The 98,974-nt window shown below is 72.3% G+C and carries 90 protein-coding genes, 2 tRNA genes and 1 riboswitch; of the genes, 56 read left to right on the top strand and 36 right to left on the bottom strand.

What is annotated here, in order from left to right:
* Nucleotides 1-153: 153 nt before the first annotated feature.
* The 5 genes from ACF1BE_RS11535 (at nucleotide 154) to moeZ (ending at nucleotide 6,044) form a co-directional block, all read left to right on the top strand.
* The gene (locus ACF1BE_RS11535; protein WP_392198782.1) at nucleotides 154-1,848 is read left to right on the top strand and encodes a glycosyltransferase; all 1,695 of its coding nucleotides are present in this window, start codon (nucleotides 154-156) and stop codon (nucleotides 1,846-1,848) included.
* A 626-nt stretch (nucleotides 1,849-2,474) separates the two neighbouring features.
* Entirely contained in the window at nucleotides 2,475-3,554 is a 1,080-nt protein-coding gene (locus ACF1BE_RS11540) for a hypothetical protein (protein WP_392198783.1), read from the top strand.
* Between the two features lie 178 nt (nucleotides 3,555-3,732).
* On the top strand, nucleotides 3,733-4,692 hold the full coding sequence (locus tag ACF1BE_RS11545; protein ID WP_392198784.1) for an NAD-dependent epimerase/dehydratase family protein: 960 nt from the start codon (nucleotides 3,733-3,735) through the stop codon (nucleotides 4,690-4,692).
* On the top strand, nucleotides 4,680-4,802 hold the full coding sequence (locus ACF1BE_RS11550; RefSeq protein WP_392198785.1) for a hypothetical protein: 123 nt from the start codon (nucleotides 4,680-4,682) through the stop codon (nucleotides 4,800-4,802). Before ACF1BE_RS11545 ends, ACF1BE_RS11550 begins: the two co-directional genes overlap by 13 nt.
* Before the next feature lie 63 nt (nucleotides 4,803-4,865).
* The gene (gene moeZ / locus ACF1BE_RS11555) at nucleotides 4,866-6,044 is read left to right on the top strand and encodes an adenylyltransferase/sulfurtransferase MoeZ (protein WP_392198786.1); all 1,179 of its coding nucleotides are present in this window, start codon (nucleotides 4,866-4,868) and stop codon (nucleotides 6,042-6,044) included.
* A gap of 104 nt (nucleotides 6,045-6,148) precedes the next feature.
* On the opposite strand, the gene ACF1BE_RS11560 is transcribed toward moeZ, so the two are convergent.
* The 3 genes from ACF1BE_RS11560 to ACF1BE_RS11570 form a co-directional block, all read right to left on the bottom strand.
* Nucleotides 6,149-7,702, bottom strand: coding sequence for an alpha/beta hydrolase (locus ACF1BE_RS11560; RefSeq protein WP_392198787.1), 1,554 nt, complete (start codon nucleotides 7,700-7,702; stop codon nucleotides 6,149-6,151).
* A 153-nt stretch (nucleotides 7,703-7,855) separates the two neighbouring features.
* Nucleotides 7,856-9,400, bottom strand: coding sequence for an alpha/beta hydrolase (locus tag ACF1BE_RS11565; RefSeq protein WP_392198788.1), 1,545 nt, complete (start codon nucleotides 9,398-9,400; stop codon nucleotides 7,856-7,858).
* A gap of 97 nt (nucleotides 9,401-9,497) precedes the next feature.
* Nucleotides 9,498-12,482 carry a lysylphosphatidylglycerol synthase domain-containing protein gene (locus tag ACF1BE_RS11570; RefSeq protein WP_392198789.1) on the bottom strand — a complete coding sequence of 995 codons (2,985 nt, stop codon included), beginning with the start codon at nucleotides 12,480-12,482 and terminating at the stop codon, nucleotides 9,498-9,500.
* A 186-nt stretch (nucleotides 12,483-12,668) separates the two neighbouring features.
* On the opposite strand from ACF1BE_RS11570, the gene ACF1BE_RS11575 reads away from it, so the two are divergent.
* The 5 genes from ACF1BE_RS11575 to nudC all read left to right on the top strand — a co-directional run bounded on the left by ACF1BE_RS11575 (nucleotide 12,669) and on the right by nudC (nucleotide 23,132).
* Entirely contained in the window at nucleotides 12,669-13,049 is a 381-nt protein-coding gene (locus ACF1BE_RS11575; RefSeq protein WP_392198790.1) for an MGMT family protein, read from the top strand.
* Between the two features lie 257 nt (nucleotides 13,050-13,306).
* On the top strand, nucleotides 13,307-16,837 hold the full coding sequence (locus ACF1BE_RS11580) for a UvrD-helicase domain-containing protein (protein WP_392198791.1): 3,531 nt from the start codon (nucleotides 13,307-13,309) through the stop codon (nucleotides 16,835-16,837).
* 114 nt (nucleotides 16,838-16,951) lie between these two features.
* On the top strand, nucleotides 16,952-20,584 hold the full coding sequence (locus ACF1BE_RS11585; protein ID WP_392198792.1) for a UvrD-helicase domain-containing protein: 3,633 nt from the start codon (nucleotides 16,952-16,954) through the stop codon (nucleotides 20,582-20,584).
* 52 nt (nucleotides 20,585-20,636) lie between these two features.
* Nucleotides 20,637-22,040, top strand: a complete 1,404-nt coding sequence (locus ACF1BE_RS11590; protein ID WP_392198793.1) for a dipeptidase — start codon at nucleotides 20,637-20,639, stop codon at nucleotides 22,038-22,040.
* 147 nt (nucleotides 22,041-22,187) lie between these two features.
* Nucleotides 22,188-23,132, top strand: a complete 945-nt coding sequence (gene nudC, locus ACF1BE_RS11595) for an NAD(+) diphosphatase (protein ID WP_392198794.1) — start codon at nucleotides 22,188-22,190, stop codon at nucleotides 23,130-23,132.
* A 97-nt stretch (nucleotides 23,133-23,229) separates the two neighbouring features.
* Here the strand turns inward: nudC and ACF1BE_RS11600 are convergent, their stop codons facing one another.
* Nucleotides 23,230-23,472, bottom strand: a complete 243-nt coding sequence (locus tag ACF1BE_RS11600; RefSeq protein WP_356819894.1) for a mycoredoxin — start codon at nucleotides 23,470-23,472, stop codon at nucleotides 23,230-23,232.
* A gap of 270 nt (nucleotides 23,473-23,742) precedes the next feature.
* Between ACF1BE_RS11600 and ACF1BE_RS11605 the strand changes: the two genes are divergently transcribed.
* From ACF1BE_RS11605 to ACF1BE_RS11625, 5 genes are all read left to right on the top strand, one after another.
* Nucleotides 23,743-26,022: an ATP-dependent DNA helicase UvrD2 gene (locus tag ACF1BE_RS11605; RefSeq protein ID WP_392198795.1), complete on the top strand. Its 2,280-nt coding sequence runs from the start codon at nucleotides 23,743-23,745 to the stop codon at nucleotides 26,020-26,022.
* A 164-nt stretch (nucleotides 26,023-26,186) separates the two neighbouring features.
* Nucleotides 26,187-26,510 carry a hypothetical protein gene (locus ACF1BE_RS11610; RefSeq protein ID WP_392198796.1) on the top strand — a complete coding sequence of 108 codons (324 nt, stop codon included), beginning with the start codon at nucleotides 26,187-26,189 and terminating at the stop codon, nucleotides 26,508-26,510.
* A gap of 173 nt (nucleotides 26,511-26,683) precedes the next feature.
* Nucleotides 26,684-27,052 carry a WhiB family transcriptional regulator gene (locus ACF1BE_RS11615; RefSeq protein ID WP_392198797.1) on the top strand — a complete coding sequence of 123 codons (369 nt, stop codon included), beginning with the start codon at nucleotides 26,684-26,686 and terminating at the stop codon, nucleotides 27,050-27,052.
* Nucleotides 27,049-27,372: a hypothetical protein gene (locus ACF1BE_RS11620; protein WP_361988346.1), complete on the top strand. Its 324-nt coding sequence runs from the start codon at nucleotides 27,049-27,051 to the stop codon at nucleotides 27,370-27,372. Before ACF1BE_RS11615 ends, ACF1BE_RS11620 begins: the two co-directional genes overlap by 4 nt.
* Before the next feature lie 138 nt (nucleotides 27,373-27,510).
* A complete protein-coding gene (locus ACF1BE_RS11625) occupies nucleotides 27,511-27,723 on the top strand; it encodes a hypothetical protein (protein WP_392198798.1) in 213 nt (70 codons plus the stop codon).
* A gap of 42 nt (nucleotides 27,724-27,765) precedes the next feature.
* Here ACF1BE_RS11625 and ACF1BE_RS11630 read toward each other — a convergent pair whose 3' ends face one another.
* Together ACF1BE_RS11630 and ACF1BE_RS11635 are read right to left on the bottom strand one after the other, a co-directional pair.
* Nucleotides 27,766-29,136, bottom strand: a complete 1,371-nt coding sequence (locus tag ACF1BE_RS11630; protein ID WP_392198799.1) for an ABC1 kinase family protein — start codon at nucleotides 29,134-29,136, stop codon at nucleotides 27,766-27,768.
* Nucleotides 29,129-30,343: a TOMM precursor leader peptide-binding protein gene (locus ACF1BE_RS11635; RefSeq protein WP_392198800.1), complete on the bottom strand. Its 1,215-nt coding sequence runs from the start codon at nucleotides 30,341-30,343 to the stop codon at nucleotides 29,129-29,131. Before ACF1BE_RS11635 ends, ACF1BE_RS11630 begins: the two co-directional genes overlap by 8 nt.
* A 325-nt stretch (nucleotides 30,344-30,668) precedes the next feature.
* On the opposite strand from ACF1BE_RS11635, the gene ACF1BE_RS11640 reads away from it, so the two are divergent.
* The 4 genes from ACF1BE_RS11640 (at nucleotide 30,669) to ACF1BE_RS11655 (ending at nucleotide 34,552) form a co-directional block, all read left to right on the top strand.
* On the top strand, nucleotides 30,669-31,274 hold the full coding sequence (locus tag ACF1BE_RS11640) for a M48 family metallopeptidase (protein WP_392198801.1): 606 nt from the start codon (nucleotides 30,669-30,671) through the stop codon (nucleotides 31,272-31,274).
* Nucleotides 31,275-31,409: 135 nt separating this feature from the next.
* On the top strand, nucleotides 31,410-33,086 hold the full coding sequence (locus ACF1BE_RS11645; RefSeq protein ID WP_392198802.1) for a TerD family protein: 1,677 nt from the start codon (nucleotides 31,410-31,412) through the stop codon (nucleotides 33,084-33,086).
* Between the two features lie 11 nt (nucleotides 33,087-33,097).
* The gene (locus ACF1BE_RS11650) at nucleotides 33,098-33,778 is read left to right on the top strand and encodes an AIM24 family protein (protein ID WP_121787024.1); all 681 of its coding nucleotides are present in this window, start codon (nucleotides 33,098-33,100) and stop codon (nucleotides 33,776-33,778) included.
* 18 nt (nucleotides 33,779-33,796) lie between these two features.
* Complete coding sequence (locus ACF1BE_RS11655; RefSeq protein ID WP_392198803.1) at nucleotides 33,797-34,552, top strand: AIM24 family protein; 756 nt, start codon at nucleotides 33,797-33,799, stop codon at nucleotides 34,550-34,552.
* 52 nt (nucleotides 34,553-34,604) lie between these two features.
* Here the strand turns inward: ACF1BE_RS11655 and ACF1BE_RS11660 are convergent, their stop codons facing one another.
* Together ACF1BE_RS11660 and ACF1BE_RS11665 are read right to left on the bottom strand one after the other, a co-directional pair.
* Nucleotides 34,605-35,126, bottom strand: a complete 522-nt coding sequence (locus ACF1BE_RS11660) for an NUDIX hydrolase (RefSeq protein ID WP_392198804.1) — start codon at nucleotides 35,124-35,126, stop codon at nucleotides 34,605-34,607.
* A complete protein-coding gene (locus ACF1BE_RS11665) occupies nucleotides 35,123-36,577 on the bottom strand; it encodes a zinc-dependent metalloprotease (RefSeq protein WP_392198805.1) in 1,455 nt (484 codons plus the stop codon). Before ACF1BE_RS11665 ends, ACF1BE_RS11660 begins: the two co-directional genes overlap by 4 nt.
* Before the next feature lie 189 nt (nucleotides 36,578-36,766).
* On the opposite strand from ACF1BE_RS11665, the gene ACF1BE_RS11670 reads away from it, so the two are divergent.
* The 4 genes from ACF1BE_RS11670 (at nucleotide 36,767) to ACF1BE_RS11685 (ending at nucleotide 40,331) form a co-directional block, all read left to right on the top strand.
* Nucleotides 36,767-37,879 (top strand): SDR family oxidoreductase, encoded by a 1,113-nt coding sequence (locus ACF1BE_RS11670; RefSeq protein ID WP_392198806.1) that lies wholly within the window; start codon nucleotides 36,767-36,769, stop codon nucleotides 37,877-37,879.
* A 520-nt stretch (nucleotides 37,880-38,399) separates the two neighbouring features.
* Nucleotides 38,400-38,861, top strand: a complete 462-nt coding sequence (locus tag ACF1BE_RS11675) for a molybdenum cofactor biosynthesis protein MoaE (protein ID WP_392198807.1) — start codon at nucleotides 38,400-38,402, stop codon at nucleotides 38,859-38,861.
* A gap of 148 nt (nucleotides 38,862-39,009) precedes the next feature.
* Nucleotides 39,010-39,183, top strand: a complete 174-nt coding sequence (locus ACF1BE_RS11680; RefSeq protein ID WP_392198808.1) for a hypothetical protein — start codon at nucleotides 39,010-39,012, stop codon at nucleotides 39,181-39,183.
* Nucleotides 39,184-39,233: 50 nt separating this feature from the next.
* Nucleotides 39,234-40,331, top strand: coding sequence for a PDZ domain-containing protein (locus tag ACF1BE_RS11685; RefSeq protein WP_392198809.1), 1,098 nt, complete (start codon nucleotides 39,234-39,236; stop codon nucleotides 40,329-40,331).
* 67 nt (nucleotides 40,332-40,398) lie between these two features.
* Here ACF1BE_RS11685 and ACF1BE_RS11690 read toward each other — a convergent pair whose 3' ends face one another.
* Nucleotides 40,399-40,941, bottom strand: a complete 543-nt coding sequence (locus ACF1BE_RS11690; protein WP_392198810.1) for a PPA1309 family protein — start codon at nucleotides 40,939-40,941, stop codon at nucleotides 40,399-40,401.
* Between the two features lie 163 nt (nucleotides 40,942-41,104).
* Between ACF1BE_RS11690 and ACF1BE_RS11695 the strand changes: the two genes are divergently transcribed.
* From ACF1BE_RS11695 to ACF1BE_RS11710, 4 genes are all read left to right on the top strand, one after another.
* On the top strand, nucleotides 41,105-43,990 hold the full coding sequence (locus tag ACF1BE_RS11695; RefSeq protein ID WP_392198877.1) for a UPF0182 family protein: 2,886 nt from the start codon (nucleotides 41,105-41,107) through the stop codon (nucleotides 43,988-43,990).
* A gap of 41 nt (nucleotides 43,991-44,031) precedes the next feature.
* Nucleotides 44,032-44,105, top strand: a tRNA-Met gene (locus ACF1BE_RS11700).
* Between the two features lie 206 nt (nucleotides 44,106-44,311).
* A complete protein-coding gene (locus tag ACF1BE_RS11705) occupies nucleotides 44,312-46,123 on the top strand; it encodes a tetratricopeptide repeat protein (protein ID WP_392198811.1) in 1,812 nt (603 codons plus the stop codon).
* A gap of 544 nt (nucleotides 46,124-46,667) precedes the next feature.
* A tRNA-Met gene (locus tag ACF1BE_RS11710) sits at nucleotides 46,668-46,741 on the top strand.
* 114 nt (nucleotides 46,742-46,855) lie between these two features.
* Here the strand turns inward: ACF1BE_RS11710 and ACF1BE_RS11715 are convergent.
* Entirely contained in the window at nucleotides 46,856-47,272 is a 417-nt protein-coding gene (locus ACF1BE_RS11715) for a Fur family transcriptional regulator (RefSeq protein ID WP_392198812.1), read from the bottom strand.
* A 145-nt stretch (nucleotides 47,273-47,417) separates the two neighbouring features.
* Here ACF1BE_RS11715 and ACF1BE_RS11720 point away from each other — a divergent pair, with 145 nt between their 5' ends.
* Nucleotides 47,418-48,872, top strand: a complete 1,455-nt coding sequence (locus tag ACF1BE_RS11720) for a catalase (RefSeq protein WP_392198813.1) — start codon at nucleotides 47,418-47,420, stop codon at nucleotides 48,870-48,872.
* Nucleotides 48,873-48,934: 62 nt separating this feature from the next.
* Here ACF1BE_RS11720 and ACF1BE_RS11725 read toward each other — a convergent pair whose 3' ends face one another.
* Both ACF1BE_RS11725 and hisN read right to left on the bottom strand, forming a co-directional pair.
* On the bottom strand, nucleotides 48,935-49,330 hold the full coding sequence (locus tag ACF1BE_RS11725) for a cyclic nucleotide-binding/CBS domain-containing protein (protein ID WP_392198814.1): 396 nt from the start codon (nucleotides 49,328-49,330) through the stop codon (nucleotides 48,935-48,937).
* A 173-nt stretch (nucleotides 49,331-49,503) separates the two neighbouring features.
* Nucleotides 49,504-50,304: a histidinol-phosphatase gene (gene hisN / locus ACF1BE_RS11730; protein ID WP_392198815.1), complete on the bottom strand. Its 801-nt coding sequence runs from the start codon at nucleotides 50,302-50,304 to the stop codon at nucleotides 49,504-49,506.
* Between the two features lie 230 nt (nucleotides 50,305-50,534).
* On the opposite strand from hisN, the gene ACF1BE_RS11735 reads away from it, so the two are divergent.
* On the top strand, nucleotides 50,535-51,140 hold the full coding sequence (locus ACF1BE_RS11735; RefSeq protein WP_392198816.1) for a TetR/AcrR family transcriptional regulator: 606 nt from the start codon (nucleotides 50,535-50,537) through the stop codon (nucleotides 51,138-51,140).
* 270 nt (nucleotides 51,141-51,410) lie between these two features.
* Nucleotides 51,411-51,557 (top strand): hypothetical protein, encoded by a 147-nt coding sequence (locus ACF1BE_RS11740; protein ID WP_392198817.1) that lies wholly within the window; start codon nucleotides 51,411-51,413, stop codon nucleotides 51,555-51,557.
* Between the two features lie 172 nt (nucleotides 51,558-51,729).
* Here ACF1BE_RS11740 and ACF1BE_RS11745 read toward each other — a convergent pair whose 3' ends face one another.
* The 5 genes from ACF1BE_RS11745 to ACF1BE_RS11765 form a co-directional block, all read right to left on the bottom strand.
* Entirely contained in the window at nucleotides 51,730-52,155 is a 426-nt protein-coding gene (locus ACF1BE_RS11745; protein WP_392198818.1) for a DMT family transporter, read from the bottom strand.
* A 49-nt stretch (nucleotides 52,156-52,204) separates the two neighbouring features.
* A complete protein-coding gene (locus ACF1BE_RS11750) occupies nucleotides 52,205-52,525 on the bottom strand; it encodes a DMT family transporter (RefSeq protein ID WP_392198819.1) in 321 nt (106 codons plus the stop codon).
* A gap of 160 nt (nucleotides 52,526-52,685) precedes the next feature.
* Nucleotides 52,686-53,348 (bottom strand): DsbA family protein, encoded by a 663-nt coding sequence (locus ACF1BE_RS11755; protein ID WP_392198820.1) that lies wholly within the window; start codon nucleotides 53,346-53,348, stop codon nucleotides 52,686-52,688.
* Nucleotides 53,345-53,833: a nucleoside deaminase gene (locus tag ACF1BE_RS11760; RefSeq protein WP_392198821.1), complete on the bottom strand. Its 489-nt coding sequence runs from the start codon at nucleotides 53,831-53,833 to the stop codon at nucleotides 53,345-53,347. The genes ACF1BE_RS11755 and ACF1BE_RS11760 overlap by 4 nt, the downstream gene beginning before the upstream one ends.
* A 13-nt stretch (nucleotides 53,834-53,846) precedes the next feature.
* Entirely contained in the window at nucleotides 53,847-54,119 is a 273-nt protein-coding gene (locus tag ACF1BE_RS11765) for a hypothetical protein (RefSeq protein WP_392198822.1), read from the bottom strand.
* Nucleotides 54,120-54,253: 134 nt separating this feature from the next.
* On the opposite strand from ACF1BE_RS11765, the gene ACF1BE_RS11770 reads away from it, so the two are divergent.
* The 12 genes from ACF1BE_RS11770 (at nucleotide 54,254) to ACF1BE_RS11825 (ending at nucleotide 64,871) form a co-directional block, all read left to right on the top strand.
* Entirely contained in the window at nucleotides 54,254-54,700 is a 447-nt protein-coding gene (locus tag ACF1BE_RS11770) for a MarR family winged helix-turn-helix transcriptional regulator (RefSeq protein ID WP_392198823.1), read from the top strand.
* Between the two features lie 467 nt (nucleotides 54,701-55,167).
* Entirely contained in the window at nucleotides 55,168-56,622 is a 1,455-nt protein-coding gene (locus ACF1BE_RS11775) for an AMP-binding protein (RefSeq protein WP_392198824.1), read from the top strand.
* On the top strand, nucleotides 56,619-56,876 hold the full coding sequence (locus ACF1BE_RS11780) for an acyl carrier protein (RefSeq protein ID WP_392198825.1): 258 nt from the start codon (nucleotides 56,619-56,621) through the stop codon (nucleotides 56,874-56,876). Before ACF1BE_RS11775 ends, ACF1BE_RS11780 begins: the two co-directional genes overlap by 4 nt.
* Before the next feature lie 152 nt (nucleotides 56,877-57,028).
* A complete protein-coding gene (locus ACF1BE_RS11785) occupies nucleotides 57,029-57,403 on the top strand; it encodes an ectoine synthase (protein WP_392198826.1) in 375 nt (124 codons plus the stop codon).
* Nucleotides 57,404-57,485: 82 nt separating this feature from the next.
* Nucleotides 57,486-58,631 (top strand): acyl-CoA dehydrogenase family protein, encoded by a 1,146-nt coding sequence (locus tag ACF1BE_RS11790; protein WP_392198827.1) that lies wholly within the window; start codon nucleotides 57,486-57,488, stop codon nucleotides 58,629-58,631.
* Nucleotides 58,632-58,656: 25 nt separating this feature from the next.
* Complete coding sequence (locus tag ACF1BE_RS11795) at nucleotides 58,657-59,343, top strand: transglutaminase family protein (protein ID WP_392198828.1); 687 nt, start codon at nucleotides 58,657-58,659, stop codon at nucleotides 59,341-59,343.
* Between the two features lie 47 nt (nucleotides 59,344-59,390).
* The gene (locus ACF1BE_RS11800) at nucleotides 59,391-60,200 is read left to right on the top strand and encodes a maleate cis-trans isomerase (RefSeq protein ID WP_392198829.1); all 810 of its coding nucleotides are present in this window, start codon (nucleotides 59,391-59,393) and stop codon (nucleotides 60,198-60,200) included.
* On the top strand, nucleotides 60,197-60,442 hold the full coding sequence (locus ACF1BE_RS11805; RefSeq protein ID WP_392198830.1) for a DUF6253 family protein: 246 nt from the start codon (nucleotides 60,197-60,199) through the stop codon (nucleotides 60,440-60,442). The genes ACF1BE_RS11800 and ACF1BE_RS11805 overlap by 4 nt, the downstream gene beginning before the upstream one ends.
* Nucleotides 60,439-61,452 (top strand): FkbO/Hyg5 family chorismatase, encoded by a 1,014-nt coding sequence (locus ACF1BE_RS11810; RefSeq protein WP_392198831.1) that lies wholly within the window; start codon nucleotides 60,439-60,441, stop codon nucleotides 61,450-61,452. The genes ACF1BE_RS11805 and ACF1BE_RS11810 overlap by 4 nt, the downstream gene beginning before the upstream one ends.
* The gene (locus ACF1BE_RS11815; protein WP_392198832.1) at nucleotides 61,449-62,642 is read left to right on the top strand and encodes a 3-deoxy-7-phosphoheptulonate synthase; all 1,194 of its coding nucleotides are present in this window, start codon (nucleotides 61,449-61,451) and stop codon (nucleotides 62,640-62,642) included. The genes ACF1BE_RS11810 and ACF1BE_RS11815 overlap by 4 nt, the downstream gene beginning before the upstream one ends.
* Before the next feature lie 46 nt (nucleotides 62,643-62,688).
* Nucleotides 62,689-63,675: an LLM class flavin-dependent oxidoreductase gene (locus ACF1BE_RS11820; protein ID WP_392198833.1), complete on the top strand. Its 987-nt coding sequence runs from the start codon at nucleotides 62,689-62,691 to the stop codon at nucleotides 63,673-63,675.
* A complete protein-coding gene (locus ACF1BE_RS11825) occupies nucleotides 63,675-64,871 on the top strand; it encodes an MFS transporter (RefSeq protein WP_392198834.1) in 1,197 nt (398 codons plus the stop codon). Before ACF1BE_RS11820 ends, ACF1BE_RS11825 begins: the two co-directional genes overlap by 1 nt.
* 235 nt (nucleotides 64,872-65,106) lie before the next feature.
* Here the strand turns inward: ACF1BE_RS11825 and ACF1BE_RS11830 are convergent, their stop codons facing one another.
* The 5 genes from ACF1BE_RS11830 to ACF1BE_RS11850 all read right to left on the bottom strand — a co-directional run bounded on the left by ACF1BE_RS11830 (nucleotide 65,107) and on the right by ACF1BE_RS11850 (nucleotide 69,242).
* Nucleotides 65,107-65,529 carry a hypothetical protein gene (locus ACF1BE_RS11830; protein ID WP_392198835.1) on the bottom strand — a complete coding sequence of 141 codons (423 nt, stop codon included), beginning with the start codon at nucleotides 65,527-65,529 and terminating at the stop codon, nucleotides 65,107-65,109.
* Between the two features lie 215 nt (nucleotides 65,530-65,744).
* Nucleotides 65,745-66,068 carry a multidrug efflux SMR transporter gene (locus ACF1BE_RS11835; RefSeq protein ID WP_356819966.1) on the bottom strand — a complete coding sequence of 108 codons (324 nt, stop codon included), beginning with the start codon at nucleotides 66,066-66,068 and terminating at the stop codon, nucleotides 65,745-65,747.
* 84 nt (nucleotides 66,069-66,152) lie between these two features.
* Nucleotides 66,153-67,163 carry a ribosome small subunit-dependent GTPase A gene (rsgA, locus tag ACF1BE_RS11840; RefSeq protein ID WP_392198836.1) on the bottom strand — a complete coding sequence of 337 codons (1,011 nt, stop codon included), beginning with the start codon at nucleotides 67,161-67,163 and terminating at the stop codon, nucleotides 66,153-66,155.
* A gap of 11 nt (nucleotides 67,164-67,174) precedes the next feature.
* Nucleotides 67,175-68,491 carry a 3-phosphoshikimate 1-carboxyvinyltransferase gene (gene aroA, locus ACF1BE_RS11845; RefSeq protein ID WP_392198837.1) on the bottom strand — a complete coding sequence of 439 codons (1,317 nt, stop codon included), beginning with the start codon at nucleotides 68,489-68,491 and terminating at the stop codon, nucleotides 67,175-67,177.
* Nucleotides 68,492-68,519: 28 nt separating this feature from the next.
* Nucleotides 68,520-69,242 (bottom strand): M50 family metallopeptidase, encoded by a 723-nt coding sequence (locus ACF1BE_RS11850; RefSeq protein WP_392198838.1) that lies wholly within the window; start codon nucleotides 69,240-69,242, stop codon nucleotides 68,520-68,522.
* Between the two features lie 106 nt (nucleotides 69,243-69,348).
* Between ACF1BE_RS11850 and ACF1BE_RS11855 the strand changes: the two genes are divergently transcribed.
* From ACF1BE_RS11855 to ACF1BE_RS11900, 10 genes are all read left to right on the top strand, one after another.
* Nucleotides 69,349-70,164, top strand: a complete 816-nt coding sequence (locus tag ACF1BE_RS11855) for an SOS response-associated peptidase (RefSeq protein ID WP_392198839.1) — start codon at nucleotides 69,349-69,351, stop codon at nucleotides 70,162-70,164.
* Between the two features lies 1 nt (nucleotide 70,165).
* On the top strand, nucleotides 70,166-70,795 hold the full coding sequence (locus ACF1BE_RS11860) for an alpha/beta family hydrolase (protein ID WP_392198840.1): 630 nt from the start codon (nucleotides 70,166-70,168) through the stop codon (nucleotides 70,793-70,795).
* A 256-nt stretch (nucleotides 70,796-71,051) separates the two neighbouring features.
* Entirely contained in the window at nucleotides 71,052-71,741 is a 690-nt protein-coding gene (locus ACF1BE_RS11865) for a sigma-70 family RNA polymerase sigma factor (RefSeq protein WP_392198841.1), read from the top strand.
* Nucleotides 71,738-72,049 carry a mycothiol system anti-sigma-R factor gene (rsrA, locus tag ACF1BE_RS11870; protein ID WP_392198842.1) on the top strand — a complete coding sequence of 104 codons (312 nt, stop codon included), beginning with the start codon at nucleotides 71,738-71,740 and terminating at the stop codon, nucleotides 72,047-72,049. Before ACF1BE_RS11865 ends, rsrA begins: the two co-directional genes overlap by 4 nt.
* Before the next feature lie 111 nt (nucleotides 72,050-72,160).
* Nucleotides 72,161-73,465 carry an HD-GYP domain-containing protein gene (locus ACF1BE_RS11875; RefSeq protein WP_392198843.1) on the top strand — a complete coding sequence of 435 codons (1,305 nt, stop codon included), beginning with the start codon at nucleotides 72,161-72,163 and terminating at the stop codon, nucleotides 73,463-73,465.
* The gene (locus tag ACF1BE_RS11880) at nucleotides 73,462-74,754 is read left to right on the top strand and encodes an HD-GYP domain-containing protein (RefSeq protein ID WP_392198844.1); all 1,293 of its coding nucleotides are present in this window, start codon (nucleotides 73,462-73,464) and stop codon (nucleotides 74,752-74,754) included. The genes ACF1BE_RS11875 and ACF1BE_RS11880 overlap by 4 nt, the downstream gene beginning before the upstream one ends.
* Nucleotides 74,755-74,853: 99 nt before the next feature.
* Complete coding sequence (locus ACF1BE_RS11885; protein WP_392198845.1) at nucleotides 74,854-75,834, top strand: tetratricopeptide repeat protein; 981 nt, start codon at nucleotides 74,854-74,856, stop codon at nucleotides 75,832-75,834.
* Nucleotides 75,835-75,898: 64 nt separating this feature from the next.
* A complete protein-coding gene (gene def, locus ACF1BE_RS11890; protein ID WP_392198846.1) occupies nucleotides 75,899-76,549 on the top strand; it encodes a peptide deformylase in 651 nt (216 codons plus the stop codon).
* A gap of 286 nt (nucleotides 76,550-76,835) precedes the next feature.
* Nucleotides 76,836-77,921, top strand: coding sequence for an epi-isozizaene synthase (cyc1, locus tag ACF1BE_RS11895; RefSeq protein ID WP_392198847.1), 1,086 nt, complete (start codon nucleotides 76,836-76,838; stop codon nucleotides 77,919-77,921).
* The gene (locus ACF1BE_RS11900; RefSeq protein WP_392198848.1) at nucleotides 77,918-79,288 is read left to right on the top strand and encodes a cytochrome P450; all 1,371 of its coding nucleotides are present in this window, start codon (nucleotides 77,918-77,920) and stop codon (nucleotides 79,286-79,288) included. Before cyc1 ends, ACF1BE_RS11900 begins: the two co-directional genes overlap by 4 nt.
* A gap of 22 nt (nucleotides 79,289-79,310) precedes the next feature.
* On the opposite strand, the gene ACF1BE_RS11905 is transcribed toward ACF1BE_RS11900, so the two are convergent.
* The 8 genes from ACF1BE_RS11905 to ACF1BE_RS11940 all read right to left on the bottom strand — a co-directional run bounded on the left by ACF1BE_RS11905 (nucleotide 79,311) and on the right by ACF1BE_RS11940 (nucleotide 89,130).
* Entirely contained in the window at nucleotides 79,311-80,273 is a 963-nt protein-coding gene (locus tag ACF1BE_RS11905; RefSeq protein WP_392198849.1) for a GlxA family transcriptional regulator, read from the bottom strand.
* Nucleotides 80,274-80,521: 248 nt separating this feature from the next.
* Entirely contained in the window at nucleotides 80,522-81,478 is a 957-nt protein-coding gene (locus ACF1BE_RS11910; protein WP_392198878.1) for a ribonucleotide-diphosphate reductase subunit beta, read from the bottom strand.
* Between the two features lie 56 nt (nucleotides 81,479-81,534).
* The gene (locus ACF1BE_RS11915) at nucleotides 81,535-83,892 is read right to left on the bottom strand and encodes a ribonucleoside-diphosphate reductase subunit alpha (RefSeq protein ID WP_392198850.1); all 2,358 of its coding nucleotides are present in this window, start codon (nucleotides 83,890-83,892) and stop codon (nucleotides 81,535-81,537) included.
* Nucleotides 83,893-84,036: 144 nt separating this feature from the next.
* Nucleotides 84,037-84,115, bottom strand: a riboswitch (cobalamin riboswitch).
* A 265-nt stretch (nucleotides 84,116-84,380) separates the two neighbouring features.
* Nucleotides 84,381-85,991 carry a monocarboxylate uptake permease MctP gene (gene mctP, locus ACF1BE_RS11920; RefSeq protein WP_392198851.1) on the bottom strand — a complete coding sequence of 537 codons (1,611 nt, stop codon included), beginning with the start codon at nucleotides 85,989-85,991 and terminating at the stop codon, nucleotides 84,381-84,383.
* Nucleotides 85,988-86,260, bottom strand: a complete 273-nt coding sequence (locus ACF1BE_RS11925) for a DUF3311 domain-containing protein (RefSeq protein WP_392198852.1) — start codon at nucleotides 86,258-86,260, stop codon at nucleotides 85,988-85,990. The genes mctP and ACF1BE_RS11925 overlap by 4 nt, the downstream gene beginning before the upstream one ends.
* Before the next feature lie 123 nt (nucleotides 86,261-86,383).
* Complete coding sequence (locus tag ACF1BE_RS11930; RefSeq protein ID WP_392198853.1) at nucleotides 86,384-87,148, bottom strand: GntR family transcriptional regulator; 765 nt, start codon at nucleotides 87,146-87,148, stop codon at nucleotides 86,384-86,386.
* Between the two features lie 233 nt (nucleotides 87,149-87,381).
* Nucleotides 87,382-88,167, bottom strand: coding sequence for a glucosamine-6-phosphate deaminase (nagB, locus tag ACF1BE_RS11935; RefSeq protein ID WP_392198854.1), 786 nt, complete (start codon nucleotides 88,165-88,167; stop codon nucleotides 87,382-87,384).
* Between the two features lie 210 nt (nucleotides 88,168-88,377).
* Nucleotides 88,378-89,130 carry an SDR family oxidoreductase gene (locus ACF1BE_RS11940; RefSeq protein ID WP_392198855.1) on the bottom strand — a complete coding sequence of 251 codons (753 nt, stop codon included), beginning with the start codon at nucleotides 89,128-89,130 and terminating at the stop codon, nucleotides 88,378-88,380.
* A 92-nt stretch (nucleotides 89,131-89,222) separates the two neighbouring features.
* On the opposite strand from ACF1BE_RS11940, the gene ACF1BE_RS11945 reads away from it, so the two are divergent.
* Nucleotides 89,223-89,855: a TetR/AcrR family transcriptional regulator gene (locus ACF1BE_RS11945; RefSeq protein WP_392198856.1), complete on the top strand. Its 633-nt coding sequence runs from the start codon at nucleotides 89,223-89,225 to the stop codon at nucleotides 89,853-89,855.
* 320 nt (nucleotides 89,856-90,175) lie between these two features.
* Nucleotides 90,176-91,651: a sensor histidine kinase gene (locus tag ACF1BE_RS11950; RefSeq protein ID WP_392198857.1), complete on the top strand. Its 1,476-nt coding sequence runs from the start codon at nucleotides 90,176-90,178 to the stop codon at nucleotides 91,649-91,651.
* Between the two features lie 212 nt (nucleotides 91,652-91,863).
* On the opposite strand, the gene ACF1BE_RS11955 is transcribed toward ACF1BE_RS11950, so the two are convergent.
* A complete protein-coding gene (locus ACF1BE_RS11955; RefSeq protein ID WP_003992873.1) occupies nucleotides 91,864-92,121 on the bottom strand; it encodes a WhiB family transcriptional regulator in 258 nt (85 codons plus the stop codon).
* Nucleotides 92,122-92,442: 321 nt separating this feature from the next.
* Nucleotides 92,443-93,411, bottom strand: a complete 969-nt coding sequence (locus ACF1BE_RS11960; protein WP_392198858.1) for a diacylglycerol/lipid kinase family protein — start codon at nucleotides 93,409-93,411, stop codon at nucleotides 92,443-92,445.
* Between the two features lie 136 nt (nucleotides 93,412-93,547).
* Between ACF1BE_RS11960 and ACF1BE_RS11965 the strand changes: the two genes are divergently transcribed.
* Nucleotides 93,548-93,997 (top strand): hypothetical protein, encoded by a 450-nt coding sequence (locus ACF1BE_RS11965; protein ID WP_392198859.1) that lies wholly within the window; start codon nucleotides 93,548-93,550, stop codon nucleotides 93,995-93,997.
* Nucleotides 93,998-94,014: 17 nt separating this feature from the next.
* Here ACF1BE_RS11965 and ACF1BE_RS11970 read toward each other — a convergent pair whose 3' ends face one another.
* The 3 genes from ACF1BE_RS11970 to ACF1BE_RS11980 form a co-directional block, all read right to left on the bottom strand.
* Entirely contained in the window at nucleotides 94,015-95,175 is a 1,161-nt protein-coding gene (locus ACF1BE_RS11970) for an RNA polymerase sigma factor SigF (protein WP_392198860.1), read from the bottom strand.
* Nucleotides 95,176-95,192: 17 nt separating this feature from the next.
* Nucleotides 95,193-95,609 carry an anti-sigma regulatory factor gene (locus ACF1BE_RS11975; RefSeq protein ID WP_009190566.1) on the bottom strand — a complete coding sequence of 139 codons (417 nt, stop codon included), beginning with the start codon at nucleotides 95,607-95,609 and terminating at the stop codon, nucleotides 95,193-95,195.
* A gap of 293 nt (nucleotides 95,610-95,902) precedes the next feature.
* Complete coding sequence (locus ACF1BE_RS11980; RefSeq protein WP_392198861.1) at nucleotides 95,903-96,163, bottom strand: UBP-type zinc finger domain-containing protein; 261 nt, start codon at nucleotides 96,161-96,163, stop codon at nucleotides 95,903-95,905.
* A gap of 61 nt (nucleotides 96,164-96,224) precedes the next feature.
* Here ACF1BE_RS11980 and ACF1BE_RS11985 point away from each other — a divergent pair, with 61 nt between their 5' ends.
* On the top strand, nucleotides 96,225-97,808 hold the full coding sequence (locus tag ACF1BE_RS11985) for a Na+/H+ antiporter (RefSeq protein WP_392198862.1): 1,584 nt from the start codon (nucleotides 96,225-96,227) through the stop codon (nucleotides 97,806-97,808).
* Here ACF1BE_RS11985 and ACF1BE_RS11990 read toward each other — a convergent pair.
* Nucleotides 97,805-98,719 carry a 1-aminocyclopropane-1-carboxylate deaminase/D-cysteine desulfhydrase gene (locus tag ACF1BE_RS11990; RefSeq protein WP_392198863.1) on the bottom strand — a complete coding sequence of 305 codons (915 nt, stop codon included), beginning with the start codon at nucleotides 98,717-98,719 and terminating at the stop codon, nucleotides 97,805-97,807. The two genes, ACF1BE_RS11985 and ACF1BE_RS11990, sit on opposite strands and share 4 nt — an antisense overlap.
* Nucleotides 98,720-98,974 lie beyond the last annotated feature (255 nt).

The raw sequence follows: 98,974 nt of genomic DNA on the forward strand, positions 1-98,974 counted from the left end.
ACACCGCCGAACCGGCCCCCGTCCGAGCGCCCCGTCCCGGGCATCCCCCCCACCCCCCCGCCCCCCCACCACCGCCTTGTCCCCTTACGTTCGTCCCGCCGCGAGCCGCCGGGACAACGGCGGCTCCCCAGACGGGAGATCGGGGGTGCACACGTGCGCATAGGGCTGGTTACGGAGGGTGGCTGTCCGTGTGTGAGCGGTGAGGCCGGGCTCTGGTGCGACCGGCTGGTGCGCGGGCTCGGCCGGCACGAGTTCGACGTCCACACGCTCGGCCACGGCCGGTGCCAGGAGGAGGACGAGCACCCCACCCCGCTCCCCCCGCAGGTCAGCCGGGTGCGTACGGCACCGCTGCGGCAGGCAGACACCGACACGGTCGCGTACGGACGGCGCGCGCGCCGACGCTTCACCGAGTGCTACGGCGAACTGGTGGGGGTGGTGTCCGGCGGGACCCTCGGCGCCGGCGCCGACAGCGCGTCCGGTGATCTGGCGGACCGTTTCCGCAGCGCGCTGTACGGGCTCGCCGAACTCGCCCGCGAAGGGGGACTCGTCGGCGCCCTGCGCTCCGACACCGCCGTACGCGCCCTGGAACGCGCCTGCCGCGCACCCGGCGCACTGCGCACGGCGCGCGAGGCGCGCGTACCCGAGCTGCTCGCCGTCGCCGCACACCTCGAACGCGCCCTGCGCCCCCTCTCCCTCGACTGGTACGACGACGACGGCCTCGGCGCGGCCGACCTCTGCCACGCCACCACCGGCGGCCCCGCCGCCCTCGCCGGGCTGCTCGCCCGGCACTTCTCCGGCGTGCCGCTGCTCGTCACCGAGTACGGCGTCCGACTGCGCTCGCACTACCTGGGCGCGGGCCCCGACACCGCCGCCCCCGCCGTACGTGCCCTGCTCGCCGCCTTCCACGGCCGGCTCGCCGCCGAGGTGTACGGCGCGGCCACGCTCCTCACCCCGGGCAACGCACACGCCCGCCGCTGGCAGGAGCGGTGCGGTGCTGACCGGGCGCGCATCCGCACGGTGTACCCGGGCATGGAGGCCGCCCGCTTCACGGAGGCCGGCGAGTCCCCGGACCGCGCCGACCCGCACACCCTGGTCTGGGTCGGGCGCGTCGAACCCGCCAAGGACCTCGTCTCACTGCTGCACGCCTTCACCGAGGTCCGCAGGGAGAGACCCGAGGCCCGCCTGCGCATCGTCGGCGCGCCCCTGGACGTTCCGCAAGCGGCCTATCTCGGGCACTGCCGGGCACTCGCCGCGCAGCTCTTCCCGGACGAGGCCGACGGTGTGCACGCCGTCGGCGACAACCCCGTCTCCTTCGAGGAGATCGGCGGTCCCGAGGCTCCCACCCTGGCCGACGCGTACGCCGCCGGCGCGGTCGTCGTCCTCTCCAGCGTCGTGGAGGGCTTCCCGATCAGCCTCGTCGAGGCCATGTTCTGCGGCCGGGCCACGGTGTCCACGGACGTGGGCGCGGTGGTGGAGGTCATCGGCGGCACGGGACTCGTCGTGCCCCCGCGCAACCCCAGGGCGCTCGCCGAGGCGTGCGTCGGGCTGTTGCGCGACTCCGAGCGCCGTGCACGCCTCGGCGCCGCCGCGCGCGCCCGCGCACTCGAACTGTTCACCGTCGAGCAGAACATCGCGGCATTCCACGGCATCTACCTGGACATCGTCTCCCACAGCCCGGTCCCCCGTGTCGTCCTCGACCCGGCAGGCACCCCACTGCCGTTCGCCGCCCCCGCCGAGTCCCGCGTCCCCGGCCACTGGACCGGCCCCACGCCCCGCGCCCTGCCCGGCTGGGCCACGACCACCCCCGTACGGGCGACACCGCCGGCGGCATCGGAGGGAGCGCGATGAGCGACGTGGACAGCCGGCTGCCGGGAACCGGGCCGACCCCGGGCGCCGCGGAGAAGCCGGGTACGCCGAGCGGCGGGGGCGCGGGGGCGGCGGGGTGCCCGGGGGCCCGGTCGGTGAGTGGACTGGCGGGCCTCGGCTCCGGGCCGGCGGGCGCATTCGGGGGCTCGGGCTGCCGTTCGGTGGGCGGGGCCGGCGGTCCGGGCTCCGGTTCGGTGGGCGGGCGGACGGGTGAGTGGGGCGAGCTGGGTTCCGCCGCTGTGCGCGCGGCGGTTGCGGAGGACGCCAGGAGCGGTCGTGAGCCGGCCGGGGCGGACAGCCCGGGCATGCCCGGCGGAGCCGAACCGTGGGACGCGCGGTCGGGGGAGTGGCCGGCGGACGAGCCGGCCGGTTCGCGATCACCGGCCGACCCCTTCGGAGAGGGCGTCGCCGGACCGACGGCGGGCCTCATCCGTGACCCGGCCCCGCGCGTCGCCGGACCGGCCGGCCTCCTCGCGGATCCGGGGCACGCCTCCGGGCCGTCGGCCCCACCCGGGCCCCGGGACGCGCTGTCCGCTTCCCGCGTCGCGGCCGGCCCGGGGCCGGACCGGAGGCGTACGCCTGCGACCCGCCGTGGATCGGTCGACCCGGTGAAGGTCCTGCTGCACCGGCACCGTGAGCTGTGTGAGCGGGCTGTGGACCCGTTGGAGATCGCCGCCGGGCTGGAGGCGCACGGCGTGACCGACCGGACCGCCGCCCGCTTCCGGCACCGTGACGTCTTCTCGCTCGCCGAGGAGCTGTACGCGCGCGTGCCCCGCACCGGCGAACCGTGCCCGGCGCCCGAGTCCCCGCCCGTGCCCCGCGCCCGTGCGAGCTGGGCCGTGCTCAGCCTCCTGCCCGGGACACTCGGCGCGGCCACCGTTGCCGGACTGCGCCTCACCCACGGACACCCCCGCCTGCTGGTGGCCCTCGGTGGCCTCCTCGCCGTAGCCCTCGCCACGCGCGCGGCACTGCGCCACGGCCCACTCGCCCGTCCGATCGCCACGCGCGCGTGGCGGTCCGCGCACCCCGCGCGGGTGTGGACCCTGTGGCTGCTCGCGTACGCCCTCGTCGGCGACGGCCTTCTCCACCGCGTCATGACGGGCGGTCCCGACGTCCCGCCCACCGCCACCGGGAACACCCCCTGGCCCACGGCCACCATCCCGGTCCTCGCCCTCCTGCTCGCCTGCGCCCCCGCGGCCTGGTGCGCCCACCTCCTCACCGCCGGCGCCCGCCGCAGGCTGGCCGGCAGCCGGGGCCTCGCGGACTTCACGGCCGCGGCCAGGCCCCTGCTGCTCGGCACGTTCGCCCTCTTCCTGGGCGCCCTCGCCGGTCTGCTCCAACTGTGCGCCACGGTCCTGCACGGACCCGCGGCCCGCCCGCAGGCACTCACCCTCGGCGCCCTGCTCCTGCTGGCCCGCCTGCTCACCGTGCACCACCACCGGCACGCCCCCGCTCTCGCGCTCGGCACCGCGGCGGTGACGGAAGCGGCGGCCCTGGTGCTGACGGCGGCCGGCCGGCTGCCCGGCTGTGCCTTTCTCGCGGCGCCCGTACGGAGCCTTGTCGCCGCCGCGGGGGAGGCCGCCGTACCGGCCCTCGCCTGCGGCACCGCCGCCCTGGTCCTGCTGCTGCACGCCGGCCGCACCCTCACCCGGGCCTCGGCCCACGCGCCCACGGGAGCAGCCGAGTGAATCTTCCGCCTGCCGGTCCGACCCACCGCCGGAGGCACCCGCATCACCCCTTTGAAGGAGACCACCAGATGACCACCTCCCGACCCGGAGCGTCCGGCGCCACCGGAGCGGCCGGAGCAGCCCCAGCACCCCTCGAAACAGCCGGCACCACCGGCGCGCACACCCCGGGAGCCGCCCGATGAGGATCCTGCTGATCGGAGCCAACGGATTCATCGGCCGCTTCGTCGCCGACCGTCTGCTCGCCGACCCGGCCGTCCAGCTCACCGCGCTCGGCCGCGGCGACGACGCCGACGTCCGCTTCGACCTCGCCACCGGCAGCCCCGGCGCCCTCACCCGCTTCCTGGACGCGGTCCACCCCGGGGTCGTCGTCAACTGCGCGGGCGCCACCCGCGGCGGCGCCCGCGAACTCACCCGGCACAACACCGTCGCCGTGGCCACCGTCTGCGAGGCCCTGCGCCGCAGCGGCTGCGGCGCCCGGCTGGTGCAGATCGGGTGCAACGCGGAGTACGGCCCGAGCCAGCCCGGCTCCTCCACGGCCGAGGACGCCGTACCGCGCCCCGGCGGCCCGTACGGCGTCAGCAAGCTCGCCGCGACCGAACTGGTCCTCGGCTCCGGCCTGGACGCCGTGGTCCTGCGCGTCTTCTCGCCCGCCGGTCCCGGCACGCCGGCCGGTTCGCCGCTCGGCCGGCTCGCCGAGGCGATGCGCCGGGCGATGCAGTCCGGCGACGGTGAACTCAAACTCGGCGGCCTCGGCGTGCAACGCGACTTCATCGACGTCCGCGACGTCGCCCGCGCCGTGCACGCCGCCTCGCTCTCCGCCGCGCAGGGCGTGATCAACATCGGCTCCGGCCGCGCCGTCCGCCTCAGGGACGCCGCCGCCGTCCTCGCGCGCGTGGCCGGGTACGGCGGTGCCCTCCACGAACTCGACGTCCCGCCCGCACCCCTGCGCGGCACCATCGGCCACCCGCGCGCGGACTCCGACCACTCGGCCCCGATGGCGTACCCGTATCCGGACGGCTGCGGCAGCTGGCAGCAGGCCGATGTGCGCACCGCGCGCGACCGGCTCGGCTGGCGGCCCCGTATCGCCCTCGAAGAATCCCTGGCCGACATCTGGATGGAGGCGGCATGCCGCATCTGACCGGCACCGCCGCGCCGGTGCGCGGACGCTGCCCGTGCACCGGCACACGGACGCTGCCCGGCTACTGGGACGGCATCGTCTCGCCCGTCGGAACAGGTGTCTCGGAATGAAGAAGGCCGTGGCAGTGTTACGGGGAGAACAACTGTAGTGATTGACCGATCAACGGAGCCCCCGTGTCGCTGCCACCCCTGGTCGAGCCAGCTACTGAGCTCACCGTAGACGAGGTCCGCAGGTACTCCCGCCACCTGATCATCCCCGACGTGGGCATGGACGGGCAGAAGCGGCTGAAGAACGCCAAGGTGCTCTGTGTCGGCGCCGGCGGCCTGGGCTCGCCGGCGCTGATGTACCTGGCCGCCGCGGGCGTGGGCACCCTGGGCATCGTGGAGTTCGACGAGGTCGACGAGTCGAACCTTCAGCGTCAGATCATCCACAGCCAGGCCGACATCGGCCGCTCCAAGGCCGAGTCCGCGCGCGACAGTGTCACGGGCATCAACCCGTACGTGAACGTCATCCTTCACGAGGAGCGGCTCGAAGCCGACAACGTGATGGACATCTTCAGCCAGTACGACCTGATCGTCGACGGCACCGACAACTTCGCGACCCGCTACCTGGTCAACGACGCGTGCGTGCTGCTCAACAAGCCGTACGTGTGGGGCTCGATCTACCGCTTCGACGGCCAGGCCTCCGTCTTCTGGTCCGAGCACGGCCCCTGCTACCGCTGCCTCTACCCGGAGCCCCCGCCCCCCGGCATGGTTCCGTCCTGCGCCGAGGGCGGCGTTCTCGGCGTGCTCTGCGCGTCCATCGGCTCCATCCAGGTCACCGAGGCGATCAAGGTCCTCACCGGCACGGGCGAACCGCTGGTCGGCCGCCTGATGATCTACGACGCCCTGGAGATGCAGTACCGCCAGGTCAAGGTCCGCAAGGACCCCGACTGCGCGGTCTGCGGCGAGAACCCGACCGTCACCGAACTCATCGACTACGAGGCCTTCTGCGGCGTCGTCTCCGAAGAGGCCCAGCAGGCCGCCGCCGGCTCGACGATCACTCCGAAGCAGCTCAAGGAGTGGATCGACGAGGGCGAGAACATCGAGATCATCGACGTCCGCGAGCCGAACGAGTACGAGATCGTATCCATCCCGGGCGCCAAGCTGATCCCGAAGAACGAGTTCCTCATGGGCACCGCCCTCGGGGGCCTCCCGCAGGACAGGAAAATCGTCCTGCACTGCAAGACGGGTGTCCGCAGTGCGGAAGTCCTCGCGGTCCTGAAGTCCGCGGGCTTCGCCGACGCCGTCCACGTCGGCGGCGGCGTCATCGGCTGGGTCAACCAGATCGAACCGGACAAGCCGGTCTACTGACCAGCCCCTGAGCCGACCGACGAGGTGGAACAGGCCCACGGCTCCGACCAGTTCGGGTGCCGTGGGCAGTCGGCCCCGGGTTCGCCGGGCGACGTGTCGTGCCCTCAGGAGCAGACCGTGCCGTCCTTCGGCACCGTGCCGTGCAGCAGGTACGCGTCGACCGCCGAGTCGACGCAGTCGCTGCCGTTGCCGTACGCCCCGTGGCCCTCGCCCTTCCAGGTCAGTTCGACGCCCACGCCCCTGCCCAGTTCGTCGGCCATCCTGCGGGCGCCCTCGTAGGGAGTCGCAGGGTCGCCGGTGTTGCCGACCAGCAGGATCGGCGCCGCGCCGGGTGCGCTCACCTCCGGCGTGTCGAACTGGCCCGGCACCGGCCAGTCGTGGCACCAGCCGGCCGTGTCCCATCCGAGGAAGTCCCCGAACACCGGGGAGATCCGCTCGAACTCCGCCAGTCGTTGTCTGGTGTCGGCGAGCGTCGGACGTTGGCGGTCGTCCAGGCACGATATGACGCGCTGGGAGTGGGACGTCGTGCCGTAGTGGCCCGAGGAGTCACGGTCGTCGTACGCGTCGGCGAGCGCGAGCAGCTCCGAACCGTCGCCCTTCTCCGCCGACTTCAGCGCACTGGTCAGCCGTGGCCAGCTCGACTCGCTGTACAGCGGCAGGATGATCCCTGTGGTCGCGAGCGTCTGGTTCAGCTTCCGCCCGGACGACGTCGGCAACGGCTCGGCGTCCAGCCGCTCCAGCAGGTCCGCGATCTTCCTCGAACCCCGCGCCGGGTCCTGGCCGGTGGACTTCAGATAGTCGTCCAGTGCCCGCTGGAAGCCGCGGGCCTGGTTCTGCGCGTGGCCCATCGTGTCGGCGGCCGGGTCGACCACGGCGTCGAGCACCAGCCGTCCCACCCGCTTCGGGTACAGGTGGGCGTAGACGCCGCCGAGTTCGGTGCCGTAGGAGATGCCGAAGTAGTGCATCTTCCCGTCGCCGAGAACCTGGCGCATCAGGTCCATGTCGCGGGCGGTGTCGGTGGTGGACACATGGGCCAGCAGCGGGCCGGCGGCCTTCTGGCAGCCCTTGCCGAAGTCGGTGGCGTCCCGGAAGTACGCCCTCTCCTCAGCCGGGGTGTCCGGTGTGGTGTCCACGGCCTCGGCGGCCTCGGTCGCCCGGTCGCCGCGGCAGCGGACGCCCTCGCTCGCGCCGACCCCGCGCGGGTCCCAGCTCACCAGGTCGTAGCGCTTGGCGAGTGCGGAGACGGTCGCCGAGAAGTACGGCATCGTCGAGACCCCCGAGCCCCCGGGGCCGCCGAAGTTGAACAGCATCGAGCCGATGCGGTCACCGCCGGTCGCCCGCGCGCGGATCAGGGCGAGACCGATCGTCTCGCCGTCCGGCTTCGACCAGTCCAGCGGCGCCTTGAGCGTCGCGCACCGCCAGTCGTCGCCGGGTGCGGCGGAACTCCCGGTGGTCCCGCAGCGTCGCCAGTCCAGGTGCTGCGCGGTGAGTGAGGAGGGAAGACCGGCCGTGGAGGCAGGCATGGTGGAGCGCGGCGCCGCCGGGTCAGGCGGACCGGATCCCTTGCCCTCGTCACCGCTCCCGCCGGACGAACCGCCGCAGCCGGCCACCAGCAGCGCCGCGGCCACCGCGGCCGCCCCTCGCAGCAATCCCCTCATGCGCGCCCCCCTCACAGGCCCTCCGCGTCGTACCGCGCCGGGCGTTCAGGCCATGGTAGGCGTCCCCGTCCCGGCCCGTGACAGCCTGTGGATAACCCTTTGACCTGCGCATTTCTTGGGTCGTCGGGCCCTGCCAGGAGCTGACCGGTCCCGTCAGGAGCAGACCGTGCCCGCCTTCGGCACCTTCCCGTCCAGCAGATAGCCGTTCACCGCGCTCTGCACGCACCGGTTCTTGCTGTCGTACGCGCCGTGCCCCTGGCCCTTGTACGTCAGCTCGACGGCGACGCCCTTGCCGAGCGCGTCGACCATCCTCTTCGCGCCCCCGTACGGGGTGGCCGGGTCGCCGGTGTTGCCGACGACGAGGATCGGTGCCGAGCCGGGTGCGCTGACGTCGGGATGGTCGGCGGCACCCGGCACCGCCCAGTCGGTGCAGCCGACCATGCTCCAGGCCAGGTAGTGCCCGAACAGCGGGGAGGCGGCCTGGAACTCGGGCAGCTTCCGCCGGACGTACTCCGTGGTGTACCGCGGCTTCTCGTCGGAGCAGTTGATGGCGATGTTCGCCGCGGTGATGTTGCTGTACTCGCCGTTCTCGCTGCGGCCGTTCATCAGGTCGGACAGCAGCATGAGGGTCCTGCCGTCGCCGTCGTACGCCTCCTCCAGCCCCTCGGTGAGGTATTCCCAGAAGTCCTTCGAGTACAGGGACTGCGCGATGCCGTTGGTGGCGGCGGTCTGCGTCAGCCGGCGCGGGAAGATCCCGGGGATCGGCTTCTTCTCCAGGTCGGCCAGCAGTTTCGCGATGCGGTCCTTGACCTCCTGCTCGGTGTCCCCGACCGGACATTCCGTGGTCTTCGACGTGCAGTCCTCGGCGAAGTTGTCGAGGGCGAGCTGGAAGCCCCGGGCCTGGCCGAGCGCGCTCTGTTCGGGGTTCTGGGTCGGATCCACGACGCCGTCGAGGACGGCCCGGCCGACGTGCTTCGGGTACAGGTGGGCGTAGACACCGCCGAGTTCGGTGCCGTAGGAGATGCCGAAGTAGTACAGCTTGCCGTCGCCGAGGACCTGGCGCATCAGCTCCATGTCACGGGCCGCGTCCGTGGTGCGCACGTGCGGCAGGACCTTCGTGGAGTTCTTCTCGCAGGCCGCGTTGAACTGCTGGGTGCGCTTCAGCAGCTGGGCGCGTTCGGCGCTGTCGTCCGGGGTCGCGTCCTGCTGGAAGAACACGTCCAGCTGGGCGTCGCTCTCGCACTCCACCGGCGCGCTGCGGCCGACCCCGCGCGGATCGAAGCTCACCAGGTCGTAGCGGGTACGCAGGGCGGTGTAGTCCTCGCCGAACGACGGCAGCGCGGTCACGCCGCTGCCGCCCGGGCCGCCGAAGTTGAACACGAGCGAGCCGATCCGCCTGTTCGCGGGACCACTGGCCTCGGCCCGGATCAGGGCGATGCCGATCGTGTCGCCCTTGGGCCTGCCCCAGTCCAGGGGCGCCCTCATGGTGGCGCACTGCCACGTGGTGCCGTTCGGCAGCGGGGAGGGAGCGCTGCCGCCGCCCTCCGCCTCGGACGGGGCCGGACAGTCCTTCCAGTCCAGCTTCTGCGCCGTGAGGTCCCCGTCCTCGGTGTGGCCGCCGCATCCGGCCAGTACGGCGGAGAGCAGCACGGCGGTGGTGGTCAGGGCGCCGGCGCGCAGCCGGAAGGGGTTCGCCATAGCCCCATCCTGGGGGCGCGCCCGCCGGGGCGCGCGGGGCGCGGGCCGTCCGGGGTACCGCGACCGCGGGGGGCTGCGGCAGCCACCCGACGGGGCCTTACAGGGCTCCCTTGCGGCTGAGATGGCTGAAGGCGAACCAGCCCGGCAGCACCGGCAGCCACAGGGTCAGCAGCCGGAACAGCAGGACGGCCGGGGCGGCGACCTCCTTGGGCAGGCCCACGGCGATCAGGCCGACGGTCAGCGTCGCCTCGACCGCGCCGACGCCGCCGGGGGTGGGCGCCGCCGAACCGAGCGCGTTGCCGGCGAGGAAGACGACGGCGACGCTGGCGATGCTCAGTGACACCGAGCCGTCGCCGAAGGCCCGGATGGAGGCGTCCAGGCACATCACGAAGCAGGCGGTCAGCAGGAGCATGCCGCCGATGCCGGTGACGAGCTTCTGGGGCCGCTGGAGCACGTCGAGCATGCGGGGCACGACACCGGCGAACAGTGACCGCACGCGCGTGGCGACGAACTTCCGCAGGAACGGCACCGAGGTGACCACGAGGACCAGGACGGCCACGGTCAGCAGGCCCGCGATGACCGTGCGGGACGGCGACAGCGACGGCGTCTTCTCGGTGCCGGTCAGATAGCCGAAGGACAGCAGCATGAGGATGTGACAGCCGAGCCCGAACAATTGCGAGGCGCCGACGCTCGCGACCGCGAGTCCCGGGCGTACACCGGCGCGTTGCAGGAAGCGCGTGTTGAGGGCCACACCGCCGACGGCCGCCGGTGCCACGATCTTCACGAACGATCCGGCGACCTGCGCCGCCACCGTCCGCGGGAACGGCACCCGTTCCGGTACGAAGCCCAGCAGGGCCATCGCGGCGGCGACGTAACTGAGCGCGGAGAAGAGCACCGCGGCGGCCACCCAGCCCCACTGTGCCTGCGCGAACAGCGTGCCGAACTCGATGTGGGTGAGCTGGGTCAGCAGGTAGTAGGCGCCGATCGCACCGGCGATGAAACTGATCAGCGTGCGCGGTCTGACCCGTTCCAGCCGGGCCGGCTCCACGGGCGCCTGGGGCCTGATGAGCAGTACCTCGTGCCGGATCTGGGTGAGCAGATCCTCCTCGCGGACCTCGTCGAGGGCTTCGTCGATGGCCCGCTTCTCCGCGCGCTGCTCGGCGCGGACGGTCTTCTTGTCGGGTTTTTCCAGGGCGGGCGCCGCAGTCTCGGACGCCTCCTCCAGGCGGGCCGGCTTGCTCTGCCGGGAGGCTTCGAGCACCGCCTCGCGTTCGCGCTGCGCCCGCTCGCGCGCCAGTCGGCGCAGCGTTGCGCGCGTGGAGCGCGTCAGCGCGATCGGTTGCAGCATCGGCAGACAGTCGGCGACCGCGTCCGGGCCGAGCACCCCGACGGCCGAGGCCACCGCCCGCTGGGCGCCGACCCGCAGGCCGAGCGTGGTGACCAGCTGGGCGACGTCCATGCGCAGCAGCAGTTCGCCGGCCGCGATCTCGCCTCCGCGCAGCTCGGTGAGGATCACCCTGCCGGAACGATCCACCAGGATGGCGTCACCGGCCAGCCTGCGGTGCGCGATGCGGCGCGACTGGAGCGCCTGTACCTGGTGCCAGGTGTTGCTCAGCAGCTCGTCGGTGATGTCCTCGTCGGCCAGCGAGTCCAGCGTGCGCCCACCGGTGTGCTCGTAGACGAGCATGACCGCGTCGGGGCCGAGTTCGGAGGTGGCGATCAGCTTGGGCGCGTTGGCGCCCGCCGCGATCGCCGCGTACGCGAGCAGCGCCTCCTGCTCCAGTGCCTGGCGCAGCGACTGGAGGCTGGATCGGGTGGCGAAACCGCGCAGGGTCAGATTGCGCCACGCGCGGTAGAAGAAGCCCTGCGCCTGCTGCTCCCGGTCGACGACCGTGACGTCCAGCGGGGGGCCGTCCTCCAGGGTGACGAAGTAGCGCCGGCCCCGGTCGCCGTTCTCCGTCTCCCCGGCCTCCTCACGGGCCGCGGAGACGGGACGGAAGCCGACGTGGGTGAGGCCCGCCATCAGCGTCTGCCCGGTGGGGCGGACGTTGGGGGAGCCGACCGCGTAGAGGGTGCCGTAGGCGATGGTCCAGCCGATCAGCACCGTCAGGATGATCGAGAAGGGCGTCGTGTAGCCGGTGACCAGCATCGAGAACGCGTCCAGCATCAGCACGATCCACAGCACCGCGCGCCATCTGGGTCTGCGGGACATGCCGACGGCCGTCATGTAGGCGATGACGGGTGCCAGATAGCCGTGCACCGGGTCGGTCAGGGCGTGGATGTCACCCGGCGAGGGCTGGGTCAGCGCCTCCTGGATCGAGTCCGGGGCGGCCCGGGCGACCCAGAGATCGGTGGCGAGGGTCACTCCGTGGGCGAGGACGGCCGCGAGGACGCCGTCGGCGATGCGCAGCCCGTCCCGTTTGATCAGCCGTTCGATGGCGAAGGCGACCGGGACGAGGAGGATCGCGATGCTGGATGCCAGGCCCGCGATCTTGATCAGCAGGTCCGGAGCCTGGCCGGTGCCCTTGTTGATGTCCTGTTCGAGGCCCGAGGTGGTGCCGTGCGCGAACGCGGCGATCGAGAGGAGCACCGCGATGGCCAGCACACCCACCAGGAGCCGTACGAGGTCGGAGGGGCGGTGCACGCGTGCGGGGAGCAGCGGTTCGTCGCCCTCCACCTGTTCGGCGTGCGGGTCGTCGCCGGCACACGCGCGGGGGTCGCCGGACGCCTCCCCGGAGGGGTGCGCTCCGTCGCCGGCGCCACCGTTCCCACCGGCACCGGCGTCGTCCCCGGTGGCGTTCTCCCGCGCGCGCGTGCCGTCGCCCTCGTGGGCTTCGGCGTCCTCCTGCCGCGCGCGTGCGGTGTCGTCACCGGGGGATCCGGCCGTGGATCCGCCGGCGCGTGCGGCGACGTCGGGACCGCCGGCCGCGGGTACGCCCGCGCGCGTGCCGTCGTCCGTCTGCGGACCGCTGTCTTCCTGCCGCGCGTCGGTGCCGCCCCCGTCCGCCTGGGCGGTGTCGGGGCGCGCGGAGGCGTCAGGGGTGCCCGCCGCTCCTTCGGGGTGCACGCCCTGCTCCTTCATGGTCTCTTCTTGGTCTCGTATCACCAGTCACCGCCCGCACGATGGTGGCATGCCCCACCGGCACACACGGGCATCAGGGTGCGCATGCGCGGGCGCACAGTCTGCCCCAAGGACCGCGCCGGGGCGAGAGGAGCGCTCCCCGCGGACCACGCCGGGACACCGGGGGAGTGCGGCAGGATGGGACGAATGAGCGAGCAGAGCCCGGCCGGCGAGGCCCGCGACCCCGACGCGCTGCCGGAGTACGCCGAGCGGGTTCTCGAGGTCGCCGAGCGGATCCCGCCGGGCCGGGTCATGACATACGGCGATGTCGCCGAGTGGCTGGAGGAGGGCGGGCCGCGCCAGGTCGGCCGGGTGATGGCCCTCTACGGAGGCGCCGTCCCGTGGTGGCGGGTCGTCCGGTCCGACGGCGTGCTGCTGCCCGGCCACGAGCTGCGCGCGCTCGCGCACTACCGCGCGGAGAGCACGCCGCTGAAGCAGGCGGGCAGGAGCGCGGCGGGCCATGTGCCGAGGCTCGACATGCGGCGGGCCCGGTGGGACGGCGGCGCGGGCGCGGAGGGTCACATCTGACAGCTTCCGCCATCGGCTGCCGGCCGGGAGGACCTGTGGCCCGTACGGGTGACACGGGGGACGTCCGTGGCATGCCGTACGTTCGTGGGACGAGGGGCGCACGTGGCCCGATCGCCGCGAGGGAAGAAGCGGAAGTTCTGCTTCCGTCCGGAGCGGCGGCGTAGCGTCGGCAGCCCGTGTCCCCCTCACCCCGCGGCCACCGCCCCGCACGCGTGACCACCCGCCCACCAGCACAACCACCAGGACCGGCCGAACACGTGAGCTCCTCTTCCTCCACCAGGCACCTGCCGCACCCCTCGGTGCGGCAGGGGAACCGTGGCGCTTACCGGCTGGTGCGTACGCCCCCGGCCACCGTGGCTCCCCCTCGTCTGGACGCGGCGCAGCGCGCCGTGGTTGACCACCGGAGCGGACCGCTTCTCGTCCTCGCGGGCCCCGGCACCGGCAAGACCACCACCCTGGTCGAGTCCGTGGCCGCGCGGATCGCCCGAGGGGCCGACCCCGAGCGGATCCTGGTGCTGACGTTCAGCCGCAAGGCCGCCGTCGACCTGCGTGACCGCATGGCCCTGCGCATGGGCGCCACCCGCGCGCCCAGGGCGACCACGTTCCACTCGTACTGCTACGCGCTGGTCCGCGCGCACCAGGACAGCGGCCGGTTCACCGAGCCGCTGCGCCTGCTCTCCGGACCCGAGCAGGACGTCACCGTCCGTGAGCTGCTCGCCGGGCAGCCCGAGCTGGAGCGGCTCGGGCTGGCCCATGTGCGCTGGCCCGACGAACTGCGCGCCTGCCTCACCACGCGCGGCTTCGCCGACGAGGTCCGTGCCGTCCTCGCCCGCAGCCGCGAGCTGGGTCTCGGCCCGGACGCCCTGGACGCCTTCGCGCGCCGCACCGGCCGCCCCGACTGGCGCGCGGCAGCCGCGTTCCTCGCCGACTACCTCGACACACTCGACCTCCAGGGCGTGCTCGACTACGCGGAACTGGTCCACCGCGCCGTCCTGCTCGCCCACCGCCCCGACACCGCCGCACGGCTCGCCGCCCAGTACGACGCCGTGTACGTCGACGAGTACCAGGACACCGACCCCGCCCAGGTACGCCTCCTGCACGCCCTGGCCGGCGGCGGGCGCACCCTGGTGGCCTTCGGCGACCCCGACCAGTCGATCTACGCCTTCCGCGGCGCCGACGTGAACGGCATCCTCGACTTCCCGGCCGCCTTCGCGCGCGCGGACGGCCGCCCCGCCCCCGTCGAGGTGCTGCGCACCTCCCGCCGCTCCGGCGCCGCCCTGCTGGCCGCCACCCGCCTGATCACCCAGCGGATGCCGCTGCCCCGGCTGCCCGCCGACAAGGTCCGCGCCCACCGGGAACCGGCCGCCGTACGGGACGGCGGCCGGGTCGAGGTCTACACGTACCCGACGCCCGGCACCGAACTGGACAACATCGCGGACATCCTGCGCCGCGCGCACCTGGAGGACGGCGTCCCCTGGAACGACATGGCCGTACTGGTACGTGCCGGATCCCGCTCCCTGCCGACCCTGCGCCGCGCCCTCACCTCGGCCGGCGTGCCGCTGGACATCGACGGCGACGACCTGCCCCTGCGGCACGAGCCGGCGGTGGCACCACTGCTCACGGCCCTGCGCGCGGTCGCCACCGCGGAGGCACGGCGCCGCGAGGAGCAGCCCACCGCACCGGCCGCGGCGCAGCCCACCCAGTCGCTCCCCGCTCTCCCGGACGAGCAGCCCGCCGAGCCCCCCACCGGCGACGAAGACCCCACCGCACCGTCCCCGGCGCAGCCCGCCGTACCCCTCCGGGACGAGCAGCCCGCCACGTCGGCCGAGCCGTCCGTGGTGCCGGCCGACGACGGCGAGCCGTCCGCCGGGCACACGGCCGCCGAGGACGCGCCGGAACGGGCCCCCGACACCTGCTGGCTCGACACCGAGACCGCCCTCACCCTGCTCGCCTCCCCCCTCGCCGGCATGGACGCCGCCGACCTGCGCCGCCTCGGGCGGGCCCTGCGCGAGGAGGAGCGGGCCGCCGGCAATCCGCTGCCGCCGCCGTCCGACGAACTGCTCACGCGGGCGCTCGCCGAACCCGAGCGCCTGGCGGTGCACGACCCGGCGTACGCCCGCGGAGCGCAGCGCCTCGGCGCGCTGCTCCGCAAGGCCCGCGAGCGCCTCGCCGGCGGCGGTACGGCCGAGGACGCGCTGTGGGACCTGTGGGAGGGCACGCCGTGGCCCGCGCGCCTGGAGCGGGCCGCCCGGCGCGGCGGCGCGGCCGGCCGCAATGCCGACCGGGACCTGGACGCCGTGTGCGCGCTGTTCGCCACCGCCGCGCGCGCGGAGGAGCGCACCGGCGGCCGTGGCGCCCTGAACTTCCTGGCCGAGATCGAGGCCGAGGACATCGCCGCCGACACGCTCACCCGCCGCGCGGTGCGCCCCGACGCCGTCCGCCTGATGACCGCTCACCGCTCCAAGGGCCTGGAGTGGCGGCTTGTCGTCGTCGCCGGCGTCCAGGAGGGCCTGTGGCCCGACCTGCGTCGCCGTGGCTCGCTGCTGGAGGCCGACCGCATCGGCCGCGACGGACTCGCCGAGCCGCTCACCCCGGGCGCGCTCCTCGCCGAGGAGCGCCGACTGTTCTATGTCGCCGCCACGCGCGCGCGTGAACGGCTCGTCGTGACCGCCGTGAACGCACCCGCCGACGACGGCGACCAGCCCTCCCGGTTCCTGACCGAGCTGGGCGTCGAGCCGAAGGACGTCACCGGCCGCCCCCGGCGCCCGCTCTCCGTCGCCGCGCTCGTCGCCGAGCTGCGCGCCACCACCGTCGACCCGCGCGCGTCCACCACGCTGCGGCAGGCCGCCGCCCGCCGGCTGGCCCGGCTGGCCGCGCTCGCCGACGAGGACGGCCGCCCGCTCGTGCCCTCCGCGCACCCCTACCGCTGGTGGGGCATGTTCGAGCCGACCGAGAGCAAGGTGCCGCTGCGCGACCGCGACCAGCCCGTCGTGCTCTCCGGCAGCGCCCTCGACCAGCTCGCCAACACCTGCGCGCTCCAGTGGTTCCTGGGCCGCGAGGTGAAGGCCGACGCACCCGCCACCACCGCACAGGGCTTCGGCAACGTCGTCCACGTCCTCGCCGACGAGGTCGCCTCCGGTCGTACCCCGGCCGACCTCGACGTCCTCATGGAGCGCCTGGACTCCGTGTGGAACGCGCTGGCCTTCGACGCGCCCTGGAAGTCCCAGCAGGAGAAGGACAACGCGCGCGTGGCGCTCGAACGCTTCCTGAACTGGCACGTGCTGGCCCGCGCCGGCCGCACCGCCGTGGCCAGCGAGCAGGACTTCGACGTCACCATCGGAGCGGGCGACTACGAGGTCCGCATCCGGGGCCAGATGGACCGCGTCGAGACCGACGGCGACGGCCGGGCCTACGTGGTCGACTTCAAGACCGGCAGACACGCACCCACCGCGCGCGAGGTGGAGCACCACCCGCAGCTCGCCGTCTACCAGCTCGCCGTGCGCGAAGGCGCCGTCGACGAGGCCTTCGACGGCGCACGCCCCGAACCGGGCGGTGCGGAACTGGTCCACCTCAGGCAGGGCGCCGCCAAGCGTGACGGGGGAGACGGCCTGCCCCGGGTGCAGGGCCAGGAGCCGCTGGCGGGGGAGTGGGTCGGCGAGCTGCTGGCGACCGCCGCAGGCAAGGTCCTCGACGAGCGGTTCACACCGAGCACCGGCCAGCAGTGCACGCACTGCGCCTTCCGCGCCTCGTGCAGCGCCCGCCCCGAGGGACGCCACGTGGTGGAGTGAGACGCGGTCCGGGCGGGGGTGACGCACAGCACCCCGCGTGCTGACCTGCCCTTTCCTGCCCCCGGCGGTCGATTCGTCCTCGACTGTCAGTGGCCGCCGCTAGCCTTCTTCGACATGCCAGCCCGTATCACCGACCCCGAGCAGCTCAAGCAGCTCCTCGGCATCCCGTTCACCCCGGAGCAGATGGCCTGCGTCACCGCGCCGCCCGCCCCGCAGGTGATCGTGGCCGGCGCCGGGTCCGGCAAGACCACCGTGATGGCGGCCCGCGTGGTGTGGCTGGTCGGCACCGGGCAGGTCGCGCCCGAACAGGTCCTCGGCCTCACCTTCACCAACAAGGCCGCCGGCGAGCTGGCCGAACGCGTCCGCAAGGCGCTGATCGCGGCAGGCGTCACCGACCCGGACGTCATCGACCCGGACAACCCGCCGGGCGAGCCGGTCATCTCGACGTACCACGCCTTCGCCGGCCGCCTGCTCACCGATCACGGCCTGCGCATCGGCCTGGAACCCACATCCCGCCTCCTCGCCGACGCCACCCGCTACCAGCTCGCCGCGCGCGTGCTGCGCGAGGCCCCCGGCCCCTACCCGGCGCTGACCCGCTCCTTCGCCGACCTGGTCAGCGATCTGCTCGCCCTCGACTCGGAACTCGCCGAACACCTCGTCGACCCGGTAAGGGCGCGCGCCTGGGACGCCGACCTGCTGCGCGCCCTGGACGGCGCCAGGCTCACCAACGCCGACCTGCGCAAGGTCCCCGAGACGGCTGCGGCCCGCCGGGAACTCGCCGACCTCGTCCGGCGCTACCGGGCCGCCAAACGCGAGCGTGACCTGCTCGACTTCGGCGACCAGATCGCCCTGTCGGCCCGCCTCGCCGGCATCCCGGAAGTGGGCCGCCTGCTGCGCGAGGAGTTCCGCGTGGTGCTCCTGGACGAGTACCAGGACACCTCCGTCGCCCAGCGCGTCCTGCTGGCGGGCCTCTTCGGCGGCGGCACCGGCCACTCGGTGACCGCGGTCGGCGACCCCTGCCAGGCCATCTACGGCTGGCGCGGAGCCTCCGTCGCCAACCTGGACGACTTCCCCGAACACTTCCCCCACGCCGACGGGCGGCCCGCCACCCGGCAGGCGCTCAGTGAGAACCGCCGCAGCGGCGGGCGCCTCCTCGACCTCGCCAACGACCTCGCCGAGCCGCTGCGCGCCCTGCACGCGGGCGTGGAGGCTCTCCGCCCGGCCCCCGGCGCCGAGTACGACGGCACGGTCCGCTGCGCCCTGCTGCCCACGCACGCCGAGGAGATCGACTGGATCGCCGACTCCCTCGCCCACCTCGTCCGCACCGGCACGCCCCCCGGAGAGATCGCCGTGCTGTGCCGGACCGCGACCGACTTCGCCGAGATCCAGGGCGCCCTCGTCGCCCGTGACATCCCCGTCGAGGTGGTCGGTCTGTCCGGGCTGCTGCACCTGCCCGAGATCGCCGACCTCGTCGCCGTCTGCGAGGTCCTCCAGGATCCCGGCGCCAACGCCTCCCTGGTGCGCCTGCTGACCGGCCCACGCTGGCGCATCGGCCCGCGGGACCTCGCCCTGCTGGGCCGCCGCGCCCGCCTGCTGGTCGCCCACGCGCGCGTGGACGGCACCGACGATCCCGACCGCCGGCTCGCCGCCGCCGTGGAAGGCATCGACCCGGCCGAGGTGATATCGCTCGCGGACGCCCTGGACACCTTCCTGGAGACGCCGGCGGCCGGCACCTTCGGCGAGGGTGCCGACGACGGACTGCCGTTCTCGCCGGACGCACGCGTGCGCTTCGCCCGGCTGGCCACGGAACTGCGCGACCTGCGCCGCTCGCTGTCCGACCCGCTGATGGACGTCCTGCACCGCGTGCTGGCGGTCACCGGCCTGGAGGTGGAGCTGTCCGCGTCCCCGCACGCGCTGGCCGCCCGCCGCCGCGAGACCCTGTCCAACTTCCTGGACATCGCCGCATCCTTCGCCGCGAGCGACGGCGAGGCCACCCTCCTCGCCTTCCTGGGCTTCCTGCGCACCGCCGCCCAGTACGAGAAGGGCCTGGACAACGCCCTGCCCGGCGGCGAGAACACCGTCAAGGTGCTCACCGCGCACAAGTCCAAGGGCCTGGAGTGGGACGTCGTCGCCGTCCCCGGACTGGTGACCGGCACCTTCCCCAGCGCCCAGGGCCGCGAGAAGTGGACCGCCCAGGCCAAGGTGCTCCCGCACGCCCTGCGCGGAGACCGCGACACCCTGCCCGACATCGACTCCTGGGACTCCCGGGGCATGAAGGCCTTCCACGAGGCCATGAAGGACCACCAGCACACCGAGGAACTCCGCCTCGGCTACGTCACCTTCACTCGCCCCCGGTCCCTCCTGCTCGGTTCCGGCCACTGGTGGGGCCCCAGCCAGAAGAAGCCGCGCGGCCCGTCCGACTTCCTCCAGGCCCTGTACGACCACTGCGCCGCCGGACACGGCGAGATCGAGGCGTGGGCGGACGAGCCCGCCGAGGACGAGGAGAACCCTGCCCTGCACGCGGCCACCGCCGACCAGGTGTGGCCGCTCCCGCTCGACGCCGGCGGCCTGGCCCGCCGCCGCGCCGCCGCCGAGACCGTCCTGGCCCACCTGGACATCCTCACCGCCCGGCCCGAGAGCCGCCGGCCGGCCCTCCACGACCCCGCCGGCGCCGAGGACCCGGACTGGCCCGCACCACCGGCCGACCCGTACGGCGAGGAACCCGGTGGCGAGGACCCGTCCTACGAAGAGCCCTACGGCCAGGAGCCGTACGACGAAGAGTCCTACGGCGAGCCGTACGAGGGTGTCCTGGGCGATGCGGACCTCCCCTTCGAGGACGACTTCCTCCCCGAGCCGCACTTCCCGTACGACGAAGCCGTCCCGGACGAAGCCGTCCCGGACGAAGCCGTCCCGGACGAAGCCGTCCCGGACGAAGCCGGCCGGGACTCCTGGAGCGCCGGGCGGCCGACGGTCCCCCACCAGGCGTCCGCCCCGCAGCACCACCCCGGCCCCCGCGAGTCGCCGCGCACCGCGTCCCTCACGCCCGAGGAGGCCCGCGCCGTCGCCTCCTGGGACCGCGATCTGGACGCCCTCACCGGAGAGCTTCTGCGCGCCCGGCAGGCCGTCACCGACGTCCCCCTGCCCGCCACGCTCACCGCGTCCCAGCTGCTGCGGCTCGCAGAGGACCCGGACGGGCTCGCGCAGGAACTCGCACGCCCCATGCCGCGCCCCCCGCAACCGGCCGCGCGCCGGGGCACCCGGTTCCACGCCTGGGTCGAAGCCCGCTTCGAAGAGCTGACCCTGCCCCTGCTGGAACCGGAGGAACTGCCCGGCAGCGACGCCGAGATCACCGACGAACGCGACCTGGAAGACCTGAAGGAGGCCTTCGAACGCACCGAGTACGCCCGGCGCACCCCCTACCGGGTCGAGGCACCCTTCCAGCTCACCCTGGCCGGCCGCGTCGTGCGGGGCCGCATCGACGCCGTCTACAAGAACGGCGACGGCGACGGCACGACGTACGAGATCGTGGACTGGAAGACCAGCCGCACCCGTACCGCCGACCCGCTCCAGCTCGCTGTCTACCGACTCGCCTGGGCCGAGCAGCAGGGCGTGCCGCCCGAGTCCGTCACGGCCGCCTTCCTGTACGTGCGGGGCGGCGAGGTCGTACGCCCCGCGGGCCTGCCGGACCGGGCCGCGCTGGAGCGGCTGCTCACCGGCGAGACGGAGAGCACACCGGAGGCGAGCTGAGTGTGACGAACCCCCGCCGACGACGTCCGTGCGGGCGGATAGGCTCGTGAGCATGAGCCAGACCCCGGACAGCGCCGTCCGCGCGTACATCGAGCAGCACCGCGCCGCCTTCCTCGACGACCTCACCGCATGGCTGCGCATCCCGTCCGTGTCGGCCCAGCCCGATCACGCGCCCGACGTACGGCTCAGCGCCGACTGGCTCGCCGCCGAACTCCTGAAGACCGGCTTCCCGACCGTCGAGGTCTGGCAGACCCCGGGCGCCCCGGCCGTCTTCGCCGAGTGGCCCTCGGACGACCCGCAAGCACCCACGGTCCTCGTCTACGGCCACCACGACGTGCAGCCCGCCGACCGCGAGGACGGCTGGGACAGTGACCCCTTCGAGCCGGTCGTCCGCGGAAACCGCCTCTACGCGCGCGGGGCGGCCGACGACAAGGGCCAGGTGTTCTTCCACACACTCGGTGTGCGCGCCCACCTCGCCGCCACCGGGCGCACCGCCCCCGCCGTCCACCTCAAGCTGCTCATCGAGGGCGAGGAGGAGTCCGGCTCCCCGCACTTCCGGACCCTGGTGGAGGAGCGGGCCGGGCGGCTCGCCGCCGACGCCGTGATCGTCTCCGACACCGGCATGTGGTCCGAGGACACCCCGACCGTCTGCACCGGCATGCGCGGCCTCGCCGAGTGCGAGATCCGGCTGTACGGCCCCGACCAGGACATCCACTCCGGCTCCTTCGGCGGCGCCGTGCCCAACCCGGCCACCGCCGCCGCCCGCCTGGTCGCCGCCCTCCACGACGAGCACGCGCGCGTGGCGATACCCGGCTTCTACGACGGCATGGTGGAGCTGACCGACCGCGAGCGGGAACTCTTCGCCGAGCTGCCCTTCGACGAGGAGCGCTGGTTGCGCACCGCCAGGTCCCACGCCGCCCACGGCGAGGCCGGTCACACCACCCTGGAGCGCATCTGGGCCCGCCCGACCGCGGAGGTCAACGGCATCGGCGGCGGCTACCAGGGCCCCGGCAGCAAGACGATCATCCCGTCCGCGGCCATGGTGAAGCTGTCCTTCCGGTTGGTCGCCGGCCAGGATCCCGGCCACATCGAGAAGGCCGTCCGGGACTGGGCCGCCGGACAGGTGCCCGACGGGATCCGGTGCGAGATCGAGTTCGGCTCGGCCACGCGCCCGTGCCTGACGCCGCTCGACCACCCCGCGCTGCGGTCCCTGGTCCGCGCCATGGGCCGCGCCTTCCAGCAACCTGTCCGCTTCACCCGAGAGGGCGGCTCCGGGCCCGCCGCCGACCTTCAGGAAGTCCTCGGTGCCCCCGTGCTCTTCCTGGGCATCTCCGTCCCATCCGACGGCTGGCACGCTCCCGACGAGAAGGTGGAGCTGGACCTCCTCCTCAAAGGCGTCGAGACCAGCGCCTACCTGTGGGATGACCTGGCCGAGAACTGGCGTCCCGCACCCTGACCGGCCGGGGCGTACGGCAGGGCACCGCGCGCGGGGCACACTGGAAGAACCGCCTCGTCCGTCCGCGCCCGGCCCGGTGTCCTCCGCCCTACGTCCCGCCGAACCGCCCGCCGAACGAACCGCTGCTCTGGGGGAGTGGAACCACCCGTGACCACCTGGACCGACCACACAGCCGACCGACCCATCTCGCTGACCGCTCCGAGCGGCATCGACCGCGCCGCCCACCACCGGCTGGACGAGGCCTGGCTCGCGGCGGCGTGGAGCCACCCCACCACCCGGTGTTTCGTGGTCTCCGGCGGTCAGGTGCTCATCGACGAGTCCCCGGACGGCCGGACCGAACTCGTCATGACGCCCTCCTTCGAGGCGCCGCTCACCGAGGCGCACCGCTACTTCCTGGGCATCGACGAGGACGGCGTCAGCTACTTCGCCCTCCAGAAGGACGCGCTGCCCGGCCGCATGGACCAGTCCGCGCGCCCCGCGGGCCTGCGCGAGGCCGGCCTGCTGCTGTCGCCCCGGGACGCCGGGCTCATGGTGCACGCGGTCGGCCTGGAGAACTGGCAGCGCACCCACCGCTTCTGCTCCCGTTGTGGTGAGCGCACGGTCATCGCCGCCGCCGGCCACATCCGGCGCTGCCAGGCCTGCGGTGCCGAGCACTACCCGCGCACCGACCCGGCCGTGATCATGGCCGTGACCGACGAGGACGACCGCATCCTGCTCGGCCGCCAGGTCCACTGGCCCGAGGGCCGCTTCTCCACGCTCGCCGGATTCGTCGAGCCGGGGGAGTCGATCGAGCAGGCGGTGCGCCGCGAGGTGTCCGAGGAGGCAGGCATCACCGTCGGTCCGGTCGAGTACGTCGCCAGCCAGCCGTGGCCGTTCCCCTCCAGCCTGATGCTCGGCTTCATGGCCCGCGCCACATCCACGGAGATCGACGTGGACGGGGACGAGATCCACGAGGCCCGCTGGTTCTCCCGCGAGGAACTGCACGCGGCCTTCGAATCGGGCGACGTGCTGCCGCCCTACGGCATCTCGATCGCGGCCCGCCTGATCGAGATGTGGTACGGCAAGCCGCTGCCGACGCGCGGCTTCGTCTGAGCCACGCCACCCCGGTGAGGGACGACATACGACAGGGCGGCCCCGGAGCGATCGGGGCCGCCCTGTCGGGCGTGTCACCGCGCAGGCGCGCGGAACGTCACGCGGCGAGCTTCTGCTTCACCTGAGCCAGCGACGGGTTGGTCAGCGTGCTGCCGTCCGCGAACAGCACGGTCGGGACCGTCTGGTTACCGCCGTTCGCCTTCTCCACGAACGCCGCGGACTCGGGGTCCTGCTCGATGTTGATCTCGCTGTACGCGATGCCCTCGCGGTCCATCTGGCTCTTCAGCCGCCGGCAGTAGCCGCACCACGTCGTGCTGTACATCGTCACAGTGCCCTGCATGTCTCGCGCTCCTCAGGCAGCTCGGAAAAGGCCGTCGGGAGTAGAACGCACCGGCCCGGGTCGCCATTCCCGCCCGGGTACGCGCGCCTCCCGCACGGATACAAGCACAGAACCCGTGGGTCACTCCCGTCGTCCGTCGTCCGCCGTCCCGCCCGTCGCGCGTCCATCACGGCCGTGAGGCCCGCCACACCCGGCCGCGCCGGCCGCGAAGCTCACCGCGACCCAGGCCGAGCCGACTGCCAGGCCCGCCGCCCCGGGACGTCCCCCGTGATGCCTGCCGCATTAGTACGACCGCGTGCCCCCGCCTGTGGACAACCGGCACAGCCGTCCCGGGCGACCTGGCAGCATGGCGGTGTGACAGCAGCAACGCACTCCACCCTTTTCCCGCAGGTACCGGACTCGGCCGACGCGGTGCTCGAAGGGCTCGACCCCGAGCAGCGCGAGGTCGCCACCGCCCTGCACGGTCCGGTGTGCGTGCTGGCCGGGGCGGGCACGGGCAAGACCCGCGCGATCACCCACCGCATCGCCTACGGGGTGCGCGCCGGCATCCTGCCGCCGTCCAGCGTGCTCGCCGTCACCTTCACCAACCGCGCCGCCGGGGAGATGCGCGGCCGGCTGCGCCAGCTCGGCGCCCAGGGGGTCCAGGCCCGCACCTTCCACTCCGCCGCCCTGCGTCAGCTCCAGTACTTCTGGCCGAAAGCGATCGGTGGCTCCCTGCCCCGGCTCGTCGACCGCAAGGTCCAGCTCGTCGCCGACGCGGCCGCCGCCCTGGGCACCCGGCTCGACCGCAACGAGCTGCGCGACGTGACCGCGGAGATCGAATGGTCGAAGGTCACCCAGACCGTTCCCGCCGACTATCCGTACGCGGCTGCCAAGGCCGGCCGCGAGGCCCCCCGCGACCCCGCCGAGATCGCCCACCTCTACGCGGCCTACGAGGACGTCAAACGCGACCGCTCGCTGATCGACTTCGAGGACGTCCTGCTGCTGACGGTCGCCGTCCTCCAGGACCGGCGCGACATCGCCGAACAGGTCCGCGCGCAGTACCAGCACTTCGTCGTGGACGAGTACCAGGACGTCAGCCCCCTCCAGCAGCGGCTGCTGGACCTGTGGCTCGGCGACCGCGACAACCTGTGCGTCGTCGGCGACGCCAGCCAGACGATCTACTCGTTCACGGGTGCAACGCCCGACCACCTCCTCGACTTCCGCACCCGGCACCCCGGCGCCACCGTCGTGAAACTGGTCCGCGACTACCGCTCCACGCCCCAGGTGGTCCGTCTCGCCAACGGCCTGCTCGCCCAGGCCCGCGGCCGCGCCGCCGACCACCGGCTGGAACTCGTCTCCCAGCGCCCCCCGGGACCCGAGCCCGTCTACACCGAGTACACGGACGAGCCCGCCGAGGCCGAGGGCGCCGCCCGCCGTATCCGCGAGCTGATCGACGCGGGCGTCCCGGCCGCCGAGATGGCCGTCCTGTTCCGCACGAACTCCCAGTCCGAGACGTACGAACAGGCTCTCGCCGACGCCGGCGTCCCCTACCAGCTGCGCGGCGCCGAGCGTTTCTTCGACCGGCCCGAGGTGCGCAAGGCCGGCATCGCCCTGCGCGGCGCGGCCCGCTTCGGCGGCAACGACTCCCTCCTCGACGACGTCGTGGACCTGCCCTCCCAGGTACGCGCCGTCCTCTCCGGAGAAGGCTGGACCAGCGAACCCCCGGCCGGCTCCGGCGCCGTCAGGGAACGCTGGGAATCCCTGGCCGCCCTGGTCAACCTCGCCCACGACCTCGCCGCCGCCAGACCGGGGGCCGGCCTCGCCGACTTCGTCGCGGAACTGGACGAGCGGGCGAACGCCCAGCACGCCCCGACCGTCCAGGGCGTCACCCTCGCCTCCCTGCACGCCGCCAAGGGTTTGGAGTGGGACGTCGTCTTCCTGGTCGGCGTCGCCGAGGGCATGCTCCCCATCACCTACGCCCGGACCGACGAGCAGATCGAGGAGGAACGCCGTCTCCTCTACGTCGGCGTCACCCGCGCCCGCGAGCGGCTCCACGTCTCCTGGTCGCTGTCCCGCTCACCCGGTGGCCGCCCCCACCGCCGACCGAGCCGCTTCCTCGACGGGCTGCGCCCCGGCACCGCCGCCACCGTCGGCCCGGTCGGCACCGGTGCCGCCGGCAGTGTCGAGCGCGGGGCCGTGGGGGGCGCCGCCCCGGTTGCCCGCCGCGCCCAGCGCACCCCCGCCCGCTGCCGGGTCTGCGGCCGGACACTGACCGACGCGGGCGAGATGAAGCTGATGCGCTGCGAGGACTGCCCCTCGGACATGGACGAGGGGCTCTACGAACGGCTGCGGGAGTGGCGTGCCGTCCAGGCAGGGCGCAGCGGGCAGCCGGACTTCTGCGTCTTCACCGACCGGACCCTGATGGCCATCGCCGAGACATGCCCGGAGAGCCCCGCCGAGCTGTCCCGCATCCCCGGCGTCCTCAGCCGCAAGCTGCGCAGCTACGGAGCCGATGTTCTGGCCATCTGCGCAGGCCAGGAGCCCGGCGAAGGCGGCCTGGGCGACTGATGGGAACTCGTCGGAAAAATAGTTTGCACATGCCCCGGCAATCCCCATAGGTTCTAGGCACGGAAGTCGCGGCCTTCTCGAAGGCACCGGTTCCGTGTTGTACTTGCACACCCCAACGGGCTGTTTCACCACAGCCCCAGAGACGCCGAGAGGAGGCGAGTCAAGTGATCAGCATCAACATCAGCACCACCGTCAGCGCGGCCAAACTGACCGATCGCTCGGCCGTCTCCACGTGCATGCTCGGCGCCTCGAACCAGGGCACCGGTCTGTCCGGCATCCGTGCCGCGCGTCCGGCGTCCTCCTCTGCCCTCACGGGACTTCCCGTCCGTGAGCGCAATGAGCGACCGACCAAGGCACTGGAAGCGGTAACGGCACAGGCGCATGCCTATGCCTCTGCGGCGGCCGGTGCCGGATTCCGGAAGCAGACGAAGCAGTACCACCTGATGTGGGCCTTCCGTGGGCCAGAACCCTGGAGTGATCCAGCCTGATCGTCGATCAGGCCGGCGCCTTCAGGGCCGCGGAACCCCATCAGGGATCCGCGGCCCTTCTGTTTGCCCCGAACGGGGAGGACGGAGCGAAGGGGCCTCGGGACAAGGAAGAACCCGGTACCCAGCCGACACCCGGTCGACCGACCGGACCGACCAGACGAGGAAGACCAACCGTGCAACTCGAAGCGCACGCCCCGTCCGTACCGCCTTCGCAAACGATCCCCCCGCCCGGCCTCACGGAGGACTCCACCTTGATCCCCCTCACCGCGCTCACCGCGCTCGACGACGCCATCGAGAACCTCGGCGTACCCGTTCCCTGCCGTTCCTACGACCCGGAGGTCTTCTTCGCCGAGTCGCCGGCCGACGTCGAGTACGCCAAGTCCCTCTGCCGCACCTGCCCGCTGATGGAGGCCTGCCTCGCCGGCGCCAAGGAGCGGCGCGAGCCCTGGGGCGTCTGGGGTGGCGAGCTGTTCATCCAGGGTGTCGTCGTCGCCCGGAAGCGGCCGCGCGGCCGCCCGCGGAAGAACCCGGTCACAGCATGAACATCGCAGGAACGATCGACCGCCCCCTCACGCACGACCCCAAGAAGCAGGCCCCGATGAAGCCGTCCACCAGCGAGCGCACAGGCTCCGCGACCCCAGACTTCACCACCACCGGCGCGACCGAAGCGCGCCAGAACAGGAACCGTGAGATGCAACTCATGCAAGAAGCCCTGGCTCGCGCGCATATGCACGAGCGGCTTCATGACGCCGCACAGGAACGCCGGGCCGTGCGCCTGGCCACCGCCCGGCGGATGCAGCGCCGGGCCGAGCGCGCCTCGATGCGCGCCCGCCGCGCGCTCGCCATGGCCGTCATGCAGTAACGATCACACCTCCGCACGAGGTGGCCTCCCGGCGCGGGGAGGCGAAGCTCTCCCGCGGGGGCCGGTCCGGCCGAACGGACCGGCCCCCGCGGTGCGCTCCGCACGGCGCCGCCCCGGTCGCGGGGTTATCGTCGCCGGGTGACGAGTCTTCCCGGAGCAAGTGATCAGGGCGGCTCCATCGCGGAGCGCAGCCCCCTCGTGTGTGCCCGCTGCGGCATCCCGTCCGACGGCCCCCAGCCGGCCACCTGGACCTGCTCCGTGGAGAACGGCGGACGGCAGTACTTCTGCACCGCCTGCTCCCGCGAGAACCTGCGGGCCATCGAGGGACGACTGGACTCGGCCTGGTGGTGACCAGACGTGGCGGGAGCGAGGGTGGGCCGGTGAGGCCGGGGCTCACGCGCCCGCTGCCGGCTTCTCCTCCTCGGCCGGGTCGTCGGCCACGAAGCCCGGCAGCCACTCCGCCAGCTCCTGCCGCAGCCGTACCGTGGCGCCCAGCTGGCACAGCACGCCGATCGTGCTCAGCGTCACCCGGTGTATCAGCAGATACGCCGGCGGCAGGTTGAGCTGCTTGCCGAGCTGGTAGGCCGGGGAGCGCGGGTCGGCGATGCGCGCGGCCTGGCTGCGCATCCACGAGCGGGTGAAGGTGAACGCGTCGACCCGGGCCGGCTCGATGATCGGCAGCAGGTAGTCGAGGACCGCGTCGGGGTCCAGCTCTATGGTCTCCTTCACGAACCCTTCCGCGCGCAGGAGTTCGTAGACCGACTCGGCGTCGCCGTCCAGCGTGAACCGCAACGAGACGCCGATCGGCAGCGGCAGACCGCCGGCGAGCCGGTCGACCGTGCCGAAGTCCAGGACCCCGAGGCGCCAGTCGTCCTCACCTGCGGGGCCGCCGGGAAGCAGCCGGAAGTTGCCGGGGTGCGGGTCGGCGTGCAGCAGACCGGTGCGGGCCGGACCCGAGAACAGGAAGCGGGCCAGCAACTGGCCGGCCCGGTCGCGCTGTTCCGGGGTGCCGTCCGTGATGATCTCCGACAGCGGGATGCCGTCGATCCACTCGGTCACCAGAACCTGCTCGCACTGGTGCACGACTGCCGGGACCACCACGTCCGGGTCGTCCGCGAACTCCTCGGCGTGCACGGTCTGGGCCTGGGCCTCCAGCCCGTAGTCCAGCTCCTCGGAGACGCGGTCCCTCAGCTCCGCGATCAACGGCTTGATGTCCATGCCCGGGATGAGCGGGCCGAGCAGCCGGGCGAAGCGGCTCAGCTGCCCCAGGTCGGACAGCAGGGCCTCGCCCGCGCCGGGGTACTGCACCTTGACCGCGACCTCGCGGCCGTCGTGCCACACCGCCCGGTGCACCTGGCCGATGGAGGCCGCGGCGGCCGGCTTGTCCTCGAACTCCTCGAACAGGTCGCGCCAGTCCGGGCCCAGCCGCTCCTGGAGCACCGCGTGCACGGTGCGGATCGGCATCGGCGGAGCGGCTTCCTGGAGCTTGGTGAGGGCCGCGCGGTAGGGGCCGGCGATCTCCTCGGGCAGCGCCGACTCGAAGACGGACATGGCCTGCCCGAACTTCATGGCGCCGCCCTTCAGCTCACCGAGCACCTTGAAGAGCTGGTCCGCCGTCCGCTGCTGCAGCTCGCGGCCGACGATCTCCGCGGACTCGCCCACGATCCGTTTGCCCAGCCCCCAGGTCGCCCGACCGGCGAAGCCGAGCGGGAGCGCGGCGAGCTTGGCGGTCCGGGTGACCGCCTTGCGGGGAAGATCAGACATGCGCCCTCCAGGTCCCAGTCGGCCGCGCCGCGCCTGCCACGCGTCGGTGCTCCGTCGACGTCCGTTGCACCGCCATTGTCGCGCGTGGCGCCTCCATGGTTGAGGAGTCCTCCCTTTTAGCCCTCTCCGCAGCTCCGCAGCCGCACGCGGGATGCGGCCAGACCGGCCGGGCGTGCCAGTTCAGGCCGGGTACGGAGACTTCCCAGCGGGCTCCCGTGCTGGACGGCGACTCCCCGTCGAGGAAGGCCAGGGCGTGCGCCGCGGCGAGGCCGGCGACCGTGGTGGCCAGGGCCAGATCACAGGCCCCGATCCGGCGGGCCCTGCCCGAGCGCCACTGGGCGACCAGCCGGGGCCAGACCGGGTCCCGGTCCGTGCGGTCCTCGTGCAGACAGCGGGCGCAGCCCGACTCCCCGGGCAGCACGAGCGGGCCGACGACGCCCGTGCCCTCCACCACACCGGCGTACAGATGCGGGGTGCCGGAGGCCATGAGCGGCTCGGCGGTGAACGGGTCCGGCGCGTGCACGGCGACGTCGTCCCGGGGGGCGAGGATCACCAGGGAGAGACCGGGCTCCTCGGCACCCGGCCCACGGGAGGGGGTGCGGCGCGCTGGACGGTCCGGTGCCGCGCGGCGGACGGCTGCGCGGGCCGCCGTGTCCCGGCGGGTGCCGAGTGCCTCGGCGGCAAGCCCGCCCGGCGCCACGTCCCACGGCTCGACGCGCCCCACGTCCCGCACGTCGACCTCACCGACGCCGGCCCCCGACAGCACCGACGCCAGCAGGGCGCCGACCCGGCCGGCGCCCCGCACCTGCACCCGCCGGGCCCGCCGGGCGGCGAGACGGGCCAGCGCACCGCCAGGTTCGGGCGTGGTCAGTGACAGCGAGGCGAGGTCGGGCCGCAGGCGCTCGAGGACGTCCGTCTTCTCCCGCAGGGCGTCCGCGTCCGGACCGCCGCCGCGCGCGTCGTCGACGAGGCCCGCGCGGGTCAGCCGCTCCACCAGCGCGTCGACATGGCCGTCCGGCACATCCATGCGGCGGGCCTCCTCGCGCAGCAGCGGCAGGCCCCGGGTGCCGTCGAGCAGTTCCAGGAAGCTGCCCGTCGCCGTGGCCACCGGGCCCAGCGTCAGCGCGTGCGCCGGGGTCATCCCGAACTGCACCGTGTTGAGGTCGCGCCAGCCGCGCCGCAGCGCGGGCTTCATCACCGGATGCATGCCCGGCCCCCGTTCCCGTGGTGGCACCCCCGGGACTTCCGGGGTGTCCGTTTCGCCGGCGGAACCGGTCACGCTCCGCCGACATCTGCCAGCATGCCCGGCCCCGGGCACCGGGCGCCGACGGTTGTCCACAGGCTCAGGGATTCGTCGTACGAATCGGAACCGTGTCGGTGAGGCAGGGACATGCCGGACGTTCGGCGGTCGGCCGAACCGGTGCGAGCCGGACCGGCGGACCGGTCGTACGAATCAAGCACATGGTGGGGGATCGGCAGCGGACCGTCCCGGAGCCGGGACTTTGCCCCTGCGCACCGGGTACCGTCGGGGCGTGTCCGCCGACCCCCTGCACAGCGCCGGAACGCCACAGCGCAGCACGACGAGCCAGCCGCCCGGTGGCTCGGGGGCGAGCGCGATCGAGGTCCGCAGGAGTGCCCGGCGCCGCCGGACCGTCTCCGCGTACCGCGAGGGCGACCGCACCGTCGTGCTGATCCCCGCCCGGATGTCCAAGGCGGAGGAGCAGCGCTGGGTGACCGTCATGCTCGACAAACTCGCCGCTCAGGAGAGCAGGCGGGTGCTGGGCGACGCCGAGCTGGGCGAGCGCGCGGAACGGCTGTCGGCCCAGTACTTCGCCGGCCGCGCCCGGCCCGCCTCCGTGCGCTGGGTCACCAACCAGAACACGCGCTGGGGCTCGTGCACCCCCGCCGAGGGCAGCATCCGGCTCTCGCACCGCTTGCAGGGAATGCCGGACTACGTCGTCGACTACGTGCTCTGCCACGAGCTGGCGCACCTGCTGGTCCCCGGTCACGGGTCCGACTTCTGGCGGCTGCTGGATGCCTATCCGCGCACCGAGCGGGCCCGCGGCTACCTCGAAGGCGTCGTCGCCGCCGGACGGCTGCCGCACGTGCCCGGCGCGCGGGGCGAGCGGGAGGCCTGATCCCGGCCGGGTGAGCGGCCGGGAGCGGTTGTGTACCGGGTTCGTACCGACGACGGTCGCCCGGAGCCGTTGCCGGTCTTTGCCGTTAGCCTTGCGCGACGCACTCACTTTCGGGATGGGGGACGGTCGTAACGCATGGCCAGGGAATTCCAACGCGGCCACAAGGCCAGGATCAGTGACCTCACGGCGGGCACGGATCTGTACGTAGGCGTGCAGATCTCCGGTCCCGGACTGACCTTCGACATCAGCTGCTTCGGTCTGGACGCGGACGAGCGTCTCTCGGACGACCGGTACTTCGTCTTCTTCAACCAGCCGAAGTCCCCGGAGGAGTCCGTCCAGCTGCTGGGCGCCCAGGCGGGCGACACGGAGTCGTTCCGGGTCACGCTCGACCGTGTCCCCGCGCACATCCGGCGGCTGTCCTTCACGGCGACCATCGACGGTGCCGGGCAGATGTCGCAGGTCGGGCCCGGTTATCTGCGGATCGTGGCGGGCGGCGAGGAGGTCGCGCGGTACTCCTACGGCGGCGCGGAGTTCTCCACCGAGCGGGCCGTGATGCTCGGTGACTTCTACTTCAAGGACGGATGGCGGTTCGCCGCCGTAGGGCAGGGTTTCGACGGTGGTCTGGAGGCGCTGCTGAAGAACTTCGGCGGCGAGGTGGCGGAGGAGGAGGCCCCCGCCGCCCCGCAGCAGCCGCAGCAGCAGCCCGGCGCGACCCCCGGCTTCGCGCCACCCGCCCAGGCCGCGGCCCCGCCCGTGTTCGGCGCCCCCGCCGCTCCTGCCCCCGCCCAGGCCCCCGCGCCGGCCTTCGAGCCCGCCCCGGCACCGGCCCCGCAGGGCTTCGCCCCGCCGCCCGGCCACACCCCGCCCCCCGCCCCGGCGCCCGCCCCGAACATGCACGGCGCGCCGACGGTCATCGCCCCGATGACCCCGCCCGCGGCCGGCACCGTCCCACCGCCCGCCCCCGCGCCCTACGGGCAGCCGCCCCAGCAGCCGTCCTACGGCGGCGGGCCCGGCGCGCCGCTGCCCCCGGGCTACGGCGGGCAGCCGGCCCCCCACGGCGGGCAGGCCCCGCCCGTGCCGCCGGGCTACGGCCAGGTCCCCGGCCAGCAGGCCGCCCCCTACGGCGTGCCGCAGGGCGCGCCCCAGGGCGGCGCCGGGGTGACGGCCGCGCTCCAGGCGTTCAAGGAGACGCCGACCGGGCAGCGCTGGACGCAGCAGAACAAGAAGCTGATCCGTGTCGACCTCGGCATCGGCGGCCAGCCCGTGCTGGCCCGGCAGGGCAGCATGGTGCTCTACCAGGGCAAGGTCGACTTCAGCTACAAGGGCGCCGGCTTCGCCGGGCGGATCGTCGGCAACGCCACCGGCCAGGAGATGCAGCTGATGCGCTGCACCGGCCAGGGCCAGGTGTTCCTCGCCGACAACTCCACCCACCTCCACCCCGTCGAACTACAGGGCGACGCCATCTGCGTGTCGGCCGAGAGCGTCCTCGCCTTCGACGAGAGCCTCCAGTACGAGGTCCGCCGCGTCGAGGGCCACGGCATCCCGGGCGGTGCGCTGTTCACGATGCAGTTCCAGGGCACCGGCACCATCGTCGTCAAGACCCACGGCACGCCCGTGGTGCTGCCGGTCACGCCGACCACCTTCGCCGACTGCAACGCCGTCGTCGCCTGGTCGGCCGCCTCCCAGGTCATCGTCTCCAGCCAGGTCCGGATGCGCCGCAACGCCTACCCGGGCGACACCGGCGAGACCGTCAACCTCCAGTTCCGGGGCGCGCCCGGCAACTTCATCGTCGTCCAGCCGTACGAGGTCTGAGGGAGCCCGTCATGAACCAGCCGCTCGCGGGCTTCGCCCCCGCACCCGTCACCGCCCGCATGGAGAACCACGGCAGTCACATGCTGAAGGTCGCCCTGCAGACCGGGAACGACCTCCTCGCGCGCGTGGGGTCGATGGTCGCCTACGAGGGTTTCGTCCAGTACGAGCCCAACCCGCCGGCCGTCCGCCAGATCGCCCGCGACTGGGTCACCGGTGAGGGCGCACCGCTGATGAAGTGCTCCGGCGACGGCCTGCTCTATCTCGCCGACTACGGCGCCGACGTCGTCGTGATCAACCTCAACGGCGACGGCATCTCCGTCAACGCCACCAACCTCCTCGCCTTCGACGCGCACCTCACCTGGGGTGTCGAGCGCGTGAAAGGGCTCGCCAAGTTCGCCGGGCAGGGCCTGTGGAACACCAGGATCTCCGGGCAGGGCTGGGTCGCGCTGACCTCCCGCGGCAAGCCGATCGTCGTCGACTGCGGTGGCGGCGAGGACGAGACGTACGTCGACCCGGACGCGCTCGTCGCCTGGTCGCCGAACCTGAAGGTGAAGGGCAAGCGCAGCTTCAAGGCGCAGTCGCTGATCGGCCGGGGCAGCGGTGAGGCGTACCAGATGGCCTTCTCCGGCCAGGGCATCGTCGTCGTCCAGCCCAGTGAGGACAGCACCGACCGGCTTCGGTTCCGGGGCTGAGGGGAGTCAGAGAACGCCATGCAGAGTCCGCTTTTCGCGCACAACGATTCCCAGACGCAGGAACGCTGGAGCCTTCAGAACACCCAGATGCTCCGGGTCACCCTGGAGGGCCACGACGACATCCTCGCCCGCAAGGGCACCATGGTCGCCTACCAGGGCCTGGTCGAGTTCGACGCCGAGTACCGCGCCAACGGCCAGGCACGCGCGCGTGCGCACACCGGCGAGGGCCTGGACCTGATGCGCTGCCACGGGCAGGGCACCGTCTACCTGGCCAACCTCGCCCAGCGCGTGCACATCATGGATGTGGAGCAGGACGGACTGACCGTCGACAGCTCCTACGTCCTCGCCATGGACTCCTCGCTGCACCACGAGGTCATCGCCGTCGACAGCCTCTACGGCATCTCCGGCTCCGGGAAGTACCAGCTCAACATCACCGGGCGCGGCAAGGTGGCCCTGATGACGTCGGGGGCACCGCTGCTGATGCGGGTCACGCCCGACAAGTACGTCAACTGTGACGCCGACGCGATCGTGGCGTGGTCGACCGGGCTGCGCGTGCAGATGCAGGCGCAGACGCACTCCTCCGGGGTGTGGCGCCGGCGCGGCAGCACGGGTGAGGGCTGGGAGCTGAGCTTCATGGGGTCCGGGTTCGCGCTCGTCCAGCCCAGCGAGCTGCTGCCGCCGCAGAACGCCCAGATCGGACAGGGCCTCGCCGCCCAGTTCGGCATGGGGCAGCAGGGCGCGCGCGGTCAGAACCAGGGGAACGTCTGGAGCTGAGCCACGACGGGTGCTGGGGGTGACCGCCACGGCGGTCACCCCAGCACCGCCGTCAGAGCCTGGCGCGGGTGGCGTCCAGCAGGCGCACGACCGACTCGTCCGCCACGGCCGCCACCTCGTCGTAGGCGTACCAGCGCAGGTCGAGCGACTCGTCGCTGATCTCGTGCACCGCGCCGGGCGGGGCCAGGACCGCGTACTGCACGTCGAAGTGCCAGTGGCACGGCGCGGGAATCGGATGCCGGTCCAGGCGCACCGGACCGCCGGGCAGCGGCGTCAGCCCGGCGATGCCGGACTCCTCGGCCGCCTCCCGCAGGGCCGCCTCCCGCAGCGTGGCGTCGCCCGGTTCGCAGTGGCCGCCCATCTGGAGCCACATCCGCAGCTTCCGGTGCAGGGTGAGCAGCACCCTGCCGTGCTCCGGGTCGATCACCAGGGCGCTGGCCGTGATGTGGCCCGCGTGACAGGCCTTCCACATGCCGTCCGGATGCGCCGCCAGGTGGTCCAGGTAGGCCTGGCGCAGCTCGGGCTGGCCCTCGTACCCCTTCAGGACGAGGACCGCGTCGTCGTACAGGCTCACTCCGCGTCGTCGCCCTTGCCGTCGTCCTTCGCCTCGTCGTCCTTCTTGCGCAGGTCGGGGCCGCCCGCCGAGCCGTGCGCGGCCTCGCCGAGCATCTTGTCCAGCTCGGAGAAGTCCAGCTGCTCACGGTGCACGAAGCCGTCCGGGTCGTCCAGGTCGGTCGCGGTCGGCAGCATGTCCGGGTGCGCCCACAGATTGTCCCGGCCGTCGACCCCGCGCGCGTCCGTGAGCGAGGCCCACAGGCGGGAGGCGTCACGCAGCCGGCGCGGGCGCAGCTCCAGGCCGATCAGCGTCGCGAACGTCTGCTCCGCCGGCCCGCCCGAGGCGCGGCGGCGGCGCAGCGTCTCGCGCAGGGCGTCGGCGGACGACAGCCGCGGCTTCGCGGCCGCGTGGACCACCGCGTCCACCCAGCCCTCCACGAGCGCCAGAGCGGTCTCCAGACGGGCCAGCGCGGCCTTCTGCTCCGGTGTGTCCTCGGGCTGGAACATGCCCTGCTGGAGCGCGTCCTGCAACTGCTCGGGGTTCTGCGGGTCGAACTGGCCGACCACGTCCTCCAGCTTGGCCGTGTCGACCTTGATCCCGCGCGCATAGCCGTCGACCGCGCCGAACAGGTGCGAGCGCAGCCACGGCACGTGCGCGAACAGGCGCTGGTGGGCGGCCTCCCGCAGGGCCAGATACAGCCGCACCTCCTCCTGCGGCACGCCCAGGTCCTTGCCGAACGCCGCCACGTTGGCCGGCAGCAGGGCGGCCCGGCCGGACGGGCCCAGCGGCAGGCCGATGTCGGTCGAACCGACGACCTCGCCCGCGAGCACGCCGACGGCCTGCCCGATCTGCGTGCCGAACATGGCGCCGCCCATCGAGCGCATCATGCCGATCAGCGGGCCCGCCATGGCCTGCATCTCCTCCGGCAGGACGTCACCCATGGCCGCGCCGACGCGCTCGGCGACCGGGTCCACCAGCTCCTTCCAGGCGGGCAGGGTCGCCTCGACCCACTCCGCGCGCGACCAGGCCACCGCCGAGGCGGAGCCCGACGGCAGGGACGTGGCGTCGTCAAGCCACAGGTCGGCCAGGCGGACGGCCTCCTCGACCGCCCTGCGCTCGGCCGGGCCGACGCTGGCGTCCTTCGTGCCGTCCGGCGTGCCCTGGGAGACCGTCTGGCGGGCGATCTGCTTGGCCATGTCCCAGTTCACCGGGCCGCCCTCGTACGAGAGCATCTGGCCCAGCTGCTGGAAGGCCGCGCCCAGGTCGGTGGGGTTCAGGGAACCGAACATGGCCGCGAGCGGGTTGTCGGCGCCGGGGCCACCGAAACCACCGGCTCCGGGCAGGTCGCCGAAACCGAACGGACTGCCCGGTCCCTGCCCACCACCGCTCTGCTGGTCCTTCTTCTTGCCCTCGTCGCCGTCCTCCGGCTCCTCCGGCGGAAGGCCGAAACCGAATGGGGTGTCACTCACAGGATTCCTCGGCTGGTAAGGCCACCGGTTTCGCTCCGGCGGCGCGGCTGCCCGACACCACCCAGCGTAGACACCCGAACCCGATCGGGCCTCGGTGCTTGGCCCACGGAAGGCCTGCGGCAGGATGGATGCACCTGGTACGTGCGCGTCAGTCGCGCCCGTACTGAAGACAACCGCTGGAGACGCCCGGTGAGTTCCCCAGATCCGCAGGTTCGCGCAGCGCGAAACCCCTCAACCCCTCCCGCCGTGCGCGGGCCCGTCGTCGCGGTGACCGGCGCCGCCGGCGGGGTCGGCGCCCTCCTCACCGAGCGGCTCGCCGCATCCGCGGAGGTCAGACAGGTCGTCGCCATCGACGAGCGGCGCGGCGAGTGCGCCGACGCGCAGTGGCACATCCTCGACGTCCGCGACCCCGCGATCGCGGACAAGCTGCGGGGCGCCGACGTGGTCGTCCACCTCGCGCTCGACATCGATCTGGAGACCGATCCGGCGGCGCGCACGGCTTACAACGTCCGGGGGACCCAGACCGTCCTGACCGCCGCCGCGGCGGCCGGGGTGCACCGGGTGGTGCTGTGCACCTCGGCGATGGTCTACGGCGCGCTGCCGGACAACGAGCTGCCCCTGTCCGAGGACGCCGAGCTGCGGGCCACCGCCGAGGCGACCGGGGTCGGGGACCTGCTGGAGATCGAACGGCTGGCCCGGCGGGCTCCGCGCGCGCATCCGGGACTGAACGTCACCGTGGTACGGCCGGCCGTCCTCGTCGGCGGCACCGACACCGCGCTGACCAGGTACTTCGAGTCGCCGCGGCTGCTCGTCGTCGCCGGGTCGCGGCCCGCGTGGCAGTTCTGCCATGTCGAGGATCTGTGCAGCGCCCTGGAGTACGCCGTCCTGGAGAAGGTCGACGGGGAGCTGGCCGTCGGCTGCGACGGGTGGCTGGAGCAGGAGGAGGTCGAGGAGCTGAGCGGGATCCGGCGGATGGAGCTGCCGTCGGCGGTCGCGCTCGGCGCGGCGGCCCGGCTGCACCGGATCGGGCTCACCCCGTCCCCGGCGGGGGACCTGGCGTACACGATGTACCCCTGGGTGGTCAGCGGAAGCCGGTTGCACGACGCCGGGTGGCGGCCGAAGTGGACCAATGAGGAGGTGCTCGCCCAGCTGCTGGAGGAGGTGTCCGGGCGGCACACGGTGGCCGGACGTCGGCTGGGCCGCAAGGACGCGACGGCTGCGGGTGCCGCGGGGGCGACGGTGGCCCTGCTCGGCGCGGCGGCTGTCGTACGGCGGGCCCGGAAGGCCCGGCGGCGGGTGTGAGCGCCCGGGGCACGCCCCCTCGGCCCCCCGCCGGGGGCTCCGCCCCTCCTCGCCCGGCCGCACCCCGTCCGGCGCCCGCCGCAGGTGTCCCGGTTCGTGCCCACCCGGTTTGCGGGTCCTGCCGCGCCGCTCCGTGCCGGTCTGCTCGCGTCCGCCGGTCCCGACCGACCCTGGCCTGTGTCGCCCGGTGCTCCACTTCGGGATTCCGGTTCGTGTCCGCCGCGCTTGCCCTCCGGCTGCCGGCTCGTGCCGGCTGTCTAGTCTCCCGGGGCCCGGGCCCGGGCCCGTGCCCGCCCGGTTTGCGGCTCCTGGGCGCTGCTCCGTGCCGGCCCGGGACTCGCCTCGAACCCGGGTCAGGGGGCGGGCGCTGGCCGACACGGGCCGGAGGCCGGTTCCCGCCTGCCCCGCCGGCCCGCACGGCAGGCCGGGGCGTGGCTGTAGGAGCATCCAAGGGGGCACGCGCGTGTGCCGGGTGAACCTCGTATTCCCCGATGCCGGGCGGGTGCGGCACGATGGGGCCATGGCGCACACGAACGACCACCCCGGCGAGCAGGCCGCCCCGGACCCCATCAGGCTGATCGGCATCCGGGAGAGCGCGCTCTCCGTGGACGAGGTGTTCCGGGCCGTCGGGGACGACGCCGCCGGCGGCATCGCGCTGTTCGTGGGAACCGTGCGCAACCACGACGGGGGCGCCGACGTGGACGCCCTCGGCTACTCGTGCCATCCCAGCGCCGAAGCCGAGATGCGGCGGATCGCCGAGAAGGTCGTCGCCGGCCACCCCGTGCGGGCGCTGGCCGCCGTCCACCGGGTGGGCGACCTCAGGGTCGGGGACCTCGCCGTCGTCGTCGCCGTGGCGTGCCCGCACCGCGCGGAGGCCTTCGACGCCTGCCGGCAACTGATCGACGACCTCAAGCACGAGGTGCCGATCTGGAAGCACCAGAGTTTCTCGGACGGCACCGAGGAGTGGGTCGGCGCCTGCTGACGCCGTTCGGCGGCGGCCGTTCCCCCGATCGCTGTCATGTTCGGCGCATCCGGTTGCGTAACCGGCACCCGCGCGTGAGCGTTGTCCCTGCGGAAGGTTAATCTGCTGATCAGTCAGTTGCGGACGCTCATGGGTACGGGAGGTCGGCATGGCGGTCCTTGTCTGGCTGCTGATCCCGCTGGTGGCCGCGGTCGGCGGCGGACTGTGGGGCACTTGGGCCAATCGGACGCGCAAGGCCCGCAGCGACGGGCCTGAGCTGGACGGATACGCCCGGTTCCGCGAAGCGATGGAGCGTTCCCACACGGGCGCGGGCAAGGTGTGACGGGGGTGCCCTGACGGTGCGCTGACAGAGCTGTCCCGTACTGTCGTGGCATGCCACGCCGCACCGCGACGATGCTCGCCTCCACCCTGATGCTGATCGCGCTCCTGTGCGCGGGAGTGCTCATCCCCGTGCCGTACGCGGAGATGTCTCCCGGCCCGACCGTGAACACGCTCGGAGAGCACGACGGCGAGCCGGTGCTACAGATTTCCGGGCACACGACCTATCCGACGGACGGTCACCTGAACATGACCACCGTCCGGGTCACCAGCGCCGACTTCCGGATGAACCTGGTGGAGGCCGTCCACGGCTGGCTGGCACGCGACAGCAAGATCGTCCCGCACGACACTCTCTACCCGGACGGCAAGACGGAGGAGCAGTCGACCCAGGAGAACGCCGAGGAGTTCAGCCAGTCCCAGGAGAGCGCCAAGGTGGCCGCCCTGAAGAAGCTGGACATCCCGGTGAAGTCCTGGGTGATCGTCTCCACCGTCGTCAAGGGCTCCCCGGCGGAGGGCAGGCTGCACGCCGGTGACGTGATCAAGGCCGTCGACGGCACGACGGTGAAGCAGCCGGCCGACGTCGCCAAGCTGGTGACCAGGCACAAGCCCGGTCAGAAGGTCGTCTTCACCGTCGTCCCGGCCAAGAAGCGGGCCGCCGCGGAGAAGACGCACAGGACGGCGAGCGGGACGCGGGACGTCACCCTCACGACCGCGACGTCCGCCGACCGCGGCGCCAAGCGGGCCATCGTCGGCATCTCCGCCGGGACCGACCACACCTTCCCGTTCACCATCGACATCAAGCTCGCCGACGTCGGCGGCCCCAGCGCCGGCCTGATGTTCGCCCTCGGGATCTACGACAAGCTCACCCCGGGCAGCCTCACCGGCGGCACGTTCGTCGCCGGCACCGGCACCATCGACGACAACGGCACGGTCGGCCCGATCGGCGGCGTCGAGATGAAGACCGTCGGCGCGCGCAGCAGGGGCGCGCGGTACTTCCTGACGCCCGCCGACAACTGCGCGGCCGCCGCCAAGGACGCCCCGAGCGGACTCACCCTGGTCAAGGTCAGGACGATCGGGGACGCGCTGGAGGCGCTGAAGGACATCCGCGGCAAGGACACCGCCGCGCTGCCCACGTGCACCGCCAAGGGCTGAGCGGGACCGGTACGCGGATGGGGGCGCCCCGTGAGCCCATGGGCGCCCCCCTCGCCGTACAGGACGATCAGTCCGCGAACGTCGCCGCCAGGGCCTCCGCCAGGCCCGGCACCAGGTCGGGGCCGGTGAGTACCTCCGTCGGGGAGTCCTTCTCGCGCAGCCGCAGCGCCGACTCGCGGCTGCCGTCGCGCAGCACCGCCACCGTCATGCGGACCTCCTGGCGCTCCGGGTGCTGGGCCACCCACCTGGTCAGTCCGGCCTCGTCCAGACCGGACGGGACCTGGGCCTCGGCGGACGGCGGCAGCATCAGGCGCTCCACCGTGAGCGCGCAGCCGACGACGGCGTCCGGCCAGGCGATGGTGCCGAGGAACTCGTCCAGCGGTTTGCCGGACGCGATCTCGTCCTGCTCGATCGGGGTGAGACCGGTGGTCTCGGGCTCGTCCTGGAGGCCCAGCTGGGCCGCGAGCGAGGGTTCCTGAACCCGCAGCCGTGCGGTGTCGACGAGGGCGAAGAGGCGGGCGGGCTGGTCCCAGCCGAGGCCGGAGGCGTACTCGTCGATCTCGAGTACGGCCCGGGTGAGCGGGCTCGCTGCCATGGGAGTGTTGGACATAGTCACAATCCTGCCTCGTTCCCCACCGGAATCGGGAACCGAGTAAACCGTGAGTAAGTTGCATAGGTGTGGGCCCACGATCACGGGGGGCCACGGCGGGCCCGCGAACACGGGGGCCTGACGGATCGACAGCGACTTCGAGGTGCGCACCTTGGCTTTCCAGATGCCGGACCGCGGCGGGGGCCCGACGGGGCCGCGGATGAGAGCGGGCCGCCCGTCCCGGCGCGTCCGGACCCTGCTCATGACCCTGGGCGTCCTTGCAGTCCTCGGCATGGCTTTCACCATGTTCGCGGGCTTCTGGACGGACTGGCTGTGGTACCGGTCGGTGCACTACTCGTCCGTGTTCACCACCACCCTGTGGACGAAGATCGGGCTGTTCTTCGTCTTCGGCCTGCTGATGGCGGTCGCGGTCGGGGTGAACATCTGGCTCGCGCACCGGCTGCGGCCCCCCCTCAGTGCCATGTCCATGGAGCAGCAGAGCCTCGACCGCTACCGGATGGGCATCGCGCCGTACAAGAAGTGGCTGCTGCTCGCGGTCACCGCACTCGTCGGGCTGATCGCCGGCGCGTCGGCGGCGGGCCAGTGGCGGACCTGGCTGATGTGGGTCAACGGCGTGCCCTTCCACCAGAAGGACCCGCAGTTCCATCTCGACGTCTCCTTCTACGCCTTCGACCTGCCCTGGTACCGCTTCCTGCTGGGCTTCGGCTTCGCCGCGGCCATCCTGTGCCTGATCGCCGCCGCGCTGACCCACTACCTGTACGGCGGGCTGCGGGTCACCAGCCCCGGCGCGCGGGCCACCGCCGCCGCGACCGGGCACCTGTCGGTACTGCTCGGCATCTTCGTGGCGCTGAAGGCGGTCGCCTACTGGCTCGACCGGTACGGCCTCGCCGTGAAGTCCAGCGACTTCAAGGCGACGGACAACTGGACGGGCCTGCGCTACGTCGACGCCAACGCCTACCTGCCGGCCAAGACGATCCTGTTCTGCATCGCCGTCATCTGCGCGCTGCTGTTCTTCGCCACCCTGTGGCGGCGCACCTGGCAGCTCCCGGTCATCGGCTTCGGCCTGATGGTCCTGTCGGCGATCCTGATCGGCGGGCTGTACCCGGCGATCGTGCAGAAGTTCCAGGTCCAGCCGAACGAGCAGGCCAAGGAAGCGCCGTACGTCCAGAAGAACCTGAAGGCGACCCGCGAGGCGTACGACATCGACGACACGCAGGTCACCGAGTACCCGGGCAAGTCCACCACCGGGGACCGGACCGAGCTGCGCGACGACGCCAACGACGCGGCCAGCATCCGCATCGTGGACCCGAACATCGTCTCGCCGACGTTCCAGGTGCTCCAGCAGATGAAGAACTACTACGGGTTCCCGACCAACCTGGACGTCGACCGGTACCCCACCGAGGACGGCAAGGACCAGGACACCGTCCTCGGTCTGCGCGAGCTCAACCTGAACGGCGTCCCGAAGAACAACTGGATCAACGACCACTTCCGCTACACGCACGGTTACGGCGTGGTCGCCGCCAAGGGCACCGAGGCGAACCCCAACGGCGAACCGGTCTTCACCGAGTACGACCTGCCGTCCCGGGGCGACCTCGGCACGTACGAGCAGCGGGTCTACTACGGCGAGAAGACCACCGCCTACTCCATCGTCGGCGGTCCCCAGAAGGAGATCGACTACTCCGACAACGGCGGTGAGAAGACCACCAGTTACCGGGGCGGCAGCGGAGTCAACCTCGACAACCCGGTCAACCGGGCCGCGTACGCGGTGGCGTTCAACGAGCCGCAGATCCTCTATTCGGGCGCGATCGGCAAGGGCTCGCGGATCCTGTACAACCGCACCCCCAAGGAGCGCGTCGAGGCGGTCGCCCCCTGGCTGACCATCGACGGCGACGCCTACCCGGCGGTCGTCAACCACCGCATCCAGTGGATCGTGGACGCGTACACCACCACGAACGGCTACCCGTACGCCTCGCGTACGACGCTCGGTGACACGACGGCCGACTCGCTGACCGCGACGAACAACTCGCGCGCGGTGGTGGCCCAGCAGAACCAGGTCAACTACATCCGCAACTCGGTGAAGGCGACCGTCGACGCGTACACCGGCGACGTCAAGCTCTACGAGTGGGACACCGAGGACCCCGTGCTGAAGACCTGGATGAAGGCCTTCCCCGGCACGGTGAAGCCGAAGAACGCCATCTCCCCGGACCTGCTGGACCACCTGCGCTACCCGCAGGACCTGTTCAAGGTCCAGCGTGAGCTGCTCACCCGGTACCACGTGACGGACGCGCAGACGTTCCTCACCGGCAGCGAGGTGTGGCAGGTGCCGGACGACCCGACCAACAAGTCGGGCAACGCGGTGCCGCCGTACTACCTCAGCATGAAGATGCCCGACCAGGCCCGGCAGGCGTTCTCGCTCTCCACGACGTTCACGCCCAACGGCCGGTACAACCTGAGCGCGTTCATGTCGGTCGACGCGGAGGCGGGCAGCAACGAGTACGGCAAGATCAGACTGTTGAAACTGCCGACCAGTACGACCGTCGACGGTCCCAAACAGGTACAGAGCCAGTTCAACTCCGAGCAGGACATCGCCGCCGCGATCAAACTCCTCAAGGGCGGCGACTCCGACATCGAGTACGGCAACCTGCTGACCGTGCCGCTGGACGGCGGACTGCTCTATGTGGAGCCCGTCTACGTACGCGGCGGTGGACTGAAGTACCCGCTGCTGCGCAAGGTGCTGGTCACCTACGAGGGCAGGACCGCGTTCGAGAACACGCTCGAAGGGGCGCTCGACAAGGTCTTCGGAGCGAAGAGTTCGGCGACCAGGCCACCGGACACCGGCACCACCAACCCGCCCGACACCACCAACCCGACGGTGAAGCAGGCGCTCCAGGACGCCCAGAAGGCCTTCGACGCCGGACAGCAGGCGCTGAAGGACGGACCCGACTGGGACGCCTACGCAACGGCGCAGAAGGACCTTAAGGACGCGCTGAAGCGGGCCGAGGACGCGCAGTCCAAGGCCGGCAGGACCAGCGGGAAGAACGGCGGCTGATCAAGCGACCCCCGCGCCGTGGTACGGTTGACCTGCAACGGCGCGGGGTGGAGCAGCTCGGTAGCTCGCTGGGCTCATAACCCAGAGGTCGCAGGTTCAAATCCTGTCCCCGCTACTGCATCGAAGGCCCGGATCCCATCAGGGATCCGGGCCTTCGTGGTGTGCGAACGAAGATACGGGGGCAGAGAAACCGCCGCGCCGCCGTGGGGAGTTGGGCGGTATGTGTTTGACTTGTCTCCCTGTGGGCATGTCGACAAAACGCTGAAGTGACCTTACGGGTTGCGGTATACCGGGTGTACCCAGGTTGCGGGTGGTGCGACGATGGACGTTATGGGGGACAAGGGAACTCTGTTCGAGACAGGGCGATTTGTGCAGCCTTCCGGTGCGGAGCCGGCCCGCGACGAGCTGGGCGACATGGGGGAAGCCGCCGAGGAGACCCGCCTCGCGCTCGCCGCGCAGAACGGCGACGCCGAGGCCTCGAGCGTCCTCGGAGCCATGCTGCTGCGCCGCGGCGACCTCGACGCGGCCGAGCCCCACCTGCGTGCGGCCACCGCGGCCGGTGACCGTGCCGCCGCCAACAACCTGGGCGTCCTGCTGCACCAGCGCGGTTACGCCGACGAGGCGGCCGGCTGGTGGCGGATCGCCGCCGTCGCCGGCTCCGCGGCCGCCGCGCACGCGCTCGGCCGCCACCACCGCGAGCGCGGCGACGAGCCGGCCGCCGAGTACTGGCTGCGCCAGTCCGCCGAGCAGGGCCACGTCCTCGGCGCCTACGCGCTCGCCGACCTGCTGGAGCACCGCGGGGACGTCGGCGCCGAGCACTGGATGCGCGCCGCCGCGGAACGCGGGCACCGGGAAGCCGCCTACCGGCTGGCGCGGGCGCTGGACCGTACGTCCGGGCACGGGGAGGAGACCGCCGCCGACAACGCTGTCGCGGAGGCCGAGCAGTGGTACCGGCAGGCCGCCGCACGCGGCCACCGGCGGGCCGCGCTGCACCTGGGCGCGATCCTGGAGAAGCGCGGGGAACTGAAGGAGGCCGGGCGCTGGTACCTGACCTCCGCCAAGGACGGCGAGCCGCAGGCCGCCTGCGCGCTCGGATTCCTGCTGCGCGACGCCGGGGACACCGAGAGCGCGGCCGTGTGGTGGCTGCGCGCCGCCCAGGACGGTGACGGCAACGCCGCCAACGCGCTCGGCGCGCTGCACGCCGAGCGCGGCGAGACCCAGACCGCGGAACGCTGGTACCGGGCCGCGCTGGACGCCGGCGATGACAACGGCGCGTACAACCTGGGGTTGCTCTGCGCCGAGCAGGGGCGCACCGCGCAGGCCGAGCAGTGGTACCGGCGGGCCGCCTACGCCGGGCACCGGGAGGCCGCGAACGCCCTCGCCATCCTGCTGCTGCGGGGCGGCGACACGACCGGGGCCGAACCGTGGTTCTCCAAGGCGGCCGAGGCCGGCAGCGTCGATGCCGCGTTCAACCTCGGCATCCTCTACGCCGGGCGCGACGAGGACGTGATGGCGCTGCGCTGGTACGAGCGGGCGGCTGCCGCCGGCCACGCCGAGGCCGCGCTCCAGGTCGGGATCGCCCGGCTGCGCGAGGGGGACGAGCAGGAGGCCGAGCGGCATCTGCGCTGCGCGGCGGGCAGCGGCAGCGCGGAGGGCGCGTACCGGCTCGCCGCCCTGCTCGACGCGCGCCGGCCGCCGGAGCCCGCGCACGAGCTGGGGGAGATCGTGCACGAGAAGACCGAGTGCGAGGAGTGGTACGAGCGCGCCGCGTCCCAGGGGCACCGGCGGGCACAGGTGCGGGTCGGCATGCTGGCCGCGGCGCGGGGTGACGTGGTGGAGGCGGCCCGGTGGTACCGGGCGGCGGCCGAGGCCGGGTCGCGCAACGGCGCGTTCAACCTCGGGCTGCTGCTGGCGCGGGAGGGCAGCGAGCCGGAGGCCGCCGTGTGGTGGGCCCGCGCCGCGAACGCCGGGCACGGACGGGCGGCCCTTCGGCTGGCCCTTGTCTACGCGCGTCGTGGAGAGCTGGCGGAGGGCCAGAGGTGGGCCGACAGGGCCGTCGCCCTGGGCCCGACGGAGGTCGCCGAACGAGCGGGCCGACTGCGGGACGCGCTGCGGGAAGAGCTGTCCGCCTGACCGCACCACGGGCCAGGACCGCCGGCGCCGATCTGGGCGGGTTCCGGGGTGCCGGGTGTCCGGATACCTGTGGCGGCGCGGGCCGCCGGGCCGGGCTGCGGGGGGCGCCGACCGCGTCCCCGCCTGGGCGGGTGCGGCGCGGCGGCGAACCGCCTGCGCCCGCGGCAGCGCAGGTCGCCTGCGGCGCTGACACCCGCGGCGCAGGTGCCGCGGGATGCGCGGGGCCGTTGCCGGGGGAGGGGCCGCCGGGCCGGGCTTCGGGCGGGCGCCGACCGCGTCCCCGCCTGGGCGGGTGCGGCGCGGCGGCGAACCGCCTGCGCCGGCCGGTGCCCGCGGCAGCGCAGGTCGCCTGCCATGCCGACAGCCGTGCCGCGGATCGCCTGCGGCGCGGACACCGCGCGGCGCAGGTGGTCCGCCGCGGGGATGCGCGGCGCCGTTGCCGGGGGAGGGGCCGCCGGAGTAGCCCGGTGGGTGGGGGTGTGGGTGGGTGGCGGGGAGGGATTTGCATCGTGGGGGTGGGGTCGCGTACTGTCGTGTTTACCGACGCGGGGTGGAGCAGCTCGGTAGCTCGCTGGGCTCATAACCCAGAGGTCGCAGGTTCAAATCCTGTCCCCGCTACTGAAGGCCGAGGGCCGGAATCCAGAGATGGGTTCCGGCCCTCGGTGTTTTCCCCGGGCAGAGGAAAGAGCCCCGGTGCCGGGTACGGCGCCGGGGCTCTCTGTCAGCGTGCGGTCAGGCGCTCGCGCAGTGGGGGCACAGGCCCCGGTACGTCACCTCGACGTCCGACACCGTGAAGCCGAAGCGCTCGGAGTCGGGGAGGTCGGCGAGGGGGTTGCCCGTCGGGTGGACGTCACGGATCGAGCCGCACCGCGCGCAGACCAGGTGATGGTGCGGCTGGTGCGCGTTCGGGTCGTACCGCTTGGCGCGCTTGTCCGTCGAGACTTCCAGCACCTCGCCGAGGGAGACCAGCTCGCCCAGCGTGTTGTACACGGTCGCCCGGGAGATCTCGGGCAGCTTCGCGACGGCCCGCGCATGGACCTCGTCGGCCGTCAGATGGACGTGCTCGCCGTTCAGGACCTCGGCCACCACGCGCCGCTGCGCGGTCAGCCGCCATCCGCGTCCACGCAGCCGTTCCAGTAGGTCGCTCATAGCTACCAGCCTAGCAGGAAGCAGGACCAGGTCGGGAATAGGTGTGACTTTGGAACATCACTTGACTTAGACAAAGTCTATTGTAGGATCGAGCCTGGATTTGGCTACAGGACAGGACGAGTCAGTGATGACGCAGGAGGCGCACGTGACGCAGGGACCGCTCACCACGGAGGCCGGTGCCCCGGTCGCCGACAACCAGAACAGCGAGACGGCGGGCGTCGGCGGGCCGGTCCTCGTGCAGGACCAGCTGCTGCTCGAGAAGCTGGCCCACTTCAACCGCGAGCGCATCCCGGAGCGCGTGGTGCACGCCCGTGGCGCCGGCGCGTACGGCACCTTCACGGTGACCGCCGACGTCACGCCGTACACGCGCGCCGCGTTCCTCTCCGAGGCCGGCAAGCAGACCGAGGTCTTCCTGCGCTTCTCCACCGTGGCCGGCAACCTCGGCGCGGCGGACGCCGTACGCGACCCGCGCGGCTTCTCGCTGAAGTTCTACACCGAGGAGGGCAACTACGACCTCGTCGGCAACAACACCCCGGTGTTCTTCATCCGGGACGCGATCAAGTTCCCCGACTTCATCCACACCCAGAAGCGCGACCCGTACACCGGCTCCACGGAACCGGACAACGTCTGGGACTTCTGGAGCCTCTCGCCGGAGTCCACCCACCAGGTGACCTGGCTGTTCGGCGACCGCGGCATCCCGGCGTCGTACCGCCACATGGACGGCTTCGGCTCGCACACCTTCCAGTGGAACAACGAGGCCGGCGAGGTCTTCTGGGTCAAGTACCACTTCAAGACCGACCAGGGGATCAAGTGCCTGACCGCCGAGGAGGCGGACGTCCTGGCCGGCAAGGACCCCGACTCGCACCAGCGCGACCTCCGTGAGGCGATCGAGCGCGGCGAGTACCCGTCCTGGACCGTCGGCGTGCAGATCATGCCCGCCGCCGAAGCCGCTACCTACCGCTTCAACCCGTTCGACCTGACCAAGGTGTGGCCGCACGCGGACTACCCGGTCATCGAGATCGGCAAGCTGGAGCTGAACCGCAACCCGCAGAACGTCTTCGCCGAGGTCGAGCAGTCGGTCTTCTCCCCGGCGCACTTCGTGCCGGGCATCGGCCCCTCTCCCGACAAGATGCTCCAGGGCCGGCTGTTCGCGTACGGCGACGCCCACCGCTACCGCGTCGGCATCAACGCCGACCACCTGCCGGTGAACCGTCCGCACGCCACCGAGGCACGCACCAACTCCCGCGACGGTCAGCTGTACGACGGCCGGCACGGCGGTGCGAAGAACTACGAGCCGAACAGCTTCGGCGGGCCCCACCAGACCGGCCGCCCGCTGTGGCAGCCGTTCGACGGATTCACGGCCGGCACCGGTGACCACGCGACGCCGGCGCACGCCGAGGACGACGACTTCGTACAGGCCGGCAACCTGTACCGGCTGATGACGGAGGACGAGAAGGAGCGCCTGGTCGCCAACCTGGCGGGCGCGATCTCCCAGGTCTCGCGCCAGGACATCGCCGAGCGTGCGATCGGCAACTTCCGCAACGCCGACGCCGACTTCGGCAAGCGGCTCGAGGCGGCGGTGCAGGCGCTGCGCGGCTGAGCCGCCTTCGCGGCCGGGCGGGCCGGACCCCACGGTGCTCGGGGTCCGGCCCGCTCGCGCGCTCAGAGGGCTGGTGTGGGCTCGCGGGCCGGTACCCAGCGGCGGATGATGTCGCGGACCGAGACGATCCCGGCCACCTCGCCGCGGTCCAGGACGACCAGGTGCCGGAAGCCGCCGTGGGCCATGGCGCGGGCCGCCTCCTCCAGGGTCCAGGTCGGGGCGGCGAAGACGACGTCGGTGGTGGTGTGGGCGTGGACGCGTTCGGTGTCCGGGTCCTGGCCGAGGCCCACGGAGTTGAGGATGTCGCGTTCGGTGAGGATGCCGGTGCCGCCGGCGTCCGGGTCGAGGACCACGGCGGCGCCTATGCGGCGCGCCGACATCAGGGCTGCTGCCTGGCGGAGGGTGTGGGCGGGGCCGAGGGTGAGTATCACCGTGCTCATGGCGTCACGGACGAGCATGAAGGGGCCACCTCCTGAGGATCCCCTGCCTGTGTTCAGGCCCGGCGCCGGAGGCGCCTGTGCGGCGCTGCACAAGTTCACGAGTGGGGGTGCGCCCAGAGTGCCAGGCAAAGGGAGGGTCAACAAGAGGGCGCACGACGCCCGTCGACGGCGTGCGCGCGTTTTCCCCGACGTCAGCCGCGCTCGGCGAGATACCCCAGCAGCTCGTCGTGGAGCAGGCCGTTGGACGCCGCCGCGTTGCCGCTGTGCGGGCCCGGGCGGCCGTCGAGGCCGGTGAACCTGCCGCCCGCCTCCGTCACGATGATCGCGGTGGCGGCCATGTCCCACAGGGACAGCTCCGGCTCGGCACAGATGTCGACGGACCCCTCGGCGACCATCATGTACGGCCAGAAGTCGCCGTACGCGCGCGTGCGCCACACCTGGCGGCTGAGGTCCAGGAAGCCGCCCAGACGGCCCTGCTCCTCCCAGCCGGAGAGCGACGAGTACGCGAACGAGGCGTCCGAGAGCGCGCCGACCCGGGAGACGTGGATACGGGACGCGGAGTTGCGGCTGCGGCCGGTGAAGGCGCCGTGGCCCTTCGCGGCCCACCAGCGGCGGCCGAGGGCCGGGGCGGAGACGACGCCGACGACCGGCTCGTAGCCGCCCTCACCCGCTTCCATCAGGGCGATGAGCGTCGCCCACACCGGGACGCCCCGGATGTAGTTCTTGGTCCCGTCGATCGGGTCCACCACCCAGCGGCGGGGGCCGGTGCCCTCGACGCCGTACTCCTCGCCCAGCACGGCGTCCCTCGGGCGGGCACGCTGGAGCCGGCTGCGGATCACCTCTTCCGCCTCTTTGTCGGCTTCGCTCACCGGGGTCATGTCCGGCTTCGTCTCCACCTTGAGGTCGAGAGCCTTGAAACGGGCCGTGGTGGCGGCGTCGGCCGCGTCCGCGAGGACGTGGGCGAGTCCGAGGTCGTCGAGGTAGTCCGGCATGTGAGGAACGGTATCTGCCGGGTGGGCACAGGGGCTACCAGGGACTCGGGTGACAGGGGCGCGCCGCGCGGGTGTCAGCCGGATGCGCGGCCACCCGCCCACGCCTCCGCGGCCGGCCGTCCGCCCGTACGGCCCACGGCCGAAGCCCGACCCCCTGCCGTCGCGGACCCTTGACAGTGTCTGCGGGCGCGTCAAATCTGGGCACAGTCGCTGTGCCCAGGGAGGCGAGGATGCCTGCTGCCCGGGAGTCCCTGCTGGACGCCGCCTACACGGCGCTCACGCGCCGGCCGTGGTCCGCGGTGCGGATGGTCGACGTCGCCGTGTCGGCCGGGGTGTCCCGGCAGACCCTGTACAACGAGTTCGGCAGCAAGGAAGGGCTGGCCAGGGCGCTGGTGCGGCGGGAGGCCGACGGATATCTGGCCGGGGTGGAGCGGGCGCTCGGCAGTGCGGCCGAGCCGCGGGACCGGCTCACCGCCACCGCCGAGTGGACGGCCGTCGCGGCGCGGGAGAACGCCCTGGTCCGGGCCATGCTCACCGGCTGCTGGACGGAGCGGCTGCCCGCCCTGCCGCTCGCTCCCGTCCCCTCCTCCACCGCGGTGCCGGCGCAGCGCCGGGCGGACGGGCCGCTGCCGGCGCCCTGCGACTTCGTGCGGATGGTCCGGGACCGTGCGGTGACCGTGCTGGCCGGTCCCGGCGCCTCCGCGGCCGACACCGCCGAACTGCTCCGCTCCTGCGAACTGGTGGTGCGGCTCGCCCTGTCCTGCGTGGCGGCGCCGCCCGGGGAGGGCGGTATGGCGGAGCTGGTCCGGGCGGTGCTGCCCCGGCATCTGGTGTGAGGGCCGTGCCCCGTGCCGGAGCGGACCGCGGGGACCTGGAGGCGCCGGCGGAAGGGGATGGAGAGGGCGAGGGCCCACCGCACGGTGTCGGCCGCGTCGTACAGCTTGTCCGCCGCGGCGGTGTCCGTCGTTCCGCGGGCCTTCTCCGGCAGCGCGTCGATCTCCGGCGACCCGACCGGGTGTGGTCCTCGTACGGGTTCCTGCCGGGACGGCTGCCGGCAGACCGGGTAGGCCTCGGAGCGGCAACGGGGTCCGTCGGAGCCTGTCGGCGTGCGGCTGCCGGACGGTGGTGCCGTGAATCCGGTCGCCCGCCGGCGGACGGGCGCGACGCTCGTGCGGCTCGCCCCGTACTGCCAAGCGACGCTCGTGCGGCTCGCCCCGTACGGCCAGGCCCGGCACTACCTCGTCGGTCCGTGACGCCGGACCGCACTCCCGCGGGCTCACCCGCACCCTGCGCCGGACCCGTGCATCCGTGAACCCCTGCATACCGGCGCGCGCGGGCGGCGGACGGCCACCGACACCGCCGGCCCCCGGCCCAGGCTCACGGGGCCGCGGGCCGGCGGCGCCGGCGGGCTGTGCGGGGTGGGCGTCAGGCGCCCTGGGTCTCGCGCGGACCGGCGGGGACCTCCTGGGCGCCCTGCGGCGCGGCGACGGGCTCGGCGCCGCCCCGCGGCCTGTCGGCGAGCTTGAGCCAGACCACGCCGACGATGATCAGGCCCAGCCACAGGGCCTGGACGAAGGTGAGGGTCTCGTCGAAGAACACCGGGCCGAGCAGCGCCGCGCCCGCCGAGCCGATGCCGGCCCAGACGGCGTAGCCGAGAGCGACGTCGATGGTGCGCAGCGCGGCGCTCAGTGCCCACAGCGTCAGCAGGAAGAACACGACGGCGACCAGCGACCACGTCAGGCGGGTGAAGCCGTGGCTGCCTCCGACGGAGAGGGCGTAGCCGACCTCGAACCCGCCGGCGAGGAGGAGCATCAGCCAGGAGTTGGCAGAGGAGGGGCTGGTGTCGGACATGTGCGTGGGTCCTTTCGGGAAGTGGAGGGGGCGGGCGGCGGCGTGAGACTCAGGCGGCACCACTGAGCTGGAGGCCGACGACGCCGATGATGATGGCGAGGATGCCCAGCGCCTTGCGCCAGTCCAGACGCTGGCCGAAGAGCAGCGCGCCCAGCAGGGTGATGCCGATACCGGCGACGGAGGTCCAGATGGCGTAGCCGACACCGACGTTGAAGGACAGCAGCGCCTTGCTGAGGAAGTAGGTTCCGATGGCGCCGCTGACCAGGGTCGCGATGGTCCACTTGCGGTTCTTGAAGCCCTCGGCCTTGCCGGCCGCGATGGCGACGGCGATCTCGAAGATGTCGGCGATGGCGAGGTAGAGCCACTGCATGGCGGGTCCCTTCGTTCGTGTGGAGGCCGGCGCGGCGGGGACGGCGCGCCGTGGGTGCGCCGTACCGGGTGAGCGGTCGCGGGCACGGGGAAGCGGGGTGGGCCGGGGTCTCAGGGCACGCGCCGGCCGGTGCGCGTGGAGGCGGGACGGTGCGGTGTGCTCAGCATCCGTCGATGCCGCAGGCGGCACCGCGGGCGACGGCCTGTTCGGCCTGGATGTCGAGCACGGCCTTGCGGATCTGGGCCGGGGAGGGAACGCCCTCGATGCGGTGGCGTTCGCCGATGACGAGGGTGGGGGCGACGGAGACGCGGTAGGCGGCGGCGGTGCGCAGCGCCTCCTGGTGGGCGGCGGTGTAGGTGCCGGCGGTCAGTGCCTGCGCGAACTCGTCGCCGTCCAGGCCCAGTTCGCGGGCGATGTCGGTGAGGACGTCCAGCCGGCCGATGTCCCGGTTCTCCTGGAAGAACGCTCGCAGCATGCGCGGGGTGTACTCGGCGGCACGGCCGTGCTCGGCGGCGTACTGGTAGCCCTCGAACGCCAGCCGGGTGTAGGGCTGCGGCGAGACGGTGGGCAGGGTGATGTCCACGCCCATCCGGCGGGCCATCGGGTAGACCGAGCGGGCCCAGATCGCCGGCAGGTACTCGTCCTCCGGCCGCAGCGTCGGGGTGGGGTGGGGCCGCAGTTCGAAGGGCATCCACTCGATCTCGACGTCCAGGTCGCGAGTGGCCTCGTGCAGCGGGCCCTCGGCGAGCATGCAGAACGGACAGACGTAGTCCGACCAGACCTTGATGGCGACCGTGCTGGTCCGCGTCTCGTTGTCGTTCACATCCGCCTCCGGTTCAGGGCGACAAACTCTTCGAACGGTTCCGTCCCCTCCGGGACCGGCAGCGAGGTGACCTTGACCGGCCACAGGGCCGGGTCCTGGGCGAAGATCGAGTACGACCCCGAGTAGTCGAAGCCGTAGCGTGCGGCCGTCTTGCGGTCCACCACGTGGACGATGTGGCTGACGTTGAAGTACAGCGAGGCCATGTAGCACAGGGCGCAGGGCTCGCCGGAGGCGAACAGCGTGGCCCCGGCGGTGGCGTGCAAGCCGTACTTGGCGGCGGCCTCCCGCAGCGCCACCACCTCGGCGTGCGCGGTGGGATCGTTGTCCTCGCGCACCCGGTTGAAGCCGGTGCCCAGGATGCGGCCGTCGTTGACCACCACACCGGAGAACGGGATTCCGCCCTTGGCGACGTGCTCGCGGCTGATGCGGACCGCCTCGCGGGCGTACTCGGTCAGCTCGCTCTGTGAGATTTCGTTGTGGGACATCGTCGCTCCCGACTCAGACCGTGTCCGGGCGGGGCCCCGCGGCGCCGCCGATGACCGAGATGGAGAAGATCGGCCGAAAGACGCTGATCCCCTTCCGCTTGTTCCGCTCGGCGACCGCGCGGCGCACGGCCGTGCCCGCCGTGGTGAGCGGGGCCGCCGTGCGGGCAGGCAGGCCCGCGACTGTGCCGGCGGGCACCGGGACGGTCCCCGGCAGCGACGGGCCCGGCGGCCGGGCGCGGCTCCCGCGAGGGGAGCCGCCGACGGCGGGTGCGGTGGTATCGGGCATGAAGCCCCCAATACTTGTTTGTACGTGCATCTTTTTGGACTTCAGGAGATCCGATGCAAGAGTCGGGTGGGCGGTGAAAGCTTGCATGAACATGTATCTTGTTGTCAACGCGCCGCCTGAGAAGGAGCTGCTTCATGACATCGATCTCCTACGCGTCGGCCGCCTCGTCCGACCAGGCCATGTGGGGGAGGGTCCTCACCCTGCACGCGCATGTGGAGCGCCAGCTCACCCAGGCCCTCCAGCGCAAGCACGGAATAGGACTCTCCGAGTTCCGCGCCCTGGAGTGTCTCGTCCAGGCCAAGGACAGCGAGCTGCGCATGCAGGAACTGGCCGAGAAGGTGGGGCTCGGGCAGAGCTCGGTGACCCGGCTGGTGGGCCGGCTCTTCTCGGCCGGGTTCGCCTTCCGTGACCTGTGTCCCGACGACAAACGCGGTGTCTACGCCGTCATCACCGACGATGGAAGGCAGCGGTACGCCGACGCGCGCGCCACCTACGCCGAGGTCCTCAGCGCGGCGCTGAACACCGCCGGCGCCGACCCCGAACTGGCCGGTACGGTCCAGTCGCTGCGCAGCGGCCTCTGAGCGCTGCCGACCCGCAGGTCCGGTCCGCCTCCCGGGGGGCGGGCCGAAGGGGCCGCCCCGCAAAGGGGACGGCCCCTTCGGTGTTCGCGGGCGCCGCCGGGCGGGCGCGGGTGAACGGCCGCGGTCGTGCGGTGCGCCCTTTCTTAAGCCCCGCGACGCCTGCGCGGAAGGCATGACAGGAACTCGAAACGCATAGTTCATCAAGCAAGCGGCGCCCCCGCGGACCGCTCCTCGCGAGTGATGTGCATCACGGGTGCGAAGGCAAATACATGCTTGACTCTGCATGCATCGCCGGTACGGTTGGTCGCGGCTCGATCACGGGGGAGTGATGCGGGGCCGGCCGAGCAGACACATGCCGGGCTCCGCGGTTTCGTTGGCGCGATTCGTGCGCCGTCATTCCCCTTCAGCATGATCACGTAGTCATGTGCATGAAAGGGGGAATTGTGCCGTTATCAAGCTTTTCGGACGTGCTGGCCGCGCACGCCCGGCTCCGACCCGATCAGGTGGCCCTGATCCACGGTGAGCAGCAGGTGACCTACCGTCGGCTGGCCGACCTCGCCGGAGAACTCTCCGGCGCCCTGGAGGCGAGCGGGCTCGACCGCCGCCAGCCGCTGTGCATACCGGCCCACAAGACGCCGGCCACGATCGCCCTGCTCATCGGCGCCTTCAGCGCCGGCTACGCGGTCCTGGCGCCCTCGCCCGAACTGGGCGCCTCCGCCCGGGCGACCATCGCCGCACAGGCCCGCTGCTCGGCCCTGCTCACCGTCGACGACCAGGCAGTGCTCGACACCGCCCCCGTCGCCGCCGACCCGCAGGCCGCCGAGGGGTTCGACGCCGCGGACCCCGCCACCGCACCCCTGATGCTCACGACCTCCGGCTCCACCGGCACCCCGAAGATCGTGCCCATCCCGGCCGAGGGTTTCACCCGCTTCGCCGGATGGGCCGCCGACCGGTTCCGCCTCACCGAGCAGGACACCCTGCTCAGCTACGCCCCCCTGAACTTCGACCTCTCCCTGCTCGACGTGTGGACCGCGCTGCACCTGGGCGCCCGGACCGTACTCGTCGAGACGGAACTGAGCACCGACGCCCGCCACCTGCAGGACCTGCTCGCCCGCCACGAGGTCACCTTCGTCCAGGGCGTGCCCATGCTGCACCGGCTGCTCACCCAGGACGGCGCGGTCCACCCGCACGTCCGCACGGTGATCTTCACCGGGGACGCGATGCCCCAGGCGCTGCTGCGCCGGCTCGGCACGGCCTTCCCCGCCGCCGGCTTCCACAACGTCTTCGGCTGCACCGAGACCAACGACAGCTTCATCCACGACGCCGACCCGGCCCGCGCCGGCGAGCGGACCCCCATCGGCCGGCCGCTGCCCGGAGTGCGGGCCCTGCTGCTCGACTCCGAGGGCGAGATCCTCACCGGCCCCGGCAGCGGTGAACTTCTCGTGACGACACCGTTCCAGACGCGCGGATACCTGCAACGCTCCCGCAACGAGGGTGTGTTCGTGCCCGCTCCCGACGGTGGCGGCGAGGTCTTCTACCGCACGGGCGACCTCGTCACCCGTGACCCCGACGACCTGTACTGGCTCCAGGGCCGCACCGACTTCCAGGTCAAGGTCCGCGGCGTGCGCACCAACGTCCAGGAGGTCGAGAACGTGCTGGCGGCCCACCCCGAGGTCGCCGAGGCCGCCGTCGTGGCGATCCCCGACACCGAGGCCGGCTACCGGCTGCACGCCCAGGTGACCCGCCGGCCCGGCACCTCGCTGACCTCCCTGCGGCTGCGCTCGCACAGCGCCGCGCGCCTGCCCCGCCACGCCATCCCCTCCTCCGTGCACGTGGGCGACACCCCGCTGCCGCGCACGTCCACCGGAAAGCCCGACCGCAACCTCATCAAGGCAGCTCGACAGAAGGGAACATCCGCATGACCTCCCTGGTGGACGACATCCGCGGCTACATCGTCACCGAGTTCCTCGACGGCGAGGACAGCGCCGACCTGACCGCCGACTACGACCTCATCGACAACGGCGTCGTCGACAGCCTGGGTGTGGTCCGCGTCGTCTCGCACCTGTCGCGGGCCTACGCCATCTCGATCGATGACATCCCGCTGAACCCGGACAACTTCCGCAGCATCGGCGCCATCTCGGCGTTCGTCGAGGACGCGACGAAGACGGCCGTCTGAGACCGCCGCGCGAGGAACCGCCCGAGCCCGGGAACCGGCAGGAGGCCGCGGTCCTGGACCACCACGGACCCGCAGCTCCGCAACGACCCGGACGCCGAAAACCGGAGGGTGCACAGATCCTCCGAAGGACCCTATCACACAAGGAGATTGCCATGATCGTGCGCAGCACCAGCGACGTCGCCCCCGTCCAGTGGGGCAACGGCACCAGCCACCGCCTGCTCACCGAGGCCGACGGCATGGGCTTCACCGTCTGCGAGACCCTGGTCCGCAAGGGCACCTCCAGCGCCCTCCAGTACCGCCGCCACCTCGAGGCCTGCTTCTGCACCGGCGGCTCCGGCGAGGTCGTCACCGCCTCCGGCGAACGCCACAAGATCACCGAGGGCACCATCTACGCCCTCAACGAGAACGACGCGCACTACCTCATAGCGTCCGACTACGAGGATCTCAGACTGATCTCCGTCTTCAGCCCGGCCCTGCGCGGCGACGAGAAGCACACGCTGTCCGCCGACGGCTTCTCCCAGTACTGAGTCACGCGCACCGGGGCCCGTCCCGCCCACCGCGGCACGGGCCCCGGCCCCGACCAGCGACGTACCGGAAGGCAGCACACACATGACCCCCGCACCGCGGACCGCCGACACCGCACCGGACCCCTACACCCTCGCCGCCGCCTGGGCCGAGGAACTCAACCTGGACGTCGAGGAATGGGACGCCCGCGCGGAGTTCCCCTGGGAGAAGTGGAAGACCATCCAGCGCTCGGGCCTGCTCGCCGTGCCCTTCGAGACGCAGTACGGCGGCCACGGCGGCACCCTGACCGACACGATGCGCGCCCTCCAGGGTCTCGGACACACCTGCCGCGACGCCGGCCTCGGCTTCTCCGCCTCCACCCAGATCGTCAGCGTCGGCATCCCGCTCCAGGCGTTCGGCTCCCAGGAACTGAAGTCCCGCTTCCTGCCCGCCATCATCAACGGCGAGCTGATCACCGCGCACGCCATCACCGAACCCGACAACGGCTCCGACGCCCTGAACATCTCCACCACCGCCACTCGCGACGGCGACGACTACGTCATCGACGGCGGCAAGATGTTCATCACCAACGCCCCCATCGCCGACCTCTTCCTGCTCTACGTCCGCACCGGCAAACCCGGCCCGTTCGCCCTGAGCGTCTTCCTGGTCGAACGCGACACCCCCGGCCTGACCATCGGTGAACCGCTGTCCAAGATGGGACTGCGCACCTCCCCGCTCAGCGCGGTCACCTTCGACGGGCTGCGCGTGCCCGCCACCCGCCGCATCGGCCAGGAGGGTGCCGGCTTCCTGGTCCTCGACCACGTGATGAAGCGGGAGATCCTCTTCTCCTTCTCCCTCACGCTCGGCGAGATGGAGCACCGCCTCGAGCGCGTCCTCGCCTACGCCAAGTCCCGCCGCCAGTTCGGCGAACCCATCGGCGCCTTCCAGGGCGTCTCCCACAAGATCGCGGACATGAAGATCGCCGTGGAGACCGCCCGCAAGTGGCTGACCGACACCGGCGCCAAGGTGGAGGCCGGCCAGGACGCCGCGATCGACATCGCCGCGACCAAGACCGTGGTCAGCGAGGCCAACAAGCAGACCGCCCTCGACGCCGTCCAGATCTTCGGCGGCCAGGGTTACCTCACCGCCACCGGCCTGGAGAGGGACGTCCGCAACGCCGTCGCCGGAACCATCTACTCCGGCACCAGCGAGATCCAGCGCAACCGCATCGCCTCACTCCTGGGCCTGTGAGCCGAACACCGACGAAAGAGGCACCATGAACGCACTCAGCCCCGAGGGCCTGCGACGGCTCACCGCGCCCACCGACTTCCTCGACTACGAAAGCGACGCCGTCCAGAGCTTCGTCGACGAGGCCGTCACCGACCGCGCCGCCGACAAGCGCCGGCTGGCCGTCGAGCTCTACTACGCCGTCCGCGACGAGGTCTTCTACGAGGTCTACGGCACCGACCTGTCCCCCCAGGGCCTCAAGGCCAGCCACACCGCCGCCACCCGTAAGGGCTTCTGCCTGCACAAGTCCGCCCTGTACGCGGCGGCCTGCCGCGCCGTGGGCATCCCCTCCCGCGTCCACTACGGCGACGTCCGCAACCACCTCGCCTCCGACCGGCTGCGCGCCCACATCGGCGGTGACATCTTCTTCCACGGCCTCAACTCCGTGTACCTGGACGGTACCTGGATCAAGGCGACCCCCGTCTTCAACAAGATCCTGTGCCGGCTGTACGGGATGAAGCCGCTGGAGTTCGACGGCACCGCCGACAGCCTGCACCACCCCTTCGACGACGAGGGCCGCAAGAACATGGAGTTCCTCACCGACCACGGCGGCTTCGACGACGTCCCCTACGAGTTCGTCATGACGAACATGCGCCGCAAGCACCCCGGCTTCCTCGACGCCGAGGGCACCGGCACCGTCAGCGGCGGCTCCCTGGCCGCCGAAGCCACCGCCTGACCCCGGCGACGACCGCCCCACCCGAGCCAGACGAAGGAGACAGCCAGATGAGCAGCATTCGAGCCCAGAAGGACGGCTGGGAGGCACGGGCACGCATCGGCGTGGTGGTCCCGCACGCGGACGTCGGCCCCGAATCGGAGTTCCAGGCGATCGCCCCCGACGACGTGTTCGTCCACGGCTCGCGCGTCCACTTCGGTGCCATGCGCGCCGGCGGCGAGATGGACCCGAAGATCCCCCACGACCCGGTCCGCGCCTTCGTGGAACCCCCGCACATCGACCACGCCGTCGAACTGCTCGCCGCCTCCCCCCTCGACGCGATCGCACTCGGCTTCACCAGCTCCGCCTACGTCCTGGGAGCCGACGGCGAGAAGAAGCTGTTCGACCGGCTCGCCCAGTACACCCGGGGCCTGCCGCTCACCGGCACCACCACCGCGGCCGTCGCCGGCTTCACCGCCCTCGACACCCGCCGCATCGCCCTCGTCAACCCCCCGTGGTTCGACGACCGTCTCTCCACACTCGGCGCCGACTACTTCACCGAGCAGGGCTTCGAGGTCGTCCACCACGGCCCCTGCGGGCTGCCCAGCAACCAGAAGCTGATCACCCCCGAGGCACTGTCGCAGTGGATCCGCTCCACCGTCGCCGAACACCGCCCCGACGCCGTCCTGGTCGCGGGCAACGGCATCCGCGCCGTCGGCGTCATCGACGCCCTCGAACGGGAACTCGGCTTCGCGGTCCTGACCGCCAACCAGGTGCTGTTCTGGCACGCCCTGCACCTGGCCGGGGCAGCCGAAACCGCCCGCTCCATCACCGGGTACGGCCGCCTGTTCACCGCCGAGCCCCCCGGCGGCCGGGCATGAGCCTGCTGCCGGCCGACGGCCACGTCTCCCTCTTCGTCACCGACGACGGCGACGCCCACAGCCTTCCCCTCGTGTGCTGGCGCGACGACGGCACCACCGTCCACGGCATGGTCCTGTACCGGGGAGCACTGCGCCGGGCCGAGCACGTCCCCGGCTTCCGCCGCTACGCCCACTCCCTGGAGGACGACACCCCCGTGCGCCGCACGGACACGCCCTCCCACCCCCGAAAGGCACACCTGTGACTCAGCGCCCCTCCTTACAGGCCTATTTCGCCCCCCTGGCCGGCGCCCCGCAGCCGGCCCTGGGACGGCACGTCCTGGGCACCGTCGCCTTCGGCGACCGCTTCGGCCTCGCCCTCGACGCCGACGGACACCCCGAACTCTCCATCCCCATGACCTCGCCCGGCTTCGACGCCTTCCGCGAGGTGTGGACCACCACCACCCGGCCCGTCTCCGGCACCCGCGACGGCCTGCACTTCGCCCACGACGGCGAACACCTCTTCGTCAGCGGCACCATCACCGCGCGCCCCGTGTACGCGCCCACCGTCCGCACCACCTACGAGGCGGCGTTCGCCCTCGTCACCGAACTCGGCTACCCGCACATCTTCCGGATGTGGAACTTCGTCGGCGACATCCTCGGCCCCAACGCCGAAGGACTGGAGATCTACCAGGACTTCGTGGCCGGCCGAGCCGAGGCGTTCGCCGCCCACCACGGCGACGGCACCGCACACATGCCCGCCGCCACCGGCATCGGCACCCGCGGCGAAGGCATCTCCTTCGTCCTGCTCGCCGCCCGCACCTCCACCCCCCGGCACGTGGAGAACCAGCGCCAGACGCCCGCCTACCACTACCCCGAGCAGTACGGCCCGAAGCCGCCGAGCTTCGCCCGCGCCACCCTGCTCGAACCCGGCGGCACCCTCTACGTCTCCGGCACGGCCAGCATCCTCGGCCACGAGACCGTCCACCAGGGCGACGTCGCCGCCCAGACCGACGTCGTCCTGGACAACATCGCCGAGCTCATCGGCGGCCCCAACCTGAGCGCGGCAGGACTCGACGGCGGCCACGAACTCAAGGACCTGCGCCTGGTCAAGGTCTACGTCCGCCACGAACGCGACCTGCCCGTGGTCCGCGCCCGTTGCCGCGAAGCCCTCGGCCCCGACGCCGAACCCACCTACCTCAACGTCGCCGTGTGCCGCGACGACCTCCTCGTCGAGATAGAAGGACTCGTCCCCGGTCCGGAGTGGACCCGATGAGCGAGCCCTCGCCGCTCACCCTGCACGAGGACCGCACGCCCGCGGTGTGGGAGCTGCTGCCCGCCGAGCAGCAGCCCCACTGGGGCGCCCACCCCGACCTCAGGGACATCCTCGGCGAACTGCGCGCCACCCCCGCGCTCACCACCGCCTTTGACGTCAGGGTCCTGCGCCACCAGCTCGCCCAGGTCGCCCTCGGCCACGCCCGGCTGCTCCAGACCGGCGACTGCGCCGAGGACCTGCGCGAATGCACCCCCGAGCACACCGCACCCAAGGTCGAGGTCCTGGACGAACTCGCCGACCGGCTCACCCTGCACACCGGCCGGCCGGTGGTGCGCGTGGGCCGCATGGGCGGACAGTTCGCCAAGCCCCGCAGCAGTCCCACCGAGCTGCATGAGGGGCAGGACCTGCCCGTCTTCCGCGGCCACCTCGTCAACGCACCCGAGCCGACCCCCGACGCCCGCCGCCACGACCCGCACCGCATGCTCACCGCCTACCGGGCCAGCGCCCGTGTCCTGCGCGAACTCGACCTGCGCCGCACCGGCCCACTGGGCCCCTGGGCCAGCCACGAAGCACTCGTCATGGACTACGAGAGCTCCCTGGTCCGGCGCGACGACCAGACCGGCGCACCCTACCTGGCCTCCACCCACTTCCCCTGGATCGGCGAACGTACCCGCCAACCGGGCCTGGGCCACGTCGAACTGCTCGCCGCGATGGCCAACCCCGTCGGCTGCAAGATCGGTCCCTCCGCCGCACCCGAGGACGTGGTGCAGCTGTGCGAGGCTCTCGACCCGCACCGGCTGCCCGGTCGCCTCACCCTGATCCTGCGCATGGGCGTACGCGCCGCCGAGACGGCCACACCCGCCATCGCCCGCGCCGTACGCCGCGCCGGCCACCCCGTGGTCTGGCTCAGCGACCCGCTGCACGGCAACACCGTCCGCACCGCCTCCGGCCTCAAGACCCGCCACCTCGCCGACGCCATCTGCGAGGCGGCCACCGTCCGCCACGTCCTGGAGGACGAAGGACTGCACGTCGGCGGCCTGCACCTGGAGACCGCCGCCGCCGACATCACCGAATGCGTCGGCGGCCCCGTCACCGGCGAACACCTGGTCCCCGAACGCTACGAGACCCTCTGCGACCCGCGGCTCAACCCGCGCCAGGCCCGCGAACTGGTCGACGCCGTCTTCGGCTGAACCGCCCCCGCCCCCGCAGACACTCGCCCCCTGCCAGAGGAACCCCATGTCCCAGTCACCCGCCCCCCTGCGCGTCGGCGTCGTCATGCCCGGCCGCGAATCCGTCGTCGAACGCGGCGACTACCCCCGCCACCTCGGACAGCTCGCCCAGCAGATCGAGCAGCTGGGCTACGACTCGATCTGGGCCGGCGAATCCCCGCTGGCCCGCTCCCGCATGAACCCGCTGCTCGCACTGACCGCCGCGGCGACCACCACCGAGCGCGTCGAACTCGGCACCGCCGTCCTGCTGCCCCTGCGCCCGCCCGTGCACCTCGCCCACGAACTCGCCTGCCTGGACCGCATCTCCGGCGGACGCCTGATCACCGGCATCGGCTCCGGCTTCAACTCACCGGCCGCCGAGGCCGAGTTCGAGGCCTACGGCATCCCGTTCACCGAACGCGTCGGCCGTATGCGCGAGACCCTGGAGATCTGCCAGGCGCTGTGGCAGGCCCAAGGAGACCCCGTCTCCTACGAGGGCCGCTACCACAGCCTCAAGGACGTGGCCCTGCTGCCCGTGACCGAGGAGCCCGCCGGTCCGCCGGTGTGGATCGCCCACGGCGGCGAGAAGATGCTGGAACGCACCGGCCGCCGCTACGACGGCTGGATGCCGACCAGCACCACCTCCGGCGCCTACGCCAAGGGCTGGCTGCGCGTGCAGGAGGCCCGCGAGGCCGCCGGCCGGCCCGAGAACGACGTCACCGCCGCCGTCTACCTGTCCGTCGCCGTCGACGACAGTTTCGAGAAGGCCGAAGACACCCTCCAGGCCTACTTCCGCGCCTACTACCGCCTGGACCTGCCCACCATGCGTACCACCCAGGGCATCTTCGGTGGCACCGCGGAGCAGGTCGCCGAATGGCTCAGCGGCTACATCGACGCCGGCGCCCGCCACCTGGTGCTGCGCCTGCCCACCCCCGACCTGCACGAACCCCGCTACCGCGCAGCCCTGGAACGCACCGCCCAGGAGCTGCTGCCGCTGCTGCGCGGCCTCGCGTGATGGGAACGGCCGACCCGATCGCGGCGGCCACCCGGCGGCCGGCGCGCCAGAGCGACCTCTGGCGCGCCGCCTGGCCGCTGACCGCCGTCTTCATGCTCTCCAACGTGCCCACCCCGCTGTTCGTGGTCTGGCAGCACCGCATCGGCTTCGGCACCGGCACGCTGACCGTCGTCTTCGCCCTCTACATCGGCGGTCTGCTGCTCGCCCTGCCCGTGGCGGGCGCCGTCTCCGACCGCTACGGGCGGCGCACCGTCCTGTTCCCGGCCGTGCTGTCGGCCCTGCTCGCCTGCCTGCTGTACGCGACCGCCGAAAGCGTCGTCGCCCTCCTCGTCGCCCGGCTGCTCACCGGCCTCGCGGTGGGCGGCACCGTCGCCGCCGGCATGGCGGCCGTGGCGGACGTCGGCGGACCCGACCGCCGTAGGCAGGCCTCGCTCGCCGGCTCGGTCGCCATGGGCGCCGGCCTGGCCGCCGGCCCGCTGCTGTCCGGCTGCTTCGCCCAGCTCCTTCCCGGTCCCACTCACACGGTCTTCGTCGTCGAAGCGGTACTGCTGCTGTCCGTGCTGCCCGTCGTCCGTTCCCTGCCCAACGTACGCAGAGCCGGCGCCGGCACCTGGCTGCGCCCGCCCTCCGTACCCCGCGGCAACCGGCGTGACCTGCTGGTCGGCCTGGCCGCCTACATGCCGGGCATGACCGGAACCTCGTTTTTGCTCGCCCTCGGCCCCACCCTGCTGGCGACCCTGCTGGGCACCGGCAACCGGATCGTGGCGGGCGGCTCGGCCTTCGTGATGTTCGGCGCCTCCACCGCGGTGCAGTTCGCCGTCAGCCGCTGGCCCACCCGCCGGCTGCTGACCACCGCGACCGCGGCCACCGCCGTCGGCATGGTGCTCGTGGTCCTGGCCGTGCGCGCCGCGTCGGTCACCACCCTGCTCGCCGCCGCCGTGTGCGCCGGCACCGGGCAGGGCATGGCCCAGCTCGGCGGATTCTCGCTGCTCAACGCCCGGGTGCCGACGGCCCGCCTGGCCGAGTCGAACGCGGCGCTGAGCGCCTGGGGCTATCTGTTCGCCGGAGTGCTGCCGGTGGCCACGGGATACCTCGCCGACGCCACCAGCGTCGGCTTCGGCGCGACCGTGCTGGGCCTGGCGGTGGCCGCGGCGGCCGCCGCGGCCGGCCTGGCCATCGCCCGCACCCGCTCCTGATCGAAGGCAGGGCCTCCTGGCAGCTGGGGGGTGCGGCCCCGTTCCGAGCGGCTCCCGGGAGGCCCCGCAGCCGCTCGTGACCGGAGCGCGAACGGGAGCGGCGGCGCTCGTGGATCCCGCTCGCCGGAGATCCGCCGGGCCCACCCACCACCACGACGGCTGCCGCTTCCGGGCCCGCTGCCCGCTGTGCACCCGGTGGCCGCGCCGGCGGGCCCCATCGCCGCCGCCCGGCGCGTCAGGAGCCGCCCTCGTACGGACCGCCCCGGAAGTACGGCGCACGGTACGGCCGGGGACGCTCACCGCGTTCGTGGGCGGCGTCGGACCGGCCGGCGGGCGCGGAGCGCCGGGACAGTTCGCGCAGCGGCCCCGGACCCGCCAGCACCTCGGCGCGGTGACCGGACGCCTTCGTCCAGCGGGGCAGCAGCGCGAACAGCGCCCGCGTCGGACGCGCGCTGCCGCGTTCGTGCAGCGCGGCTCCCGCACAGGCGGCCGGCGCGTCGACGTGCCGGTCGTCGTACGCCCACAGGACGTGCCCGGCGCACCGGGTCCGCCGCCACAGCGGCCGCCCGAAGAAGGGGTCCTCGGTACCGCCCAGCTGCGCCGCGACCGGTGCGCCGCCGCGCGTGTCCGCCGCCCGGTCGGCGACGGCGCCGCACACCGCGCAGGTCAGGCGGCGGGGCGTCCTTCGGAGCCCATGCCGTCGCCCCGCGCCTAAGCCCTCTCGTTCGGATCATGCCGGGCTCGCGGGCCCTGGCACCGCGCCTCGCCGCGTTGTCGTCGGTTGCCATGGCTCCGCCATGGCGCCCTCCTCCGCCTTGCGATGCACGGCACCAGGACCCGCTCCCTGATCCGGCCCGATCCGAACGAAAGACCCTAGTGCGCCGACCCCGACAGCTGGAGTCCGATCACGCCGAGGATGACCAGGCTGATCGAGACGATCTTCAGGGTGGACACCAGGTCGCCGAGGAAGACCATGCCGTAGATGGCGGTGCCCGCCGCGCCGATGCCGGTCCACACCGCGTACGCGGGGCCGACGTCCAGCTTCCGCAGGGACAGGGTCAGCAGGCCGAAGCTGCCCAGGGCGAACGAGGCGAAGGCGATCGTCGGCCACAGACGGGTGAACCCGTGGGAGAGTTTCAGGCACACGGCGAAGCCGGTCTCCAGGAATCCGGCCACTATGACCAGCAGCCACGCCATGTGCGGTCCTCCCGTTGGTCCGGATCTCCGGCTCGGTGTGATTATGCACTTACCGGCCGCCCGCCCGGGCACACAACGCGGTGCTCAGTCGCCTTCCGTGGCCTCCCGCGTGGCCAGCAGCCGGCGCAGCGAGTACAGCCGTGCCGGGTCCGCGTGGCCCTCTTCGACCCACTTGTCCAGCGCGCAGTCCCGCTCGTCGTGGCTGCACGCGCGCGGGCAGCCCTCCGTGCCCGGCACGAGGTCCGGGAAGGCGAGGATCACCCGGGAGGGGTCGATGTGCGCGAGTCCGAAGGAACGGATGCCCGGGGTGTCGACGACCCAGCCGTCCGCACCGCTCAGCGGCAGGGCGAGGGCGGACGTCGTGGTGTGCCGGCCGCGTCCCGTCACCGCGTTGACGTGTCCCGTCGTGCGCCGGCGGTCCTCGGGGACCAGGGCGTTGACCAACGTCGTCTTGCCGACGCCCGAGTGACCCACGAACGCGGTGATCTTGCCGTCCAGGTGTGCGCGCACCCGGTCCACCGCGTCCCCGCTCTCCAGCTCCTGACGGCTGGTGACGACGTAGGGGATGTCCAGGGCGCCGTACAGCTCCAGCAGCGAGTCCGGCGGCGCCAGGTCCGACTTGGTCATCACCAGCAGCGGTGTCAGGCCGCCGTCGAAGGCCGCGACCAGACAGCGGTCGATCAGCCGGGGGCGGGGCTCCGGGTCGGCCAGCGCCGTCACGATCGCGAGCTGGTCGGCGTTGGCGACGACCACCCGCTCGTAGGGGTCGTCGTCGTCGGCCGTGCGGCGCAGCACCGAGGTGCGCCCCGCGATCCGCACGATCCGCGCGAGTGTGTCCTTCTTCCCCGACAGGTCACCCACCAGGGCCACCTGGTCGCCGACGACGGCGGCCTTGCGGCCCAGCTCGCGGGCCTTCATCGCCAGGACGACCCGGTCGTCCACCAGGCAGGTCAGCCGCCCCCGGTCGACGGTGAGGACCATGCCCTCGGCCGCGTCCTCGTGCTTGGGCCGGATGTTGGTACGCGGCCGGTTGCCCTTGCGGTTGGGGCGGCTGCGGATGTCGTCCTCGTCGGTGTGCTTGCCGTAGCGGCGCATGGTGTACGTCCCTACTGTCCGAGCATCCCGGTCCACAGGCCGGGGAAGTCCGGCAGGGTCTTCGCGGTCGTCGCCACGTTCTCGATCCGCACCCCCTCCACGGCCAGGCCGATGACCGCGCCGGCCGTCGCCATCCGGTGATCCTCGTAGGTGTGGAACACCCCGCCGCGCAGCGTGCGCGGGCGGATGTGCAGGCCGTCGGCCGTCTCCGTGACGTCACCGCCGAGTTCGTTGATCTCCTTGGTGAGCGCGGCCAGCCGGTCCGTCTCGTGCAGCCGCAGATGGGCCACGCCCCGCAGGGTGGACGGCGAGTCGGCGAGCGCCGCGACCGCCGCGATGCCCGGGGTCAGCTCGCCCACGTCGCCCAGGTCCACGTCGATGCCGTGGATCGCACCCGAACCGGTGAACACCAGCCCGTTGTCGGTGAGTTCGCAGGAACCGCCCATCTCGGTGAAGATCTCCCGCAGCCGGTCCCCCGGCTGGGTGGTGCGGGCCGGCCAGTCCGGGATCACTACCTTGCCGCCGGTGATCAGGGCCGCCGCCAGGAACGGCTGAGCGTTGGACAGGTCCGGCTCGACGGTCAGGTCCCGGCCGAGCAGGGCTCCCGGCGTCACCCGCCACACGTCGGGCTCGCCGCCCGACTCCGGGGTGTCCACCTGGGCGCCCGCCGCGCGCAGCATGTCGACCGTCATCCGGATGTGCGGCAGGGACGGCAGGGTGGCGCCGGTGTGCCGGACCTCGACGCCCTGGTTGAAGCGCGGGCCGGACAGCAGCAGCGCCGAGACGAACTGGGAGGACGAGGAGGCGTCGACCGACACCGGGCCGCCGTCCAGGGCGCCGCCGCCGTGCACGGTCAGCGGCAGCGCGCCCCGGCCGTCGTCGTCGATCCGGGCGCCGAGCGCCCGCAGCGCGTCGATCACCCCGTCAAGGGGACGCTCGTACGACCGCGGGTCCCCGTCGAACCGGATGGGACCGTCGGCCAGCGCGGCCACCGGCGGCAGGAACCGCATCACCGTGCCCGCGTTGCCGACGTCGACCGTGGCCGGGCCGCGCAGGCCCGTGGGCAGCACCCGCCAGGCCTCACCGGTGCCGTCGGGGCCGACCCCCTCCTCGATCTCCACGCCCATCGCGCGCAGCGCGCCGGCCATCAGCAGGGTGTCCCGCGAGCGCAGCGGGCGGCGCAGCCAGCCGGGCTCGGAGGCCAGGGAGGCGAGGACCAGGGCACGGTTGGTGACCGACTTGGACCCCGGCACGTGGACCGTGGCGTCGACGGCCCCGCTCGCGTGCGGGGCGGGCCAGAGGGCGGTGGGAGCGGAGTTCGGGGCCATGGGGCCACTTTATAAGCAGGGCCCGGCGTCAACCTTCCAGCAGCCAGCGGCCCCCGCCGATCAGCGAGGACAGGGACACCGCGTGGAACAGGAACAGCCACAGCCCCGCCGGCACGTGCGCCAGCCGGGACAGCTGGTCCGCGTCCGAGTCGCCCGCGCCCGCCCGCGACCGCTTGGCCTGGAGCTCGAACGGCGGCCGTACCCCGCCGGCCAGCAGGAACCAGACCACCGCGTACGCGAACGCCGCCTGCACCTGCGGCCCCGCCAGCCAGGACACCAGCAGGAACGCGCCCCCGGCCAGCACCACGGTGAGCACGCCGTAGGCGTTGCGGATCATCACCAGCATCGCCACCAGCAGGGCCGTGGCCGCCCACAGCAGCAGGGTGATGCGGCCCGTGGCCAGCAGCGCGGCCCCGCCGAGCCCCAGCAGGGAGGGTGCCGTGTACCCGGCCGCCGCCGTGAGGATCATGCCCAGCCCGTACGGCTTGCCCCGGCTGAGGGTGAGCCCGCTGGTGTCGGAGTGCAGCCGGATGCCGGTGAGCTGCCGGCCGGTGAGCAGGGCGACCAGGCCGTGGCCGCCCTCGTGCGCGATGGTGATCGCGTTCCGGGATATCCGCCACACCGGGTGCGGGACGACGACGGCGAGCGCCGCGGCCAGGGTGGCCAGCACCACCCACAGGTCGGGATCGGGCTGGGTGCCGGTGAGCCGGTCCCAGAGGCCGGGCAGCGCGGTGGCGGCGAGGCTGTCCATGTGTCCGGATGACTCCCTGTCCTGGTGGTCGATGGGGGGGCGGCGCGGAGCGCGGTCGTGGAGGGGTGGTGGTCGGGTGACGGGTCGGCCTGGCAGTGTGGCACGTATGTGCGGACGGTATGCATCGAGTCGTGGGCCCGAGGATCTCGCGGGAGTCTTCGAGGCCGAACGGTGGGATCCCGAGGAGACCCTGGAGCCGGACTACAACGTGGCCCCCACCAAGGAGGTCCACGCCGTCCTGGACCGCCCCCTGAAAGACGCGGCCTCCCCGCGTCCGGTTCGCCAGCTGCGCAGACTGAGGTGGGGCCTGGTCCCGTCCTGGGCGAAGACGCCCGAGGGCGGTGCCCGGATGATCAACGCCCGCGCGGAGACCGTGCACGAGAAGCCCGCCTACCGGCGTGCCTTCGCCGCCCGCCGCTGCATCCTGCCCGCCGACGGCTACTACGAGTGGGTCACCGGCGGCCAGGAACGCGAGCTGGAGGTGGAGGGCAGGAAGAAACGCCCGCGCAAGCAGCCGTACTTCGTGCTCCCCGCCGACGGCTCGGTGTTCGCGATGGCCGGCCTGTACGAGTTCTGGCGCGACCGGACACTGCCCGACGACCACCCGCGAGCCTGGTGGGTCACCTGCTCGGTGATCACCACCGAGGCGGAGCGGACCCCGCTGGCCGTCGCCCCCGCCGAGGGTCCGCGCTCCCTCGCCGACATCCACCCCCGGATGCCGCTGATGCTCACCCCGGACCGCTGGGACGCCTGGCTCGACCCCTCCCGCACCGACCCCGACGAGCTGCGCGCCCTGCTGGCCCCGCCCCCGCCCGGCCTGATGCGCGCCTACCCGGTCTCCACCGCTGTCAGCAACGTCCGCAACAACGGGCCGGAGCTGCTGAAGGAGCTGGAGGCACCGGAAGAGGGCACACTCTTCTGACGTGAGCACAGAGACCGTCGACACGGACGCCGGACAGGCCCGGATCACCTGGCACCCGGCGCGCGAGGCACGCCTGGTGCTGGCCGTCAGCCATGGCGCGGGTGGCGGCATCGAGGCCCGCGACCTGCAGGTACTCGCCCGGACACTTCCCGCGCGGGGCGTCACGGTCGCCCTCGTCGAGCAGCCGTGGCGGGTCGCCGGCAAGAAGGTCGCGCCCGCGCCGAAGACCCTGGACACGGGATGGCGCGGGGTGTGGCCCGCGCTCGCCCGCCCCGGCCTGCCGGTGATCTCCGGCGGGCGCAGCGCCGGCGCCCGCGTCGCCTGCCGTACGGCCGCCGAGCTGGGCGCACACGCCGTGCTCGCGCTGAGCTTCCCGCTGCACCCGCCGGGCAGGCCGGAGCGCTCCCGCGCCGGGGAGCTGCTGGGCACCGGGGTGCCCACGCTCGTCGTGCAGGGCGGGAACGATCCCTTCGGCAGGCCGGAGGAGTTCCCGGAGGGCGACTTCGACCTGGTCGAGGTGGCGCACGGTGATCACGGTCTCGCGGTGCCCCGGCGCGCCGACATCACGCAGGAGCAGGCCCTGGACCTCGTAGGCGGCCGTGTCGCCGCGTGGGCCCTGTCACTCGGGTGACGCCGGGGAATGCCGCGCGGCGGCACGCTGTTGTGGCGGACAGAAGTGCTGACGCCTCGGCACCGATGTCGTGGGAAAGGAAGTCCGCCGCATGGGTTCGACCATCTGCCCGGGCCGCAGCAGCCGCACTGACCTGGAGTGGACGGTGCTGCACGCGGCCAGGACCGCTTCTATTCGAGCGGCGGCAGGCACGGGTCGTGTTCTATCCTCCGAAACGAGTGGGGCCGGTTCTGGTCCCGCCCGGGACTTCGAGGAGGTGGGTCAGGTCACTGGGACCGACGCAGGGACCGACAACGGCCAGGCGGAGCCGTCCGAGGGCGTCAGCGCGGTGGCGTCCGGTGAGACGACCGTGGAGCGCAGTGCGCGCTTCGAGCGGGACGCGCTCGAGTTCCTCGACCAGATGTACTCGGCCGCGCTGCGCATGACGCGCAACCCGGCCGACGCCGAGGACCTGGTGCAGGAGACGTACGCGAAGGCGTACGCGTCCTTCCACCAGTTCCGCGAGGGCACCAACCTCAAGGCGTGGCTGTACCGGATCCTCACCAACACCTTCATCAACTCCTACCGCAAGAAGCAGCGCGAGCCGCAGCGCTCCGCCGCGGAGGAGATCGAGGACTGGCAGCTCGCCCGCGCCGAGTCGCACATGTCGACGGGTCTGCGCTCCGCCGAGTCGCAGGCGCTCGACCACCTGCCCGACTCGGACGTGAAGTCCGCCCTTCAGGCGATCCCCGAGGAGTTCCGCATCGCCGTCTATCTCGCGGACGTCGAGGGCTTTGCGTACAAAGAGATCGCGGACATCATGGGGACACCCATCGGAACGGTGATGTCCCGGCTGCACCGGGGGCGCCGTCAACTGCGCGGCATGCTGGAGGACTACGCCCGTGAGCGGGGTCTGGTCCCGGCCGGCGCCGGAGAGTCGAACGAAGCGAAAGGCTCGGGCTCATGAGCTGCGGAGAGCCGCACGAGACGGACTGCAGTGAGGTCCTCAACCACCTGTACGAGTTCCTCGACAGCGAGATGCCGGACGTCGACCGCGACAAGTTCCAGCACCACTTCGAGGAATGCTCGCCGTGCCTGGAGAAGTACGGCCTGGAGCAGGCCGTGAAGAAGCTGGTGAAGCGGTGCTGCGGCCATGACGACGTGCCCGCCGACCTGCGCGCCAAGGTCATGGGGCGGATCGACCTGATCCGCTCCGGCCAGACCGTGCCCGAGCACGACGTGTCCCGGACGCCCACGGCGCCCCAGGAATCCTGACACGCCGGGTCGTATCACCCGAACGTGCTAATCCTCAGGTCATAGGCCCCGAACCCCCCGATCCCCGCCCTAGGCTCCCAGCCGGGACGGGCAGGGTCGGGGAGGGTGGGGATGGACGCGGTACCGGCGAGAGCACGCGGCTACGTGACCGTCGTCGCCCTGCTCGCCGCCCTCTGCCTGCTGCGCCTGCCGGCCACCCACGTCTCCTGGTGGGTGCCGGTCCTCCTCGCCGGGCTGTACGCGGCCTGCGAACACGTCGTCTCCCGGCGCCTCGGCGGCACCTTCTACCCCGTCCTGCTCGCCGGGGCCTTCCTGCTGTCCCCGCCGGTCGCCGCGCTCGTCCCGCTGCCCGCCCTCCTGCTCCCCCCGGCCGGGCACCGGCCCGCCCTGCCCCGGCGCGTGTGGCGGGCCGTGCGGCCCGCGCTCGCCGTGTGGAGCGCCGCCCAGGTGCACCGGGCGCTCGGCGGCCAGGACGCCGTCGCAGGCTCCGACTTCCCCTACGCCCTGCTGCCCGCCGGTGCCGCCGTCCTCGCCTTCTGCCTCGTGCTCACCCTGCTCGACGGCGGCCTGCGCGCGGCGGCCGGGCTGGCGCCGCCGCGGCGCGCCTGGCGCGGGCTGCTGGCCCGCTCCCTCGCCCCCGTCGCCGTGCACGGCCTCGCCGGACTGATGATGGCCGTGCTCTGGCGCAGCCCGTACGGCCCGGTCGCCGCGCTGCTGGTGCTGCTCCCGATGTGCGTCTCGTGCTGGGTGTTCGCCCAGTACCACCGCGAACGCGTGGCCCACCAGGCCACCATCCGCGCCCTCGTCCAGGCCGTCGACATCAAGGACGGCTACACCCGCGGCCACAGCGAACGCGTCGGCCAGGCCTCCGTGCTGATCGCCCGCGAACTCGGCATGGACGACGACCGCGTCGAGACGCTGCGCTTCGCCGGCATCCTGCACGACGTCGGCAAGCTCGGCGTGCCCACCCGGCTGCTGCGCAAGGACGGACCGCTCACTCCCGAGGAGCGGCGGATCATCGAGCTGCATCCCGAGTACGGCCACGAGATGGTCCGCGGGATCTCCTTCCTCGGTGAGGCCCGCGCGGCGATCCTCCACCACCACGAGCGGCTCGACGGCAGCGGTTACCCGTACGGGCTGGCCGGCGACCAGATCCCCGAGTGCGCCAGGATCGTCGCCGTCGCCGACGCCTTCGACGCCATGACCTCGACCCGCTCCTACAGCAGGGCCCGGCCGGTCGAGACGGCCGTCACCGAGCTGGAGCGCTGCGCGGGCGCCCATTTCGACCCCCGGGTGGTGGGCGCCCTCGTCCGCGCCGTGCGCCGCTGCGGCTGGCGGCCCACGGTCACCGCCGACGAACCCGCGTACGGCGCCCCACCCGGGGAGCGGGCCTCCCGCTCCGGGGCAGCCCGATGAGCCCCCTGCGGTTCATCCACGGCACCGCCGCCCTCGTCGCGGCCGTCTCCCTCGCCGTCACGCTGTGGACCGGCCTGGAGGACCGGGGCGCCGCGCTCGCCTTCGGGGCGCTCGTCACCGTCGGCGAGCTGACCCGGTGGAGCGACGCCCAGGCCCGGCAGGCCGCGCCCCTGGGCGCCGCCGGCTCCCTGTCGTACGCTCTGCTGGGCGCCGACGCCGGGCGGCCCGCCCAGCACGGTGCGGCCCAGGTCGTCACCGTGGTCCTCGTCGCCGCCCTGCTCGGTGCCGTCCCGCACATCTGGTCCGGCGGCACCCCGACCGCCGACCACCTGGCCCGCCGCGTCCTCACCGTCGGCTTCGCCGCCGTCTGCTTCCAGCCCCCCTACGACAACCGGGTGTTCGCCTCCTGGACCGGCCCCGCCTACCCCCTGTTGCTCCTCACCCTGCTCGGCCTCACCTCCCTGTGCGGGGCAGTCCTGGCCGCCACGCTCGCCCACTGCCGCACCGGCTGGCCGTTCGGCCCGCTGCTGCGTGAGGAACTGCGCGGACTGCTCGGCATCGGCTCCGCGGTCTGTGCCACCGGCGCGGTGATGGCGCTCGCGGTCGCCGTCGCCGGGCTGTGGGCGCTGCCCGTGTTCAGCCTGCCGCTGCTCCTCGTCCAGCTGACCGTCCGCCGGTACGCGGCCGTGCGCGCCACCTACCGGCAGACCATCGCCTCCCTCGCCCGCGCCACCGAGATCGCCGGCTGCACCCCCGCCGGGCACGCCCACCGGGTCGCCGCGCTCAGCCTCGCCGTCGGCCGCGACCTCGGTCTGACCGCACCCGAGCTGACCGTCCTGGAGTACGCGGCCCTCATGCACGACATCGGCCAGCTCAGCCTGGTCGACCCCGTCCCGGCGGGCGCCACCGCCGCCCTGCCGGCCGCCGAGCAGCGGCGCATCGCCCTGCTCGGCGGGGCCGTCGTCCGGCAGACCGGCGTGGACGCGGCCGTCGCCGTCGTCGTGGAGCGCCAGGCCGACCCCTGCCCGGAGCAGCCGCTCGCCGCCCGGATCGTGCGGGCCGTGAACGCCTACGAGGAGATGGCCCGGGACGCGGGCCCCGAGGGTGCGCTGCGCGCGCTGGAGGAACTGCGGCTGGGTACCGCCGGGGACTACGCTCCTGAGGTGGTGGAGTCGCTCGCCCGGGTCCTGGCCCGGCCCCGCGGCTGGCGTGCGACCGTCCCGGCCCCCGGCGGCGCGAGACGAACGGCACTGTCTGACCCCGCTCCCGGCTGGGTAACCCATGGGTAATGAGCGACTCTCCCGCCGTACGTGGTTGGATGCGAGGGAGAGGGTGTCCGGGGGCACAAGCCAGCCCACAGCGGTTAATGGAACTGGCAGGCGGGAATCGTGAGGATCTTCGGCAAGGCACGGCACCGGCCCTCCGCCTCCTGGCGGCAGGCCACCGACCGCGCGTTCACACTCATCGGCGACGGCCGGTACGAGGACGCGGGCGAGCTGCTGACACGCGCCGCCGACCTGGAGCCCTGGCTGGCGGAGTCCTGGTTCAACCTCGCCCTGCTGCACAAGTTCCGGCACGACTGGGAGCAGGCACGCGCCGCCGGTCTGCGCGCCGTCGCCCTGCTCGACCGGGAGGCCGGCGCTCCCGACTGGTGGAACGTCGGGATCGCCGCGACCGCCCTCCAGGACTGGCCGCTGGCCCGCCGCGCCTGGCAGGCGTACGGGCTGAAGGTGCCCGGCGGGGCCGCCGTCTCCGGTGAGCCCCTCGGCATGGACCTGGGCAGCGCGGCCGTACGGCTGTCCCCGGAGGGCGAGGCCGAGGTCGTGTGGGGCCGTCGGCTCGACCCGGCGCGGATGGAGGTGCTGTCCATCCCGCTGCCCTCGTCCGGGCGGCGCTGGGGCGAGGTCGTGCTGCACGACGGCGTCCCGCACGGCGAGCGCACGACGTCCGCCGGGCACACCTACCCGGTCTTCGACGAGATCGAGCTGTGGGCGCCGTCCCCCGTCCCCACCTGGGTGGTCCTGCTGGAGGCGGCCACCGAGGCGGACCGGGACGCGCTGGAGCAACTGGCCGCCGACGCCGGGTTCGCCGCGGAGGACTGGTCGTCGTCGGTGCGGCTGCTGTGCCGGACCTGCTCGGAGTCGCGGATGCCGTCCGACGAGGGCGAGGGCGTGCATCTGGACCCGCACGACCACAGCGAGCCGGGGCATCCCGGGCCGCTGGGGCACCGGACGGACGGGCAGTTGTGGGTGCCCGAGCGGGAGTGCGGGGTCGCGGCGCCGGCCTCGCTCGTGCGCGGGCTGCTGGACGGATGGGTGGCGGACAGCCCGGACTCGCGGGACTGGCGGGATCTGGAAGAGGTCTGCTGACCGGTCGCCGTACCCTGTATCAGCAACATCTCCCCCTGTTCTTTGAGGAAGGCGTACGTCGGTCATGGCGCAGCAGGACACCGATCAGCAGCACGAGGGCGTGCTCCCCGTCGACGACGAGGGTTACGTCGTCGACACGGAGAACTGCGAGGAGCGCGAGCGGACCTGGCGCGAGCGCGGCACCTCGCGGCCGATCACGGTCGTCGGCAATCCGGTGCTGCACAAGGAGTGCCGGGACGTCACCGAGTTCGGCGAGGAGCTCCAGCAGCTGGTCGCCGACATGTTCGCCAGCCAGCGCACCGCCGAGGGCGTGGGCCTGGCCGCCAACCAGATCGGTGTCGATCTGAAGGTCTTCGTCTACGACTGCCAGGACGACGAGGGCGTCCGGCACGTCGGCGTGATCTGCAACCCGAAGCTGGTCGACCTGCCCGCCGAGCGGCGCCGGCTGGACGACAGCAACGAGGGCTGCCTGTCCGTGCCGACGGCCTACGCGTCGCTCGCGCGCCCCGACTACGCCGAGGTGACGGGCGAGGACGAGCAGGGCAACCCGGTCAAGGTCCGCGGTACCGGCTACTTCGCACGCTGTTTGCAGCACGAGACCGATCACCTCTACGGCTACCTGTACATCGACCGGCTGTCGAAGCGGGACCGCAAGGACGCGCTGCGGCAGATGGCCGAGAACGAGCCGCGCTACCCCGTGGTCGCCAACGACTGACCAGCGCAGGGCACATGGGCGCCCGGCCGGGATCCTTCCCGGCCGGGCGTCTTCGCGTTGCCGCTCCTCGACCGTCCGTGCGTCGTACGCCCGATCCCTTCGGGGGCGCCGGTGATCCTCAATCAGTCACCCCAGGGGGTTTCTCGGCACCTTGGGGTAGTGAATGGAGCAAATCCGTTCCCACGGCGGTCAGTTGTGGTGCTGAATGGAAGTACGGGGATACGCAACGGCGCACGCCCGGCACAACAGGGGGCGTGCGCCCCTGGCGGCTGGAAGGGGTTTGTACGTGCAGGCTTTCCCACACAGCACCACAGTGACCCGGACGGCGGTCGTTGTCCCGCCCTCGCTGGCGCTCCCGGTGATCGAGTCCGCCTTTCCCCGGCGACTGCATCCGTATTGGCCGCGGCTCCAGGAGAACACGCGGCTCTGGCTGCTGGAAAAGCGGCTCATGCCGGCGGACAAGGTTCATGAATATGCCGATGGCCTGTGCTACACGGACCTCATGGCCGGCTACTACACCGGTGCCGCCGACGAGGTCCTCCAGGCCATAGCCGACTACAGTGCGTGGTTCTTCGTCTGGGACGACCGTCACGACCGCGACATCGTGCACGGCCGGGCGGGCGACTGGCGGCGGCTGAGACACCGGCTGCACGCGGCTCTCGACGCGCCCGGGCACCATGCGCACCACCCGGACCCACTGGTCGCCGGCTTCGCCGACAGCGTGCTGCGGCTGTACGGCTTCCTGCCGCGCACCTGGAACCTGCGGTTCGCCCGGCACTTCCACGCGGTGGTCGAGGCCTACGACCGCGAATTCCACAACCGCACCGCAGGGTACGTACCCGGCGTCGAGGAATATCTCGCCCTGCGCCGCCTGACCTTCGCCCACTGGATATGGACGGATCTGCTCGAACTGAGTGCCGGGTGCGAACTGCCGGATGTCGTGCGGAAAAACGCGGCCTATCGCCGGGCGGCCCTCCTCAGTCAGGAATTCGCCGCCTGGTACAACGACCTGTGCTCGCTGCCGAAGGAAATAGCCGGCGACGAGGTCCACAATCTCGGGATCAGCCTCATCACCCACGAGGGGCTGACGCTCGAGGAAGCGGTGGACGAAGTCCGGCGGCGCGTCGAGGAATGCGTCGGTGAATTCCTCGACGCCGAACGGGACGCCCTGAAGCTCGCCCACGACATCGACGACGGAACCGCCCGCGGTCAGGAACTCGGCGCCGCCGTCCGCGGTTGCGTCGGCGCCATGCGCAACTGGTTCAGCTCCGTCTACTGGTTCCACCACGAGTCCGGCCGGTACATGGTCGACAACTGGGACGACCGGTCCACGCCCCCGTACGTCACGAACGAAGCGGCAGGTGAGAAATGACCGTCGAGTCGGTGAAGCCCGCGACCCCCGCAACGGCCGCACTGCGCGAACCGCCCCTGGCCCCGGGTGCCGTACCGGTCCTCGGACACGGCCCGAAGCTGGTCCGTGACCCGCTCGCCTTCATGTCCGGGCTGCGCGACCACGGCGACATCGTGCGCCTGCGGCTCGGTCCCAAGACCGTGTACGCCGTCACCACGCCCGCGCTCACCGGGGCCCTGGCCCTCAGTCCCGGCTTCAGCATCGCCGGACCCCTGTGGGAGTCCCTCGAAGGGCTGCTCGGCAAGGAGGGCGTGGCCACCGCCAACGGCTCCCGGCACCGCCGCCAGCGGCGCACCATCCAGCCCGCGTTCCGGCTCGACGCGATACCGCAGTACGGGCCGGTCATGGAGGAGGAGGCGCACGGGCTCACCGAACGCTGGAAACCCGGCGAGACCATCGACTGCACCTCCGAGTCCTTCCGGGTCGCGGTCCGTATCGCCGCCCGCTGCCTGCTGCGCGGCGACTACATGGACGAGCGCGCGGAACGGCTCAGCATCGATCTCGCCACCGTCTTCCGTGGTATGTACCGCAGGATGGTGATGCCGTTGGGACCGCTCTACCGGCTGCCGTTCCCGGCCAACCGGGAATTCAACCGGGCATTGGCCGATCTGCATCTGCTGGTGGACGAGATCGTCGCCGAGAGGAGGGCATCTGGTCAAAAGCCGGACGATTTGCTGACCGCATTGCTGGAGGCGAAGGACGACAATGGCGAGCCCATCGGGGAACAGGAGATCCACGACCAGGTCGTCGCGATCCTCACCCCCGGCAGCGAAACAGTCGCGTCCACGGTCATGTGGTTGCTCCAGGTCCTCGCCGCGCATCCGGAACACGCCGAGAGGGTACGGACCGAGGTTGAATCCGTGACCGGTGGCCGGCCGGTCGGATTCGAGCACGTGCGCGCCCTCGGACACACCAACAATGTCGTCGTCGAGGCCATGCGGCTCAGGCCCGCCGTATGGATATTGACGCGCCGCGCGGTGACGGACGCCGCACTCGGTGGCTATCGCATTCCGGCCGGGGCTGACATCGTCTACAGCCCGTACGCCATCCAGCGCGACGCCCGTTCCTACGCCCGCCACCTCGACTTCGACCCCGACCGCTGGCTGCCCGAGCGCGCCGGTGAGGTGCCGAAGTACGCCATGAGCCCGTTCAGCGTGGGCAACCGCAAGTGCCCCAGCGACCACTTCTCCATGACCCAGCTGAGCCTGATCACGGCGGCGGTCTCGGCGAAGTACCGCTTCGAGCGGGCCGACGGGTGCGACGAGAGCACCCGTGTGGGCATCACGCTCCGCCCGCAGAACCTGCTGCTGCGGGCGACGCCCTGGTAGGCCGCCCGGCACCGGCGCGCGCTCAGGCGGCCTGCGGGCCCCGGAACGCGCGCCGGTAGGTCTGGGGGGTCGTACCCAGCGCCCGCACGAACTGATGACGCAGCGCCGCGGCCGTACCGAACCCCGTCCGCCAGGCGATGGCATCCATGGTCTCGTCCGTGCCCTCCAGCAGTTCCTGCGCCAGCAGCACCCGCTGGCGCAGGATCCACCGGTACGGAGTGGTTCCCGTCTCCTGCTGGAAGCGGCGGGCGAAGGTGCGCGGCGCCATGTGGGCGCGGGCGGCGAGCTGCTCGACGGTCACCTCCTGGTCGAGGTGCGCCTCCATCCACGCCAGCACCTCCCCGACCGTGTCACAGGGAGCCTTCGGCAGGGGGCGCTCGATGAACTGCGCCTGCCCGCCGTCCCGGTGCGGCGGCACCACCATCCGGCGGGCGATCTTGTTGGCCACCTCCGGGCCCTGCTCCTTGCGCACGATGTGCAGACAGGCGTCGATGCCCGCTGCGGTGCCGGCGGAGGTGATGACCGGGTCCTCGTCCACGTAGAGCACGTCCGGCTCGGCCTGGAGCCGGGGATGGCGCCGGGCGAGCTGCTCGGCATGGTGCCAGTGCACCGCGCACCGCCGCCCGTCCAGCAGCCCCGCCGCGGCCAGCACGAACACGCCGGAGCAGACGCTGAGCACCCGGGTGCCCCGGTCGACGGCCCGCCGCAGCGCCGCCAGCAGTTCTTCCGGGAACGCGCGCTCCGCGTAGGCCTGCCCGGCCGGTACGGCGATCAGGTCGGCCTCCTCCAGCCGCTCCAGCCCGTACGGCGTGGACACGGTGAACCCGCAGTGGGTGTCGAGCGAGGGGCCCTCCGCGGAGACCACGGCGAAGTCGTACACAGGCAGTCCGTCGTCACTGCGGTCGATGCCGAACACCTCGCACACGACACCCAGCTCGAAGGGCTGCACCCCGTCCAGCAGCACGGCGGCCACGTTCTTCAGCATGCTGCCAGTGTGCCCCATCGATGGCAGTAATTCGAGGGTCTACGGCAGTCCTGCCACTCCCGGTCAGGACCGTCCGGCGCGACAGTGGTGTCCATGAACGGAAACCAGATCGAAGGCCTCATCGGAATGTCCGCCACCCTCGGGATCCTGGTCCTCCTGATCCTCCCGTCCGTGCTCGGCGTCGTGCGCGAACGGCGCGTCGACCGGCAGCTCAGGGAGGCCCAGGAGGACCGGGGAGACAGGAGGAATCAGAAGTCCTCGTCCAGGTCGACCGTGCCCTCCACCGCCACCTGGTACGCCGACGGACGGCGCTCGAAGAAGTTCGTCAGCTCCTGAACGCCCTGGAGCTCCATGAAGGAGAAGGGGTTCTGCGAGCCGTACACCGGGGCGAAACCGAGGCGCGTGAGGCGCTGGTCGGCGACGCACTCGAGGTACTGGCGCATGGACTCGGTGTTCATGCCGGGAAGGCCGTCACCGCACAGGTCGCGGGCGAACTGGAGCTCGGCCTCGACGGCCTCCCCGAGCATGTCGGTGACCTCCTGCCGCAACGCGTCGTCGAACAGCTCCGGCTCCTCCTTGCGGACCGTGTCGACGACGTCGAACGCGAAGGACATGTGCATCGTCTCGTCGCGGAACACCCAGTTGGTGCCGGTGGCCAGGCCGTGGAGCAGACCGCGGCTGCGGAACCAGTAGACGTAGGCGAAGGCGCCGTAGAAGAACAGGCCCTCGATGCAGGCGGCGAAGCAGATCAGGTTCAGCAGGAAGCGGCGGCGGTCGGCCCGCGTCTCCAGCCGGTCGATCTTCTCCACCTCGTTGATCCACTTGAAGCAGAACCCGGCCTTCTCCCGGATGGAGGGGATGTTCTCGACGGCGGCGAACGCGGCGGCGCGGTCGTCCGGGTCCGGGAGATAGGTGTCCAGGAGGGTCAGGTAGAACTGGACGTGGACGGCCTCCTCGAAGAGCTGCCGGCTCAGATAGAGCCGGGCCTCGGGGGAGTTGATGTGCTTGTAGAGCGTCAGCACCAGGTTGTTGGCGACGATCGAGTCACCGGTCGCGAAGAAGGCGACCAGCCGGCCGATGAGGTGCTGTTCCTCCGGCGTCAGCCGGGCCAGGTCGGCGACGTCGGAGTGGAGGTCGACCTCCTCCACGGTCCAGGTGTTCTTGATGGCGTCCCGGTAGCGCTCGTAGAAGTCGGGGTAGCGCATGGGACGCAGCGTCAGCTCGAAGCCCGGGTCGAGGAGCCGGGTGGTACGGGTGGTCGTCACTGGCAGGCCTCGCAGGACTCGGGGTTCTCCAGGGAGCAGGCGACCGCGTCGGGGTCGGTGGCCTGCTGCACGGGGATGGCGGGCTGCGCCTGGGCGGCGCGGGCGATACGCGTCGCGGGGCGCGAGCGCAGGTAGTACGTCGTCTTCAGCCCGGACTTCCAGGCGTACGCGTACATCGAGGAGAGCTTGCCGATGGTCGGCGTCTCCAGGAACAGGTTCAGCGACTGGGCCTGGTCGAGGAACGGCGTGCGGGCGGCGGCCATGTCGATGAGACCGCGCTGGGGGATCTCCCAGGCCGTGCGGTACAGCCTGCGCACCTCCTCGGGGATCCAGGCGAACTCCTGCACCGATCCGTTGGCGTCGCGCAGCGCCTCACGGGTGCGGGCGTCCCACACGCCGAGGTCCTTCAGCTCCCGCACCAGGTAGGAGTTGACCTGGAGGAACTCACCGGACAGCGTCTCGCGCTTGAACAGGTTCGACACCTGCGGCTCGATGCACTCGTACACCCCCGCGATCGAGGCGATCGTGGCCGTCGGAGCGATGGCCAGGAGCAGCGAGTTGCGCATGCCCGTCCGCGCGACGCGCTCGCGCAGCGCCTCCCACCGCTCCGGCCAGGTGAGGTCGACGTCGTAGTGGTCGGGGTGGAGCACCCCGCGGGCGGCGCGGGTCCGCTCCCAGGCGGGCAGCGGGCCGTTGCGCTCGGCGAGATCGGCGGAGGCCTCGTACGCGGCGAGCATGATGCGCTCGGCGATCCGCGTGGACAGCGCCCTGGCCTCGGCGGAGTCGAAGGGCAGGCGCAGCTTGAAGAAGACGTCCTGGAGGCCCATCGCGCCGAGACCGACCGGGCGCCACCTGGCGTTGGAGCGGCCCGCCTGCTCGGTCGGGTAGAAGTTGATGTCCACCACGCGGTCGAGGAAGGTGACGGCCGTCCGGACCGTCTCGTCCAGCCGCTCCCAGTCGATGTCCCCGTCGCGGACGAAGGCGCCGAGGTTGACCGAGCCGAGGTTGCAGACGGCCGTCTCGCCGTCGTCGGTGACCTCCAGGATCTCCGTGCAGAGGTTGGAGGAGTGGATGACGCTGCCCGGCTCGGCGGTCTGGTTGGCGGTGCGGTTGGCGGCGTCCTTGAACGTCATCCAGCCGTTGCCGGTCTGGGCGAGGGTGCGCATCATCCGGCCGTACAGGTCACGCGCCGGGATCGTCTTCCTGGCCAGCCCCGCCGCTTCGGCCCGGCGGTAGGCGGCGTCGAACTCCTCGCCCCACAGGTCGACCAGCTCGGGCACGTCGGCGGGGGAGAACAGCGACCACTGCTCGTCGGCGCTGACCCGGCGCATGAACTCGTCCGGCACCCAGTGCGCGAGGTTGAGGTTGTGGGTACGCCGGGCGTCCTCCCCGGTGTTGTCGCGCAGCTCCAGGAACTCCTCGATGTCGGAGTGCCAGGTCTCCAGATAGACCGCCGCCGCGCCCTTGCGCCGGCCGCCCTGGTTCACCGCGGCCACCGAGGCGTCCAGGGTCTTCAAAAACGGCACGATGCCGTTGGAGTGTCCGTTCGTCCCCCGGATCAGCGAACCGCGCGAACGGATGCGGGAGTACGACAGACCGATGCCGCCGGCGTGCTTGGAAAGGCGGGCGACCTGGTGGTAGCGGTCGTAGATGGAGTCCAGCTCGTCCAGCGGGGAGTCGAGCAGATAGCAGGACGACATCTGCGGGTGCCGGGTGCCGGAGTTGAACAGGGTGGGGGAGGAGGGCAGGTACTCCAGGTGGCTCATCAGCCGGTACAGCGCCGCGACCTCGTCCACGGCCCGGCTCGTGTCGTCCTCGGCCAGGCCGCTCGCCACGCGCAGCATGAAGTGCTGGGGCGTCTCGACGACCTTGCGGGTGATGGGGTGCCGCAGCAGGTAGCGGCTGTGCAGGGTGCGCAGGCCGAAGTAGCCGAACCGGTCGTCGGCCGCGCCGTCGACCAGCGCGTCGAGCCGCTCGGCGTGGAGCCGGACGAACGCGGCGGTGCGGTCGGCGACGAGGCCCTCGCGGTGCCCGACCGCGACGGACCCGGTGAAGGACGTCACGCCCTGCGAGGCGGCCTCGTCCCGGATCGCGAGGGTCAGCAGCCGGGCGGCCAGCTTCGAGTACGCGGGGTCCTCGGAGATCAGGCCGGCGGCGGCTTCCGTGGCCAGCTCCCGCAGCTCCGCCTCGTCGGCCCGCGCCGAGCGGCCGCGCAGCGCGGCGGCGGCGACCCGCCCGGGGTCGGCGTCGGGCAGGTCGGCGGTCAGCTCGGTCAGGGTCCGCAGCAGCGCGGTCCCGGGGCCGTCGGTCTTCAGCTCGGTGACTGAAGCCGGGTCGGCTGGCGCGATGGTCACGTGGGGCTCTCCCTCGCTCGACACGGGGGCCTGGCGGAGGGCAGGGGCAGCCACGAGCGCGCACGGCGTCGCGTCCACCGGCCCACTCCACGAGGCCCGGACGTCACAGGCACCCGGACCGGACGGCCGGGCGCGCTGTCGGCAGGACCTCGGACTGGAACAGGCGTGCGGAAACACGCGAGTACACCGTTGCGGGACAGTTCCGGACTCACACCGGATTCCCCTGCGGCGACAGCGAGCATGAGCATACATCTGGTGCCGGGCTGCCGTGTCACCCCCAGATGTTGTGTCGGCCCGGTGCCGGAGGGTCGACTCACGCCGATGAGGGGAGGGCCGCCGGGACCGGTCGGCGGGGGCGGCCGCGCACCGCGGCGGTCGCGGGGGCAGGGCGCGCGGCGGCCGTCCGCGAGGGTGCGGGTACGGCAGCGGGCCGCCGGAGTGTGACCTCCGGCGGCCCGCTGGGGTGTGCGGTGCTCCCCGCGGGAGCCTCAGTGACTGGCGCCCGCGGTGGCCGGCGGCAGCTCCACCTGTACGCCCGGGTCGCCCGCGTCGGCCGTGTAGTCCTCCGGCCTGGTCTCGTCGACGCCCTCGGGGGCCTTGACGGCCTTCAGGACGAAGGTCAGGACCACGGTCACCAGGACGTTGAGGACGAACGCCGTGAGGCCGATGTAGCCGATCTCACCGATGCCGGGGATCTCCTTGGCGCTGCCGCCGAAGTGCTTCTGCGTCGGCGAGGCGATCCCGTACGCGGCCACCGTGCCGTAGACCATGCCGACCGCCCAGCCGGCGAGCAGGGCCCAGCGGTGGAACCAGCGCGTGAACAGGCCGCCGACCAGGGCCGGGAACGTCTGGAGGATCCAGATGCCGCCCAGGAGCTGGAAGTTGATGGCCACCGTCTTGTCCATGGTGAGGACGAAGAGCAGGGCGCCCACCTTCACCAGCAACGACACGATCTTGGAGACCCGGGTCTCCTGCTCCGGCGTGGCGTCCGGCTTGATGAAATCCTTGTAGATGTTGCGGGTGAACAGGTTCGCCGCCGCGATGGACATGATCGCCGCCGGGACCAGCGCCCCGATCCCGATCGCCGCGAAGGCCACGCCCGCGAACCAGTCCGGGAACATGTCCTCGAACAGCTGCGGGATCGCCAGCTGCCCGTTGGTGACCTTGACCCCGGCGGCGATCGCCATGAAGCCCAGCAGCGCCAGCAGGCCCAGCATGAGGGAGTACAGCGGCAGGATCGTGGTGTTGCGGCGGATCACCTCACGGCTCCTGGACGACAGGGTCGCGGTGATCGAGTGCGGGTACATGAACAGGGCCAGCGCGGAGCCGAGGGCCAGCGTGGCGTACGTCCACTGGCCCGCGGGGGCCGGCACGACACCGCCCACGCCCGTGGCCGAGAACTTCTCGCCCGCCTTGGCGAAGATGTCGTCGAACCCGCCCAGCTTGACGGGGATGTAGATGATCGCCACCGCGATGACGATGTAGATCAACGTGTCCTTCACGAACGCGATCAGGGCCGGGGCGCGCAGGCCCGAGGAGTACGTGTACGCCGCCAGCACACCGAAAGCGATCAGCAGCGGCAGGTCCTTGACGAACCAGTTGGTGTTCTCGCCACCGCCGATGCCCATCACGTCCAGCACCGCCTGGATGCCGACGAGCTGGAGCGCGATGTACGGCATCGTCGCCAGGATGCCGGTCACGGCCACCGCCAGGGACAGGCCCTTCGATCCGAACCGGCCGCGCACGAAGTCGGAGGTGGTGACGTACCCGTGGCGGTGCGAGACCGACCACAGGCGGGGCAGGAAGGTGAAGATCAGCGGGTACACCAGGATCGTGTACGGCACCGCGAAGAAGCCGGACGCGCCCGCCGCGTAGATCGCCGCCGGTACGGCGACGAAGGTGTACGCCGTGTACAGGTCGCCGCCGAGCAGGAACCAGGTGACCCAGGTGCCGAAGGACCGGCCGCCCAGGCCCCACTCGTCCAGGGACTGCTCGTTGTCGGACCTGCGCCAGCGCGCGGCCAGGAAGCCCATGACCGTGACGGCCAGGAAGAAGAAGATGAAGACGCCGAGCGCGACGCCGTTCACACCGTCCTTCACTTCGCCGCCTCCTCGTCCCGGCCGGCGGACCTGCCGCGGGCACGCTGGTCACGCTGCCACAGCTGGTACGCGAGCACCGTGAGCGCCGTGGAGATCAGCACCCAGAGCATCTGGTACCAGTAGAAGAACGGGATCCCGACGAACGTGGGATCCGTCTCGGCGTACGAGCCGACCCACAGCATCGCCACGAAGGGCGCGACGAGACACAGGGCGATGACCACCCTGACCGGTGTCACCACCGGTGGCCTCACTTCAGGCGTTTCGGACATGCCACGGCTCCGTCCCCTCGCTGATCACCTGTGTAATGCGCAGGCAATCTAGGTGACGGCGTCGTGCCAGTGGAAGCCCTCGTCCGCATATCGGTATATCGATTCAGCGAACGTGCCCCACTCCTACTCCGCGGGCCGCTTCAGCCGCGCCACGAACTTGTACCGGTCCCCGCGGTACACCGAGCGCACCCACTCCACCGGATCGCCCCCGCGGTCCAGGGAGTGCCGGGAGAGCATCAGCATCGGCAGGCCCACGTCGGTGCCGAGCAGTCCGGCCTCGCGCGGGGTGGCCAGGGAGGTCTCGATGGTCTCCTCGGCCTCGGCGAGGTGGACGTCGTAGACCTCCGCGAGCGCGGTGTACAGCGAGGTGTACTTCGCCAGCGACCGCCGCAGGGCCGGGAAGCGCTTGGCCGACAGATGGGTGGTCTCGATCGCCATCGGCTCGGCGTTGGCCATGCGCAGCCGCTCGATGCGCAGCACACGTCCCCCGGCGGTGATGTCGAGCAGCCCGGCGAGCCGGTCGTCGGCCGTGACGTACCCGATGTCCAGCAGCTGCGAGGTCGGCTCCAGGCCCTGGGCCCGCATGTCCTCGGTGTAGGAGGTGAGCTGGAGCGCCTGGGACACCTTGGGCTTGGCCACGAAGGTGCCCTTGCCCTGGATGCGTTCGAGCCGGCCCTCCACGACCAGTTCCTGGAGTGCCTGGCGGACCGTGGTGCGGGAGGTGTCGAACTCGGCGGCCAGGGTGCGCTCGGGCGGGACCGGCGTGCCCGGCGCCTGTGTCTCCGTCATGTCGAGCAGGTGCTTCTTCAAGCGGTAGTACTTGGGCACGCGCGCGGTACGGACGGTCGTGCCGGTTTCGTTCTCCGCACTGCTGACGTCGGTGCTCATGCTCTGCCTTCCCGGCTCCGAGTGCCGAAAGCGACCGACATCCCATCGGCCACGGCACACATCGTGGCACGGGTTGCCGTGTCGGGACTCCCCCCGCACGCTCCGTGATCCCCTCTGTATACCGTCGCGCCCCCCGTTGGTCTAGTCCATCGAGGGCGCCGGAGGTCACGGGGGTGAGGACGCGCCCGCCCCGCGTCGCACGCCTCCCCGCCCCCCGTACCCCTGTTCCCCGGCTAGATCCCCTGCCACGCCGGCTTGTTGGCGTACGTGTGCCGGAAGTAGCCGGCCAGCTTCAGCTTGGACGCGGCGGCCTCGTCGACGACCACCGTGGCATGCGGGTGGAGCTGGAGCGCGGAGGCCGGGCAGACCGCCGCGACCGGGCCCTCGACGGTCGCGGCGACCGCGTCCGCCTTGCCCTCGCCGGTGGCCAGCAGCACCAGGTGCCGGGCCTCCAGGATGGTCCCGATGCCCTGCGTGATGACGTGGTGCGGAACCTGTTCGATGTCGCCGTCGAAGAAGCGGGCGTTGTCGATCCGGGTCTGCTCGGTCAGGGTCTTGATCCGGGTGCGCGAGGCGAGCGAGGAGCAGGGTTCGTTGAACCCGATGTGCCCGTCGGTGCCGATGCCGAGCAGTTGCAGGTCCACCCCGCCGGCCTCGACGAGCGCACGGTCGTACGCCTCGCACGCCGCCTGGACGTCCTCGGCCGTGCCGTCCGGCCCCACGAACGCGTCCATGTCCACGCCGAGCGGCTCGAGCACTTCGCGGCGCAGCACCGAGCGGTAGGACTCGGGGTGGTCGGCGGGCAGGCCCACGTACTCGTCGAGCTGCGCTATTCGCGCGTGGGAGGCGTCCACGGCACCGGAGCGGACCTTGGCGGTCAGCGCCTGGTAGATGGGCAGCGGGGTCGAGCCGGTGGCCACACCGAGCAGAGCGTCGGGCTTGCGTCGCAGCAGCTGCGCCATGGCCTCGGCGATCAGCTCGCCGCCCGCCGCGGCGTCCGGAACGATGACAACTTCCACGCTGTGCCTGCCGTTCTGAAGGGGGCTGTATGCGTCTCCATGTGGTTTAGACCAATCTAGCAGAACCGGTGTTCCCGGGCGCGGGGAAAAGGGGTGGGGGACAGGGTCGTGGAGGGCGGGCGGCGTGGGGAGAAAAGGTGGTGGCAGGGGGCCGGGACGGGGGGCGGGGTGTGCCGTCCCGGCCCCCTGCCGCCCAGGCCGCTCCGGCTGCTAACTGAGCGAGCCCCCCGTCGCGTCCAGCCAGTGACCGGTCACCCAGCGGCCGTCGGCGGAGACCAGGAACGCCACCACGTCGGCGATGTCCGCCGGCGTGCCCACCCGGCCCAGCGCCGAGTACGCGGCGGCGCCCTGCCATGCCTCGTCGCTCGCCCGCAGCCACGCCGCGTTGACGTCGGTGTCCACGATGCCGGGCGCCACGGAGTTCACCGTGATCCCGCGAGGGCCGAGCAGCTTGGACAGGTCCCGGGTGAAGACGTCCAGCGCGGCCTTCGTCATGGCATAGGCGATGGCCTGGGGCATCACGGCGGTCCGCGCCAGCCCGGAGGATATGTTCACCACCCGCCCGCCGTCCCGCAGCCGCTCCGCCCCGAGCCGGGTGAGGAAGAACGGCGCCTTAACGTTCACCGCGAAGAGCCGGTCGTACTCGTCCTCCTCGATCTCGGGGAACGGGTGCGCGGCGCCGATGCCCGCGTTGTGCACGAGGATGTCGAGGCCGTCCGCGTGCCGGTCGAACTCCTCCCACAGGCGCCCGGCGTCCCCCGGTGACCCCAGCTCCACCCCGATCGGGAACGCCGAGCCGCCGGCCGCCTCGATCGCCGCCACCGTCTCCTTCGCGGCCGCCTCGTTGCTGCCGTAGTGCACCGCGACCCGTGCCCCGTCCCGCCCGAGCCGTTCGGCGATCGCCCGCCCGATGCCCCGGCTCGCCCCCGTGACCAGCGCCGTCTTCCCCGTGAGCACGCCCATCCCTGCCTCTCCAGAATTGTCTAGCAGTCGTTACAGAAAGACCGTACACCGGGACGCCGACAATTTTCTAGGGGGCGTTATAAAATGCCCCCATGGCGACGGGTCAGGACACGCAGGCGCAGAGCAGGAGCGGCACGGGCAGGACGCGGGGCCGGCCGCGCTCCTTCGACCGGGCCACCGCCCTGGAGAAGGCCCTGATGGCCTTCTGGGAGCACGGGTACGAGGCCACCTCGGTCTCCGACCTCACCCGGGCCATGGGTATCGGCGCCCCCAGTCTGTACGCGGCCTTCGGCGACAAGCGGACCCTGTTCGACGAGGTCGTCCGGGTCTACGCCGGTACGCACGGCGCCTTCGGCGACCACGCCCTCGCCGAGGAGCCGACGGCCCGGGCGGGCGTCGCGCGCATGCTCCGCGAGGCCGCCGCCGAGTACACCGACCCGGCCCATCCCTACGGCTGCCTGGTCGTGCACGCCGCGACCAACTGCACCAGCCCGGAGGTGGAGGCGCTGCTGCGCGAGCGGCGCAACGCCAATATCGCCGCCCTCGAATCCCGGATCCGCGCGGACCTCGCGGCGGGTCTGCTGCCGGCCGGCACCGACGCCGCCGCCCTCGCCCGGCACACCGGAGCGATGATCCAGGGCATGTCCCAGCAGGCCCGTGACGGCGCGAGCCGTGCGGAGCTGGAGGCCCTCGCGGAAATTGCCATGGCCATCTGGCCCCACTAATGACCCGGGCGGGCTAGGCTCTCTGGCATCGCGTGCCAGTGGTCCGCGGCGTTCGCCCCCACCATGGACACGCCCTCATGGTCTAGTCCACAATCCAAGAGAACAGGTCTCCGTCTTCCCCGCACAGGAAGGCGGACCGAGGAACCGGGCTCTCTGCCCTGACTGCCCCGGCTCCTCGACCTTCGGCCGACCGGGACCGCACACCCCACGGCCGATGATGCTCCGGGCTGCGGTGCCGGGAGGGTTGAGGGTCCCTTCCAGGCGCCGCGGCCCGCGGGTGTTTTTTCGGCCACCGTGAGGCCCCGGGTACGCTCGCACACGTGCCCTCCATGAACGAACTCGTACGCCAGCACACCGCCCTCGACGACTCCGATCTCGAGTGGCTCCACCTGCTGGTCTCGGAGTGGCAGCTGCTCTCCGACCTCTCCTTCGCCGACCTCGTCCTGTGGGTCCCCACCAGTGACGGCACCCGGTACGTGTCGGTCGCCCAGATGCGCCCCAACACCGGCCCCACCTCCTACCAGGACGACATGGTCGGCCACCTGGTCCCGCGCGGCCGGCGGCCCATGCTGGACGCGGCGCTCGACGAGGGCCGCATCGTGCGCGAGGGCGACCCGGAGTGGCGCGAAGAGGTCCCCGTACGGGTCGAGTCCATCCCGGTACGCCGGGAGGGCCGCGTCCTCGGCGTGATCGCCCGCAACACCAACCTGCTCACCGTCCGCACCCCGAGCCGGCTGGAGCTGACCTACCTCCAGAGCGCCTCCGACCTCGCGCAGATGATCGCCGCCGGCTCCTTCCCGTTCCCCGACCAGCAGGTCGACATGGACGCCTCCCCGCGCGTCGGCGACGGTCTGATCCGGCTGGACGCGGAAGGCATCGTCCAGTACGCCTCCCCGAACGCCCTGTCCGCCTACCACCGCCTCGGCCTCGCCGCCGACCTGGTCGGTCACCACCTGGGCCGGACCACCGCGGAGCTCGCCCCCACCCGCGGCCCGGTGGACGAGGCGCTCGCGAAGGCGGCCAGCGGCTGGGCGCCGCGCGAGTTCGAGATCGAGGCCCATGACGGAGTCATCCAGTTCCGGGCCATCCCGCTCAAGCCCAAGGGAACCCGCATCGGTTCACTGGTGCTGTGCCGGGACGTCACCGAACTCCGCCGCCGCGAACGTGAGCTGATCACCAAGGACGCGACCATCCGGGAGATCCACCACCGGGTGAAGAACAACCTCCAGACGGTCGCCGCCCTGCTCCGGCTCCAGGCCCGGCGCATCGACTCCGAGAGCGGCCGGGAGGCGCTGGAGGAGGCGGTCCGCCGGGTCGGCTCCATCGCCATCGTCCACGAGACGTTGTCTCAGAACCTGGACGAGCGAGTGGAGTTCGACGACATCGCCGACCGGGTGCTCGCGATGGTCGCCGAAATCTCCCCGGGCAAGGTGACCGGCCGGCGCACGGGACGGTTCGGCATACTCGACGCCGAGGTCGCCACCCCGCTGTCGATGGTGCTCACCGAAGTGCTCCAGAACGCACTGGAGCACGGATTCCGCGAGGGGGACACCGGCACGGTCGAGGTCTCCGCGGTGCGCGGCGGTACCACCAAGGAGGGCCGTCTCCTGGTCACGGTCCAGGACGACGGTGTCGGTCTGCCCGCGGGCTTCGACCCGCACAGCTCGGGCAACCTCGGGCTCCAGATCGTACGGACGCTCGTCGAGGGTGAGTTGGGCGGCACCTTCGACATGGTGCCGGCGCCGGAGCGGGGGACGCGGGTGATCCTGGACGTCCCGGTGCGCGCGGACAAGTGAGCCCGGCCGTCTCACCGGCCGGCGTACCGGCCGCGCCCGGGACCCGACACAGCAAAAAGCCCCGGACCGCCATTGGTCCGAGGCTGATGCTCGTTGCTGCTCCGCTGTGTCGCCAAGCGCATCGGGGGATACTGCGCGCTGCGGCTCGGGGGCGGGAGATGCGTGCGTGCTGCACGCGCCGCCAAGCTCAGGCTGTCAAGGGGTGGGGAGTGTCAGGCGGAGGCCTGACGGGCCCGGTTGCGGGCGGCGCGGCGCTTCATGGCACGGCGCTCGTCCTCGCTGAGACCACCCCAGACGCCGGAGTCCTGACCGGACTCGAGCGCCCACTGCAGACACTGCTCGATCACCGGGCAGCGGCGGCAGACGGCCTTGGCTTCCTCGATCTGCAGCAGCGCAGGACCGGTGTTGCCGATGGGGAAGAACAGCTCGGGGTCTTCCTCGCGGCAAACGGCGTTGTGACGCCAGTCCATGGCTGCTACCTCTCCTTGGTATTACGTGGGGATTGCTTGTGAATGTGAACGCTTTCACGAATCCCTCAACAAGTGAAGGGCCGATCGCCGAGTCTCCCCGGCGTGGTCCTGTGGATTGAAGAGGGGTTCCGGTGATCAGTGGAGGCCGGTGTTGCGGGCCGTCCCCGATCGCCACGTAGAGACTCGCAAACCTCAGCGGCGGATACAACCCCTTCCCGAAGATTTTTTTTGATTCCTCGGTGTCGACTAGGTCACAGCCGTACTTCTATGGGGTGGATCCTGGCCTAAACGTTCGAGTGAAAGGACTTTCGCCCGTTCCGCTCACACAATCACACGCAGTGCACGGCGTACGCCTGTGAACGTCACGCTCGTACGCAGCCCGAGGTGGTCACCGTCCATCTGGAGGGGCAGAGGCGCCTTCGAATGCAAGGTGAACTGGTCCAGATCGTGCAATGCGAGGGCGTGCTTGCCATGGGGCCCGCGCTCGGGGGACGAAGTGAGCAACTGGGTGCCATACCGGGCAACCGCGGCCGTCGACAGGCGGCTGAGACCGAGCACATCGATGCCGGCGTCGAACGACGCCCTGGGCGACGTGTACATCGGGCGATTGCCGAGATACGTCCACGGGGAAGTGTTCGAGACTATGGCGACCACGAGATCTTCCACCGGATCCGCACCGGGCCGTTCGAGCGTGATCGTGCCGTGCCGGCGGTTCGACTCGCCGAGGAACTGCCGGACCACCTGGCGGACGTAGAGCGCGTGCGTCGACTTCTTCCCGCGCTCGCGCTGCTGCTCGACCCGCCCCACCACGCCCGCGTCGAACCCCAGCCCGGCGTTGAAGGTGAACCAGCGGGCCGGCACCGCCTCGTCCTCGGTGCCCCGCGGACCCGAGGTCAGACCGAGGCCGACGATCCGCTCGCTGCCCTCGCGCAGCGCGTCCAGGAGCGCACCGGTGGCCTCGACCGGGTCGTTGGGCAGACCCAGGGCACGGGCGAAGACGTTCGTGGAGCCCCCGGGGACGACCGCCAGACCGGGCAGCCGTTCGGGGTCGGGGCCGGCGTGCAGCAGACCGTTGACGACCTCGTTCACCGTGCCGTCGCCGCCGAGCGCCACCACCAGGTCGATGTCGTCGCTCTCCGCCGCCTGCCGGCCGAGGTCGCGCGCATGGCCGCGGTACTCGGTGGTGACCGCCTCCAGCTTCATCTCGCTCGCCAGCGCGTGGATCAGGACGTCACGCCTGCGTGCGCTTGTGGTGGTTGCCGCCGGATTGACCACGAGAAGTGCACGCATGCATGGCAGCGTACCTACTGGGGGGTATTCCTCCCAGACCGAGGTAGGGAACCGGTAAGAAGCCGGGGGGTGAGGCTGGACACTCGGGGGCGCCGGGCACCACCGGGCGCGGAAGCGGGCGGGCTACCCTGCTGGGGTGAGCAGTCAGCAGAACCCCGCCCCGGACACCGCCGAAGCCGCAGCCGCCGAGCCGCGCCCGCGCCGGCTGACGTACGCGGCGGCACTGGCCGCGCTGGAGGGAGCCGCCCTGGTGGGCGGCGGTCTGTGGGTGCTCGTCCTGGCGCTCACCGGTGATCCGGACGGCAGGCAGCAGGCCGTGACCCTCGGCATCACCCTGGTCGTCCTCGCGCTGCTGCCGCTGCTCGCCGCGCGCGGTCTGCTGCTGCGGCGCAGCTGGAGCCGGGGACCCGCCGTGATCACGCAGCTGATGGCGCTCCCGGTGGCCTACAACCTGCTCCAGGCCGAGAGCATGGCCATCCCGGTCGGCATCGCCCTGGCGGTGGTCGCCGTGGCTGCGCTGGTGCTCCTGGTCAACAGCGAGACGACCCGGGCCCTCGGGATCAAGGGACCGGGCCGGACCGAGTAGGGCTCACTCCGTGGGGCTCACTCCTCGACGAGGAGCTTCTCCCGCAGCTGGGCCAGGGTGCGCGCCAGCAGCCGGGAGACGTGCATCTGGGAGATGCCGACCTCCTGGGCGATCTGCGACTGGGTCATGTTCCCGAAGAAGCGCAGCAGCAGGATCCGCTTCTCGCGCGGCGGCAGGTCCTCCAGCAGCGGCTTGAGGGACTCGCGGTACTCCACGCCCTCCAGCGCCTCGTCCTCCGCGCCCAGGGTGTCGGCGACCGCCGGGGACTCGTCGTCGGTGTCGGGGACGTCCAGGGAGAGCGTGGAGTAGGCGTTCGCCGACTCCAGGCCCTCCAGCACCTCCTCCTCGGAGATGGCGAGCTTCTCGGCCAGCTCGTGCACCGTGGGGGAGCGGCCGTGCAGCTGGGACAGCTCGGCCGTCGCGGTCGTCAGCGCCAGCCGCAGCTCCTGCAGCCGGCGCGGCACCCGCACCGCCCAGCCCTTGTCGCGGAAGTGCCGCTTGATCTCGCCGACCACGGTAGGGGTGGCGTACGTGGAGAACTCCACGCCCCGCTCCGGGTCGAACCGGTCCACGGACTTGATCAGACCGATCGTGGCGACCTGCGTGAGATCGTCCAGCGGCTCGCCGCGGTTGCGGAACCGGCGCGCCAGGTGCTCCACGAGCGGCAGATGCATACGGACCAGCTTGTTGCGCAGCTCCGCGTACTCCGCGCTGCCCGCGTTCAGCTTGCGCAGCTCCACGAACATGGCCCGTGCCCCGCTGCGGTCGTGCGGGGTGTGCCGCGCGATGTGCGGCGCGGCAGGCACGGCCTCCGCGGCCGGCGCGTCGTCATCGGCGTGTCGCCCGTGCTCGCTCATCGTCCCGCCCGTAGCCCTTCCCCGAGCCCCCGCCCCCGCGCGGCCCGCGGCGCCGGCGTCAGCGCGTGCCTCCGGCGGCGCGGCCGGTACGGCACCCTCGTCGACGGCCGGCGCGGAGCCGTCCTCCGGGTGCGGTCTGGCCTGTTCGGGGATGCCGTCGATGCCGTCCGTCATGCGCCGGGAGCCGTCCCGGGGGCCCTGCCCCGAGGTGTCGGCTCCGGTGCCACTCTCGACTGCGCCCGAGCGGGGGGACTCCCATGACCAGGGGGCACCCTCGTCCCCGGTCGGCCGCTCCCGCGTGCCGCGCTCTTCGTCCCGCACCGGCCCGTCCCCGTTCCTCACGCCGGCCCGGGACCCGCGCCGCGCTGTTTGTAGAGGCTGATCGACACCGTCTTGTCCTCGTCGACGGCGGACGAGACCTTCCCCGCGAGGGCCGACAGCACGGTCCAGGCGAAGGTGTCCCGCGAGGGAGCGTGGCCGTCGGTGGTCGGCGCCGACACCGTGACCTCCAGCGAGTCGTCGACGAGCCGGAAGACACAGCTGAGCACCGAGCCCGGCACGGCTTGCTGGAGCAGGATCGCGCAGGCCTCGTCCACGGCGATGCGCAGGTCCTCGATCTCGTCCAGGGTGAAGTCCAAGCGGGCCGCCAGACCGGCCGTGGCCGTCCGCAGCACCGACAGGTAGGCACCCGCCGCCGGCAGCCGGACTTCCACGAAGTCCTGGTTCGCCGCGGGCTCGCCTGCGATCTGGGACACCCTCACCTCCATGGTGGTACAAGCTTTACGGGGCCGAGGGTCGCCCCCCGGGGTAACGCGTACGGATTCAAACGGTGACGCTATCGCGCTCCGAACATTCCTGTCCCGGGACCCCAACCCCCTGGCGTCACTCACAGTAAAGCTGTGAATACGCTCCGTGTCTAGAGGGTCTGCGGGCCCAAATGGAAAGAGCGCGCGCCGGGTTGACGTACCCAGGCGTCACGTGCTCGAACCGTCGTGCGGCGACCGCCGCATGCAGTGTCACACGAGAACACCCCCGGACGGGAAAACGCTCACACGAGGACGTGGTCCACGAAGCACCACTGCCAGTCCTCGCCGGGCTCGAACGTCCGCATCACCGGATGACCGGTCCGCTCGTGGTGCTCCGTCGCGTGACGTCCGGGCGAGGAGTCGCAGCAACCGACGTGACCGCAGGTGAGGCACAGCCTCAGCTGTACTGGGTGGGTGCCGTCGCGCAGGCACTCCGGGCAGGTCTCGCCGAGCGGTTCCGGTTCCGGACGCGGCAGCGCGTCGGCGTGCGTGCACTGTTTCATGATTGCCAGATTACGACGGGCGTGCGGGTGACCGCGCGGAATACGAGGGTGGGCGAGGACCATGGACGTGATGCCCCTGCTGTTGCTGGTGGCGGGCAGTGCCGCGGTGGCCGCGGCGGCCCGGCGCACCCCCGTGCCGGCGCCCCTGCTGCTGGTCGCGGTGGGGCTGGTGGTCTCGGGCATCCCCGGGGTGCCGTCCTACACCCTCGATCCGCACGTCGTCCTGCCGCTGCTGCTGCCCCCACTGCTGTACACCTCCGCCAGCGACAGTTCCTACCTCGACCTGCGGGCCCAGCTGCGGCCCGTGGCGCTGCTGTCGGTCGGTTACGTGCTCTTCGCGACCCTGGTCGTCGGCTGGGCCGCCTACCTGATCGTGCCCGGGCTGCCGCTGCCCGCCGCCCTGGTGCTCGGCGCGGTCGTGGCACCGCCGGACGCCGTGGCCGCCACGGCGGTCGCGCGCCGGGCCGGGCTGCCCTCCCGGATCACCACCATCCTCCAGGGCGAGTCCCTGCTGAACGACGCCACCGCGATCACCGCCTACAAGGTGGCGCTCGGCGCGGCGGTCGGCGCGGGGGCCACCTGGGCGGGCGGGATCCGCGACTTCCTGCTCGCCTCGGTCGGCGGGGTGGGGATCGGCCTGGTCCTCATGGCGCCCCTGCACTGGCTGCGCACGCACCTGACCGAACCCCTCCTCCAGAACACGCTCTCCCTGTTGATCCCGTTCGTCGCCTACGGAGTCGCCGAGCAGGCCCACGCCTCCGGGGTGCTCGCGGTCGTGGTCGTCGCCCTGTACCTCGGCCACCGCGCGTGGGAGGTCGACTTCGCCACCCGGCTCCAGGAGGAGGCGGTGTGGAGGATGGTCGCCTTCGTGCTGGAGTCCGCGGTCTTCGCCCTGATCGGCCTGCAGCTGCCGATCGTCCTCGAACGGCTCGGGAAGTACGAGGGCGCCTCCGCCGTGGGGTACGCGGTCGCCGTCTTCCTGGTCGTCGTCGCAACCCGGTTCGTCTGGGTCTATCCGGCCGCCTTCGTACCCCGGATGCTGTCGGCGCGCATCAGGGAACGTGAGGAGAACCCCACCTGGCGGGGCGCCATGGTCACCTCGTGGGCCGGCATGCGCGGTGTCGTCTCCCTGGCGATCGCCTTCGCCATCCCGCCGACCATGGCCGACGGCCCCCGCAACATGGTCCTCTTCCTGACCTTCACCACCGTCATCGGCACCCTGGTCGTCCAGGGCGTGACCCTGCCCCCGCTGATCCGGCTGCTGAGATTCCCCGCCCGCGACCGGCAGGCCGAGACGCTCGCCGAGGCCAACGCCCAGGCCCAGGCCTCCCGGGCCGCCGACAGCCGCCTGGACGAACTCCTCGCCGACGAGCGCAATGCCCTGCCGCCGCCGCTCGCCGACCGGCTGCGCACGGTGCTGGAGCGCCGCCGCAACGCCGTCTGGGAGCGGCTCGGCCAGGTCAATCCGGTCACCGGCGAGTCCGTGGACGACACCTACCGCCGGCTGTCCCGCGAGATGATCAGTGCCGAACGCGAGGTCTTCGTCAAGCTCCGTGACCACCGCTACATCGACGACGAGATGCTGCGCGCCCTGCTCAGACGCCTGGACCTGGAGGAGGCGGCGGCCTACCGGGAGGCCGGTTAGCGCCCGCCCTCCGGATCCGGCCGCCCGGTCACCACGGCGGCGATCGTCGTCCCGCGCGCGAAGGCGCCCTCCTCCGTCAGGGTGAGGAGTCCGTACAGCAACTTGGCGACATAGAGACGCTCCACGGGCAGTCCGTGCCGCTGCTCGAAGTCCTGTGCGAAAGCCAGCAGTTCCGGTGTCGTACGGGCGTAACCACCGCAGTGGAAGCGGTCGGCCAGGGACCAGGTGCCGCTGCGGGCACCGAAGGCACGTTCCTGGAGGGCCTGCACGCCGGCTTCCAGGAAGCCGCCCTTGAGAACCGGTACGCCGAGCGCGCGCTGAGCGGGTGACAGCCCGGCGGCCAGGCCGGCGAGGGTGCCGCCGGTGCCGCAGGCGACCGCGACGACGTCCGCGTGGCCGCGCAGTTCCTCGCCGAGGGCGCGACAGCCGCGCACCGCCTCGGCGTTGCTGCCGCCTTCGGGAACGACGTACGCCCCTTCGGCGCCCGCCGCGCGCAGGATGGCGGCCAGGGTGTCCGGCTCGGCCTTGCGCCGGTACGTCGGTCTGTCCACGAAGTGCAGGCGCATGCCGTCGGCCACGCACCTGGCCAGGGACGGGTTGAGCGGGCGGCCGGCCAGTTCCTGGCCGCGGACCACGCCGGTGGTCGGCAGCCCGAGCAGCCGGCCTGCCGCGGCGGTGGCGCGCAGGTGATTGGAGTAGGCCCCGCCGAAGGTGACCAGCGGGCGGCCGTGCGCCGCCGCTATGTTCGGCACCAGCTTGCGCCACTTGTTGCCCACCAGCTCCGGGTGAATGAGGTCGTCCCGCTTGAGCAGCAACCGCACCCCGCGCCGGGCGAAACGGTCGTCTTCCATCCCGTGCAGCGGGGAGGGGAGGCGCGGGGCGAGCGGGTCGGAGCTGGTCACGGACCCCATTGTCGCCCGGCGGGAAGGCGGGCTGGGGCGACGGGGGCCTGATGGGGGCCTGATGGGGGCCGCACTCCACGGGGCGGGACCCGTTCCGGGCGGGCCCGCTCGCGACGGCCCGGCCCCCGGCCGGCAGCACGCCGCGGCCCCCGCCGCGGCGCTGGTCGACGCGGCTAGGCCCTCTCGTTCGGATCATGCCGGGCTCGCGGGCCCTGGCACCGCGCCTCGCCGCGTTGTCGTCGGTTGCCATGGCTCCGCCATGGC

Origin of the sequence: Streptomyces sp. NPDC014991 (assembly GCF_043080665.1) — a bacterium.
Classification (GTDB): Bacteria; Actinomycetota; Actinomycetes; order Streptomycetales; family Streptomycetaceae; genus Streptomyces.

Bases quoted from the DNA above. Each gene is read 5' to 3' on its own strand.
- ACF1BE_RS11850 (WP_392198838.1), bottom strand. From the start codon at position 69,242: ATGGACAGCCTCGCCGCCACCGCGCTGCCCGGCCTCTGGGACCGGCTC.
- ACF1BE_RS11825 (WP_392198834.1), top strand. From the start codon at position 63,675: ATGGGAACGGCCGACCCGATCGCGGCGGCCACCCGGCGGCCGGCGCGC.
- ACF1BE_RS11650 (WP_121787024.1), top strand. From the start codon at position 33,098: ATGAACCAGCCGCTCGCGGGCTTCGCCCCCGCACCCGTCACCGCCCGC.
- ACF1BE_RS11675 (WP_392198807.1), top strand. From the start codon at position 38,400: ATGGCGCACACGAACGACCACCCCGGCGAGCAGGCCGCCCCGGACCCC.
- ACF1BE_RS11690 (WP_392198810.1), bottom strand. From the start codon at position 40,941: ATGTCCAACACTCCCATGGCAGCGAGCCCGCTCACCCGGGCCGTACTC.
- ACF1BE_RS11875 (WP_392198843.1), top strand. From the start codon at position 72,161: ATGGACGCGGTACCGGCGAGAGCACGCGGCTACGTGACCGTCGTCGCC.
- ACF1BE_RS11705 (WP_392198811.1), top strand. From the start codon at position 44,312: ATGGACGTTATGGGGGACAAGGGAACTCTGTTCGAGACAGGGCGATTT.
- ACF1BE_RS11805 (WP_392198830.1), top strand. From the start codon at position 60,197: ATGAGCCTGCTGCCGGCCGACGGCCACGTCTCCCTCTTCGTCACCGAC.
- ACF1BE_RS11790 (WP_392198827.1), top strand. From the start codon at position 57,486: ATGACCCCCGCACCGCGGACCGCCGACACCGCACCGGACCCCTACACC.
- ACF1BE_RS11940 (WP_392198855.1), bottom strand. From the start codon at position 89,130: ATGGGCGTGCTCACGGGGAAGACGGCGCTGGTCACGGGGGCGAGCCGG.
- ACF1BE_RS11945 (WP_392198856.1), top strand. From the start codon at position 89,223: ATGGCGACGGGTCAGGACACGCAGGCGCAGAGCAGGAGCGGCACGGGC.
- ACF1BE_RS11635 (WP_392198800.1), bottom strand. From the start codon at position 30,343: ATGCATCCGGTGATGAAGCCCGCGCTGCGGCGCGGCTGGCGCGACCTC.
- ACF1BE_RS11900 (WP_392198848.1), top strand. From the start codon at position 77,918: ATGACCGTCGAGTCGGTGAAGCCCGCGACCCCCGCAACGGCCGCACTG.
- ACF1BE_RS11545 (WP_392198784.1), top strand. From the start codon at position 3,733: ATGAGGATCCTGCTGATCGGAGCCAACGGATTCATCGGCCGCTTCGTC.
- ACF1BE_RS11750 (WP_392198819.1), bottom strand. From the start codon at position 52,525: ATGCAGTGGCTCTACCTCGCCATCGCCGACATCTTCGAGATCGCCGTC.
- ACF1BE_RS11925 (WP_392198852.1), bottom strand. From the start codon at position 86,260: ATGTCCGAAACGCCTGAAGTGAGGCCACCGGTGGTGACACCGGTCAGG.
- ACF1BE_RS11630 (WP_392198799.1), bottom strand. From the start codon at position 29,136: ATGTCTGATCTTCCCCGCAAGGCGGTCACCCGGACCGCCAAGCTCGCC.
- ACF1BE_RS11780 (WP_392198825.1), top strand. From the start codon at position 56,619: ATGACCTCCCTGGTGGACGACATCCGCGGCTACATCGTCACCGAGTTC.
- ACF1BE_RS11655 (WP_392198803.1), top strand. From the start codon at position 33,797: ATGCAGAGTCCGCTTTTCGCGCACAACGATTCCCAGACGCAGGAACGC.
- ACF1BE_RS11835 (WP_356819966.1), bottom strand. From the start codon at position 66,068: ATGGCGTGGCTGCTGGTCATAGTGGCCGGATTCCTGGAGACCGGCTTC.
- ACF1BE_RS11565 (WP_392198788.1), bottom strand. From the start codon at position 9,400: ATGGCGAACCCCTTCCGGCTGCGCGCCGGCGCCCTGACCACCACCGCC.
- ACF1BE_RS11815 (WP_392198832.1), top strand. From the start codon at position 61,449: ATGAGCGAGCCCTCGCCGCTCACCCTGCACGAGGACCGCACGCCCGCG.
- ACF1BE_RS11620 (WP_361988346.1), top strand. From the start codon at position 27,049: ATGAACATCGCAGGAACGATCGACCGCCCCCTCACGCACGACCCCAAG.
- ACF1BE_RS11715 (WP_392198812.1), bottom strand. From the start codon at position 47,272: ATGAGCGACCTACTGGAACGGCTGCGTGGACGCGGATGGCGGCTGACC.
- ACF1BE_RS11570 (WP_392198789.1), bottom strand. From the start codon at position 12,482: ATGAAGGAGCAGGGCGTGCACCCCGAAGGAGCGGCGGGCACCCCTGAC.
- ACF1BE_RS11680 (WP_392198808.1), top strand. From the start codon at position 39,010: ATGGCGGTCCTTGTCTGGCTGCTGATCCCGCTGGTGGCCGCGGTCGGC.
- ACF1BE_RS11785 (WP_392198826.1), top strand. From the start codon at position 57,029: ATGATCGTGCGCAGCACCAGCGACGTCGCCCCCGTCCAGTGGGGCAAC.
- ACF1BE_RS11960 (WP_392198858.1), bottom strand. From the start codon at position 93,411: ATGCGTGCACTTCTCGTGGTCAATCCGGCGGCAACCACCACAAGCGCA.
- ACF1BE_RS11605 (WP_392198795.1), top strand. From the start codon at position 23,743: ATGCCTGCCGCATTAGTACGACCGCGTGCCCCCGCCTGTGGACAACCG.
- ACF1BE_RS11980 (WP_392198861.1), bottom strand. From the start codon at position 96,163: ATGAAACAGTGCACGCACGCCGACGCGCTGCCGCGTCCGGAACCGGAA.
- ACF1BE_RS11685 (WP_392198809.1), top strand. From the start codon at position 39,234: ATGCCACGCCGCACCGCGACGATGCTCGCCTCCACCCTGATGCTGATC.
- ACF1BE_RS11645 (WP_392198802.1), top strand. From the start codon at position 31,410: ATGGCCAGGGAATTCCAACGCGGCCACAAGGCCAGGATCAGTGACCTC.
- ACF1BE_RS11770 (WP_392198823.1), top strand. From the start codon at position 54,254: ATGACATCGATCTCCTACGCGTCGGCCGCCTCGTCCGACCAGGCCATG.
- ACF1BE_RS11695 (WP_392198877.1), top strand. From the start codon at position 41,105: ATGCCGGACCGCGGCGGGGGCCCGACGGGGCCGCGGATGAGAGCGGGC.
- ACF1BE_RS11735 (WP_392198816.1), top strand. From the start codon at position 50,535: ATGCCTGCTGCCCGGGAGTCCCTGCTGGACGCCGCCTACACGGCGCTC.
- ACF1BE_RS11590 (WP_392198793.1), top strand. From the start codon at position 20,637: ATGAGCCAGACCCCGGACAGCGCCGTCCGCGCGTACATCGAGCAGCAC.
- ACF1BE_RS11990 (WP_392198863.1), bottom strand. From the start codon at position 98,719: ATGGGGTCCGTGACCAGCTCCGACCCGCTCGCCCCGCGCCTCCCCTCC.
- ACF1BE_RS11910 (WP_392198878.1), bottom strand. From the start codon at position 81,478: ATGCGCTACCCCGACTTCTACGAGCGCTACCGGGACGCCATCAAGAAC.
- ACF1BE_RS11765 (WP_392198822.1), bottom strand. From the start codon at position 54,119: ATGCCCGATACCACCGCACCCGCCGTCGGCGGCTCCCCTCGCGGGAGC.
- aroA (WP_392198837.1), bottom strand. From the start codon at position 68,491: ATGGCCCCGAACTCCGCTCCCACCGCCCTCTGGCCCGCCCCGCACGCG.
- ACF1BE_RS11880 (WP_392198844.1), top strand. From the start codon at position 73,462: ATGAGCCCCCTGCGGTTCATCCACGGCACCGCCGCCCTCGTCGCGGCC.
- ACF1BE_RS11550 (WP_392198785.1), top strand. From the start codon at position 4,680: ATGCCGCATCTGACCGGCACCGCCGCGCCGGTGCGCGGACGCTGCCCG.
- ACF1BE_RS11800 (WP_392198829.1), top strand. From the start codon at position 59,391: ATGAGCAGCATTCGAGCCCAGAAGGACGGCTGGGAGGCACGGGCACGC.
- def (WP_392198846.1), top strand. From the start codon at position 75,899: ATGGCGCAGCAGGACACCGATCAGCAGCACGAGGGCGTGCTCCCCGTC.
- rsgA (WP_392198836.1), bottom strand. From the start codon at position 67,163: ATGCGCCGCTACGGCAAGCACACCGACGAGGACGACATCCGCAGCCGC.
- ACF1BE_RS11955 (WP_003992873.1), bottom strand. From the start codon at position 92,121: ATGGACTGGCGTCACAACGCCGTTTGCCGCGAGGAAGACCCCGAGCTG.
- ACF1BE_RS11905 (WP_392198849.1), bottom strand. From the start codon at position 80,273: ATGCTGAAGAACGTGGCCGCCGTGCTGCTGGACGGGGTGCAGCCCTTC.
- ACF1BE_RS11560 (WP_392198787.1), bottom strand. From the start codon at position 7,702: ATGAGGGGATTGCTGCGAGGGGCGGCCGCGGTGGCCGCGGCGCTGCTG.
- ACF1BE_RS11585 (WP_392198792.1), top strand. From the start codon at position 16,952: ATGCCAGCCCGTATCACCGACCCCGAGCAGCTCAAGCAGCTCCTCGGC.
- ACF1BE_RS11760 (WP_392198821.1), bottom strand. From the start codon at position 53,833: ATGTCCCACAACGAAATCTCACAGAGCGAGCTGACCGAGTACGCCCGC.
- ACF1BE_RS11930 (WP_392198853.1), bottom strand. From the start codon at position 87,148: ATGAGCACCGACGTCAGCAGTGCGGAGAACGAAACCGGCACGACCGTC.
- ACF1BE_RS11795 (WP_392198828.1), top strand. From the start codon at position 58,657: ATGAACGCACTCAGCCCCGAGGGCCTGCGACGGCTCACCGCGCCCACC.
- ACF1BE_RS11985 (WP_392198862.1), top strand. From the start codon at position 96,225: ATGGACGTGATGCCCCTGCTGTTGCTGGTGGCGGGCAGTGCCGCGGTG.
- ACF1BE_RS11725 (WP_392198814.1), bottom strand. From the start codon at position 49,330: ATGCTCGTCCGTGACGCCATGAGCACGGTGATACTCACCCTCGGCCCC.
- rsrA (WP_392198842.1), top strand. From the start codon at position 71,738: ATGAGCTGCGGAGAGCCGCACGAGACGGACTGCAGTGAGGTCCTCAAC.
- hisN (WP_392198815.1), bottom strand. From the start codon at position 50,304: ATGCCGGACTACCTCGACGACCTCGGACTCGCCCACGTCCTCGCGGAC.
- ACF1BE_RS11745 (WP_392198818.1), bottom strand. From the start codon at position 52,155: ATGTCCGACACCAGCCCCTCCTCTGCCAACTCCTGGCTGATGCTCCTC.
- ACF1BE_RS11820 (WP_392198833.1), top strand. From the start codon at position 62,689: ATGTCCCAGTCACCCGCCCCCCTGCGCGTCGGCGTCGTCATGCCCGGC.
- ACF1BE_RS11855 (WP_392198839.1), top strand. From the start codon at position 69,349: ATGTGCGGACGGTATGCATCGAGTCGTGGGCCCGAGGATCTCGCGGGA.
- ACF1BE_RS11575 (WP_392198790.1), top strand. From the start codon at position 12,669: ATGAGCGAGCAGAGCCCGGCCGGCGAGGCCCGCGACCCCGACGCGCTG.
- ACF1BE_RS11600 (WP_356819894.1), bottom strand. From the start codon at position 23,472: ATGCAGGGCACTGTGACGATGTACAGCACGACGTGGTGCGGCTACTGC.